General features: G+C 66.5%; 99 protein-coding genes, 3 tRNA genes and 1 pseudogene (2 of these 103 only partly in view). 58 read left to right on the forward strand and 45 right to left on the reverse strand.

Features of this window, described 5'->3' with window-relative positions:
* The 6 genes in view from C6A82_RS04465 to C6A82_RS04490 are tightly spaced (each overlapping or abutting the next) and all read left to right on the forward strand, a layout consistent with a single transcriptional unit that may run on beyond the window.
* Nucleotides 1-1,329: the 3' portion of a serine/threonine-protein kinase gene (locus C6A82_RS04465; RefSeq protein WP_233217142.1), read on the forward strand. Its footprint begins 753 nt before the window's first position; the window shows 1,329 of its 2,082 coding nt (coding positions 754-2,082); the start codon falls outside the window, past its left edge; the stop codon is at nt 1,327-1,329.
* Entirely contained in the window at nt 1,326-2,333 is a 1,008-nt protein-coding gene (locus C6A82_RS04470; RefSeq protein WP_233217141.1) for a PP2C family serine/threonine-protein phosphatase, read from the forward strand. Before C6A82_RS04465 ends, C6A82_RS04470 begins: the two co-directional genes overlap by 4 nt.
* A complete protein-coding gene (locus C6A82_RS04475) occupies nt 2,330-4,060 on the forward strand; it encodes an FHA domain-containing protein (RefSeq protein WP_158261668.1) in 1,731 nt (576 codons plus the stop codon). The genes C6A82_RS04470 and C6A82_RS04475 overlap by 4 nt, the downstream gene beginning before the upstream one ends.
* Nucleotides 4,057-6,285 carry an ATP-binding protein gene (locus tag C6A82_RS04480; RefSeq protein WP_105348522.1) on the forward strand — a complete coding sequence of 743 codons (2,229 nt, stop codon included), beginning with the start codon at nt 4,057-4,059 and terminating at the stop codon, nt 6,283-6,285. The genes C6A82_RS04475 and C6A82_RS04480 overlap by 4 nt, the downstream gene beginning before the upstream one ends.
* Entirely contained in the window at nt 6,285-7,400 is a 1,116-nt protein-coding gene (locus tag C6A82_RS04485) for an adenylate/guanylate cyclase domain-containing protein (protein ID WP_105348523.1), read from the forward strand. Before C6A82_RS04480 ends, C6A82_RS04485 begins: the two co-directional genes overlap by 1 nt.
* Nucleotides 7,397-8,971 carry a peptide ligase PGM1-related protein gene (locus C6A82_RS04490; protein ID WP_105348525.1) on the forward strand — a complete coding sequence of 525 codons (1,575 nt, stop codon included), beginning with the start codon at nt 7,397-7,399 and terminating at the stop codon, nt 8,969-8,971. The genes C6A82_RS04485 and C6A82_RS04490 overlap by 4 nt, the downstream gene beginning before the upstream one ends.
* Here C6A82_RS04490 and C6A82_RS04495 read toward each other — a convergent pair.
* Entirely contained in the window at nt 8,961-9,986 is a 1,026-nt protein-coding gene (locus C6A82_RS04495) for a TIGR03617 family F420-dependent LLM class oxidoreductase (protein ID WP_105348527.1), read from the reverse strand. The genes C6A82_RS04490 and C6A82_RS04495 overlap by 11 nt on opposite strands.
* A 93-nt stretch (nt 9,987-10,079) precedes the next feature.
* On the opposite strand from C6A82_RS04495, the gene C6A82_RS04500 reads away from it, so the two are divergent.
* Together C6A82_RS04500 and C6A82_RS04505 are read left to right on the forward strand one after the other, a co-directional pair.
* Nucleotides 10,080-10,700 (forward strand): DUF1942 domain-containing protein, encoded by a 621-nt coding sequence (locus C6A82_RS04500; RefSeq protein ID WP_105348529.1) that lies wholly within the window; start codon nt 10,080-10,082, stop codon nt 10,698-10,700.
* A gap of 86 nt (nt 10,701-10,786) precedes the next feature.
* The gene (locus C6A82_RS04505; RefSeq protein ID WP_255419273.1) at nt 10,787-11,452 is read left to right on the forward strand and encodes a DUF1942 domain-containing protein; all 666 of its coding nucleotides are present in this window, start codon (nt 10,787-10,789) and stop codon (nt 11,450-11,452) included.
* A 59-nt stretch (nt 11,453-11,511) separates the two neighbouring features.
* Here the strand turns inward: C6A82_RS04505 and C6A82_RS04510 are convergent, their stop codons facing one another.
* From C6A82_RS04510 to recC, 4 genes are all read right to left on the reverse strand, one after another.
* Nucleotides 11,512-13,893 carry an AAA family ATPase gene (locus C6A82_RS04510; protein ID WP_105348551.1) on the reverse strand — a complete coding sequence of 794 codons (2,382 nt, stop codon included), beginning with the start codon at nt 13,891-13,893 and terminating at the stop codon, nt 11,512-11,514.
* Nucleotides 13,894-13,990: 97 nt separating this feature from the next.
* Nucleotides 13,991-15,679: an exodeoxyribonuclease V subunit alpha gene (gene recD / locus C6A82_RS04515; RefSeq protein ID WP_396836776.1), complete on the reverse strand. Its 1,689-nt coding sequence runs from the start codon at nt 15,677-15,679 to the stop codon at nt 13,991-13,993.
* Complete coding sequence (recB, locus tag C6A82_RS04520; protein ID WP_105348555.1) at nt 15,676-18,966, reverse strand: exodeoxyribonuclease V subunit beta; 3,291 nt, start codon at nt 18,964-18,966, stop codon at nt 15,676-15,678. The genes recD and recB overlap by 4 nt, the downstream gene beginning before the upstream one ends.
* Before the next feature lie 54 nt (nt 18,967-19,020).
* A complete protein-coding gene (gene recC / locus C6A82_RS04525; protein ID WP_105348531.1) occupies nt 19,021-22,257 on the reverse strand; it encodes an exodeoxyribonuclease V subunit gamma in 3,237 nt (1,078 codons plus the stop codon).
* 94 nt (nt 22,258-22,351) lie between these two features.
* On the opposite strand from recC, the gene C6A82_RS04530 reads away from it, so the two are divergent.
* Nucleotides 22,352-22,963, forward strand: a complete 612-nt coding sequence (locus C6A82_RS04530; RefSeq protein WP_105348532.1) for an HD domain-containing protein — start codon at nt 22,352-22,354, stop codon at nt 22,961-22,963.
* 87 nt (nt 22,964-23,050) lie between these two features.
* On the opposite strand, the gene C6A82_RS04535 is transcribed toward C6A82_RS04530, so the two are convergent.
* Entirely contained in the window at nt 23,051-24,103 is a 1,053-nt protein-coding gene (locus C6A82_RS04535) for a tartrate dehydrogenase (protein WP_105348534.1), read from the reverse strand.
* Nucleotides 24,100-25,704, reverse strand: coding sequence for a DASS family sodium-coupled anion symporter (locus C6A82_RS04540; RefSeq protein ID WP_105348536.1), 1,605 nt, complete (start codon nt 25,702-25,704; stop codon nt 24,100-24,102). The genes C6A82_RS04535 and C6A82_RS04540 overlap by 4 nt, the downstream gene beginning before the upstream one ends.
* A gap of 140 nt (nt 25,705-25,844) precedes the next feature.
* Here C6A82_RS04540 and C6A82_RS04545 point away from each other — a divergent pair, with 140 nt between their 5' ends.
* Complete coding sequence (locus C6A82_RS04545) at nt 25,845-26,279, forward strand: nitroreductase/quinone reductase family protein (RefSeq protein ID WP_105348537.1); 435 nt, start codon at nt 25,845-25,847, stop codon at nt 26,277-26,279.
* Nucleotides 26,280-26,355: 76 nt separating this feature from the next.
* Nucleotides 26,356-27,642 (forward strand): Ig-like domain-containing protein, encoded by a 1,287-nt coding sequence (locus tag C6A82_RS04550; RefSeq protein WP_105348538.1) that lies wholly within the window; start codon nt 26,356-26,358, stop codon nt 27,640-27,642.
* Between the two features lie 7 nt (nt 27,643-27,649).
* On the opposite strand, the gene C6A82_RS04555 is transcribed toward C6A82_RS04550, so the two are convergent.
* The 4 genes from C6A82_RS04555 to C6A82_RS04570 form a co-directional block, all read right to left on the reverse strand.
* Nucleotides 27,650-28,636, reverse strand: a complete 987-nt coding sequence (locus tag C6A82_RS04555; RefSeq protein ID WP_105348540.1) for a YihY/virulence factor BrkB family protein — start codon at nt 28,634-28,636, stop codon at nt 27,650-27,652.
* Between the two features lie 17 nt (nt 28,637-28,653).
* Complete coding sequence (locus C6A82_RS04560; protein ID WP_105348541.1) at nt 28,654-29,547, reverse strand: diacylglycerol kinase family protein; 894 nt, start codon at nt 29,545-29,547, stop codon at nt 28,654-28,656.
* Entirely contained in the window at nt 29,547-30,260 is a 714-nt protein-coding gene (locus C6A82_RS04565) for a phosphatase PAP2 family protein (RefSeq protein ID WP_142406046.1), read from the reverse strand. The genes C6A82_RS04560 and C6A82_RS04565 overlap by 1 nt, the downstream gene beginning before the upstream one ends.
* 68 nt (nt 30,261-30,328) lie before the next feature.
* On the reverse strand, nt 30,329-31,042 hold the full coding sequence (locus C6A82_RS04570; RefSeq protein WP_158261669.1) for a phosphatase PAP2 family protein: 714 nt from the start codon (nt 31,040-31,042) through the stop codon (nt 30,329-30,331).
* 192 nt (nt 31,043-31,234) lie between these two features.
* Here C6A82_RS04570 and C6A82_RS04575 point away from each other — a divergent pair.
* Nucleotides 31,235-32,834: pseudogene (locus tag C6A82_RS04575) on the forward strand (purine-cytosine permease family protein).
* On the opposite strand, the gene C6A82_RS04580 reads toward C6A82_RS04575, so the two are convergent.
* Entirely contained in the window at nt 32,831-34,039 is a 1,209-nt protein-coding gene (locus C6A82_RS04580; protein WP_105341465.1) for an FAD-dependent oxidoreductase, read from the reverse strand. The pseudogene C6A82_RS04575 and the gene C6A82_RS04580 sit on opposite strands and share 4 nt — an antisense overlap.
* 167 nt (nt 34,040-34,206) lie before the next feature.
* Here C6A82_RS04580 and C6A82_RS04585 point away from each other — a divergent pair, with 167 nt between their 5' ends.
* Nucleotides 34,207-34,419: a hypothetical protein gene (locus tag C6A82_RS04585; RefSeq protein WP_105341467.1), complete on the forward strand. Its 213-nt coding sequence runs from the start codon at nt 34,207-34,209 to the stop codon at nt 34,417-34,419.
* 22 nt (nt 34,420-34,441) lie between these two features.
* Here C6A82_RS04585 and C6A82_RS04590 read toward each other — a convergent pair whose 3' ends face one another.
* Genes C6A82_RS04590 through C6A82_RS04605 form a run of 4 tightly spaced genes read right to left on the reverse strand, consistent with a single transcriptional unit; the run spans nt 34,442 to nt 40,425 of the window.
* A complete protein-coding gene (locus C6A82_RS04590) occupies nt 34,442-36,406 on the reverse strand; it encodes a serine/threonine-protein kinase (RefSeq protein ID WP_311101685.1) in 1,965 nt (654 codons plus the stop codon).
* 7 nt (nt 36,407-36,413) lie between these two features.
* A complete protein-coding gene (locus tag C6A82_RS04595) occupies nt 36,414-37,229 on the reverse strand; it encodes a DUF3060 domain-containing protein (RefSeq protein ID WP_105341392.1) in 816 nt (271 codons plus the stop codon).
* 53 nt (nt 37,230-37,282) lie between these two features.
* Nucleotides 37,283-39,721, reverse strand: coding sequence for an AAA family ATPase (locus C6A82_RS04600; RefSeq protein ID WP_311101842.1), 2,439 nt, complete (start codon nt 39,719-39,721; stop codon nt 37,283-37,285).
* Complete coding sequence (locus C6A82_RS04605; protein ID WP_158261605.1) at nt 39,709-40,425, reverse strand: adenylate/guanylate cyclase domain-containing protein; 717 nt, start codon at nt 40,423-40,425, stop codon at nt 39,709-39,711. The genes C6A82_RS04600 and C6A82_RS04605 overlap by 13 nt, the downstream gene beginning before the upstream one ends.
* Before the next feature lie 82 nt (nt 40,426-40,507).
* Between C6A82_RS04605 and C6A82_RS04610 the strand changes: the two genes are divergently transcribed.
* Both C6A82_RS04610 and C6A82_RS04615 read left to right on the forward strand, forming a co-directional pair.
* Nucleotides 40,508-40,891: a VOC family protein gene (locus C6A82_RS04610; RefSeq protein WP_105343137.1), complete on the forward strand. Its 384-nt coding sequence runs from the start codon at nt 40,508-40,510 to the stop codon at nt 40,889-40,891.
* Between the two features lie 63 nt (nt 40,892-40,954).
* The gene (locus C6A82_RS04615) at nt 40,955-42,058 is read left to right on the forward strand and encodes an NAD(P)/FAD-dependent oxidoreductase (protein ID WP_105343139.1); all 1,104 of its coding nucleotides are present in this window, start codon (nt 40,955-40,957) and stop codon (nt 42,056-42,058) included.
* On the opposite strand, the gene C6A82_RS04620 is transcribed toward C6A82_RS04615, so the two are convergent.
* The 9 genes from C6A82_RS04620 to C6A82_RS04660 all read right to left on the reverse strand — a co-directional run bounded on the left by C6A82_RS04620 (nt 42,036) and on the right by C6A82_RS04660 (nt 52,630).
* Nucleotides 42,036-43,022, reverse strand: a complete 987-nt coding sequence (locus C6A82_RS04620) for a magnesium transporter CorA family protein (RefSeq protein ID WP_105343141.1) — start codon at nt 43,020-43,022, stop codon at nt 42,036-42,038. The two genes, C6A82_RS04615 and C6A82_RS04620, sit on opposite strands and share 23 nt — an antisense overlap.
* 12 nt (nt 43,023-43,034) lie before the next feature.
* Nucleotides 43,035-43,637, reverse strand: a complete 603-nt coding sequence (locus C6A82_RS04625) for a TetR/AcrR family transcriptional regulator (protein WP_105343142.1) — start codon at nt 43,635-43,637, stop codon at nt 43,035-43,037.
* A 9-nt stretch (nt 43,638-43,646) separates the two neighbouring features.
* Nucleotides 43,647-44,348, reverse strand: coding sequence for a crotonase/enoyl-CoA hydratase family protein (locus tag C6A82_RS04630; RefSeq protein ID WP_105343144.1), 702 nt, complete (start codon nt 44,346-44,348; stop codon nt 43,647-43,649).
* A gap of 83 nt (nt 44,349-44,431) precedes the next feature.
* Nucleotides 44,432-45,436, reverse strand: a complete 1,005-nt coding sequence (locus C6A82_RS04635) for a hypothetical protein (RefSeq protein ID WP_396836777.1) — start codon at nt 45,434-45,436, stop codon at nt 44,432-44,434.
* 138 nt (nt 45,437-45,574) lie between these two features.
* Complete coding sequence (locus tag C6A82_RS04640; RefSeq protein ID WP_105343146.1) at nt 45,575-48,172, reverse strand: LuxR family transcriptional regulator; 2,598 nt, start codon at nt 48,170-48,172, stop codon at nt 45,575-45,577.
* A gap of 81 nt (nt 48,173-48,253) precedes the next feature.
* Nucleotides 48,254-49,312 carry a DUF2235 domain-containing protein gene (locus tag C6A82_RS04645; protein ID WP_105341343.1) on the reverse strand — a complete coding sequence of 353 codons (1,059 nt, stop codon included), beginning with the start codon at nt 49,310-49,312 and terminating at the stop codon, nt 48,254-48,256.
* 345 nt (nt 49,313-49,657) lie between these two features.
* Nucleotides 49,658-50,851: a DUF2510 domain-containing protein gene (locus tag C6A82_RS04650; RefSeq protein WP_311101686.1), complete on the reverse strand. Its 1,194-nt coding sequence runs from the start codon at nt 50,849-50,851 to the stop codon at nt 49,658-49,660.
* Between the two features lie 79 nt (nt 50,852-50,930).
* The gene (locus C6A82_RS04655) at nt 50,931-51,641 is read right to left on the reverse strand and encodes an MBL fold metallo-hydrolase (protein WP_105341746.1); all 711 of its coding nucleotides are present in this window, start codon (nt 51,639-51,641) and stop codon (nt 50,931-50,933) included.
* A gap of 113 nt (nt 51,642-51,754) precedes the next feature.
* A complete protein-coding gene (locus C6A82_RS04660; RefSeq protein ID WP_105341745.1) occupies nt 51,755-52,630 on the reverse strand; it encodes an NYN domain-containing protein in 876 nt (291 codons plus the stop codon).
* Between the two features lie 136 nt (nt 52,631-52,766).
* Here C6A82_RS04660 and C6A82_RS04665 point away from each other — a divergent pair, with 136 nt between their 5' ends.
* The 13 genes from C6A82_RS04665 (at nt 52,767) to C6A82_RS04725 (ending at nt 58,976) form a co-directional block, all read left to right on the forward strand.
* Nucleotides 52,767-53,513 (forward strand): DUF4352 domain-containing protein, encoded by a 747-nt coding sequence (locus C6A82_RS04665; RefSeq protein WP_105341743.1) that lies wholly within the window; start codon nt 52,767-52,769, stop codon nt 53,511-53,513.
* A gap of 70 nt (nt 53,514-53,583) precedes the next feature.
* A tRNA-Thr gene (locus C6A82_RS04670) sits at nt 53,584-53,656 on the forward strand.
* Nucleotides 53,657-53,720: 64 nt separating this feature from the next.
* A tRNA-Met gene (locus C6A82_RS04675) sits at nt 53,721-53,794 on the forward strand.
* A 38-nt stretch (nt 53,795-53,832) separates the two neighbouring features.
* Nucleotides 53,833-54,000 carry a 50S ribosomal protein L33 gene (rpmG, locus tag C6A82_RS04680; RefSeq protein WP_003929651.1) on the forward strand — a complete coding sequence of 56 codons (168 nt, stop codon included), beginning with the start codon at nt 53,833-53,835 and terminating at the stop codon, nt 53,998-54,000.
* A gap of 51 nt (nt 54,001-54,051) precedes the next feature.
* Nucleotides 54,052-54,540: a (3R)-hydroxyacyl-ACP dehydratase subunit HadA gene (hadA, locus tag C6A82_RS04685; protein ID WP_105341741.1), complete on the forward strand. Its 489-nt coding sequence runs from the start codon at nt 54,052-54,054 to the stop codon at nt 54,538-54,540.
* Nucleotides 54,527-54,955 (forward strand): (3R)-hydroxyacyl-ACP dehydratase subunit HadB, encoded by a 429-nt coding sequence (gene hadB, locus C6A82_RS04690; RefSeq protein WP_105341739.1) that lies wholly within the window; start codon nt 54,527-54,529, stop codon nt 54,953-54,955. The genes hadA and hadB overlap by 14 nt, the downstream gene beginning before the upstream one ends.
* Before the next feature lie 12 nt (nt 54,956-54,967).
* Nucleotides 54,968-55,525 carry a (3R)-hydroxyacyl-ACP dehydratase subunit HadC gene (gene hadC / locus C6A82_RS04695; protein WP_105341737.1) on the forward strand — a complete coding sequence of 186 codons (558 nt, stop codon included), beginning with the start codon at nt 54,968-54,970 and terminating at the stop codon, nt 55,523-55,525.
* A gap of 161 nt (nt 55,526-55,686) precedes the next feature.
* Nucleotides 55,687-55,759 (forward strand) — tRNA-Trp (locus C6A82_RS04700).
* A 69-nt stretch (nt 55,760-55,828) separates the two neighbouring features.
* Entirely contained in the window at nt 55,829-56,203 is a 375-nt protein-coding gene (secE, locus tag C6A82_RS04705; RefSeq protein WP_233216782.1) for a preprotein translocase subunit SecE, read from the forward strand.
* A 105-nt stretch (nt 56,204-56,308) separates the two neighbouring features.
* Nucleotides 56,309-57,070 (forward strand): transcription termination/antitermination protein NusG, encoded by a 762-nt coding sequence (nusG, locus tag C6A82_RS04710; RefSeq protein WP_396836799.1) that lies wholly within the window; start codon nt 56,309-56,311, stop codon nt 57,068-57,070.
* Between the two features lie 18 nt (nt 57,071-57,088).
* A complete protein-coding gene (rplK, locus tag C6A82_RS04715) occupies nt 57,089-57,517 on the forward strand; it encodes a 50S ribosomal protein L11 (RefSeq protein ID WP_105342603.1) in 429 nt (142 codons plus the stop codon).
* 104 nt (nt 57,518-57,621) lie between these two features.
* Nucleotides 57,622-58,329, forward strand: a complete 708-nt coding sequence (rplA, locus tag C6A82_RS04720; RefSeq protein WP_105342605.1) for a 50S ribosomal protein L1 — start codon at nt 57,622-57,624, stop codon at nt 58,327-58,329.
* Nucleotides 58,330-58,340: 11 nt separating this feature from the next.
* The gene (locus C6A82_RS04725; RefSeq protein ID WP_105342606.1) at nt 58,341-58,976 is read left to right on the forward strand and encodes a M15 family metallopeptidase; all 636 of its coding nucleotides are present in this window, start codon (nt 58,341-58,343) and stop codon (nt 58,974-58,976) included.
* 3 nt (nt 58,977-58,979) lie between these two features.
* On the opposite strand, the gene C6A82_RS04730 is transcribed toward C6A82_RS04725, so the two are convergent.
* A complete protein-coding gene (locus C6A82_RS04730; protein ID WP_105342608.1) occupies nt 58,980-59,846 on the reverse strand; it encodes a cyclopropane mycolic acid synthase family methyltransferase in 867 nt (288 codons plus the stop codon).
* 322 nt (nt 59,847-60,168) lie between these two features.
* On the opposite strand from C6A82_RS04730, the gene C6A82_RS04735 reads away from it, so the two are divergent.
* A complete protein-coding gene (locus C6A82_RS04735) occupies nt 60,169-62,037 on the forward strand; it encodes a fatty acyl-AMP ligase (protein ID WP_105342609.1) in 1,869 nt (622 codons plus the stop codon).
* Here C6A82_RS04735 and C6A82_RS04740 read toward each other — a convergent pair.
* From C6A82_RS04740 to C6A82_RS04760, 5 genes are all read right to left on the reverse strand, one after another.
* Complete coding sequence (locus C6A82_RS04740) at nt 62,034-62,921, reverse strand: cyclopropane mycolic acid synthase family methyltransferase (RefSeq protein WP_233216784.1); 888 nt, start codon at nt 62,919-62,921, stop codon at nt 62,034-62,036. The genes C6A82_RS04735 and C6A82_RS04740 overlap by 4 nt on opposite strands.
* Before the next feature lie 99 nt (nt 62,922-63,020).
* Entirely contained in the window at nt 63,021-63,902 is an 882-nt protein-coding gene (locus tag C6A82_RS04745; protein ID WP_105342611.1) for a cyclopropane mycolic acid synthase family methyltransferase, read from the reverse strand.
* On the reverse strand, nt 63,903-64,778 hold the full coding sequence (locus C6A82_RS04750) for a cyclopropane mycolic acid synthase family methyltransferase (RefSeq protein WP_311101688.1): 876 nt from the start codon (nt 64,776-64,778) through the stop codon (nt 63,903-63,905). It abuts the gene before it with no gap.
* Nucleotides 64,779-64,929: 151 nt separating this feature from the next.
* Nucleotides 64,930-65,844 carry an alpha/beta fold hydrolase gene (locus tag C6A82_RS04755; RefSeq protein WP_105342012.1) on the reverse strand — a complete coding sequence of 305 codons (915 nt, stop codon included), beginning with the start codon at nt 65,842-65,844 and terminating at the stop codon, nt 64,930-64,932.
* Nucleotides 65,845-65,906: 62 nt separating this feature from the next.
* A complete protein-coding gene (locus tag C6A82_RS04760; protein ID WP_105342010.1) occupies nt 65,907-67,286 on the reverse strand; it encodes an AarF/ABC1/UbiB kinase family protein in 1,380 nt (459 codons plus the stop codon).
* A 242-nt stretch (nt 67,287-67,528) separates the two neighbouring features.
* Between C6A82_RS04760 and C6A82_RS04765 the strand changes: the two genes are divergently transcribed.
* The gene (locus tag C6A82_RS04765) at nt 67,529-68,791 is read left to right on the forward strand and encodes an MFS transporter (RefSeq protein WP_199193595.1); all 1,263 of its coding nucleotides are present in this window, start codon (nt 67,529-67,531) and stop codon (nt 68,789-68,791) included.
* 17 nt (nt 68,792-68,808) lie between these two features.
* Here the strand turns inward: C6A82_RS04765 and C6A82_RS04770 are convergent, their stop codons facing one another.
* A complete protein-coding gene (locus C6A82_RS04770; RefSeq protein WP_105342014.1) occupies nt 68,809-69,807 on the reverse strand; it encodes an oxygenase MpaB family protein in 999 nt (332 codons plus the stop codon).
* A gap of 92 nt (nt 69,808-69,899) precedes the next feature.
* On the opposite strand from C6A82_RS04770, the gene C6A82_RS04775 reads away from it, so the two are divergent.
* Nucleotides 69,900-70,493: a TetR/AcrR family transcriptional regulator gene (locus C6A82_RS04775; protein WP_105342009.1), complete on the forward strand. Its 594-nt coding sequence runs from the start codon at nt 69,900-69,902 to the stop codon at nt 70,491-70,493.
* Nucleotides 70,494-70,732: 239 nt separating this feature from the next.
* Here the strand turns inward: C6A82_RS04775 and C6A82_RS04780 are convergent, their stop codons facing one another.
* From C6A82_RS04780 to C6A82_RS04795, 4 genes are all read right to left on the reverse strand, one after another.
* Nucleotides 70,733-72,280 (reverse strand): IS1182 family transposase, encoded by a 1,548-nt coding sequence (locus C6A82_RS04780; RefSeq protein ID WP_311101844.1) that lies wholly within the window; start codon nt 72,278-72,280, stop codon nt 70,733-70,735.
* 65 nt (nt 72,281-72,345) lie between these two features.
* Nucleotides 72,346-73,278 carry an alpha/beta fold hydrolase gene (locus C6A82_RS04785; RefSeq protein ID WP_105342584.1) on the reverse strand — a complete coding sequence of 311 codons (933 nt, stop codon included), beginning with the start codon at nt 73,276-73,278 and terminating at the stop codon, nt 72,346-72,348.
* A gap of 9 nt (nt 73,279-73,287) precedes the next feature.
* Complete coding sequence (locus C6A82_RS04790; protein WP_105342585.1) at nt 73,288-73,884, reverse strand: DinB family protein; 597 nt, start codon at nt 73,882-73,884, stop codon at nt 73,288-73,290.
* Between the two features lie 3 nt (nt 73,885-73,887).
* Nucleotides 73,888-74,466, reverse strand: a complete 579-nt coding sequence (locus C6A82_RS04795) for a DinB family protein (protein ID WP_199193628.1) — start codon at nt 74,464-74,466, stop codon at nt 73,888-73,890.
* A 61-nt stretch (nt 74,467-74,527) separates the two neighbouring features.
* Here C6A82_RS04795 and C6A82_RS04800 point away from each other — a divergent pair, with 61 nt between their 5' ends.
* The gene (locus C6A82_RS04800; protein ID WP_199193629.1) at nt 74,528-75,487 is read left to right on the forward strand and encodes a YafY family protein; all 960 of its coding nucleotides are present in this window, start codon (nt 74,528-74,530) and stop codon (nt 75,485-75,487) included.
* Nucleotides 75,488-75,784: 297 nt separating this feature from the next.
* On the opposite strand, the gene C6A82_RS04805 is transcribed toward C6A82_RS04800, so the two are convergent.
* On the reverse strand, nt 75,785-76,330 hold the full coding sequence (locus tag C6A82_RS04805) for a hypothetical protein (protein ID WP_105342588.1): 546 nt from the start codon (nt 76,328-76,330) through the stop codon (nt 75,785-75,787).
* An 18-nt stretch (nt 76,331-76,348) separates the two neighbouring features.
* On the opposite strand from C6A82_RS04805, the gene C6A82_RS04810 reads away from it, so the two are divergent.
* Genes C6A82_RS04810 through C6A82_RS04825 form a run of 4 tightly spaced genes read left to right on the forward strand, consistent with a single transcriptional unit; the run spans nt 76,349 to nt 82,901 of the window.
* Nucleotides 76,349-77,116 (forward strand): endonuclease/exonuclease/phosphatase family protein, encoded by a 768-nt coding sequence (locus C6A82_RS04810; RefSeq protein WP_105342595.1) that lies wholly within the window; start codon nt 76,349-76,351, stop codon nt 77,114-77,116.
* Between the two features lie 48 nt (nt 77,117-77,164).
* Nucleotides 77,165-81,373 carry an NEW3 domain-containing protein gene (locus tag C6A82_RS04815; protein ID WP_311101845.1) on the forward strand — a complete coding sequence of 1,403 codons (4,209 nt, stop codon included), beginning with the start codon at nt 77,165-77,167 and terminating at the stop codon, nt 81,371-81,373.
* Nucleotides 81,280-81,990, forward strand: coding sequence for a malonyl CoA-ACP transacylase (locus tag C6A82_RS04820; protein ID WP_396836778.1), 711 nt, complete (start codon nt 81,280-81,282; stop codon nt 81,988-81,990). The genes C6A82_RS04815 and C6A82_RS04820 overlap by 94 nt, the downstream gene beginning before the upstream one ends.
* A complete protein-coding gene (locus C6A82_RS04825) occupies nt 81,990-82,901 on the forward strand; it encodes an ROK family protein (protein WP_105341318.1) in 912 nt (303 codons plus the stop codon). The genes C6A82_RS04820 and C6A82_RS04825 overlap by 1 nt, the downstream gene beginning before the upstream one ends.
* Before the next feature lie 34 nt (nt 82,902-82,935).
* On the opposite strand, the gene C6A82_RS04830 is transcribed toward C6A82_RS04825, so the two are convergent.
* Nucleotides 82,936-84,543: a PucR family transcriptional regulator gene (locus C6A82_RS04830; protein ID WP_311101690.1), complete on the reverse strand. Its 1,608-nt coding sequence runs from the start codon at nt 84,541-84,543 to the stop codon at nt 82,936-82,938.
* A gap of 126 nt (nt 84,544-84,669) precedes the next feature.
* Here C6A82_RS04830 and C6A82_RS04835 point away from each other — a divergent pair, with 126 nt between their 5' ends.
* The 9 genes from C6A82_RS04835 to C6A82_RS04875 all read left to right on the forward strand — a co-directional run bounded on the left by C6A82_RS04835 (nt 84,670) and on the right by C6A82_RS04875 (nt 100,924).
* Complete coding sequence (locus C6A82_RS04835; RefSeq protein ID WP_311101691.1) at nt 84,670-86,160, forward strand: CoA-acylating methylmalonate-semialdehyde dehydrogenase; 1,491 nt, start codon at nt 84,670-84,672, stop codon at nt 86,158-86,160.
* Nucleotides 86,161-86,171: 11 nt separating this feature from the next.
* Nucleotides 86,172-87,557, forward strand: a complete 1,386-nt coding sequence (locus C6A82_RS04840; RefSeq protein ID WP_105345037.1) for an aspartate aminotransferase family protein — start codon at nt 86,172-86,174, stop codon at nt 87,555-87,557.
* Between the two features lie 272 nt (nt 87,558-87,829).
* A complete protein-coding gene (gene rplJ, locus C6A82_RS04845; protein ID WP_105345035.1) occupies nt 87,830-88,360 on the forward strand; it encodes a 50S ribosomal protein L10 in 531 nt (176 codons plus the stop codon).
* Nucleotides 88,361-88,408: 48 nt separating this feature from the next.
* Nucleotides 88,409-88,801, forward strand: a complete 393-nt coding sequence (rplL, locus tag C6A82_RS04850; protein WP_105345034.1) for a 50S ribosomal protein L7/L12 — start codon at nt 88,409-88,411, stop codon at nt 88,799-88,801.
* A 213-nt stretch (nt 88,802-89,014) separates the two neighbouring features.
* Entirely contained in the window at nt 89,015-90,097 is a 1,083-nt protein-coding gene (locus C6A82_RS04855; protein ID WP_105345032.1) for an ABC transporter ATP-binding protein, read from the forward strand.
* A 147-nt stretch (nt 90,098-90,244) separates the two neighbouring features.
* Entirely contained in the window at nt 90,245-92,707 is a 2,463-nt protein-coding gene (locus C6A82_RS04860; protein ID WP_105345030.1) for an alpha/beta fold hydrolase, read from the forward strand.
* Nucleotides 92,668-93,060, forward strand: a complete 393-nt coding sequence (locus C6A82_RS04865; protein ID WP_105345029.1) for a hypothetical protein — start codon at nt 92,668-92,670, stop codon at nt 93,058-93,060. Before C6A82_RS04860 ends, C6A82_RS04865 begins: the two co-directional genes overlap by 40 nt.
* A 375-nt stretch (nt 93,061-93,435) precedes the next feature.
* Nucleotides 93,436-96,927: a DNA-directed RNA polymerase subunit beta gene (locus C6A82_RS04870; RefSeq protein ID WP_396836779.1), complete on the forward strand. Its 3,492-nt coding sequence runs from the start codon at nt 93,436-93,438 to the stop codon at nt 96,925-96,927.
* 43 nt (nt 96,928-96,970) lie between these two features.
* A complete protein-coding gene (locus C6A82_RS04875) occupies nt 96,971-100,924 on the forward strand; it encodes a DNA-directed RNA polymerase subunit beta' (protein WP_105345025.1) in 3,954 nt (1,317 codons plus the stop codon).
* A gap of 115 nt (nt 100,925-101,039) precedes the next feature.
* Here C6A82_RS04875 and C6A82_RS04880 read toward each other — a convergent pair whose 3' ends face one another.
* From C6A82_RS04880 to C6A82_RS04890, 3 genes are all read right to left on the reverse strand, one after another.
* Nucleotides 101,040-101,564, reverse strand: coding sequence for a response regulator (locus C6A82_RS04880; RefSeq protein WP_158261631.1), 525 nt, complete (start codon nt 101,562-101,564; stop codon nt 101,040-101,042).
* Between the two features lie 87 nt (nt 101,565-101,651).
* Nucleotides 101,652-101,978 carry a toll/interleukin-1 receptor domain-containing protein gene (locus C6A82_RS04885; RefSeq protein WP_105345021.1) on the reverse strand — a complete coding sequence of 109 codons (327 nt, stop codon included), beginning with the start codon at nt 101,976-101,978 and terminating at the stop codon, nt 101,652-101,654.
* Between the two features lie 164 nt (nt 101,979-102,142).
* Nucleotides 102,143-102,817: a maleylpyruvate isomerase family mycothiol-dependent enzyme gene (locus tag C6A82_RS04890; protein ID WP_311101692.1), complete on the reverse strand. Its 675-nt coding sequence runs from the start codon at nt 102,815-102,817 to the stop codon at nt 102,143-102,145.
* 15 nt (nt 102,818-102,832) lie between these two features.
* On the opposite strand from C6A82_RS04890, the gene C6A82_RS04895 reads away from it, so the two are divergent.
* From C6A82_RS04895 to C6A82_RS04925, 7 genes are all read left to right on the forward strand, one after another.
* Nucleotides 102,833-103,585 (forward strand): deoxyribonuclease IV, encoded by a 753-nt coding sequence (locus C6A82_RS04895; RefSeq protein WP_105343442.1) that lies wholly within the window; start codon nt 102,833-102,835, stop codon nt 103,583-103,585.
* 75 nt (nt 103,586-103,660) lie between these two features.
* Complete coding sequence (locus C6A82_RS04900) at nt 103,661-104,731, forward strand: phosphatase PAP2 family protein (protein WP_105343444.1); 1,071 nt, start codon at nt 103,661-103,663, stop codon at nt 104,729-104,731.
* A 271-nt stretch (nt 104,732-105,002) separates the two neighbouring features.
* Nucleotides 105,003-105,524: a hypothetical protein gene (locus C6A82_RS04905; RefSeq protein WP_233216830.1), complete on the forward strand. Its 522-nt coding sequence runs from the start codon at nt 105,003-105,005 to the stop codon at nt 105,522-105,524.
* A 64-nt stretch (nt 105,525-105,588) separates the two neighbouring features.
* A complete protein-coding gene (locus C6A82_RS04910; RefSeq protein WP_105343448.1) occupies nt 105,589-107,217 on the forward strand; it encodes an acyl-CoA dehydrogenase family protein in 1,629 nt (542 codons plus the stop codon).
* 44 nt (nt 107,218-107,261) lie between these two features.
* Nucleotides 107,262-108,200, forward strand: a complete 939-nt coding sequence (locus C6A82_RS04915) for a crotonase/enoyl-CoA hydratase family protein (protein ID WP_105343450.1) — start codon at nt 107,262-107,264, stop codon at nt 108,198-108,200.
* 20 nt (nt 108,201-108,220) lie between these two features.
* Nucleotides 108,221-108,934, forward strand: coding sequence for a PaaX family transcriptional regulator C-terminal domain-containing protein (locus C6A82_RS04920; protein WP_105343463.1), 714 nt, complete (start codon nt 108,221-108,223; stop codon nt 108,932-108,934).
* Nucleotides 108,931-109,689, forward strand: coding sequence for a crotonase/enoyl-CoA hydratase family protein (locus tag C6A82_RS04925; RefSeq protein WP_199193666.1), 759 nt, complete (start codon nt 108,931-108,933; stop codon nt 109,687-109,689). Before C6A82_RS04920 ends, C6A82_RS04925 begins: the two co-directional genes overlap by 4 nt.
* Here C6A82_RS04925 and C6A82_RS04930 read toward each other — a convergent pair.
* The 4 genes from C6A82_RS04930 to C6A82_RS04945 form a co-directional block, all read right to left on the reverse strand.
* The gene (locus C6A82_RS04930) at nt 109,686-110,795 is read right to left on the reverse strand and encodes a glycosyltransferase (RefSeq protein ID WP_105343454.1); all 1,110 of its coding nucleotides are present in this window, start codon (nt 110,793-110,795) and stop codon (nt 109,686-109,688) included. The genes C6A82_RS04925 and C6A82_RS04930 overlap by 4 nt on opposite strands.
* On the reverse strand, nt 110,792-111,379 hold the full coding sequence (locus tag C6A82_RS04935; protein ID WP_158261610.1) for a TetR/AcrR family transcriptional regulator: 588 nt from the start codon (nt 111,377-111,379) through the stop codon (nt 110,792-110,794). The genes C6A82_RS04930 and C6A82_RS04935 overlap by 4 nt, the downstream gene beginning before the upstream one ends.
* A 66-nt stretch (nt 111,380-111,445) precedes the next feature.
* The gene (locus C6A82_RS04940; RefSeq protein WP_105343465.1) at nt 111,446-111,805 is read right to left on the reverse strand and encodes a DUF3060 domain-containing protein; all 360 of its coding nucleotides are present in this window, start codon (nt 111,803-111,805) and stop codon (nt 111,446-111,448) included.
* Nucleotides 111,806-111,885: 80 nt separating this feature from the next.
* Nucleotides 111,886-112,272 carry a DUF3060 domain-containing protein gene (locus C6A82_RS04945; protein WP_105343466.1) on the reverse strand — a complete coding sequence of 129 codons (387 nt, stop codon included), beginning with the start codon at nt 112,270-112,272 and terminating at the stop codon, nt 111,886-111,888.
* A 116-nt stretch (nt 112,273-112,388) separates the two neighbouring features.
* Here C6A82_RS04945 and C6A82_RS04950 point away from each other — a divergent pair, with 116 nt between their 5' ends.
* The 6 genes from C6A82_RS04950 to fusA all read left to right on the forward strand — a co-directional run.
* A complete protein-coding gene (locus tag C6A82_RS04950) occupies nt 112,389-112,931 on the forward strand; it encodes a DUF3558 domain-containing protein (protein WP_105343458.1) in 543 nt (180 codons plus the stop codon).
* A gap of 1 nt (nt 112,932) precedes the next feature.
* Nucleotides 112,933-113,466 carry a DUF3558 domain-containing protein gene (locus tag C6A82_RS04955; RefSeq protein ID WP_105343460.1) on the forward strand — a complete coding sequence of 178 codons (534 nt, stop codon included), beginning with the start codon at nt 112,933-112,935 and terminating at the stop codon, nt 113,464-113,466.
* A gap of 33 nt (nt 113,467-113,499) precedes the next feature.
* Nucleotides 113,500-114,096, forward strand: coding sequence for a TetR/AcrR family transcriptional regulator (locus C6A82_RS04960; protein WP_105343461.1), 597 nt, complete (start codon nt 113,500-113,502; stop codon nt 114,094-114,096).
* 269 nt (nt 114,097-114,365) lie between these two features.
* Nucleotides 114,366-114,740, forward strand: coding sequence for a 30S ribosomal protein S12 (rpsL, locus tag C6A82_RS04965; RefSeq protein WP_105341460.1), 375 nt, complete (start codon nt 114,366-114,368; stop codon nt 114,738-114,740).
* Nucleotides 114,740-115,210, forward strand: coding sequence for a 30S ribosomal protein S7 (gene rpsG / locus C6A82_RS04970; protein ID WP_105341462.1), 471 nt, complete (start codon nt 114,740-114,742; stop codon nt 115,208-115,210). The genes rpsL and rpsG overlap by 1 nt, the downstream gene beginning before the upstream one ends.
* Nucleotides 115,211-115,318: 108 nt before the next feature.
* Nucleotides 115,319-115,343 carry the 5' portion of an elongation factor G gene (gene fusA / locus C6A82_RS04975; protein WP_105341463.1) on the forward strand. 2,081 nt of this gene lie beyond the right edge of the window, so only the first 25 of its 2,106 coding nucleotides appear in the window; it begins with the start codon at nt 115,319-115,321; its stop codon lies beyond the right edge, outside the window.

Here is a 115,343-nt window from a genome sequence, read left to right on the forward strand (position 1 = left end):
GCCACCGTCGCCATGGACGACCCCGATGCCGTCATTTACGGCACTCGCGGCTATCAGGCGCCCGAGATCTCGCGGACCGGACCGACCGTGGCCACCGACGTCTACACCGTCGGCCGCACGCTCGCTGTCCTCGTCATGGACGTTCCCCAGACGAACGGCCGCTTCGTCGAGCAGCTACCGGGGCCCGATGCGGTGCCGGTGTTTGCGCAGCACGAGTCGTTGTACCGCGCCATCCGCCGCGCCACCGACCCCGAACCCGCGAAGCGCTTTCCGTCCATGGGGGAGCTGGCCGACCAGTTGACCGGCGTCCTGCACGAGATCGCCGCCGCCGACAGGGGGCACCCGCAGCCGCGGCTGTCCACCCACTTCAGCCCGCAGCGCGCCATCTACGGGGTGGGCCGCGACGTGCCGCTGACGGTGTCTTCGGTGATCGCGGCGCTCGGTGTGCCCAGGGTCGACCCGAACGACCCCGGCGCCGCGCTGCTCGCGACGACGAGCGGCACCCCGCCCGGTCTGCTCGAGCAGACGCTCCACCATGCCGTCGGCGAGTCGAGCCAGCGCACCAACTCAGTCGAGGTGCTGCTGCGACTCGTCCGTGCATCGCTGGAACTCGGTGTCGCCGAGGATGCCCGCGCACGGCTTGGCCAGCTCGAATCCGTCATACCAGGAGACTGGCGGTTGACCTGGTACCGCGGTCAGTGCGCACTGTTGGACGGCGACTTCGACGCCGCAGCAGCCGATTTCGACGCGGTGCTCGATATGTTGCCCGGCGAGCTCGATCCGAAGCTCGCCGTGGCGGCAACCGCGGAGCTTCGCGGCGCGCATGCCGATGCGACCCGCTACTACGAGATGGTGTGGCGAACCAACCACACGTTCTACAGTGCGGCGTTCGGGCTGGCGCGGGAGCGTGCCCGTGCGGGGAACCGAGTGGGCGCGATCGAGACGCTCGATCAGATCACCCCCGCGTCGACGCATTACACGGCCGCCGGTACGGCGGGGATCGAGATCCTGCTCGACGGTCGAGCCGCGGGCGAACTCGACGATGCGGCACTACTCGACGCGGGCAAGCGCGCATCGTCGTTGACGATCGAGTCGGCTGCCAAGCGGGAGACGCTGCGACTTCAGGTCCTCAGCGCGGCGCTGGATTGGCTGCACGCCGGGAACACGCCGACGACGCCGCTGCTGCTCGGCTGCGACTTCGACGAGCATGGCATCCGGGTCGGGATGGAGCAGTGCTATCGCGCGCTGTCGCGTGAGACGACCGACGTGTGGGCCCGAATCAACCTGGTGGAAAAGGCCAATGCGGTCCGGCCGAGGACCAGACTATGAGCGGCGGGGAGGTGACGTGTATGCGATGCGGCGCGACGGCAGTGCACGATGACCGGTTCTGCGAACGTTGCGGCACCGTGCTGGTTCCCGTACGCCGGGTCGCCGTGCCCCGTGTCGCGCCCGACGAGCCTTCGGTGTGCGCCGACTGCGGTGACGGCACCTACGTCGACCAGTACTGCACCGGATGCGGTCAGCGGCGCGCCGAACCCGATCGCGATCAAGCCCGTCTCGGCGGCGTCGTGCTCGTCACCGACCGCGGGCTCGAACACCCGCGCAATGAGGACGCCGCGGCTGCGGGAGTTGTCTCCTACGAATCGCGCCAAGCGATCGCCGTGGCCCTATGTGACGGGGTCTCCACCTCGTCGGCGGCCGATACCGCGGCGAAGGCCGCGGCGACGGTCGGGGTGGCCGCGATGCTCAACGCGCTCGCCGCGTGCCGGGAACCGGAGGCGGCGGTGCTGGCGGGTCTGGCCGAAGCCGCCAAAGCGGCGGTAGCCGCAGGAAGCGGCACGGCGGATCGCGACATCGCAGCGTCGTGCACCTACGCGGCGGTCGCCGTCGCTCCGACGGCCGCGGGCACGGAGATCGCGGTCGGCAACGTGGGAGACAGCAGGGTGTACTGGATCCCCGACCCACCCGCACAGGCGAGATGTCTCACCATCGACGATTCCGTTGCGCAGGAACTGATCTCCGCGGGAGCCGCCGCCCAGTCGGACGTGGTGCAGTCCGGTGCGCACACTTTGACCAGATGGCTCGGTGCCGACGCCGGGCCGACACCGTGGTCGGAGTCCGGCGTCCGGCCGATCACCGTCGCCGAGCCGGGCGTGCTGCTGCTCTGCAGCGACGGGCTGTGGAACTACCTCCCCGACGCCGAGGACATCGCGAAGTTCTGCACAGGTAACGATGCAGCGGACGCGGCGCAGGCGCTCGTCGACCACGCGTTGAGCGCCGGGGGCAACGACAACATCACCGTTGCGGTGATTCCCATCGGAGGGCGGTCATGAGTTCGACGCAGCCGCAGCGTGTTTCGGACGTCACCGTCGACGTCGACCACAACCCCTACCTTGCCGACGGTAGCGGGCTCGTCGATGCGGTCGTGAGCGTTGCAGTCGGAGCCGACGTGGGCACCGACGAGCCGCCAGAACGGGTGGAGGCGATCATCGTCGACTGCTCCACCTCGATGAAGACGCCTGCGGGAAAGTTCGACGAAGCCAAGCGGGCGACGATCGCGGCGATCGACGAGATGACCGACGGCACGCTGTTCGCGATTGTCGCGGGCACCGAGAAAGCCACAGCTGTTTATCCCGCTGACGGGATGCCCGCACCGGCGAGCGACGCGACCAGATCCGCTGCCGCACAAGCCGTCACGAGCTTGACACCCAACGGCGGAACGGCGATCGGTAGGTGGCTCGCCCACATCCGTGGGATCGCCACACGGCGCCCCGGCGCGTTGACCCACGCGATCCTGTTGACCGACGGCAAGGACGAGCACGAAACCCCGGAGGAGCTGGGCCGGGAGATCAGCCTCAGCGAAGGCGAATTCGCCTGCGACTGCCGCGGAGTCGGCACCGACTGGCACGTCGAGGAACTTCGGTCCGTCTCGTCGGCCCTGATGGGCACCGTGGACATCGTCGCGGATCCGGCAGATCTCGCCGACGACTTCGCCTCGATGATCCGCGCCTCGATGGGCAAGTCGATCCCCGGACTGACCCTGCGGCTGTGGACCCCGGCCGGGGCTCGAGTCGCGTTCGTCAAGCAGGTTGCGCCGAGCGTGCAGGACCTGAGCGATCGACGCGTCGACGCCGGAAACCACTGCGGCGACTACCCGCTCGGCGCGTGGGGTCACGAGGAGCGCGACTACCACATTCAGGTCGAGGTGCAGCCGGCCGACGTCGGCCGCGAGAAGCTGGCCGCTCGCGTGACGGTCGTCGCGGGCGACGACCCTCTCGGCGAGGGACTGGTGAAGGCGATCTGGACCGCCGACACGGCGCTGTCGGCGCGGATCAGTGACCGGGTCGCGCACTACACCGGCCAGACTCAGCTCGCGCAGGCGGTCCTGGACGGTCTTGCGGCGCGCAGGAGCGGCGACCTGGTAACGGCGACAGCGAAGTTGCACCGCGCGATGGAACTCGCCGTCGAATCGGGGAACGACGGAACGGCCAAGCTGCTCAGGAAGTTCATCAAGGTGGACGAGCACACCGGCACCACGCGGCTGCGGCGCGACATCGCCGCGGCCGACGAGATGGCACTCGACGCGCGGTCGACGCGGACCGCACGCGCACGGAAGGAGCCTGCGGTCACACCGTCAGCCCCCGAACAGCCGGTCGAATGGACCGCCGTCGTCACCGCCGACAAGGACTACTACAAGCGCGTCATCGCCCGTGGCGGCCCGGACACCGTCGAGTTTCCCGAAGTCTTCCCGGCACGCCGAATCGTATTGCAGGACAGCACATTGATCGGGCGCAACAGTCGCAAACAAGGTGTCGAACCCGGAATCGACCTCGGCATCCACCCGATCGACCGCGGCGTTTCCACCCAGCACGCCGTGCTGCGGATCCGTGAATCGGGTCTGACGGTCACCGACCTCGGGTCGACGAACGGCACGAGCGTCAACGAGAGCGACGACCTGCTCGGCAACGGGCAGGAGACCCCGCTCGTCGACGGGGACCGCGTTCACGTCGGCGCCTGGACCACCATCACGGTCAACAAGTCCGAGAAGAGCCGGACATGACCGATATCGAACGCGAACTGCACGACGCGAAAGAGCAGTTGGCCGCGAGCAGCGAGATCCTCGCCGCACTCGGCCGCCATGCCTCCGATCCGAGCGCTGTCTGGGACACCGTGCTGGAATACGCCGCGCGGCTGTGCGGGGCGGCGGCGTCTCAGCTGTTCATTCGCGACGGCGACGTTTTCCGGCTGTCCCGGGTCTCCGACGAGACTCCCGAGGACTACCGCAGATATCTGATGACACACCCGATCGCGCGCAACCGGTCATCGACCGTCGGCCGTGCCGCCGAGGACAAGTGCACCGTCCAGATCGCCGACGTGCTCGCCGACGCCGACTACGGCCGCCTGGATCTGCAGCGGCTCGCCGGCTTTCGTACCCTGCTCTCCACACCGATGGTCCTGCAGGACGAGGTCGTCGGCGTGCTGGCGATGTGGCGCACCGACGTCGCGCCGTTCGACGACCGTGAACGCCGACTACTCGAGGAGTTCGCCGTTCAGGGCGCGGTCGTGCTGCGCCAGGTCGACCTGATGCGAGCCCTCGAGTCGCGCGGCGTCGAACTGGCGGACAAGGTCGAACAACTCGAGGCGCTGCGCGAGATCGACGAAGCCGTCGGCTCGAGCCTCGACCTCGACGAAGTCCTCGAACGCGTCGTCACCAACGCGGTGCGACTCATCAACCTCGGCTTCGGCGACATCACGCTCAACACCGAAGGCGGATCGATCCTCGAGTACGACGAGAAAACCGACTCCTTCCATGTCCGCGGCAGGTACGGCAGCAGCCCGACCCTGTGGGAACGTTTGCGGCACATCGTCATGGACAGCAGATCCAGCTTTATCGGCCGCAGTGCGCTGGCCGATCAGCCCCTCGAGATCCCCGACCTGGCGGCCGTCGATCGCGACGAGTTCCTCGACACCGTCTTCGGAGACGGCTGGCGATCGGTGCTCGCGGTCCCGATGATCGTCGGCGAGCAGATGATCGGTGTGCTGGTCGTCCGTCGTCGCGGCACCGGCGACTTCCCACCCGACGTCACCGAGCTGCTCGAAACCTTCGCAGGCCAGTCGGCGCTCGCCATCGTCAACGCCCGCCTGTACCGCGAGCTCGAGACCCAGAGCCGGGAGCTCGAGATCGCGAGCAATCACAAGTCGGAGTTCCTCGCGAGCATGTCCCACGAACTGCGGACACCGCTCAACGCCGTGATCGGGTTCTCGGAAGTACTGCTGGAGCGCATGTTCGGCGACATCAACGAGCGGCAGGAGGAGTACCTGCGCGACATCTGGAACTCGGGTCGTCATCTGCTCCAACTGTTGAACGAGATCCTTGACCTGTCCAAGGTCGAAGCGGGCCGAATGACGCTCGACCCGACCGTGTTCTCCGTCGCAGGCGCTCTTGAGTACACGTTGGCGATGGTGCGCGAGAGAGCCGCCGCGAATGCCATCACGATGTCGGTCGACATCGCCGATGAGGTCGGAGACATCGAGGCCGACGAGCTGCGGTTCAAACAGGTGGTCCTCAACCTGGTGTCGAACGCCGTCAAGTTCACACCCGACGGCGGCAAGGTGTGCGTCCACGCCCACCGGAACGACGCCGAGCTGATCGTCACGGTGACCGACACCGGTATCGGGGTTCCGCCCGAGGATCAGGAGAAGATCTTCGACTCCTTCCAGCAGGGTGGTCGCGGGCCCGCGAGGGAAGAGGGCACTGGACTGGGGTTGACGCTGTGCAGACGCATCGTCGGGTTGTTCGGCGGCCGCATGTGGCTGGAAAGCGCTGTCGGCGTGGGAAGTACGTTCGGTTTCGCGATACCGGCGGCGAGTCGGTCCACGGGATCGGCGATGATGCCGCAGGACGGTGAGTTCCCCGTCGTGGTCCTCGTCGACGACGACAGGGCCTCCCTGGACCTGATGTCCGCGTATCTCGACGATGTGCCGGTGCAGGTGGTCCGCGTCACCGACGGCGTCAGCGCACTCGATCTGATCCGCAAGGTGGTACCCGCCGCCGTCGTGCTCGACATCAAGCTGCCGAGGCTCGACGGCTGGCAGGTGCTCGCCGAGTTGAAAACCGACGGCGACACCGCCGCGGTACCCGTGATCGTCGCCTCCGTCGTCGACGACCGACCCAGGGGGCTGGCGCTCGGCGCCGCTGTGCAGCTTCTCAAGCCGTTGAGCCGCGACGACTTCGTCGACGCGCTGCGAACCGTCGGTGTGCTCAAAGACGGAAGGGGTGGTTGATGGATGACCCCGTAACGGTGCTGGCTGTGGACGACCAGTCGGTCAACCTCCGCCTCCTCGACGCCGTATTGACTCCCCGCGGACATCGCGTGCTCACCGCTTCGTCGGGAGCCGACGGACTCGCGTTGCTCGAGACCGAGGACATCGACATCGTCCTTCTCGACGTGGTGATGCCCGTGATGGACGGCTACGAAGTCTGCCGCCGGATCCGGTCTGACCCATCGACGGAATTCCTTCCCGTGGTGATGATCACGGCCAGCGGGAACGAGCAGCGACTCAACGCGCTGATGGCCGGCGCCGACGACTTCATCACCAAACCGTTCGACCAGAGCGAACTGCTGGCAAGGGTGGCGTCGCTGGCCCGCATCAAGCGCTACCACGACACCATCCGGCGGCAGGCAGCCGAGCTGGCCGCGTGGAACGCCGAACTCGAATCGCGCGTCGCGGAGCAGGTCGCCGAGCTGGAGCGGACCAGCCGGTTGCGCCGCTTTCTGTCACCGCAATTGGCCGACCTCGTCGTCAGCGACGAACACCTGCTGGAAAGCCACCGCCGCGAGATCGTGGTGCTCTTCGCCGACCTGCGGAACTTCACCCCGTTCGCCGAGACCAGCGAGCCCGAGGAAGTGATGGGGGTGCTCGCGGAGTACCACGGGGCGATGGGGTCGTTGATTCACGAGTATGGGGGAACGCTGGAGCGGTTCACCGGTGACGGCGCCATGGTGTTTTTCAACGATCCGATCCGCCAGGACGACGCCGCGGAGCGTGCCGTCCGGATGGCCCTGCGGATCCGCGATGCGGTGAACGTCCTCGCCGTCGGCTGGCGGCGACGGGGGCACGATCTGGCTCTCGGACAAGGGATCGCGCAGGGCTTCGCGACACTCGGCCGGATCGGCTTCGAAGGCCGCTTCGACTACGCCGCGATCGGCAGTGTCACCAACCTCGCCGCGCGCCTGTGCTCGGACGCGGGGCCCTGGGAGGTGCGTATCACCGACCGCGTTCTCGCCGCGATCGAGGACATGGCCGTCGCCGAACCCGTCGGCGACATGCAACCCAAGGGATTCAGCCGAACGGTACGAGTCCATAACATCCGCGAAATGAACGAGGTGAGCACATGACGCAACTCCAAGCCCCGAGCCGGACTCTGGGTCAACTCAACGAAGGCGACCGCTACGAAGCGTTCGACGGCCTGCAGCTGTCGATGGGTGACGCGTGGGACTCGATCCAGAAGAACCTCGAAGACGAATCCGTCGTCGTGGTCCCGTCGATCAGCATCGAGCGCACCACCGCGTCCAGCGGCACCGTGATGCAGGCGATGGAGGAACGCGCCCTGTTCCTGCTGCTGCTTCTGCGGCAGCCGCGGCTGCGGATGATCTACGTGACGTCGCAACCGATCTCCGAAGCGATCATCGAGTACTACCTCGGGCTGCTTCCCGGCGTCATCCCCAGCCACGCCCGCGCCCGACTCACGCTGGTGCCGGTCGGCGACGGGTCCCCGACATCGCTGAGCGCCAAGCTGTTGGCGCGTCCGAGGCTGCTGCGCGAAATCCGTTCGCTGATCCCGAATTCCGAACGCTGCCACCTGATTCCGTACAACACCACACCGCTGGAACGCGATGTCGCACTGTCACTCGGCATCCCGATGTACGGGGCCGACCCGCGGCTGGTCGACATGGGCAGCAAGACAGGCTGCCGTCGCATGTTCGAAGAGTGCGGGGTGCAGTATCCAATCGGCGCCGAGGATCTCCACTCGGTCGACGACATCGTCGCCGCCGTGAAGGGCATGCGTGCGCGCCGACCGTCGATGAAACACGCGATCGTCAAGATCAACGAGGGAGTGTCGGGGTCGGGCAATGCGTCGATGGACCTCGACGGACTGCCGGAACCCGGCGCCCCGGACGAGGCGGCGGCGATCGCCGATCGGTTGCAGCAGATCCGGCCGGAGGCCGAGGGCATGCCGGTGGACGTCTTCCTCGCCGCGTTCGCGAAGGACGGCGGAATCGTCGAGGAGCGGATCATCGGGGTCGAGTTGGAGAGCCCGAGCGTGCAGATGCGGGCCCTGCCCGACGGCACCGTGGAGTTGTTGTCCACGCACGATCAACTCCTCGGCGGTGCGAGCGGCCAGAAGTATCTTGGCTGTGTGTTTCCGGCAAATCAGGGCTACGCCGCCGCCATCGCCGAGCCCGCGATGGTCGTCGGACGCCACCTCGCGCAACGCGGCGTACTAGGCCGCTTCGCAGTCGATTTCGTGACCGTTAAGGACGAGAGCGGCGGCTGGACGCCGTACGCGATCGAGTTGAACCTCCGCAAAGGGGGAACCACCCACCCGTTCCTGACCCTGCAGTTTCTGTGCGGCGGGACCTACGACGGCGAGCGCGGCGTCTTCCTGACGCCGGAAGGGCTGAGCAAGTATCTGGTCGCGACCGACCACCTCGAGGACGACCGCCTCAAGGTGCTGACGGTAGACGACCTCTTCGACGTCGTCGTGCAGCACGGCATCCACTTCGACCAGTCGCGGCGTACCGGAGTGGTGTTCCACATGATCAGCTGCCTGACCGAATGCGGTCGCATCGGCATGACCGCCGTCGGTGACAGTCCCGAGGAGGCGTGGCGGCTGTATCAGGAGGCGGAGACGGTGCTGCTGCGTGAGGCGGATCTGGCGCTGCAGGAAGAGGCGGTCATTCGCTAGGCCTGTCCGAAAGACGTTGCGCGACCGCCCCGTACCGCTCAATGCGCTCCGGCTCGCTCAACGCGTTGTACAGCACAAGGCGCGTCGCGGTGTCGCCGTACTTCTCTCGCAGCGCGTCGGCCAGGCCGTCCCACGTCGACTCCGTCGCGAACGTCGCGATGTGCTCGTCGGTGATCTGCGCCGCCATGCCCGTGAAGTCGCCCGCCTTCTGCTTCTCCCTGATGCGCGCCGTCGTCCCCTCGAACCCCGCCTCGTCCCAGATGAACGCGTAGTTCGGCGTGCTCCCGTAGAAGCTCATGGACAACCGAACGCTCTCACGTTCCCTGTCCCGCTCCTCATCGCTGTCGCCGACGATCGTCATCACCGGGACGATCACCGCGATATCGCGCACCGATCGCCCCGACTTCGCCGCTCCCGCAGCCACATTCGGTACCACGTGCCGCGCGATGTATCCCGGCTCGCCCAACGGATGCACATGCACGCCGTCGGCGACCTCGCCGGCCATCCGCAGCATCCACGGGTTGACGGCCGCGATATCCACGGCAGGGTCCGGCGCATCGATCGGTCCCGCGCTCCACTGCGGCGTGATGAAGTCCAGGCTGTAGAAGTCGCCGTGGTGATCGAGCTTCCCCGTGCGGAACGCCGAGAAGCACGCCTTCACCGCGCGCACGTAGTCCCGCAACCGCGGGCCCGGATGCTCGAACTCCACCCCGTACCGCCGCACCACATGCCTGCGCACCTGCGTGCCAAGGCCCAGCCGGAAGTTTCCGCCCGTCGCCTCCTGCAACTCCCACGCCTCCGCCGCGGTTACGAACGGGCTCCGCGGGAACGCCACCGCCACGCCCGTCGACAGCTCCAGCCCCGGCGCCGCCTGCGACGCCACCGCCGCGTTGAGGTACGCCGTCCGCCCCGTCTCGGTGAACAGCAGCCCCGAGAAGCCCGCCTTCTGCACATTGCTGGCCAGATCAGACACTTTGCCAAGCGGCTGCGGCACCGTCATCGCGTCGACTTGCACGCCCGAACAGTACGCCCGCGCGGGTTCCCGACGTTGATCTTGACGGGTAATCTTCGCCGTGCCACACCAGGTCAACCCGAGAGGTGAGTCGCGGTGGATCTGAGAAAAGTAACAGGCGTCGTCGCGGGCGCAGCTGTCTTCTTCGGCTTCGGCGCCCCGGCGCCCGCGGCAGCTGCCGACGGCCACGTGTTCGGCCTGCAGCAGACCGTCGCCGACGCGGGCGGCGGCGAGATCGGCTACACCCTCACCAAGTTCCTTCCCAGTGGGGACGCGATCCCGTTCCCGGTGTCCGGCCGGCTCTACGAAGTCACCGTGCGCGCCGACGCACTGAACGGCATGCCGACACCGGCGATACCCGCGTTCAGTGCGCAGTCCGAAAGCGGGCAGAGCTACCCGGCCCTCGCAGGCGTCTTGACACCGCAGACCTTCAGCGGCGCAACCCTGCTGCCCGGCGGGCGTTCGACCGGCAAGGTCTACTTCGACGCGGTAGGAGAAGCGCCGACCAGCGTCGTCTACAACAACGCAGGCAACACCCTCACCTGGATCGAAGCGCCGACCGCGCCCGCAGAAGAAGAGCCCGCCGCCGAGGAAGAGGCGCCGGCCGAGGAGCCGCCCGCCGGCGGTGAGGAGGCACCGGCCGAATCGGAAGGCTCTGACAGCGGCGCCGCGGACACCGAGGCCAACGGCGACGTCGCCGCCGAGGAGGAAGGGTAAGGCGGCCATCGCTCGCCTGGTTTCATTGCGTGAATGCCGGGGTACCGCTCGCTTGACCACCTAATTCAGCAAGGGGGCGAGTCGAAGTGAAGATCAGGAAATTCGCGGGGGCGGTCGCGGCGTCGGCCGTGATGATCGGCGTCGGCGTGGTTCCGCCGGCATGGGCCACCAGCAACATCAAGGAATTCGGTGTCGAGGAGACCCTCAAGCACATCAACGGTCCGCTGATCGGCTACACGGTCACGGGGTTGATGCCCAGCAGCGATCCCGTCCCCTACCCGGCCGCCGGCCGACTCTACGAGGCCACCGTGCGGGCCAACGCGCTCGTCGGAACCGTCACGCCGGCGCCGAACCTGTTCAACGCCCGGGCCCTGAACGGCAACAACTACCGCTCCCTCCCGCCGACCAGCCTCAGCGCCGCACCGATCGGGCAGGGCGGCAGCACCACCGGCAAGGTGTACTTCGACGTGGTCGGTATGAACCCGAACAGCGTCGTGTTCAACAACGGCTTCGAAGACATCCTCGGCTGGATCCAACCTCCCGGGGTCGCGCCGGAGGCACTAGCACCCTCCGGCGGCGAGGGCGGTGGCGGCGGCGCCGAGGGCAGCGGTGGATCGACGGGTCCCAACCAGGCCAGCCCGGAGACCTCCGGCGGCGAGATCGGCGGCGGAGAAGAAGGCACCGAGGGCGGCGGCGGCAACCTGGATTCCGGTGGTGGTGCCTTGGCGCCCTCCGGCGACACCGGCGACTAACCGCAGACGGCGCGACTACGTGGGCCGCGCAGGCTGATTATCCGGTCGCCTGCGCGGCCTCAGCGCGCGGTGGACACCTTCGCCACCCACTTCAGGAACTCGTCCGCGGTGAACACCGGCTTGCCGTACTCCGACGCCTTGCGCGCCTTGCCCGACTGGCTGCCCGCCTCCGCCGTGACCAGGACCTCGCAGCGGGTTTTCGACACCGTCTTCACCGGCTTCAACCCCGCCGACTCCGCCAGCTCCTCCATCTCCCAGCGTTCGACGATGCGGCCCGCGTCGTCCTGTGCCGTCCCGGTGAAACAGATGCGCGCTCCCGGGACCAGGACGTCGGCAATATCGTCTCGCTGCAGAAACGTTGACTCCGAGACGATTTCGACGCCCAGGTACTGCGACGCCTCCCGCAGCCGCATGATCACGTCGGTCGGGAGCTGCGCGCGCGACGCGGCCACCCGCAGCTGATCGGCCACCGACTGCCTGGCCGCGGCGTGCCACGGTGTGTCAGAGGCATCGTGCAACGATGACGCCGTTGCTCCGCCCAACACCACTGCGCCGACATCGCGGCTGACCCGCAGCAGTGCCGACAGCCCCGGCAGGTGATCGGCGGAAGGCGTCGGCGCCGAGTGGTCCCGGCTGACCAACAGACCCGAAAGCGACTCTGCCGGTTCGGGTTCCTCGAACGCCGACGAGCCACCCTCTTGTTCGGCGCGAGCGTGCGCCTGCAGCGCCGACTGTGCGCGCTCCAGCGCCGTCCGCCCCGACACGCGTGCGCCACGCAGCTCGATGCCGAGCGGCATCACCGTGACGTAGCCAAGCCGCTTCAGCTCGAAGTCGATCAGCCCGAGCGTCTCGTCCACCCCGACACCCACCGGCGTGCAACCCGCGAGCATCGGCGCGATCACCGCCCACGCCTCCCGCAGCGTCGGCGCCAACAACACGTCGGACACGCTGATGCCGAATGCTTTCCGCGCATCCGCCAGGTCCCGCTGCGGGTTCACCAACGTGGAGATCGCCGTGCCGTCGTCGAACGCGACCGCCAGTTCGACCGGCCGCGGCCGCGACATCCGGCCCTCGTCACCCACCGTCAGCATCCCGAACGCGCAGTAGCGCCGCGCGCCGCCGTCGCTGACCGAGGTCCGCAGGAACCGTGCGATGCGCCGGTCGGTCTTCAGATCCTTCGGCAGCACAGGGCGTTTCAACACCAGGCCCGCCAACGACGTGCAGCGACTCAACGCCACATACAGTTGACCCGTCGAGAACATCCCACCGGTGAGGTCGACCACCAGGCGCTGAAGCGTCTGCCCCTGAGCCTTGTGAATGGTGATCGCCCACGCGAGCTTGAACGGCAGCTGCGTGTAGGCGCCGACCACCTCGCGAGTCAGCGTGCCGCCGCTGACCACCGGACGCGTCGCCTCCCAGGTGAACGGTGTCACGTCGGCGCCCGAGCCGTCCGCGAATTCGACCTCCACCACGACCCCGTACCGGTCGTAGCCCACCCCGACGACGCGGCCGATGGTGCCGTTGACCCACCTGCTGCCCTGATCGTTGTTGAGCATCATGATCTGTGCGCCGACCTTGAACCGCAGCGTCTCCTCGACCGGCGGGTCGAACAGCGACAGGTCGCCCGAGGCTCGGGCGTGGTGGACCAGTTCGTCGCCCGGCAGCCGTTCCAGGTGCTGACGGTTGCGTGCGGTCACCAGCCGGTTCGTCGGCGCCAGCGTCAGCCAGAACTCGTCGTCGGGCGGGACGAAGTCCTTGTCGGCGCGCGCGTTCAACTGTTCCTGCGCGTGGCCGAGCAGCACGCCTTCCCGAATCTCGTTGAGGATCGCGGTCATCCGGTCATCGCCGAGCTGCCGGAACACCGTAGAGAGCGCGACGGTGGGGAAGTCGTCGCGGCGGAAGCTGCGCGCCGAGAAGAAGTACGGCGTCTCATAACCTCGCGTGAAGGCCGCCGAAAAGAACCCAGCCTCATCCTCGGTGACGACTGGCGGCAGCTGGTAGAGGTCGCCGACGAGGACGATCTGCACTCCGCCGAACGGCGTTCCAGGCTCGGGGCCGAACCGGGACAGCGCCGAGGCCACCATGTCGAAGACGTCGGCGCGCACCATCGACGCCTCGTCGATGATCAACGTCTGCAGCGACGCCAGCGTCTTGGCGAAGCGGCCCGGCCGGTACTCGCCGCTGCGGACGTCGTCGAGCGTGGTCGTCGGGCGGAACCCGAACAGGCGGTGGATCGTGTAGCCGTCGACGTTCAAAGCGGCGATGCCCGTCGGCGCGACCACCACCACGTTGTGGTCGGTGTCGGCCATGAAGAGCCGGATCAATGTCGACTTCCCTGTGCCCGCCTTGCCGGTCAGGAAGACGTGCCTGCCGCCGCCAAGCAGTTCGAGCGCATGGCGGAACTCGTCGGTCAGGACGAGCCCGTGTGTACTCCCCGCCACCTGCACAGATTACTGCGGTCTACGGGACGGCGCCGAACGTGAAGCCACTGCGAGATTTGGCCCTGGTTTTAGCAGTGGGCGCACGTTCGGCGAAGATTCAGCCGCTAAGACGGCGTGCCAACCCGGATGCGCGCACGGCTCGCCGCTCGACCGCGGCCCGCACCGCGGATTCGGCGCCGACGACACGCACCTTTGACTTCGCGCGGGTGACCGCCGTGTAGAACAGTTCGCGCATCAGCAGCCGCGAATCCTCCTGCGGCAGCAGCACCGTCACCTCGTCGGCCTGACTGCCCTGGCTCTTGTGGATCGTCATCGCGTGCATCGTTTCGACGTCCGAGAGCCGGCTCGTCGCGAACTCCTGCCGCTGCGATCCCGCGATCACCGCCCGCAGCACGCCGTCGCGCATCAGAGTCACGCCCGTGTCGCCGTTGTAAAGCCCCAGCCCGTAGTCGTTGGCAGTCACCAGCACTGGCCTGCCGGCATACCAGTCCGACCAGATCGGGTCGCCGGTGTCCTCGGCCAGCCACCGCTCGACCTGCCGGTTCCAGAACCGCACCCCGTACGGCCCGCGCCGGTGCGCGCACAGCAGCCGGTGCTCGTCGAGCGTCTGCAGCGCCACCTCGGCGTTGCCGAGGAGCGCCGCTTCCCGCAGCCGAAGTGCCTGCGGCACAACAACCGTGCGCAGATGCTCCGACGGTTGATCGGTACCGATCCACTCGATGTGGTCGCCGCCCGCCCGCAGCACCTCGATCGCCGTATCCGCCTCGCCCTCGCGGATCGCCGACGCCAACGCGCCGATCGACTCCCCGAACCGGTGCGGCGTCTTCAGCGCCGCCAGCTTGGAGGTGTCCAGCCCGTCGACCAGATCCGCCAGCACCGCGCCCGCCTCCACCGACGCCAGCTGGTCCGGGTCGCCGACCAGGATCAGCCGCGCATCGGGCCGCACCGCCTCCAGCAGCCGGGCCATCATCGTCAACGACACCATCGACGTCTCGTCGACGACGATCACGTCGTGCGGCAGCCGGTTGCCCCGGTTGTGGCGGAACCGGGCCGACGTGTCCGGCCTGCTGCCGAGCAGCCGGTGCAGGGTCGTCGCGTGCATGCCTGACAGCGCCTCCCGGTCGGCGGCGTCGAGCTTGTCGACCTCCAGCTGGACCGCTTCCTGCAGACGCGCGGCCGCCTTACCCGTCGGCGCCGCCAGCGCGATCCGCAGCCGCGTCCCGCTGGCCAGCAGTGCCAGCAGCCGAGCGACCGTCGTCGTCTTACCCGTGCCGGGACCGCCGGTCAGCACAGTCAAGCCTTGCGCCAGAGCCACTTTCGCCGCCGCGCGCTGCTCTTCGAAACCGGTGGGGAACAGCCGGTCGACGTCGGGCGACACCTTCTCCGGCTTCACCGCGATCATCGTGTGCACGTCGTCGCACACCTGCTGCTCCTCCAGCCAGTAGCGGTCGAGGTACAGCAAGTCACCATAGAGCCGCAGCGCAGGCGGACTGCCTGCCAACGTGCTCGCCTGGATCGCGGCGAGCCAGCCGTCGACCTCCGGCCACGGCAGCCCGTCGACGCCGACCTGCTGCTCGACCGACCGCATGTCCACGCACACCGAGCCGTTCCGCAGCGCGCGCACCGCCAGCGCGATCGCCAAAGCGACCGTCTGGTCGGTCTCGGAGGCCAACGTCGTGAGCCGCTGCGCCACGTGCACATCCGACGACTCCAGCACGTCTGCCTCGCCGAACGTCTGCAGCAGTCCCGTCGCGCTGCGCGCTCTGCGCCATTCCATCGTCGTCATGCCGCTGCCCGCCCGATGTCGAGAAGATCCGACATCGCCTCGATCAACGCCGCAGGCGGCTGCCAGCTGAACACCCCGGCCGGATGGCCGTCAACCACTCGGGTGTTCGGACCGCACATGCCGCGCAGGAACAGGTACATGATGCCGCCCAGATGCGTCGACGGCGTGTAGCCCGGCAGCCGCCACCGCAGGAACCGATGCAGGACCACGCTGTACAGCAGCGCCTGCAAGGGGTAATCCGAGTGCAGCATCGCCTCGGCCAGCCGCGGCTGCCCGTAGTCGGCGGCCGTCAACGGCTCCGACGGGTCGCCGAGCCAGTTCGTCTTGTAGTCCACGACGACATACCGGTCGTCGATCCGCAGTACCGCGTCCACCGAGCCCGACAGGTAACCCTTCAGCGGCTGGGTGCCCAACGCCAGCCCCGTCAACCGGTCCGCATACGACGTCAGCGGATCGTTCTTCGGCAGGTGCGCGCGCAGCAACTCGCCGACGTGGGACAGCCGGATGTCCGGTGCCGCCGCACGCAGATCACCACCCGCCAGCGGGAACTCGAAGTCCATCTCCCGCATGCGGTTGCGCAGCCCGATCTGCCGCAACGTCACGCCGTCCGCCAGCGGGCCGAGGGGAGTGTCGTGAATCGGAACCATCGCCGCCGCCAACACCTCGGACGGCACATCGACCGGCCACCACACCGCGTGCTCGCGGATCTGCGTGTCCAGCTCGGCCTGCAGATCGGGTGCGAACGGGTCGGCGGTCTCCAGCACGGCGTGCACCAGCGTGCCGAACTTCGCGCCCATCGGTAGCTCCGCCATCGGCGACGGCACGTCCGCACCGACGGCCGACGCCGTCAACGGAGTCTCGGCGGCTTCGTCGTCTAGTTCGACGACCTCCGGCTCGCTGCTCACCGGCGTCGACTCGACCGCGCGGATCAGACCTGAGTACGACGTCCGCCGCCACTCGGCATCGATGCGGCGGTGCCAGTGCCGCGCCGCCAGATCCGCACGCACCTCCGGAGCGGGTAGCGCGGCAATCGGCTTCACGACCGACTGCTCGACGACGAGCCCGCCCGCCGCTTGCCACTCCTCGAACCGCGCCATCGCGTCGGAGTCCGAAACCTTTTCCGGCTGAACGCGATCGGGCACCGCGACCTCATTCGGATGCCTGCCGCGCAACAGCCGCGACAACCCGCCGTTCGGCTCGTCCCAGGACGGCGCCCACCACGCCACCACCTGCGACTGCGCGCGCGTCATCGCCACGTACATGAGCCGGCTGTCGTCGCTGGCATCCTCTTTGCGGCCGAGCACGGAGACGGCGTTGTAATCGGGGCTGTCGATCCCGCCGACGTGCAGGCACCGCTGCCCGTCGTCGTCGTGGAACAACACCAACTCGGGCGTGCGGACGTAGCGGTTGAACGAGAACGGCAGGTACACCACAGGGAACTGCAAACCCTTGGCCACCCACACCGTCATGATCTGCACCGCGGCCGTGTCGTGGTCGAGCCGACGCGCGCGTTCCGTTGCGCCGCTTCTGTCCTCGCGTTGCTCGCGCAACCAGTCCCGCAGCGCGGGCAGGCTGAAGTGCTCGCGGTGGGCCGTCTCCTGCAGCAGCTGCGTCATGTGCGCGAGGTCGGTCATCTGCCGCTCGCCACCCTGCCACGACAGCACCCGGTTGCCCATCTCGCCGATCTGCGCGGCCTCGAAGATCGCGGCGACACCGCGCTCGCGGGCATGGCCTGCCCACTCCCGCAGCGTGTCGGCGACCTCGTCGGTCAGCGTGTCGCCGCCCTCGACGAGCTGTTCGGCCGTCTTGCCGAAGAACATCGTCGCCGCCGCGGCCCGCACCATGCCGGGCCGGTGCGGCTGGTCGAATGCCTCGAGCAGGCACAGCCAGTCCTCGGCGGCGTCGGAGGTGAAGATGTCGGAGTCGCCGGTGTACACCGCGGGGATGTTCGCGTCGCAGAGCGCGCGGTAGCACGCGCGGGCGTCTTTGTGGCTCTCGACGATCACCGCGATATCGCGCGCCTCCAGCGGCCTGTTCTCGAACGTGGCGTCGCTCGCCAGCAGTCCGCCGATGTCGGCGGTCAGATCCTGCGGGACGTGCGTGCGCAGGTCGTCGATCCCGATCGTGCGGGTTCCGCTGCGGCCGAACTCCTCCCGCTTCACCACCCGCAGCCGGAACGGGTCGTCGCACGGCGCCCCGTGCAGCCGCGAGCCGTGGTACTGCGCCTCGACCTCGTGCACGATGATCCGCTCGTCACCGAGCTGGGCGCCGCCGAGAAGGACCTGCAGCCGGTCGACCAGCGCCGCGTCGCTGCGCCAATTCCTGCCGAGCGTCATCCGGGTGCCCGCGGTCTCCGCGGCCTTGAGGTAGGTGACGATGTCACCGCCGCGGAACGCGTAGATCGCCTGCTTGGGATCGCCGATCAGGATCAGCGTCGAGCGCGTCGTGAACGCGCGGTCGATCACCTTCCACTGCACCGGGTCGGTGTCCTGGAACTCGTCGACCATCACGATCGGCCACCGCTGGTGCATCCGCAGCGCAGCCGGTGAGTCGTCGGCGTCCAGCGCATCGGCAAGCCGGGTCAACAGGTCGTCATAGCTGATGACGCCGCGACGGCGCTTACGCACTTCGAGTTCGGCCAGAACATCTTTCGCGAACGCGACACACACCGCGGCGCGGGAGTCCGGGGGCGGCTCCTTCGGCCGCAGCTCCGTCGCCGGATGCTTGACCACCTCGCGGGCCAGCTTCAGCGCGTCGGCGTGGCTCAGCAGCGGATCGTCGCGCTCCTGGCCGAAGTGCCGCAGATATAGGTCGTCGACGATCTCGCCGACCAACTCGTCGAGGCTCTCCACCAGCGTCACACCGGAATCGCTGTCGCCTGCCACGCCCAGCGACTTGAGCACCATCTGGCAGAACTGATGGGTAGTGGCGATCGTCGCCGCGTCGAAGGCGGCCAGCGCGTCGCGCAGCCGTTCCCGGCGCAGTGCACGCTCGTCGACGGAGCAGTCGAGCAGGTGCGCGATCACCTGGTTGTCACCGACCGCGGCCGGATCGTCGAAAGCCACGACGGCGTCGACGATTTGACGCCTGACCCGGTCGCGCAGTTCCTGCGTCGCCGCCCGCCCGAACGTGATCAGCAGCATCTGGTCGAGCGTCGCCTCACCCTCGGCGATGTAGCGCGTCACCAGACCCGCGAGCGCGAACGTCTTGCCGGTCCCTGCGCTGGCCTCCAGCACGGTAGTTGAGCGCGCGGCGGGCAGCGGGCCCAGCAGATCGAAGTTGTCCATCATTTTCCTGTGCTCCTCGCGTGCGCGCACATTCTTGTGCTCCTCACGTGCGCGCTACGCGTCCATCGCCCGCAGCATCGGCAGCCACAGCCGGCAGGCATATTCGCCGAGCCCCGCGTCGACGAGGACGCTCAGCGAGGCCCGCTCGCCCCACGTCCGGACATGCGCAGGCTCGGCATCCTCGCCGGGATAGCGGTCGGACTTCCACCGGTACCCGGCGACGCGCTGCGGGTCGCCGTGCGTGTGCGTGGCCTCGGCCCACGCGTATGACGTCTTCACCGGCAGCGGCAACGGCTCGCATCGCCCCTCGTCGTACAGCGCGACGAGATCGGCGAGCAGCTCGACCGGTGACTCGTGCGGACGGCGCAGCGTCTCGATCCGCAGCGGATCCTTCTTGGCGCGGCCGATACAGACCGCCGACCAGTCGCGGCCGGGATCGTGAGCCATCAACGCAAGCAATGGAATCCACGACTGCAGGAAGTGGCGCCCGTCGATCTTCGAGTACGTCACCGACACCAGTCGATCGCCGAACACCGGCGACACCGTGCCGGTCAGCCGCCGACCGCCGAGATCGATGTCCACGTCCACGGCGTCGGCCGTCGCGCCGCGGTAGGCGCGTGCGGCGTCTGCCAGCAGAACCGCCTGTTCACAGATCACCGTCGCTTTGCGCCAGCCCAGCCGCCCCGGCGGCAGGGTACCGCGGCGCCATTCCGCGTCGCGCGCCTGCGCGGGCGCCATCCCGTGCAGCATGTCGTCGAGCATCCGGTCGCCGACCGTCCACTCCTCGAGCGCGTTGATGTCGACGGGCATGGCGTCCTCGACGCCGTCGACCTCCCACGGCAGCGTGAAGTCGAGCGCGCGGTAGAAACCCTTCACCGGGTCGCGGAAGAACGCGGCGAGGTCGGCGAGCACCACATCGTCGGCCTGGGGAGCGGGCAGCGGCCCGGAGATGAACGGCGGCTTGTCGGCGCGGTCACCGGCCCTCGCCCGCGCGGCGGCGAGCACGCTCGAATCGAACGTGAACGGCTCGCCGGGGATCAACGCGCCGGGGATGACGTTGCGAGTGTCGAAGGGCTGCAACGGATGTTTGACGACGATCGTGTCGCGCACCTGCCGCTCGGTCGTCCTGTCCAGCGTGTCGAGGAGCTCGGCCAGCGGCACCGCGGGCGGCCGCTCCTGCCCGGAGTACTCGTTGGCGCCGGTGTAGGTGATCACGAGTTTCTCGGTCGCGGCGCCGATCGCGTCGAGCAGCAGTTGCCGGTCCTCGGAACGGATGTCGCGCTCACCGGTCATCGGGTCGCGGGCGAGCACGTCGTCGCCGTCGACGACACCGAGCCGTGGGAAGACGCCGTCGTCGAGACCGACCAGGCACACCACCCGGTGCGGCACCGAGCGCATCGGCACCATCGTGCACACGGTGAGCGTGCCGGTGCGGAAGTTGGCCCTCGTCGGCCGCCCGGACAGGTGGCGGTCCAGCAGCGCGCGGACATCGGGCAGGCGCAGCAGCGTGTCGTCGCGGGGACCGGCGTGGGTCAGCACGTCGCCGAACTCGCGCTGCAGCTGGCTGGTCTGCCACGCGTCGTCGTCGTCGACACGGGTCAACAGCCCGATGCCGTTCTCCAGCGCGGTCAGCCAATCGCGCAGCGGCTTTGCGCCGGTGAGGGAGTCGACGACGTGCTCGAGCCGGTCGACGTACTCGGCCAGCTGGCCGGCCAGCTCGACACGGTTGGAGCTGACATCGTCGAGCGGCAGGGTGGCCTCGATCCAGGCCCGCGAGTCATCGGACATCGCGACGCCCGCGAGCACGCGGTCGATGCCGAAACGCCACGTGTTCTGCACGAAGTCGACGCCGTAGGGCTTGCGGTGGTCGCGGTCGAAACCCCAGCGGATGTTGGCCTGACGCACCCAGCGGGTGATGTCCTCGAGGTTGTCGTCGGTGAACCCGAAGCGGGCCCGCACCGGTGCGGCCTGCGCGAGGTTCAGAACCTCGCTGGAGGTGACGCGGCCGCTCGCGAGTGCCAGCAGTTGCGACGCCACCCCGAGCAGCGGGTTGGTCTGCACCAGCGATCGGTCCGCAAGGCGCACCCGCAGCCTGTGCGCTGCATGCACGCCGTTGATCATGTCGCCGAGGCCGAAGCCGGCGACGATCAGCGGCGCGTAGGTCTCGATGTCGGGGCACATGACGAGAATGTCGCGGGGTTCCAGCGTCTCGTCGTCGGCGAGCAGGCCGAGCAGAACCTCTCGGAGCACGTCGATTTGGCGGGCCGGGCCGTGACAACTGTGCACTTGCACCGAGCGGTCGTCGACGCGCAGGGTCCGCCCGTCGCGCCGCACCTCGTTGGCGGTGATGTCGGACTGCAGCCAGCCCAGAAGCGTTTCGGGCCGGTCGTGGGCGCCGAGATACTCGTCGGTCTTCGGGTTCTCCGGCAGGCCGCGCTGCAGCTCGCGAACGTCGCGGCCGAGGGTGGCCAGCAGCGGATGACCGACCTCGCGGTGGCTGGTGTCCTCGCGGCGGGGAAGCTGGCCGTGCACGTCGGCGAGCGACCGCCACAGGTTGTCGCTGGGATGCGGCAGCCACAGGTGCAGGTCGTGATGGGTGGACAGCGCGTCGAGCAGTTCGATCTCTGTCGAGGGCAGCCGCGTGTGCCCGAACAACGACAGGCGCTCGGGTAGTTCTGTGGACGACTCCTGCAACGTCGCAACCGTTTTCGCATGTCTGATGTGCGGCGGATCGGCGTCGACGCGGTTCAGCACCGCGCGCCAGAGGTGTGGCTGCCAGTCGAGGTCGGCGGTGACGCCACCGTCGTCGCCGGATTCCCAGTCGATGAGCAGCTGCGGCCGCTGCCGGGCGTAGGAGGCGAACAGTCCTGCCAGCCGTCGCGCGACGGCGTAGCGGCGGCCCATCCGCAGCTCGCGTTCCTCGCCGGCCTCGAAGTGGCCGAGGTGGGTGGCCAGCGTCTTGCACCAGCCGTCGTCGCAGCTGGCGTCGACGACGTCGAGCAGCGGCCAGACGAGCGCGTCGGGATGCCAGGGATCGTCGTCGGCGGTGCCGGTGATCTCGGCGATCAGCGAGCGCGGGTTGCGGAAGGAGATGCCCGCGCAGACGCCGTCCTGTCCGGAGCCGCGGCCGAGGATGTGGGAGAGCCGTTGGCTCAGCCAGCGCTCGACGCCCTTGGCCGGGACGATGACGAGCTCCTCGGCGAACGGGTCGGGCAGGGGATGGGCCAAAAGGGCACCCAGCCCGTCGCCGAGAAGATCGGTGCGCTCAGCACGATGGATGTGAAACGCCATCGGTGGAGAGACTACGGGGTAGGGGTGACGTCCGTTGGTGGGTTTGGTCGGCGGCAAATGGGACAGTAGACACGACAGAGGACGGGAGGGCCCCATGAGCGAGACGACGACGTCGCCGCGGCTGAGCGAGCGGTTCCAGGAGGCGCTCGTCTACGTGGCCAACCTGCACAACACGCAGACCCGCAAGGCCAGCGAGGTGCCCTACATCGGTCATCTCCTGTCTGTCGCCGGCCTGGTGATCGAGGCCGACGGCACCGAGACCGAGGCGATCGCCGCGCTCCTGCACGACGCCGCCGAGGACCAGGGCGGTGACGCGACGCTGGACGAGATCGAGAAGCGGTTCGGCAAGGACGTCGCGACGATCGTCGACGAGTGCAGCGACACCGTCATCACGCCCAAGCCGCCGTGGCGCCAGCGCAAGGAGAGCTACATCGCCCACCTGAACGAGGCGTCCGACAGCACCATCCGCGTCTCGATGGCCGACAAGCTCGACAACGCGCGGGCCATCCTGCGCGACCTCCGCCTGCACGGCCCGCAGGTGTGGCAGCGATTCAACACCAACGATCCGCACGAGCACCTCTGGTACTACCGCTCGCTGTTGGAGGTCTACCGACAGCGGAGCAACAGTTGGCTAGTCGACGAGCTGGCGCGCGTCATCCACGCGCTCGAACAAGAGGTCGGCCCGCCTATGGCCGCGACGGTCTGAGGGCGTGACGCGAAATAGCATTCCTGGTCGTTGAATCGGCGAAATCACGACCGTAGTTTCTCTTTCGCAGTCTGAGGGCCTGACGCCCTACCCCAGCTGCGCTACCAGCGCCTCCGTCACCTGCTCGGTCGACGCGCTGCCACCCAGATCGCCGGTCCGCGTCTCCGGCTTCGCCAGCGTGGCCTCCATCGCCGTCAGCACATCAGCGGCCGCCTCCGCATGGCCCAGGTGGTCGAGCATCATCGACGCCGACCACACAGCACCCATCGGGTTCGCGATGCCCTGACCGGCGATGTCCGGCGCCGAACCGTGCACCGGCTCGAACATCGACGGGTACTCCTTCGTCGGATCCAGATTCGCCGACGGCGCGATGCCGATCGACCCGGCCACCGCCGCCGCGAGGTCAGACAGTATATCCCCGAACAGGTTCGAGCCCACGACCACGTCGAACCGCTCCGGTTGTAGGACGAACTTCGCCGCCAGCGCGTCGATGTGTTCCTGGTCCATCCGCACGTCCGGATACTGCGCCGCCCGCTCCGCGACCACCTCGTCCCAGAACGGCAGCGTGTGCACGATGCCGTTGGACTTCGTCGCCGACGTGACGTACTTGCGCCGCGTGCGCGCCAACTCGAACGCGAAGTCCGCGATGCGGCTGACGCCGACGCGCGTGAAAATCGATTCCTGCACCGCCATCTCGTCGGGGAAGCCGCGGTTCATCCGGCCGCCGATCTCGCTGTACTCACCTTCGACGTTCTCCCGCACGACGACGAAGTCGACAGCGCCCGTCGTCCGCAGCGGGCTCTGGACACCGTCGAACACCTTGATCGGCCGCAGGTTGACGTACTGGCGGAACGCCCGCCGGATCGGTATCAGCAGCCCCCACAGCGAGACATGGTCGGGCACACCGGGCCAACCGACCGCCCCGAGAAAGATGGCGTCGAACCCGCGCAGTGTCTCGATGGCGTCGTCGGGCATCATCGCGCCCGCACGCTCGTAGCGCTGACACGACCAGTCGAAGTCGGTGTAGGACAATTCGACTCCGTGTTTCGCGCACACCGCGTCGAGCACAGCTCGCGCCGACGCGATCACCTCGCCGCCGATGCCGTCACCCGGAATGACGGCGATGCGTTGCGGGCTCACGTGCCCAAGCCCAGGAGGCTGACCATGATCGGCAGCAGGATGATGATCAGGATCGCGCCCGCGATGTCGAACGCGACGCCCGACCGGATCATCGTGGTGATCCTCACGACACCCGAGCCGTACACGATCGCGTTCTGCGGCGTCGACACCGGAAGCATGAAGCCGAACGACGCGGCGAACGTCGCCGCCAGCGCGGGTACGAACGGATTGATACCGGCGGCCACCGCCACCGGGATGATGATCGGCACCACCACCGCCGCAGAGGCTGTGTTGCTCGTCGTTTCCGACACGATGATCGCGAGGAGCACCGCGAAGATTGTGATCGCAACACTGCTGCCGAGACCCAACGCGTCGTTGACCGAGGTGCCGATGGTCTCGGCCAGGCCGGTCGAGGAGATCAGCGACCCGAAGATGATGCCGCAGCCGAAGAGCACGATTGTGCCCCAGTCGATCTCAGCGGCGTCACGCCACCGCAGGGTGAACTCGCGGTCTTTCCAATCCGTCGGCAGCAGGAACAGTAGCGACGCGCCGAACACGGCAACGACGCCTTCGTCGAATCGGTCGCTGACGAACTCGTAGGCGCCGGACTCGGTGCCTGCGATCAATGCGACGACGCCCGGCATGATCCACAGCGCCACGGTGATCGTGAAGGCGATCAGCGTGTTCTTCTCGGCCCGCGACAGCTTGCCCAGCTTTTCGCGCTCTTCGGCGACGTACTCGGCGACGCCGTCGATCCGCTTGATCTCCGGCTTGTTGAGCCGCAGCAGGATGACGGCCAGCAGCACGAACATCAACGCGCAGATGGGTAGCGCCAGCATCATCCACTGGAAGAAGCTGATGCGCTCGCCGGTCGCCTCCTCGATGAGGCCGCGACCGATCAGGTTGGGCGGGCTGCCAACGGGGGTCAGCAGGCCGCCGACGCTGGCGCCGTAGGCGAGCATCAACATGATCGCGGCGCCCACCCGTAGGCGTTGGGGATCGAAGTCCTGTTCTACATCGCCGCGGCTCTGCATCAGCTTGGCGATGACGCTGATGATGCCGATCGCTGTCGGCAGCAGCATCGCCACCGTTGCGGTGTTGGAGACGAACGCCGAAAGCAGGCATGTGATCGCACCGAACGCGAGGATCACGCCTGTGGTGGACCGGCCCACTGCCGGAAGGTTGAGGATCCAGAAGGCGAACCGGCGAGCGACGCCGTGTTTGAGCATCGCGGCCGCGAGGATGAAAGCGCCGATGAACGTGAAGATCGTCGACGACCCGAACGGGCCGAGGACGTCGTCGACCGGCGCGACACCGAGGAACACCGCGACGGCGACGCCGAGCAGACCGCCGATCGGGATCGGCACCGCCTCGCTGATCCACAGGGTGATGACACCGAGCAACACCGCGGCAAGCACCTGCTGCTCGCGCGGAATGTCGATCGGCAGCACCAGGAAGACGATGGTCAGCAGTGGCGCGAGGAACAGGCCGACGGTGCGCCGGCCCTTCTCGAAACGTTCCTCCTGCGGAGACAGTCGCTGCTCGCCGAGGCTGCGATAGGTACCAGTGCCGAGCAACGCCCTGTCGACGTCAGTGGGCTTGACCCGGTCGTCAGTCGTCATGGCGCGCTCCGTCCACTGCGGCGTGTGTGCTAGACCACATTCTGTGACGGGATTGCCTCTTCTGATCATGACCTAAACCTCTGTCGAGGGATATCGCCGGCGGTACCAGAGCGCACAGCCATCCGTGCCACGATGAAGCCATGCCTGACGACGACTTGGCCGGCGAACGCGATTTCAACGCACGCAACATCGAGGAGTTCCGCAACAATGGCGGCAAGGTGGGCGGCCAGTTCGAAGGCTTCCCGCTACTCATCCTGACGTCCAAGGGCGCCAAGAGCGGCGCCGAGCGCGTCAACCTCATCGGCTACTTCGACATCGACGGCAAGATCTACATCGTCGGGTCCGCGGCCGGCCGTGACGCCAGCCCCGCCTGGGTCTTCAACCTTCGCGCGCACCCCGACGTCGAGGTCGAGATCGGCTTCGACCCGCCGCGACGTGTCACCGCCAAGGAACTTCCGTGCGACGAACGCGACCGCGTCTACGAGCTCATCACGGAGCGCGCGCCCGGCTTCGCCGAATACGAGAAGCGCACCGACCGCGTCATCCCCGTCTTCGAACTGGCCACCAAGGCTTAACCCCGTCGGGCCACGGGTACATAGCCGGAAGCCTTATAGTGGTGGCCCGGCCGTGCTTCGGCTGCATACCCGGCCCATGCCGACCCACATTGGAGTGCTTTTGCCTTGGTCTCGTCGCGTCCGCGCTACCGCCGCAGCAGCTGCCGCCGCGGCGGTGGTGTTGCTTGCCGGAGACGTCGCCGACACCACCCCTCGTTGTTCGACGCAATGCCAAGTCGCCAGCGCGGCGCAGACCGTCGCCGCGCCTGAACCCAAACCTCCGCAGCCCGCCGCGATCGGCGTCTTCCCCAGGTCGCAGGCCGCCGATGTCGATCCCGCCGCGCCGGTGTCCGTTGCCGCGTTCAGCGGAAAGATCGACAACGTCGAGATGGTCAACGACTGGGGCGAGACCGTTCCCGGCGCGCTGACTCCCGGGAGGACCGGCTGGCATCCCACCGAACAGTTGAAGTACGGCCGCACCTACACCATGACCATCGCCGCCCGCGGTCCCGGCGGCATGCCGACGCGTCAGACATCGAGCTTCACCACCCTGTCGCCCGAGAGCCTGACCAACGTCAACCTCAACACCCTCGCCGGTTTCTCGCTCGTCGACGGCAACACCTACGGCGTCGGCACCATCATCGAGGCCTACTTCGACGATCCCATCACCGACAAGGTCGCCGCCGAGAAGCGCCTGCACGTCACGTCCAGCGTGCCCGTCAACGGCTCCTGGAACTGGATCAGCGACTACGAGGCTCACTGGCGACCCGAGAAGTACTGGCCGGCAAACGTTTCCGTAGACGTCACCGCCGATATCTACGGCGCAAACCTCGGCGACGGCATGTACGGCGAAGAGAGCAAGCGCGTCTCCTTCAAGATCGGCAACGCACACGTCGCAGTCGCCGACGACAAGACCAAACAGGTCAGCGTGTTCGACAACGGCAAGCTTGTCCGCACCATGCCGACCTCGATGGGCAAGGGCGGCACGCAGGTTGTCGGCGGCAGGGAATTGCACTTCTGGACGCCGCCGGGCACCTACGCCGTGATGGACAAGGCCAACCCGGTCGTCATGGACTCAACGACCTACGGCTTGACCGGCGGAGCCGGCTACCGGACGACCGTCAACTACGCCACCCGCATCAGCATGGACGGCATCTATCTGCACCAGCTGAACGAAACCATATGGGCACAGGGCAACACCAACGTTTCCCACGGCTGCCTGAATCTCAGCGGCGAAAACGCCCGATGGTTCTTCGATTTCGCACAGCCCGGCGACATCGTCGAGGTGCGTAACACCGGCGGTCCGCCGCTCACCCTCGACCAGGGCGGCGACTGGTCCGTGCCGTGGGACGAGTGGCGCAAGGGCAGCGCCCTCAACGCCTGACGGCCGATCACGCCGCCGTGGCGAAGTCCTTCGGTTCCGCAGCCAGCGGATCGCCGTGGGCCGGCTCGGGTGAGCCAGCCCGGACCGCCTCCAACTGCGCCCCGAACGCGACACCGAGAAAGATTGCGACCGAGGACAAGTTGGCCCATAACAGCAAGGCGAAGATGCCGGTCAGCGGTCCGTAGGTCTCACCGAACGAGCCACTGCTGACCACGTAGAGCGCGAGCAGCCCCGTCAGCAGGAGCCACAACGCCAACGACACCCCTGCCCCGAACGCCAACCACGAGTGCCCCGGCTGCCTGCGGCGCGGCGCGCGCTCGAGAACCACGGTGAACGAGGCCCACGCCAGGATGACCCCGAGCGGCCAACTGCCGATCGTCCACAGCGTGCTGACCGTGTCGCCCCAGCCGTAGGCCGCCGCGAGCGCCTCGCCGAGCGCGTCGCCGGCGATGATGACGACGAAGCCGAGCTGCATCAGCAGTCCCGCTGTCATCGCCATCACCAGCGCCCGGCTGTACTTGCGCAGTGCCGGCCTGTCACGTTCGATGCCGTAGATGCGGTTGGCGCCGCGCTCGATCTGACCCATCGCCGTGGTCAGCGCGACGACTGCGGCGAGCAGTCCAAGCCACAACGCGAACTGCCCGCCCGTCACACCCTGATCCCTGGTCCGCTCCGCGGCCTGCTCCACCATGTCGCTCTGATCCCTGCCGGGCAGCACTCCTGCGACCGTCTGGATGATCACCTGCCCGAGCTTGTCCTGGTGCACCGCGCTCGCCAGGCCGACCAGCGCGATGGTCAACGGAATGAATGACAGGCACAGCTGTAGTGCAAGCGCCCGCGCGTGGGAGAAGCCGTCTGCATATCGAAAGCGGATGAACGAGTTCTTGACCAGGTTCCAGCGCCCGTACTTCCGCAGCGCGGTCACCGCGTCGTCGGCGGAGAGTTCGTCGCCCGAGATGCTGATGGTCTCCGGCACTCGAGTAGCGCTGCCCATCGATTCTCCTTACCCGGTTATGCGGCCGCCGACGTCGACTGCGGCACACGCAGGACGAGAGCGCCCGGTTCGACGCGGGCGTCGATGCGGCGCCCTTTGGCGATGACCTCTCCGTCGGCTTGACGTGGCACGTCCCGGTCAGCCTGGATCGAGATCGTCCGTCCCTCAAAGCGTTCCAGGTGCCGGTCATGTTTGCGGTGGCGAGCGATCCGGTATGCCACCCGAATCCAGTCACGAAGCGTTCGTGGCGCGACGACGACCACGTCGAGCATGCCGTCGTCGGCCGCCGCGTCGGGCAGCAGCTCGAGACCGCCCTCGAGCTCGCCGACGTTTGCGACCAACACCGTTCGCGCGTACCGCCGCAGCGGCGGCCCACCGTCGATGGACAACTCCACCCGCATCGCCGGATCCCGCAGGTGCCGAAGCCCGCTGGCCACGTAGGCGGGCCAGCCCGCGAAGCGCTTCATGCGTTCTGTGGTGTCCGCCATCATCGCGGCGTCGAAACCCATCCCGGCCATCACCGCGAACGGTTGGCCGTCGCCGAGACGGCCCAGATCGATCCGGCGATCTTCCCCGTGCAGCGCCGAGGCCAACGCGTCGTCGACCTCCAGTGGGATGCCGAGATTGCGGGCGAGCAGGTTGCCGCTACCGACGGGAATGATCGCGACCGGAAGGGTGCTGTCGGCGAGTGCACTCAAACACGCCATGACGGTGCCGTCGCCGCCGCAGATCCCGACGAGCTGGACGCCAGCGGCGACGGCCGCCTCTGCCATCGCGCGGCCCGGATCCTCGGGAGTCGTCTCCAGCCACAAGGACTCCGACCATCCCGCAGCGCTGAACGTCTCGTCGATTCGAGTACGTATCTCCGCGACGTCCGATTTGGCCGGGTTGACGATCATCGCCGCGCGCATCAGCCACTCACCAGTCTCTTGTCGGCGTCGACGACCGCGTGCCGACGGTCACCGGCGTCATGGCTGCGCACGTAGACGATGACGACGCTCAACCAGATCGCGCCGAGTAGCATGCCCGCCAACACGTCGGTCGGATAGTGCATGCCGCGGTACACGCGGCTCGCCGCGATGGTCAACGGCACTGCCGCGCAGGCGATCACGGCGACGACTGTGAGCCACCGTCGTCGGCTGTGCCAGATGACGATCGCCGCGACCGATCCGTAGAAGCAGATCGCGGCGGCGGTGTGTCCCGAAGGGAACGATGACGTCGGCGGCGCCTCGTCCAGGTGCGGCACAGCCGGTCGCGGTCGGTCGATGAACAAGGTCGTCGCCAGGAATGTCGCTGTCTCCCCGACCACCGCGTAGATCACGACCAGCGACTCGCGACATCGCCCGAACAACAACCGGAACACCCCGGCTGCGAGCACAGTGAGCACAACGATCGTCGGCGTCGCCGACAACGTGGTGATGATCTGGCTTTCCGAGACTTCGTCCAGTTGCCGGTATTCCACCAGCCGTGCCGGAACGCCTGCATCCCACTTGCCCACCGTGGTGGAGGGCAACACGCGGGTGACGAGGTAGCCCACCGCAACCATCAGTACGACGAGCCCGACAGCCGGCACCACCAGCCACCGGATGTCTCGTATCAGGCCCCCGACACCTTCCGAGCGCATGACCAAGAAGTACCCCGTTGGCCGTTTGTCTACTCAGCGGTCAAAAAGGGCGGTCGATAAGGCGCAGATCAGCGCACCGGATGCTCGGCGACGCCCACCTCATCGGAATGCTCGACCGGCTGCCCGGTCTCGCGTCGCCACGCCACGTACGCCGACGTCGTCACGGCCACCCAGCAGACGCCGAGCATGACGCCCGCTACCACATCGCTGAGGAAGTGAACGCCGAGCACCACCCGCGCCAGTGCGACGACGGCCACGACAAGAGCCGCAGCGGCGACCGCGGCGATACGGCCCCGCCGGGACAGGAATCGCAGCCCGAGCAGGACGAGAAGGCAGCAGCCGATGGACGCGCCGAGCGCATGGCCCGAGGGGAAGGACAATCCCGGCGCCGCCGAGACCGGATCGGGAAGGACGGGCCGCGCCCGCCCGACGATCAGTTTGAGAACGAACCCGAGCCCCGCGCCACCGAACACGGTGACGAGAAGCCATGTCGCATGCCGTCGTTCACCGCGCACCAGGTACACCAGCGCAACGACTGCCAGCGCCACCCGAAACACGTTCGGGTCGAACACACGGCTGATGATCTCTGCGGTGCGCACGAGTTCGGGATGGGCGTCGTCGATCCGGCGGAAGGCCTGTGCGGTGCCCGTGTCGAGGCTGCGCAGCGGCGGCCACCCGGCACGCACCAGCAGGAGCAGCAGCGCGAATCCCGCTGCAGCGAACAGCGTCCCGATCAGACCCGCGCCGAGCCGCGCGCCGAAACGCTCGTCGGCGGCGGACATGTGACGGTGGACAGGCCGCAGCAGCCCTTGGGACATGTGTCTGGTATTCCCGCAACAGCCCTTCGGTATGCCATTCCACAGCCGGTACACGGCCGCAACGGATTGGAAACAAAGCAAATTTAGCTTTGCCGAATGACTCAGGATGTCAGCAAAGAGCCGGTGAACGAGGTCGTCGTCGCCGACCTCGACACCATGACGGCGACCAAGGAAACGCTCGAGGACTACACGCTGCGGTTCGCACCGCGCAGTTACCGGAAGTGGTCGACGGGCGTCGTCGGCATCTCCGCGCTCGGCGGTATCGCCTACCTGGCCGACTTCGCGATCGGCGCGAACATCGGCATCTCCTACGGCACCACCAACGCGCTGTGGGGGATAGCGATATTCGCCGTCGTCGTCTTCGTCACCGGCTTTCCGCTGGCCTACTACGCCGCGCGCTACAACATGGACCTCGATCTGATCACCCGCGGAAGCGGGTTCGGGTACTACGGCTCGGTCGTCACGAACGTCATCATGGCGACGTTCACGTTCATCTTCTTCGCGCTCGAAGGCTCCATCATGGCCCAGGGCCTCGAACGGCCTCGGCATACCGTTGTGGGTCGGCTACGCCGTGTCGACGTTGATCATCTTCCCGTTGGTGATCTACGGCATGAAAGTGCTGTCCACCCTGCAGGTCTGGACGACACCGCTGTGGCTTGTCCTGATGGTCGCACCGTTGGTCTACCTCGTCGTCAGCCATCCGGAGTCGGTCAGCCAGTTTTTCGCCTACCAGGGCGAGCAGGGCGCAGGCGGGTTCAACCTCGGATACACGCTGCTCGCCGCGGGAGTCTGCCTGTCGCTGATCGCTCAGATCGCCGAGCAGATCGACTACCTGCGCTTCATGCCGCCGAAAACGCCTGAGAACAAGCGCAGTTGGTGGACCTGGATGATCCTCGCCGGGCCGGGCTGGGTGTTCTTCGGCGCCATCAAGCAGGTCGTCGGACTGTTCCTGGCGGTCTATCTGATCGCGAACGTCGCCGACAGCGCTGGCATCGCCAACCAGCCGGTGCACCAGTTCCTCGAGATCTACGAGAACTTCCTGCCCGGCTGGCTGGCCATGACGCTCGCCGTCGTGCTCGTCGTCATCAGCCAGATCAAAATCAACGTCACCAACGCCTACTCGGGATCACTGGCGTGGACGAACTCGTTCACCCGCGTCACCAAGACCTATCCCGGCCGGCTGGTGTTCCTCGGATTCAACCTGCTGATCGCGCTGATCCTGATGGAAGCCAACATGTTCGACTTCCTCAACACGATCCTCGGGTTCTACGCCAACTGTGGCATGGCGTGGGTCGTCGTGGTGGCCTCCGACATCGTCTTCAACAAATACCTGCTGAAGATCTCGCCGCAGGCGCCGGAGTTCCGCCGCGGCATGCTCTACGCGTTCAACCCCGTCGGCTTCGGCTCGATGCTGATCGCCGCCGGCGTGTCGATCGTCGCGTTCTTCGGCGGCCTGGGCGAAGGCATCCGGCCGTACTCGCCGCTGGTCGCGATCGTGCTCGGATTGGTGCTGCCGCCGATCTTCGCCATCGCTACGAAAGGTAAGTACTACCTGCGTCGCACCGACGACGGCATCGACCTGCCGATGTACGACGAACTCGGCAACCCGTCCGGCGAACACCTCAAATGTCATGTCTGCCATCACGATTTCGAACGGCCCGACATGATGAAGTGCGACACGCACGACGCGTTCGTCTGCTCGCTGTGTCTGAGCACCGACAAGGTCGCCGATCACGTGCTGCCCGCACAGACCTAGCGACGAGCGAAGCCGGGAGCGTGCTGCGGAAATAGCCCGACGCCGACGAGGTAGGCCGGGATCGCCGTCAGCTGCGGCGCCCGCTCGATCACCCTCAGCAGCGCCGCCGGAGGAGTCGCCTGACCGCCCTTGAGCACCGGAGCGAGTACCTGACGGTGCAGCACTCGCTGCAACGTCTGGGTCGCGATGGTCGGCACGATGCGGCGTCGACGGACAGCGGCAAGATCCTTGTCGGTGAGCCGGCCGGTCCGAAGCGGCTCCGCCAAGTGCTGCGCGGCGGCCACCGCGTCTGCGATCGCCAGGTTGATCCCCACACCGCCGACCGGCGACATCGCATGGGCGGCATCCCCGATGCACAGCACCCCGTCGTCGTGCCAGCGACTCAAGCGGTCCAGTCGCACGTCGAGGACCTTCACGTCGTCCCATGACGTGATCGCCGCGGGCGACGTCTCCGGAATCAACTCGGCGAGCTCGTTGTGGAACGCATGGAGTCCCCGTGCCCGCAGCTGCGCATGACTGCCCTTGGGAATGAGGTAGGCGACCTGGAAGTAGCCTTCGCGGGGAATCATGATCAGCGCGCGCCCGGGTTCGGTGCGCGGGATCAGTGAGTACTGACCGTCCTGCTCCCGCGGCAGCCGGAACCACATCACGTCGAACGGCACCGGGTATGTGCGGATCGGTAGCCCAGCGTCACGACGCACCACCGACGTGCGGCCGTCGCAGCCCACAACGAGGTTCGCGCGTAACTCGCCCGGTCCGTCCGGGCCGGTGTAACGCAGACCTGCGACGGCGTCGCCATTCCGCATCAGCCCGGTCGCTTCGGTGTTCATCCGCAGCGTGAAAGTGGGCTCCGCGCTGGCCGTCTCGGCGATCAGATCGAGAAGATCCCATTGCGGCACCATGGCGACATAAGGGTGGGGCTGTCTCAGCCGACGAAAGTCGACGAGCGTGTATGTGCGGCCGTCGACGGAGAATTGGCCCCGCTCGACGCGACTCTGCGGGAGTTCGTCGAACCGCGCGAACAGGCCGAGCTCGTCGAGCAGCCGCATCGTCACCGGGTGCACCGTGTCGCCGCGGAAATCGCGGAGGAAGTCGGCATGCTTCTCCAACACCGTGACCTCGACGCCGGCACGGGCCAGCATCAGCCCGAGGAACAACCCGGCGGGGCCGCCGCCCACAACGGCACACGTCGTCTTCTCGCTCACCTTGTCACCTTGTCTCGAAAGGGGTGCATCATGCCAGTCTCGGGGGTGTCTGTGCAGCGATGCCGCACGTCGCGACTATGAATTCAAGATCACAAATTAGCTCCACGCTGTGAGTCAGCTCACGTATGACGCTATATTGTGTCTGTCGTCACAGCGAAGGGGCTCACATGCAAACGCACAACGGCGCCATGGTGTCGCAGGTCAGCCAGTCGCGTGCCGCATCGCACGGCCACGCCCATATGTGGTGGGGTGTGCTGATCGCATTCCTCGGCATCGCGGGCATCGCAGCGGTGGTGGTCTTGGCGATGCTGGGGTTGACGACCGAAGCCCTCATCGTCGCCATCTTCACCGGCGCGTTCTTCTCTCGCTGCCTCTGCTGAGGCGGCCGCGCAGGCCGGCAATTCAGTCGCCGGTGCGTTCGAACCTGTCCTCGAAATCGCCGCCACCCGTGCATGCGCTTCCCGGCGCGATCGTCTGAGTGCCGCGCCCCATCAGCACCGAGATCGGATCGTCGAGCGTCCCAGGCATCGGATACTCGGCGGTGATCGTCACCTTCGCGGTGCCGCCGTCCGGGCACGTCGCATTGCCCTGTTCGTTTCGGCTCCACTTCTCGTCCGCGTACACCAGGGTGACCGCCGAACCGCCTGCGTGGAACAGGCTCATGCACTTGTCGCCAGTGCGCAGACAGTAGGTGTCTGCGCTGAGCACCTGGCCGGGCAGGGTGTCACCGTTCGTGAAACTGGTTGTCTGCCGGTAGCTTCCGTGCAAGTCGTCGGCCGGCGAGATCGCGCGCGGCGGCAACACCGCCGGATCGGGAACCTTGTTGGGATCGGCGTCGCCGGTCCGCGTGAATTTCAGCGTTCGCTTGGCCGCGCACAGGCTGTCGGTGGAGGCTCGGATGCTGTCGCCGGCCAGGGTGCCGTCGGGCTGCGGCTCCAAGGTGAAGACGACCCAGATCTCGGACGGCGCCTCGCCGCCGCAGTCCGATGACGCCAGGCCGACGGCGATCCATTTGCCGCCGATCTGGTCGTAGGTCATGTTCGACAGCAGGGAGTTCCCGCTGGCGCTCGCCGCGGTCGCGACGCACCCGCTCGGGCCGCACTCCGAACGGACCTCCCAATTGCTCGTTGTGGCAGGCGCATTCGGCACCGGCTTGCCGTCCAGGTCGGTTCCCGGCCCGTAGTCGGCGCGGTAGGTGCCGTTGAAGTCTGTGGTGTTGGCGGCTGCCGTCGACGGCTTGGTGGAGCCCTTGTCGTCGTCACCGGTCAGCTCGACGACCCCGATGACGCCGCCGACGATCACCAGTGTCGCGATGAACACCAGCGCGCCGACGAGCAGGCCGTGGTTGCGGGCCTTCTTCGGCGCGGGCGGCGACGGTGCAGGCTGCTGCACCTGATGCGGTCCGCTGAACTGTGTGGGCGCCGACGCCGGGTACGGTGCAGGCGTGTAACCGACCTGGGTGAACGGCTGCTCCGGCCAGCTCAGCGCGGAAGGGCTTCCGCCCGCAGAGGTGGCCGGTGCCGACCATGCGCTCGACGACGCCGATCCGGTGACGGCTTCCTTTGCCGCTTGGGCCATGTCGACCGTCGTCGGGTAGCGCTCGGCGGGCTGCTTGGCCAGGCCGGTGGCGATCACCCGATCGAGTTCCCGCGGCATCGCAGCGCGTTCGGACGGCCGCGGCGGCGGCGTCACCATGTGCCCGACGGCGACCTGCTCCAGCGTGGTGCCAGGGAACGGCTGCTGGCCGGTCAGACACTGGTAGAGCACGCACGCCAGCGCGTAGACGTCCGAACTCGGATGCACCTCATCGGAATTGAACCGTTCGGGCGCCATGTAGGCCCACGTGCCGATCGCCGAGCTGGCCGACGTCAGCCGGGTGTCGGTCGCGGCGCGCGCGATGCCGAAATCGATCAGATACGCATAGTCGTTCTTGTCGACCAGGATGTTCGACGGCTTGACGTCGCGGTGCACCAGCCCGACCTGGTGCGCGTTGTGCAGCGCCGATGCGATCTGGTCGACGATCGCCACCGCGCGCCTCGGCTCAAGCGGTCCGTCGTCGATCAACGTCTGCAGGTCGACGCCGTTGATCAGGCGCATGGTCACATACAGACGGTCGTCGATCTCGCCGACGTCGAAGATCGGCACAACGTGCGGATCGTCCAGTCGTGCGGCGGCGCGCGCCTCACGGCGGAACCGCTGCTCGAAGTCGGGGTCCTTGGCGTAGTGGGGGAGCAGCATCTTGAGCGCGACGACGCGGTCGATCGCGCTGTCGTGCGCCTTCCACACCTCACCCATGCCGCCACGGCCCAACAGTTCGATCAGCCGGTACCGACCGAACGGCGTGCCCTGTTCCGGTGTGCCTTCCACCGTCGAATCAGCCCTGCTGCACCGTATTGGAGCCGACGGCGTCGATCTGCGGGGTCCCCGAGATGTAGCTGACGACGTTGTCGAAACCGGAGGCGCCGATCTTGTCCGCGGCATCGACGGTGATCTTGTTCTCGATACCGGATACCGACACCTCCGCGCAGTGACCGGTGATCGTCACCGTGTTGCGGATGCCGCTGATCGTCACGGCGGCGTCATTACAGGCGACCGTCTTGTTCTCGTCGATGCCCGAGATGGTGACCGTTTGCCCCGGCGCGCCGGTGATCACGTTCGGGTCGGCGTTCGGCGCGCCGGGCGGAGCAGGAATGTCGGGCATGCCGGGGATCTCGATCGGGGGCATCGGCGGAGCCGAGGGGATGTCGATGTCGACGGACCCGCCGCCGCTCGACACACTCGAATCACCCGGTGTGGTAACGCTTGTCGTTCTCGTCATGAAGATGATGACGCCCGCGGCGACGGCGATGAAGACGACTGCGATCAGACCGAACACCAACCAGGGGATGCCGCCGGAAACCCTTTGCGGCGGCGCGCCGTAGGGCTGGGCACCCCATTGCGAAGTCCCGTACGGCTGTGCGCCGTACTGCTGCCTGCCATAGGGCTGCGTGGCGAATGGTTGGGCGCCGTACTGCTGGGTCTCGTACGCGGGGGTGCTGTAGTCCGGCGGGGTGTAGGCCGACGTCGGTGGCGGCAGATACGCGGTGTCGCCACCGGCTTGCCCGCCGCCGAGTTCGCTGGACCGCGCCTGATCCGAAAGGGGTTGCTCAAGGGCCCTGATCCTGGCTTCGGGGTCGTCCTCGGGATTCACACCGCAGATGGTCCCACAGTCGGGGCGTCGGCACGCCCAGTCGGCGTGGACCCTCAGGTCATTGCCCCGGCCGCTGCGATGTGGCCAGGAAGGCCGAGCGATGTCGCGGTCGTTCGGTAGCGGACCACGGCATCTCGATACTCGTTCTCGTCGCCCCTGGCTTTCGCAATCAAGGCCCGCGACCGCAGATGCTGGACTTCCACGCCCGCGAAGTCAGAATTCGGGACGGCCTGCGACCGGTCAAGCGCATCTTGCGCGGCGTCAACATCGCCGGGCGCTCCTCGGAGCAGGAGCGCCTCGACCAAAACGCCTGAGATCAATCCCCACAGGCTCTCGCCCGTGGGATACAGAGCGTCGATTGCTGCCCGCGCGAAGTCGACGGCCGCGTCGAGATCGCCGACCCGCATCTTGACTCGTGCCAGCTCGCAATCGAGGAAGCTCAAAACGGCGTGACTGAACCGGTCACTCAGGATGTCCTCCCGAACTTGGTCGAACAACGCCACCGCGGCTTCGAAATCCGGCGCGTCTTGGTGGGCCAGCACTACCGCCCGCGTGCATTGGGCCAGGACGAGGGCCAAGTTGTCGCCGGACCGCGCAGCGCGCGTGAGCGCTTCCGCGGTCAGTTCCCTGGCGATGTCATCTGCAGGCAGGACCCAGGGAATGGTCGTGGCGTAGACGAAGAAGACGACCATGGCCAGTGTCGTCGCGTCGACTTCTCGCGCCAATCGAACGGCCTCGTCGAGGTCGTCCTTCGCGCCTTGCACGCCGAGGGCCCACCGCGCGCTGCCACGAAAGACAAGTGCGAGCGCCAGGGGTGATCCGATGATCAAGTTGCCCTTGGTGGGGTCACCATCGGCCAGTTCTATGACGCGCTCCGCGAGCCGCAGCACCTCATCTATCTCGCCTGTCTGCAATTTCGCGGCCAGATCGGCGGTGAGCAGCGACACAGTGAGAGTCGGGTCGTCGATCGACTCGACCAGCCGGATGTGTTCGGTTGCAACCTCGTCTATCTCCGCGCTGTGAGACATATAGTGCTGCGCTACAAGCCCGGTCATGGCGATAGCCAGTGAGCGCTTGTCGCCAGCTGCGGCACACAGCTCGCGAAGCTCGTCGTATCCGATCTCCGCACCGCTACCGCCGACGCGAAATGCGCTTGCGCACAGTAGTGTCCGCGGCGCGATATTCATCGAAAGCCGGTACGGCACAGAGTCCGGCATGCGATCAGCAACATCGCGGGCCTTCCGTAGGCTCGTGTGTGCGGCGACGATGTCGCGGTTGACCGCCCATGTCCCAGTGCGCATGTGCCAGCCGTACGCCGCCTCGAGATCGCCTGCCGCTTCCAGATGCTCGGCGATCAGCGCGGCGTTGGCGTCGGCGGAATCTGGATCGCGTCGTTCGATCTCGGTGGCGAGCTTCTGGTGCAGCGCCGCGCGGTCGGCTTTCAGCTGCGATTCATAAGCCACCGTGCGAATCAGCGGATGTCGAAACACAAACTCCGCCTTGGGCGTGAACTTGATCTGGTCGATGAGCTCAGCGGCGATCAGTTGCGGCAGCGCGGTTTCGCCGACCAGGGTCGCGGGCAGTTCAGCGTCGAACTGCGAACCGATGACGGATGCGGCGTTCAGCGTTCTCTTGGCGACCGTATCGAGCCGGTCGATACGCGCGGCGATGGCGGCCTGCAAGGTGGCGGGCACTGTCGCGGCAGCGCCTGCGCCTTCGGACCGGTACGCCCCGCGGTCGCCCCGCAGCACTCCGCGATCGGCGAGGTCCCTGACGATCTCCTGCGCGAAGAACGGATTCCCCGCTGCCCGGTCGGTGATCTGAGTCGTCAGCGATGCGAGCGACGCGTCCGGTCCCAGCATCTCGATGACCAGCGCGCCGGTCTCCGAGTCATTCAGCGGCGCAAGCGCGACCGTCTGCGATCCGGGCGTTGTGCTGAGCGGTCCGCGGTACTCCGGCCGGTACGTCATCAGCACCACTGAGGAGGTGCGCGGAATCACGGCCAGAAAGTCCACCAGCAACGACTCGCTGACCTGGTCTATCCAGTGCACGTCCTCGATGACGTAGACGGCTGGTGTCGAGCGAGCCAGCGACGCGCCGTTGACCAGCGCGGTGAGTCGGCGCCTTCGCGCATCGGGCGCGATGTCCGGGGATGGCACAGCGGAATCGCGGATACCGAGCAGATCCTGAAGAAGGAGAAGATCTTCGGAGTCGGCGTCGGGTACCCGCTCCCGTAGTTGCATACGCGCCATTTCGTCTGCGACTTCGTCGACACCGAAGATGCCTCGCAGAAGCCGCGATACGGCGTGAAAGGGTATCTCGCTGGCGTGTGACTCGCAGTACGACCAATACACCGAGACACCGCGGTTCGCCGCGACGGTCGCGACCTCGGCGACGAGCCTGCTCTTGCCGACACCGGCGGGCGCGACCAGTCCGACGATCGCGCCCGAGCCGGCGATCGACCGATCCAGTACTCCTGTCAGTGCCGCCAGCTCCCATTGCCTACCAACAAAGTCGTGTCGCGCCGTGCGTCGATTCGATGCTCGGCGACGCCCAACAAGCGTCGCGCGGGAACCGGGTGGTCGGCGCCCTTGATGCCAACCGACTCCGCGTCACCGAGCACTACGACGCCGTCGACCAGCCGGGCGGTGGAGTCGCTGAGTATCACCCCGCCGGGCGGCGCCGCCGACTCCATTCGCTGCGCCATCCCGACCTGCTCACCGATCGCAGTGTAAGCGCCTGCACCCGAACCGATCTCCCCGGCGATCACCTCGCCCGAGTTCAAGCCGACCCGCAACAGCAGCCGGACACCGTCGTGGTGGTCGACGTCGATCGCGAGCTGCTTGGCCTCGACCTGGAGGTCGAGTGCGGCGAGGCAGGCGCGAAGTGCGTGGTCCTCCAAGGCCACCGGAGCTCCGAAGACGGCCATGATGCCGTCACCGGTGAACTTGTCGACGGTGCCCGCGTATCGCTGTACCACCGCCGTCGCGTGCTCGACGAGTTGCGCCATGATCTCGCGCAACCGCTCGGCGCCGACGGCGGCGGCGATGTCCATCGAGTGCACCACGTCGGCGAACAGCACCGTCACCTGTTTGAACTCCGCCGCGGCCTCCGCACGGCCGACCGGAGAGCCGCATCCGTGGCAGAAGCGGGCATCCGTGAGCGGCTCGGTGCCGCACGTAGAGCACGCCGCCATCATCCCACCTCCCGACAAACCGCCTCCTGTCATTCAACCGCGTGGCCGTTTGTGGGGACCGCATTACGGCAATTCGGACCGCATGATCGGAAAGCTTCGTTCGACCGTCATCGACTGCAAGGAGCCGCAGCAGCTGGCTGGTTTCTACCAAGCGGTACTCGGCGGTCACGTTGAGAAGGACGGCGACACCTGGTTGACACTGACCGCCCCGTCGGGGCGGCGGTTGGCGTTCCAGCTGTCACCGGAGCACGAGCCGCCTGCGTTCCCCGACCCTCGTGGATCTCAGCAATTCCACCTGGACATCCAGGTCGACGACGACGGCGTCGACGACGCGGAACGCAAAGTCGTCTCGCTTGGCGCTACGCGGGTGACCGACGCCCGCGAGGACGACACCTTCCGGGTGTTCCGCGATCCCGCCGGCCACACGTTCTGCCTGGTGTGGGGCGTCGCCGACGACGCAGGCTGAGGCGTTTGTAACCAAAGCCCGACCGGGGGAGTAGCAAAGCCGCCGCGGTGGTAACCAGAAGACATGGTGGCACCGGGTTTCATCGCCATCGGCAGCGGTCCTGCCGGGTTGACCGCTGCGGAGGTGTTTCGCCGCGAGCACCCCAAAATCCCCGTTCGCATCATCACCAGCGATCCGGCCCTGCCTTACGCGAAGCCACCCTTGAGCAAGGCGTACCTCTGCGGCCGGGACCCGAACCTCGACCTTCACAGCGCAGGCTGGTTCGTCAAGCAGGGGATTGCGCTGCACCGCGGCATCACCGTCTCCCACATCGACCTCGCCAACCGGGAAGTCATCACGGCGGCAGGCAGGCGCTATGCGTATTGGCATCTGGTGCTGGCCGCCGGCGCCACGCCGGTCCCACTCGACGTGCCCGGCGGTGACGCGGCCCTGTCGCTACGGTCCTTCGCCGACGCCGTCGTGCTGCGGATGGCCGCCAAGAACTCCGACTCGGCCGTTGTGGTCGGCGGCGGCCTGATCGGATGCGAGGCGGCGTCCTGCCTTGCGGCCCGCGGGGTCACGACCACCGTCGTCGCGCCCGAACCGGTGCCGGTACAGCGGCGGTTCGGCCTCGAAGCGGGCGAACGGGTCGCGAAGATGCTGTCCGACATCGGCGTTCGGTTCATCGGCTCGACGAGCGTGGCCGCCGTTGACGACAGCGACGTGACCCTGGACAGCGGTGCCACCGTTGAAGCCGATCTCGTGGTCTCCGCGACCGGGGTGCGATCCGACAGCAGGCTCGCAACCGCTGCGGGCATCGAGACCGCCGATGGCCGCATCGTCGTCGATGAGCGCATGCACAGCTCGGCCCCCAACGTGTACGCGGCGGGCGATGTGGCGCTCGCCTACAACGTCACCGCGGGCCGCCGGATACCGTCGGAACACTGGCGCGACGCGACTGAACAAGGGCGCATCGCAGGCCTGGTCGCCGCGGGTTATCAGGCTGCATGGGACGACGTGCCCGAATTCGCTTGCGCCATCGGGCGATACGCGTTGAACTACCGCGGGTGGGGCACTGGCTATGAGGACAGCCGCCTCGACGACAACGCGGACGGGTTCACCGTGACCTACCGGTGCGGTGACGAGGTCGTCGGGGTGCTGACGGCTACAGCCAGTCGCGACGCTTGAACGTCCAGTAGAGCACCAGCACGAGAACGACGATAAGCGCCGTGCTCGTGAAGAACCCGCCGATCGTCTCGATCCCCGGATAGTCGACGTTCTGCCCGTAGAACCCGGTCACCGCCGTCGGCACCGCGATGATGGCGGCCCACCCGGTGAGCTTCTTCATCACCTGGTTCAACCGGGCGTCCTGCAGCGAGAGGTTCGTCTCGAACACCGTTGTGACCATGTCCCGCAACGACTCCGTCCACTCCGACACCCGCAGGACGTGGTCATACAGGTCGGCGTACAGCGGGTCGAGTTCGGTGGACGTCTTGGCGTCAAGCCGCCGGTGCTGAATCGAGTTGACGACTTCGCGCATCGGCAACACCACCCGGCGCAGCTCGACGAGATCCTTACGGAGCCGGAAGGTTTTGCGCTGCAACCCGCCTCGTGGGGTGTTGTTTTCGAACAGGTCGTCCTCGAGCGCTTCGATGCTGTCGTCGAGCGCCTGCACCGCCGCGAAATGCTCGTCGACGATGACGTCGAGCAGGCCGTGCACCAGCGACCCGACCCCGTGCTCCTGACCGCCGAGCTCGTCGAAACGCCGCGACACCGTGTCGATGTCATACCAGGGCGACAGCCGCACGGTGATCAGGCCCTGCGGGAGCACGAAACCGGATACGCGGTGCACCGCAAGCGTCGATTCGGAGTCGTCGGCCGGCTCCTTGCACGACACCGCGTACACGGTGAAGAACGTGTGCGTCCGGTATACCGCGGCCTTGGTGCGTTCGGCTTCGCCGACGGCGTCCTCGACCGCCCAGCTGTTGAGCCCGAGTTCGGTCGCAAGGTCGGACAACGTCGACTCGTCAGGGTCGAAGATGTCGCACCAGACCAGGGTGTCGTCTTCGGTGAGATAGTCGGAGATCGAGGAGAAGTCGAAGTCCTCCTGCGGCTTTCCGCCGCGCCACACCCGGCCCAGGATATCGGTCATAGCGCCATCATGTCAGCGCGCCGGAGGAGCCCAGCCGAAGCCGTCGAGGACCGACGTGACCCCGAGCTTCCACCGGCGCTCGATCTCGGTCGATGTGCCTAGCCACCGTCCAGCCTCCTGCACCGCCAAACCCTGTGCCAGTGCGAGCAGTACGTGCGCGATGTCGGTCGGGTCGCCGCCGAGAAGGCCCTTGTCGACGCACCGCCGAATCCGGCCGACGAAGATCTCGCGGACGGCCGCGCCCGCCGCCAGCTCGTCGGCGCCCGGCTCGAAGTCGGCGAACGGCCGCGAGAACATCACCTGCGCCAGTTTCGGATACGCACGGCAGAAGAGCCGGAACACCGGCACCAACCGCTCGAGATCGCCAAGCGCATCGTCCGTCTCGGGGATCTTGGCCAGCTCGGCGCCCAGGCGCCGGAAGCCTTCGAAGAACATCGCCCGCACCAGGCCGGCCTTGTCGTCGAACAATTCGTACACCGCGGGCACCGAGGTGCCGGCGCGCTCGGCCACCCGCCGCGTCGTGAAGCGGGCGATGCCCTCGTCACCGAGTGTGGTGATCGCGACGTCGAGCACCCGGTCCCGAAGCTCGGGTGTGCGCTGCTTCGCCCTCGGCATCGCAGCGGCCTAGCTGGCCGCGAATTCCGTGGGCAACCCGTCGATTCCGGCCTGGATCGCCGCAAGCGCGGACTCGCGGGCCTTCAGCTTGGTGGCGAGGTGTGCGCCCGCATGCAGCGTCGCCGCGACCTCGGTGGCCACCTCCTGCGCGCGCGCGAGCACCTCGTCGGCGTCGACGATCTCGTCGAGCCAGCCTGCGGCGATCGCCTCGTCACCGACGAACGTCGACGCCAGCGCCGTGCCCCGGTGAAACGCGGCAGGCGTCAATCGCATCCGCATGATCTCGATTGCGGAGATCGGAATCGTCATGCCGATCGCCACCTCGATCGCCTGGCACCGCGAATTCGGGGCGCCGACGCGGTGGTCGCCGCTGAGCAGAAGGAACGAGCCCATCGCGATGGCGGGCCCCGTCGCAGCCATGATCACCGGCTTCGGGAACGTCAGGCATCGCTTGGCCAGCTGGAAGCCCCCTGCCAGCATCGACAGCGCGGCCTCCGCGTCACCGGACCGGAACACCGAGAGGTCGAACCCGCCGCTGAACACCCGCTGGTTGCCCGCCAGCACGACGGCCTGCGAGCCGTCCTTCTCGGTGCGGTCCAGCGCGTCGTTGAGGGCGGCCTGCATCGTGGGCCCGAGCACGTTGACCTTGCCGTCGTCGAGCGTGATCGTCGAGACCGAATCGTTCTGCTCGTAATTCGCCGGGCTGGTCATCGGGCCTCCATACGTGGGCTTTCGTTTCAGATCGATGTTACGAAACGATGTTACGAAGCCGAACGCGGGGCTCACGCGGCGGGTCAGCCTGCGCCGATGCCGCGCCGATGCCTACCGTTGATCACCCGTGTCTGAGCATCGTCGTCGTCGAACAACGGCTCGTCGTCATACGGCGGAGGCGGATCGTCGTAGTCGGACGGCAGGCCCTCGTACCGCGGCTGCGGCGGCGGGCTCTGGTAGCGCGGCTGTTGCGGCGGCAACTCGGACACCGACACCGGCGCGGACTGCGCCTCCGGCTGCGGCGCCGGGTCCTGCCGGCCCGTGAACTGGTCGCGGTAGCGGTCGCGCTGCTCGTTGGCCGCGGCGTTGATCTTATTGATCTCGGCCTGCAGCACCTCGTGACGGCTTTCAGTGGTGGCGTAGTGGTAGTACGTCAGCAGGCCGCGCAACAGCTCCAGCTTCTGCTTCTCCTGGCGCGCGAGGTCGTGCTTGGTCAGCAGCTCGAGCCGTTCGACCGGATGCAGCGTGCCCCAGTCCAGCACCGCTGGCGTGCGGAACTGGTGGCGCTTGGCCGACTTCGCCTTCGGTTGACGCGAGGACTTCGGCTGGTCGTAGAACGTCACGGCGCCTGCGAAGCGTGATCCGATCGACTCACCCAGCTGGTTGCGGTCCAGTGCCGAATCCCACACCGTGCGCCACTCCTGCGACGGCGCGAGATACGGAATCTCGGCGGGCAGCTTGAGCGGGACGATGTCGACGTAATTGTCGGCGTCGGCGCTCTCGTAGCGCGCGACCGTCGGCGGCGACGCGAACTCCAGCTGGATCCCGTAGGCCGGCTTCTGGCCGAAGTTCTTCACCACCAGCTCGACGAGATGCCAGTCCGACGGGCTCGGCTCCATGAACATGGCGACGTTGGGCTGCGAGATGTCCTCGGTGGCGTGCTTGGCCGACTGGAACTGTCGCCACGCGTAGACAAGCGCGGCGATCGTGACGGCAAGAGCCAGCCACGCTGCCATCGCCGTCCACGCGCCGGGGGAGAGATTCGCTATGTCAGTAGCGCGTTCGTCGAACCAGTCCGTAATCCGCACGCGTCTCTTCTACCATGGTCTGCTGCGAAGATCAGCATTCGCCGAGCGCCCTCGTCCAAATTTGCTGTGACGGCAATTTCTGGTGATTTGGTGAGCCTGATGTGCCTCATGGGGTTGTACCCACAGATTGCCGGGCTTTTATGCAGGCGTACGGATCATCGCCGCCAGATCCTCACGGTCGGAAATGTCGAGTTTGATGCACGCGCGATAAAGATGCCCTTCGACCGTGCGCACCGAGACCACCAGACGGTCGGCGATCTCCTTGTTGCTCAGTCCGGCGGCCACCAGGTTGGCGATCTCGCGCTCGCGAACCGTCAACGGCAGGGGATGCGCCGCCAGCTCCAGTGCGGGCGTGCGGATCCCGCCGCACTCCGCGGCGAGCCGGGTCGCCGCGGCCGCGGATTCCATACTGCGACGACGGTCACCGCAGGCCTCGAACGCCACCGCCGCCTGCGCTGAGGCGTCGGCGGCCGACAACAGCGCGCCGATCTGCTCGAACTGCTGGGCCGCTGCGAATATCCCGGCGGCGTCCCTGTCGCGGACGGCCGTTGCGTGCGCCGCGATCATCGACGCCAGCCTGCCGCCTGCCCCCGCGGCGACATCGGCCAGCCGGTCCAGACAGGATCGGTCGCCGAACCGCACCGCGTCGTGCAGTGCCAGCATCTCGATGGCACTCTGCGCAGAGTCCGACGCGAGCCGAGCGGCATCCAGTGCGACTTCGATTGCGGCGCTGACATTTCCCTCCGCCGCGGCCAGCCAGGACTCGGCGATGCGCAGCTGCGGGCCGAATACCGCGACGTGCTTACCGCTTCTGGTGCGCAGCTCGGCCACCATCTTGGCGCCCGCGTCCGCGCGGCCGAGCGCGCAATACGACTGTGCGAGCAGCAGCCGCGCGGGGAAACTCCACGACGCCGCCGACTCCGATGTCAGCGCCGCCACCGTCTGCTCCATGCGCGAGACGGTGTCGGCGAAGCGTCCGCGGCTCAGCTCGACGGTTCCGACAAGGACGTTGGCCATGCCCCATGCCAGGTACTGGCCCGCCGAGGTGATACGCACGATGTCGGCGGATCGTTTTGCCGCGCAGTCGAACTCGCCGCCGAGTGCGAGCGCGCGAACTTCGCCGAACGCCGTAAGGTAGCGCAGCAGTCCGTCGACCTTGTCGCCGATCTGATGCCCGCGTTCGGCAACCGCCTGCACTTCGTCACCGCGGCCCATCAGTGCGAGTGCCAGCGCACCGCCGAACACCGCCCACTCGACGGCGGCCGATGACGCGTCGGAGCTGGCGAGCACCAGCCTCGACAGCTCGACCGCTTCCTTGAGCTCGTTCTCGAAGAGACGCGAAGCCGACGCAACGCCGGCGACGACCAGCTTGAGGCCGGGGTGAGCCACCCTGTCGCACAACAAATCCAGCACCATGTCGGCGCCCTCGGCTTCGCCCATCGACCAATGCAGGTTCGCGATCCGCGCCAAACCCCATCGCACCAGTTCGAGTTCGTTCATCTGGTTGGGGTCGTAGGCGCTGAGCGTCTCCTCTGCTTCTGCCGACTTGCCCTGCCATAGAAGCGAGCGCGCCAACAGCTCGCTGGCCACCAGCCCGCCGCCACGGGTGACCGCCGCGCGCGCCAGCCGTTCGCCGAGCGTGACGTTGGTCAACGCGATCGCATCCCGCGCAGCTGACACCAGCAGGTCGCCCTCGGGCGACTGGTCGCTGTCGAGGCTCAACTCCGCCAACCGAATTCGTTCCGCGGGGCCCCGCAACGGCTGGCCCTGCAGTGCGCGCACCACCTCGCCGCGCAGCCGTCGCGCCGCCGCCACGCCCAACCGCCTGCGGATGACTTCGCCGAACAGCGGGTGGTTAAACCGCACCTCGATACCGCTGTGCTCTTCGACGACGCGGATCAGCCCGCGGTTCTCCGCATCCTCGACGGCGTCGACGCCGGCGACGCCGCTCAGCGTGTCGAGGTCCATCGGCTCGCAGAACGTCAGCAGCCGCAGCGCGTGCAGCACGTTGTCGGGCAGCTGGTCGACGCGGCTGTCGAGCAGCGACGCCAGTTCCGAGGTGACAGCGGTGCGCCCGCGCAACTGCCACACCCCGCGGACCTGGCGCAGCGTGCCTGCCTCCAGCGCGCCCTCGACGAGATGTTTGACGAACAACGCGTTGCCGCCCGACGACTCCCACATCAGATCGGCCGACAGGCCTTCGACGCGGCCGCCGAGCGCCGTCTCGATGAGCTTCACGCACTGGTCCTTGGTGAAGGGCATCAGGTGAAGACGCTCCAGATAACCGTCCTTCCACAGCGAGGTGATCGCATCGGGCACCGTTTCGCCGGACCGCACGGTGGCCACGATGCGCACCGAGCCGTCCAGCGCCAGCTGATGCAGCAGCGTTGCCGACAGCTGGTCAAGCAAATGCGCATCATCGACGCCGATGATCGAATGCCCTTCGGCGATAATCGTTTCGCGCGCTGCGGCCAGGAAGGCCACCGGATCCCGCGACGTCGCAGCGCCTACCAGGTGCGCGAATACGCCGAGCGGGATGCTGCGTGCCGATTCGGTGCCCGCGACCCACTGCACCCGCGTCGGGAGCGACTGCGTGACCAAGCGAGCGAGCGTTGTTTTGCCAACTCCGGCATCTCCGACCAAAACGATGCCACACACGCCGTGTTGCTCGACGAGCGCTGACTGGATGGTCGTGTACTCGTCATCGCGCGCAACGACCGGCCAGTTCTTGGCCATAGCCGGCCACGTTACTCTTTCGCACCCGTCCCAGGACGGACTTCGACATACCGAATCAGCGCGTGCGGCATGGCGTTTGAGCTAGGAGGCGACCGCGGCGAGTTCGTCGGCGTCCGACCGCGCCTTCACCAGCGGTGCGGTCTCCGCAACCGGCAGCCGCTCGGCGCGCGCCGCCCAATCCAGATCCGACCAGACGATGTGCGATGGCAGCCTGCGCCAGTAGTCGGGATGAGCGCGCAGATACACGTCGACACTGGCGTGCACGAGTGCGTCATCGGGCACCTTGCGGAAGCGCAGCGATCGCGCACCCTCGGCGAGTGCGTCGAGTTCGGACGGTGCGGGAGTGCGCGGCACGGCCGTGTCGCACACGAGTGCGCCTGCCTTGACCACACCGTCGATCATCCAGTCGAGAGTGATATCGGCCAGCGGCCAGTATGCATTCGGCCCGCCGACGACATCGCAGTGCGCGCCGCGGAACCAGACCTCTTCGATGGTGTCGTCATCGCGTCCTATCCGGCATTCGCCGAACGGCCCCCACCCGCCGTCGATGGCGACCGCATACCGTCCCGAGACGACATTGCCCGACCAATCCTCTTCGCAAAGCGTCGGCGTGCCAGGGACTTTCACGGTGTCCCACAGGCCGAGGAAGTGCACGGGCACGGCGACGTCGTTGCGGCCCTGCAGTGCGCAGATCATGCGGTGAATGTGGCGCCAGTCCTCGGTGGTCCGGCTCTGGGCGGGCAATGAGTAGGCGGCCAGCGCAAAGTCGACGACGTTGTCCCCGCGGTCGACCATCATCCCGACGGTGCCGAGCATCCTGGCCAACGCCCGCGCGCAGTATGCGCCGCGGCCCGCCCCGAGCAGGAAGATCCGGTCGCCTGGCGCCCAGTGCTCGGCCAGGTAGAAGTAGGCGTCGATGACGGATTCGCGGGCGGCGGCTGCGACCTCCGCACGCCAGCGGCGAGCCGCGGGGTTGAACAGTCGCGGCGAGTTGAGTGCCGCTTCACCGGCGTCGTACCAGGCGAGCTGGCGGTCTTCGGCGCTGTGGTCGAGCAGCCGGAACAAGGTTTCGGCGTTGGTCGCATCGGGGGACCCCGGACGATCGTTTGTGCTGTCGAAGCACATCACGACGTTCTTCATAGCAAACTCCCTGACCGAACGCCCTCATGGCTCGGGGCGCTGACAATGTGAGTTTGCCAGGCGGCGGCTGCCGTGTCCTGCGTATTGCACTACTCGACTGATCGGCCGTGCGGAATCCGGGCTGAGTAGCTGTGATCAGTGCGAATTTCGTTGCGGGGTTCGCGGCTGCTGTGCCATGTCGTAGCGAATTGGCGCGGACCTGTGCAGCTCGCGATGACGGGTGCACACCACTGAGTTCGCTGCGAAGCATGGGCACGTGGTGTCAGCCGTTGCTGCACTCATTCAAGTCTGGCTGGTGGCCACAGTTTGTGGTGATACAGAGCAACCGCCGAAGAGGGCAGCGGGCTAGCCGAGTGGCAGCACGACTCCCGGACTGGCCGGATCGGCGTGCAGTTCGACCGACTCGGGCACCGTCCCTGGCGGCACGTCGTAGGCCAGCCCGACCGCAGCCTCGGCCCCAGGCGGGATGTCCACGAAGCCGCCGCCGACGAAGAAGGTGGCCTGATCGTCGACGGTGAACTGCTGGCCCGCCGCATTCAGCTTCTGGAAGGTACCGAGGAACTGGCCGGGGTCCGGGCTGGTGTTCTGGACGGTGAGTCGGACGGTGATGTACTCGCCCTGTGCGTCCTTGGTCAGGAACTCGTTTTCTGTGTCGGTGATCGTGGTGCCGGTGTCGACGCCGACGACGGTGAACGTCAGCGGGCCGTCGGTCGCGCTGCCCGCAGGCGGCGGCGGCAGCGGCGTCTGGCTGGCAGACGACTCCTCGGACGTCGTCGTCTCTTCCGTTGTGGTCGTTGAGGTTCCACTGGTGGGCGAGGAAACATCGGCGGTGTCGGGCTTGTGGATGACGAACGCGTACACCGCGGCGAGAACCAATACGAGAAGGAGCGCGGCGACCGCGCCGCCGTATCCCATCTTGAGCTTGCGGTTGTCGACCGGAGTCGACGGCTCGGTGCCCGCGGGCGGCTCCACGACCGGCGGCTCTGGTGGCGTCGGCGTGGTGGCGTCCGCGTACGGGGCCGATTCCGGTGTCGGGTCGGACCAGTCGCGCAGCGGCACCTTGGTCTGCGGCTGGTCGGTGAGAGGCAGCGGCGGCCCTGCGGACGGCGGCTCCGGCGTCGGCTCCGGCGTCGTCTCGGGCGTCGTCTCCGGAGTGGACGTGGGTTCGTGCGCCGACGTCGGCTCGGTGGCCCAGCCGGGCGTCGACTCCGGTTCCAGCGGTGGCGGCTCGAATGACCACTCGCGCAGCGGCACCTCGGTCGTCGGCTGCTCGGTCAGCGACAGCGGATCAGGCTCGCCGGGTGGCGTCGGCTCCGGCTCGGCGTCAGGAGCGCGGTGAGCACCCGAGGATGCGGCGAAGGAGGGCTCGGCGGGCGGCTCCGGCGCGGTAGGCGCCGCGGGAGTCTCGGGGGCCGGGGGTGCCGGGGGTTGCTGAACTGGCGAGATCTGCTCGGTCCACGCCGCACCGTCCCAGTACCGGAGGTGGCCGGCCCGCTCGGGATCGGGATACCAGCCTGCGGGGGTGGGCGGTGTCGTCATCGAGGTGGTTTCCTCCCATGGGGCGCCCGCGGGCGTTCAGTCACGGCATCATCGCCGTGGTCAGCACCCTACTGAAAGATCAGCCGCCCATCAGCATCCGCCACTGATCGAGATTGCTCGCCCGGTAGACGTAATTGGTGCGGCGCACGTCGGACAGCGACGCGCTTGGCTCCTGCGAGTACCAGTGTCCGGGATAGACCGTCGGATCACCCGAGAGCGCAGCGAGCTGCTGCAGGCTGCGGAACATCTCGTCGACGTCGCCGCCGGGGAAGTCGGTGCGCCCGCAGCCCTCGATGAACAATGTGTCGCCTGCGACCAACCGGCCGTCGAGCAGAAAGCACTGGCTGCCCGGGGTGTGACCGGGGGTGTGCAACAGCTCGATCTCGATGTCGCCGACGTTGACCTTGTCACCGTGTTCGTGGCCGGTGAGGTCGCTACGGGCGATTCCGGTGATCCGCGAAACCCATTCCGCCTCAATATTGTTGACGTGGACGGGCACGCTTCGGCGCTCCAGCAGCTCGGCGAGGCCCTTGAGCTCGAACCCCATCATCGAGCCGCCGACGTGGTCGGGGTGGTGATGGGTGACCAGCACGCCGGACAGCTTCTGGCCGTCGGCCTCGAGGATGTCGACGAGGTCGTTGGCGGCGTAGGCCGGGTCGACGATGACGGTGTCACCGGTCTCGCGGTCACCGATGAGATAGGCGAAATTGCGCATCTGCGCGGCGATCACATCGGACGCGGCGAAGTCCCGGCCCGACAGCAGCTGCCGAAAGTACAGGCGTTCTGTCATGGAGACAGACTAGGGATGCTTGCCCGCGAAATTGGGGGCACCTCCCCCTTGCGGGGGACATTCCAGGTCGTGATCTCGCGGGTTTCGCAGCCGTGGCTTCTCGTTCGCGGAGGTCAATTGTCGCGGTGCAGCCGCACCATGCGCGTAGTGCTGCTCTCGTCGAGGTCGGCGACGTCGCTGCGCGACCTCAGGAAGTCGCTGAAGGAGCGGAAGCCCAGCGACTTCTCCGAAAACGACGGGTCCATGCGCTTCATCTGCGCCTTGACCGCCGAATTGTGCAGCCAGTCGGCGTCGTCTTTCTCGTGACCGATGCGCAGCGCCCGTTCGAGCAGACCCGTGGCGGCTGGCTGCGGATCCGCGGGCTCGGGCTCGTCGTCGGGCGCCCTACTCTTCGCGCGCTTGGTGGCCTTCTTCGCGGGTATCGGCGCCGCCGTCGGGATACCGGGTAGTGCGTCGTAGGTGACGAACTCGTCGCACGCCGCGGCGAGCGAGCGGCTGCTGGCTCCCGCGACCCCGATGCCGACGACGTAGCGGCCGAGCCGCTTGCACCGCTGCGCGAGGGCGATGTAGTCGGAGTCGCCGCCGACGATCACCACATGGGTCAGGTCGGGCAGCCGGAACATGTCCTCGACCGCGTCGACGGCGAGCCGGATGTCCGCCCCGTTCTTGCCGTACGCGGCCGCCGGGAACAGTTGGACCAGATCGACCGCCCGGCCGACGAGCTGGCTCTGGTAGTCGGCGTTGATTTCGGCCGACCAGTCCGCGTAGGCCCGCGTCAGCACCAGCGTCCCGAACGACGATGCGAAGTCGATGATGGCCCCGATGTCGACCGTGGCCTTTGTCAGCCTGTCCTTGTCCAGCCCACGCGCCTTGTCCTTCTGGAACGAGCTGCGGCCGTGCACCTGGTCATAGCGCGAGATCACGATGTTGTCGAAGTCCAGGTAGACCGCGACGCGGGGGATTTCTGCTGCTGAGACCGTGTCCGGCATGGGTCTGTCCTACCACAGCCGAGGCGGCCCGGTGGCTTCCTGCAAACCGCGCTTGTTATCGCCGTGCAGCGCTTCGACCTGCGTTATTGTCCCTTCACACGTGCTAATTGATTAGCCGAGAGAAAGGTCGCAACCCGTGGCCACACCTGCCGGTTGGTATCCAGACCCCGACGGGTTGGGTGGTCAACGCTATTTCGACGGCCAATCCTGGACGCAACACCGGTCGCCGGCCGCGCAGGCGCCCCACCTTGACGCCGCCCGAGCCGCGCCGCAGAGGTCGCGCCCGAGCGGGAAGGTCATCGCGGGCATCATCGCCGCGGTCGCCGTCGTAGCCGTCGTGGGCGTCACCGCGGTGGTGATGACGCTGAAGACCGACGTCGGCGATGCCTCCGTCACCCACAAGCCGTCCGACGCGTCCGCCCGCACATCCGTTGCTGCGGCCGAACCCGAAAACGAATCACGGACAGGCGTAGAGGCGCAGACGCCGGAGAACCAGGCTTCGAGCGTCTGGCAGGCGGTACGGGACGGCAATTTCGAATTCGTCGTCACCGGCTTCGACCGCGCGCCCGCGGTCGCCGATCCCGATTTTCCCGACCTTCAGAAGACGGCGGCCGGGGAGTACCTACTGGTGAACATGAGGGTCACCAACGTCGGCGCCGAACCTCAGACGTTCTTTGCGTCGTTCAACACACTGTCCGACGGCGCCACGGAGTTCACCTCCGATGACGAGGCCTGGATCTACCTCGGCAACACCCTTGCCGACCTCAACCCCGGCGACTCGATCGACACCGCGGTGGTCTTCGACGTGCCGGTGGGCACCGATCCCGAGTCCATCGAGCTGCACGAGGGCCCGTTCTCCGACGGCGTTGTCGTCGGCCTCTGAGCCGTTTGGCGAGCCAAACCGCGAGAATGTACCCTCTTTAAGGCCCACGAGCACGACTACGCGGGCTCTGGCCCCCTTAGCTCAGTCGGTAGAGCGTTTCCATGGTAAGGAAAAGGTCAACGGTTCGATTCCGTTAGGGGGCTCGGTGGTCACCTGGCGAGCGAAGCGACGGAGAGTGGCGCAGTGGCTAGTAGGTGGCACCCGGATGGCGGTGTAGCTCAGCTGGTTAGAGCGCACGACTCATAATCGTGAGGTCGGGGGATCGAGTCCCCCCACCGCTACAGGATTCAAGTACAACTCGTGAAAGAGGGCAGCTGACGTGGCGTCCAGTACCGACGTTAGGCCGAAGATCACTTTGGCCTGCGAGGTGTGCAAGCACCGCAACTACATCACCAAGAAGAACCGCAGAAACGATCCCGACCGGCTCGAGATCAAGAAGTTCTGCCCGAACTGCGGAAAGCATCAGGCTCATAAAGAGTCGCGCTGACCGAAGCCCTGCCCAGGGCGTCAGCTGAGAACGTAGGTAGGTTCACGAGCCGTGTCATCGTCGTTTCTGGACAGCCTGGTCGGGCTGCACTATCGCTACCCCGACCATTACGAGGTGGGCCGGGAGAAGATCCGCGAGTACGCGGTGGCAGTCAAGAACGACGACGAGTCGTTCTTCGACGAGTCGGCCGCGGACAAGCTCGGATACGACGCCATACTGGCGCCGCTGACGTTCATCTCCATCTTCGGATATGTGGCGCAGCTGGCGATGTTCGAGCACCACAACATCGGCATCACGGACGCCAAGATCGTCCACGTCGACCAGGAGCTCAGGTTCCTGATGCCGGTCAAGGCCGGCGACCTGCTCTACTGCGATGTGCACGTGCACTCGGTCCGCCAATCGTTCGGCACCGACATCATCGTGACGAAGAACATCGTGACGAATGACAAGGGCGAGGTAGTACAAGAGGCCTTCACGACCCTTGCGGGCCGTTCAGGCGACGACGAAGAAGAAGGTGGCTTCAACAATGGCACTGCGTGAGTTCGATTCGGTGAAGGTGGGTGACCAGCTTCCCGACAAGGTCATCCCGTTGACACGGCAAGACCTCGTGAACTACGCGGGCGTCTCGGGCGACCTCAACCCGATCCACTGGGATGACGAGATCGCCAAACAGGTCGGCCTCGACACCGCGATCGCGCACGGCATGCTGACCATGGGCCTTGGCGGCGGCTACGTCACCTCGTGGGTCGGCGACCCGGGCGCGGTGACGGAGTACAACGTCCGCTTCACCGCTGTGGTGCCGGTGCCCAACGATGGCGTCGGCGCCGAGATCACCTTCAGCGGCAAGGTGAAATCCGTTGACCCGGAGACGAAATCGGTCACCATCGCGCTGTCGGCGACAAGCGGCGGCAAGAAGATCTTCGGTCGCGCGGTTGCAAGCGCGAAGCTGGCCTGAGGAGCACTGCAGATGGCTATCAAGACCGACGTCCTGGGGATGATTTTCGACTATCCCGACTACTTTGTCGTAGGCCGCGAGAAGGTCCGCGAGTACGCCAACGCCGTCAAGTCGTTCGACCCCGCCTTCCATGACGAGGCGGCCGCCGCTGAACTCGGGCACTCGGCGCTGGTGGCCCCGCTGACCTTCGTCTCGACCTTCGCGCTGATCATGCAGCAGGAGTTCTTCCGCCAGGTCGACACCGGCTTCCAGACCATGCAGATCGTGCAGGTCGACCAGCAGTTCCGTTACCACAAACCGTTGCTGGCCGGCGACAAGGTGTGGGGCCGGATGGAGGTCATCTCGGTCAACGAAAGGTTCGGCGCAGACATCGTCGTGACCAGGAATACGGCCGCCGATGACAACGGTGAGCTGTACCTCGAGGCGTTCACGACACTGATGGGCCACGAAGGCGACAACTCGATCTCGCTGAAGTACGACCTCGAGACGGGCCAGGTGGTGCGGACGGCCCCGGACGCCGAGGCGGCCGACCCGGCGCCTGCCGCCGAGGGCGAAGTCGAGGCGGATTAGTAACTCAGACCTGGCCCGATGTAGACTCGAACCTCGGGATTTTCCCAATAATGCGCGCTGTCCGTCGGTTTGATTGTCGGCCGATCGGGGAGCGCGCAAATTGTGTGAGTTCCGGGCGGGATCGATGACCTGCCAGCAGGTGTGCCAGCAGTAATCCGTGAAGGGGCGTAGCTCAACTGGCAGAGCAGCGGTCTCCAAAACCGCAGGTTGCAGGTTCAAGTCCTGTCGCCCCTGCTCTACTGAATACTCGACACGTGTGGACACTGGAAGGTGACCCCACACAACACTGACGAAAGGCATGCGGTGAGCGACGAGCCCGAAGGCACCGGCTCCGTGGTGACGCAGCCGACGCGACCCACCGGTAAGCGGTCGCGGCGCGGCGCCGCAGTCGACGGCGACGCCACGACCGGCGCCAAAGAAGCGCCCGCGCTCGAGGAGAGCGGCAAGGGCAAGAAGAAGACGAAGAAGGCCGCTAAGGGGCCGCGTCGCAACCCGATCGCGTATGTCATCAACTACCTGCGCGAAGTCATCGGCGAGCTGCGCAAGGTCATCTGGCCGAACCGCAAGCAGATGGTCACCTACACCATGGTGGTGCTGGTCTTCCTGGTGTTCATGGTGACGCTGATCGGACTGGTCGACCTCGGCGTTGCCAAGGTCGTGATGATGGTGTTCGGCTGACCGGACCAGGGATATTGAGAGGACTGACAAGTGACTAGCTTCGACGGCGAATCGGCCGCAAGCGTGTCCGACACGCTCGCAGAAGCCGCGGACCCGGCGACCGTGATCGCAGACGAGGCCGCCGAGTCTCTCGAGGAGACCTCCGCGGCCGAGGCCGTCGAGGATGCTCCGATCGAGGCCGACGAAGCCCCGGCCGAGCCCGCCGAGTCCGACGTCGCAACGGAAGCGGTGCCGGAAGAGGACGAGGACGAGGATCCGGCCGTCGCGCTGAAGAAGGACCTGCGCCTCAAGCCGGGCGAGTGGTACGTCATCCACTCCTACGCCGGCTACGAGAACAAGGTGAAGGCCAACCTCGAGACTCGCGTGCAGAACCTGGACGTCGGCGACTACATCTTCCAGGTCGAGGTGCCCACCGAAGAGGTCACCGAGATCAAGAACGGCCAGCGCAAGCAGGTCAACCGCAAGGTGCTGCCCGGCTACATCCTGGTGCGCATGGAGCTCAACGACGAGTCGTGGGGCGCGGTGCGCAACACCCCTGGCGTCACCGGCTTCGTCGGCGCGACCTCTCGGCCGTCGCCGCTCATGCTGGACGACGTCGTCAAGTTCCTGCTGCCCCAGGGCGCGGCGAAGAAGACCGCCAAGAGCACTGCCGGCGCCGCTGCGTCCGAGGCAACGCTGGAACGGGCGCCCATCGAGGTCGATTTCGCGGTCGGCGAGTCGGTCACCGTCATGGACGGCCCGTTCGCGACGCTGCCCGCGTCCATCAGCGAAGTCAACGCCGAACAGCAGAAGCTCAAGGTGCTCGTGTCCATCTTCGGTCGCGAGACACCTGTCGAACTGACCTTCAACCAGGTCGCCAAGATCTAGAGAGGAACGCCAACCACCATGGCCCCGAAGAAGAAAGTCGCCGGGCTGATCAAGCTGCAGATCCAGGCCGGGCAGGCCAACCCCGCCCCGCCCGTCGGTCCGGCGCTCGGCCAGCACGGCGTCAACATCATGGAGTTCTGCAAGGCGTACAACGCCGCGACGGAAAGCCAGCGCGGCAACGTCATTCCCGTGGAGATCACCGTCTACGAGGACCGCAGCTTCACGTTCGCGCTGAAGACACCGCCCGCGGCCAAGCTGCTGCTGAAGGCCGCAGGCGTGCCAAAGGGCTCGGGCGAGCCGCACAAGACCAAGGTCGCCAAGGTGACGTGGGATCAGGTGCGCGAGATCGCCGAGACCAAGAAGGAAGACCTGAACGCCAACGACATCGATCAGGCGGCCAAGATCATCGCCGGCACCGCCCGGTCGATGGGAATCACCGTCGAATAATTCGACGAATCCCGAACAGTGGGAGAGCTGGCATCGGCTCGCCACGTTGAACGCTCTTCGCGCGAGCGCTCATCGCACCACAACCCTGCAACAAGGAGATAGCAATGAGCAAGAGCAGCAAGGCATATCGCGAAGCCGCTGAGAAGGTGGACCGGGAGCGGCTGTACTCGCCGCTCGAGGCCGCCAAGCTGGCCAAGGAGACCTCGTCGAAGAAGCAGGATGCGACCGTCGAGGTCGCCGTCCGCCTCGGCGTCGACCCCCGCAAGGCCGACCAGATGGTCCGCGGCACCGTCAACCTGCCGCACGGCACCGGTAAGACGGCGCGCGTCGCGGTGTTCGCCGTCGGCGACAAGGCCGAGGAGGCCAAGGCCGCAGGCGCCGACGAGGTCGGCAGCGACGACCTGATCGAGAAGATCCAGGGCGGCTTCCTGGACTTCGACGCCGCGATCGCCACCCCCGACCAGATGGCCAAAGTGGGCCGCATCGCCCGCATCCTCGGGCCGCGCGGCCTGATGCCGAACCCCAAGACGGGCACGGTCACGCCGGATGTCACCAAGGCGGTCAACGACATCAAGGGCGGCAAGATCAACTTCCGCGTCGACAAGCAGGCCAACCTGCACTTCGTCATCGGCAAGGCGTCCTTCGACGAGAAGTCGCTCGCCGAGAACTACGGCGCCGCGATCGACGAGATCCTGCGGGCCAAGCCGTCGTCGTCGAAGGGGCGCTACCTGAAGAAGATCGTCGTTTCGACCACCACCGGGCCCGGCATTCCCGTCGACCCGTCGGTCACGCGCAACTTCGCCGAGGCCTGAGCCCCGGCGAAATGCGAGCGCTCGCAGCGGCTTTCGTCGCGCCGGCGGTACTGCTGGCACCCACTGCGGGTGCTGCGCCCGCGACGGCGGAACAGGCCGGCTTCGTCGACATCCGCAGCGTCGTCCCCGACGCCGTCGTCGACCTGAAGTACGCGACGCCCGACAACGTCGTCGGCAGGCCGCTGTATCCGGCCGACGCGCACTGCCTCGTGCACGAATCGCTGGCACCGGGACTCGCGAAGGCCGCCCAGGCGTTTCGGGCCCGCGGCGCGAAGGTGGTGTTCTGGGACTGCTACCGTCCGCATGCCGTTCAGGCTGAACTGTATGACGCCGTGCCCGACCCGAATTGGGTCGCGCGGCCGGGGACATCCGCCCGCAGCCACGAATCGGGCCGCTCGGTCGACGTGACGCTCGCCGACGCGCACTACGGTTGGCCGATCGACATGGGCACCGGCTTCGACGACTTCTCCTCGAAGGCAAAGGCTTTCGCGACCGACGGTGTCACGCCCGAGCAGCAGGCCAACAGGAAGTGGCTGCGCGACGGCATGAGCGCGGGAGGCCTTGCGGTCTACTCGGGGGAGTGGTGGCACTTCGACGGACCCGACGCCGGCGTGGGTCAGCCGATCCTCGATGTTCCGCTGACCTGACGTCTACTTCGTCAGAGTGAACTGGCAGACGTCGATGACGCCCCGGCGAAACAGGTCCGCGCAGCCCCTCAGGTACTTCATGTAGCGGTTGTAGACCTCCTGCGACTGGATCGCTATCGCGTCCTCCCGCTTGGATTCCAATGCGGCGGCCCAGATGTCGAGAGTTTTCGCATAGTGCAGCTGCAGCGACTGCACCCGCGAAACCTCGAACCCGACGCGCACCGAGTGTTCCTCGACGACCGGAATCGTCGGCAGCCAGCCGCCGGGGAAGATCTCGGTCAGAATGAAGCGCGAGAAGTGCACCAACTCCGCGGTGGTCTGCACGCCTCTGCGCCTGCGTTCCTCCAACGTGGCCCTGACGATCGTGTGCAGCAGCATCACGCCGTTTTCGGGGAGCAGGTCATAGGCCTTGGTGAAAAACGCTCTGTAGCGGTCGCTTCCGAAGTGTTCGAACGCGCCGATGGACACGATGCGGTCGATTGGTTCGTCGAACCGCTCCCAACCCTCGAGCAGGACCCGCTTGGTTCGCGGGCTGTCCATCTCGTCGAACGAGCGCTGCACGTGCTCGGCCTGGTTCTGGGACAACGTCAGTCCCACGACGTTCACGTCGTACTTCTCCACGGCGCGGCGCATCGTGGCACCCCACCCGCAGCCGATGTCCAGCAACGTCATACCCGGTTGCAGGTCCAGTTTGCTCAGCGCGAGGTCGATCTTCGCTATCTGCGCCTCTTCCAATGTCATGTCGTCGCGCTCGAAGTAGGCGCAACTGTAGGTCTGCGTCGCATCGAGGAACAGTCGATAGAAGTCATCGGAGAGGTCGTAGTGGTGCTGCACCTCGTCAAAGCGCGGTGTGAGTTGGTCTGACTTCATCGGTTGCCTCTCCCCGGGAGTCTCGACGCTGTGTAGCCCGGTCACTTGGTTTGAAACCCGGTCGAGAAGCGGTGGCACGGTCACGGGTGGTTTGCGCGACCGGAAATATGGCAGAACTTCTCATCTTTGTAGCACCGCTGTCAAACTCGCCACACCTGTGACCACTGTGAGAATCCGCACGCTCCGGCGCTGACGGATACGTAGATAACAGTTGGGAATAGCGGTTTTGTTTTCCCAGCTGACCCGACGCGCTGAGATCAAGATCTCGTCACAGACGCCCGCCGATTCACGGCTGAGGCCGTCTATCTCTTAGACTGCGCTTATGGAACGTGCGTCTGTGCATGGGGCACCCCCACCGCGACCGGGCCGGCCGAATACCAAGCCCTACGTCGACGAGACCGGTGGCATTCTGCTGCCCCCAGGCATGAGCCTTTCCCAATTGCTTGACCAGAACATCGCCAAGTTCGGCAACGAACTCGCCTACCGCTACGTCGATTACAGCCACGATCCCGACGGCACCGCCCTGGAACTGACCTGGAGCCAGGTCGGCATCCGGTCACAGGCCATCGGTGCCCGACTTCAGCAGGTGACCACGCGTGGCGATCGGGTGGCGATTCTTGCGCCGCAGGGCCTTGATTACGTGACGTGCTTCTTCGCGGCGATCCAGGCGGGCAATATCGCAGTCCCACTGTTCGCGCCTGAGCTGCCGGGGCACGCCGAGCGTCTGGACGCCGTGCTCACCGATGCCCTGCCCGCAGTGGTGCTCACCACCACTTCGGTGAGTGACGCGGTGCAGAAGTTCGTGCGATTGATGCCGCGCGAGACGAGGCCGCGCATCATCGCCGTCGATGCCATTCCCGATTCGGTGGGGTCGACGTTCCAGCCGTCCACCTTGGAGACCGACGACATCGCGTATCTGCAGTACACCTCCGGCTCGACTCGCGCGCCGGCCGGGGTCGAGATCAGCCACCGCAACGCCGGTACCAACCTTCTGCAGATGGTCTTCTCGATCGGACTCGAGGGAGACTTCGAGATCAACGGCGCCAGCTGGTTGCCGCTGTACCACGACATGGGTTTGATGATGGTCGGCTTCCCGGCCCTCTACGGCGGCCACCTGACCTTCATGTCGCCGATGGCGTTCGTGCGTCGGCCCGGACGTTGGATCCAGATGCTGCACACCACGTCCCGTCACAGCCACATCGTCTCGCCCGCACCGAACTTCGCTTTCGAACTGGTCGCGCAGCGCGGCATGCCCAAGGACGGCGAGGTGGACCTGACCAACGTGGTGTTCATCAACGGCTCAGAGCCGGTGAACCTGGAGTCCGTCACGAAGTTCACCGAGGCATTCCTGCCGTACGGGCTGTCCAAGACTGCAGTTCGGCCGTCATACGGGATGGCAGAGGCGACGTTGTTCGTATCGTCGGTTCTGCCAGACACCGAGCCGACCGCCGTGTACCTCGATCGTGAACAGCTCGGCGCGGGACGGGCCGTTCATGTGGAACCCGATGCGCCGCAGGCCCTTGCGCAGGTGTCCTGCGGAAAGGTGTCGGTGAACCAGTGGGCGGCCATCGTCGATCCCGACACCGGTCAGGAGCTGCCGGACGAGTGTGTGGGCGAGATCTGGTTGCACGGCGACAATATCGGGCGCGGGTACTGGGCGAGGCCGGAGGAGACCGAGCACACCTTCGGCAACAAGCTGCAATCCCGGCTGGAGTCCGGCAGCCACGCCGACGGCACCGCCGACAGCGCGCTGTGGCTGCGCACCGGAGACCTCGGCTGTTACATCGACGGCGACCTGTTCATCACCGGCCGCATCAAGGACATGGTCATCGTCGACGGCCGCAACCACTATCCGCAGGACATCGAGTGGACCGTCGCTGAGTCGTCCAAGGCGATCCGCAGCGGCTTCGTCGCAGCGTTCTCCGTGCCTGCGCGCGAATTACCAGGCGGCGACCCAGCCGACACCAGCGAGAAGCTCGTCATCGTGGCGGAGCGTGGGCCAGGCGCAGGTCGGGCCGACCCGCAGCCGGTCGTCGACGCCGTCCGCAGGGCGGTATCACGCAAGCACGCCGTCAACGTCCACGACATGCGTTTGGTCGCGGCTGGTGTCATCCCGCGCACCACGAGCGGCAAGCTGGCGCGACGCGCGTGCCGGGCGGAGTACCTCGCCGGGACCCTCAGCACCCGCTAAGCGGCTGCGCCGGGCTTCAGGTACGTGACGAGGTTGCAGTCGAGCATCTCGTCGGCGAAGTAGTTCTGGCACCCACGCAGATAACGCATGTACCTGTCGTAGTTCTCTTCGCGTGCCACCGCAATCGCCTGATCTTTGTTGGCCTCCAGCGTGTCAGCCCACGTGCGCAGCGTCCGCACATAGTGCTTCTGCAGCGACATGCACTCTGGCACAACAAATCCGGCCTTCTCACCGTGTGCAACCATCATCTTGGCGGTCGGGACGCGGCCACCGGGGAAGATCTCGGTGACGATGAACTTGATGAAGCGCGCCACCTCGAACGTCAACTTCTTGCCGCGTGCGACATAGTCGTCGGGATGGAACGCGGTGCTGCTCTGGATGGTCATCCGGCCGTCGTCGGGCAGGATGTCGAAGCTGTTCTTGAAGAAGTCGTCGTAGCGCTCGAAACCGAAGTGCTCGAACGCTTCGATGGACACGATGCGGTCGACGGGGTCGCTGAACTGCTCCCAGCCGCGCAGCAGCACCTTGTGTGAGCGCTCGGTGTCGACGCCGGCGAGCAACTCCTCGCAGTAGGCGTGCTGGTTCTTCGACAGCGTCAGCCCGATGACGTTGACGTCGTATTTCTCCAGGGCACGCTTCATCGTGGCACCCCAGCCGCAACCGATGTCGAGCAGCGTCATGCCCGGCTTCAGGTCGAGCTTGTCGAGGTTGAGGTCCGCCTTGGCGACCTGCGCCTCCTCCAGCGTCATATCGTCGCGCTCGAAGTACGCGCAGCTGTAGGTGCGGGTCGGGTCCTGGAACAGTCCGAAGAAATCGTCGGACAGGTCGTAGTGGGCCTGAATTTCCTCGAAGTGCGGCTGCATCCGGTTTGCTTTCACGGCCATGTCCGTCAACTCGCCTCCCCAATAGTCTGCTCGACCGTACACGCCATGGTCGCCCCGGAGCCATTTCTGTTGCGGCGGTTGGGCAGATGAATATTGATGTTATTTTTCCAGTGTGAATTGATTTATGTCTACATATCCGATTCGGAAGCCGTCTGCTGTACCCCGCAGAAACTTCATGTACCGCTCATAGACTTCTTCGGACTGTATCTCGATCGCCTCGTCTTTGCGCGACTCCAGAACGTCGGCCCACATGTCCAAGGTCTTCGCGAAATCCGACTGCAGCGACTGAATGTGGGTCACCTTGAACCCGGCTTTCGTCGAATGTTCTTCGACTTTTTCAACCGATGGCAAACGTCCGCCGGGGAAGATCTCATCGATGACGAATTTGATGAAACGCGCGAACGAGAACGTGAGCGGGACGCCCTTCTCCTTCATCTCCTGCGGGGTGAGCCCGCAGATCGAGTGCACCATCATCACGCCGTCGTCGGGCATCAGGTTGTAGGCGAAGGAGAAGAAGTCGTCGTAGCGCTCGAAACCGAAGTGTTCCAGGGCCTCGATCATGACGATCCGGTCGACCGGCTGCTTGACCTCCGACCAGTCGGCCAGAATCACCTTGTAGGACCGCTGGCTGTCGGCACCTGCGAGCACGTTCTGGCAGTACTCGTACTGGTTCTTCGACAGCGTGACGCCGACGACGTTGACGTCGTATTTCTCCATCGCCCGCTTCATCATCGAGCCCCAGCCACAGCCGACGTCGAGCAGCGTCATGCCGGGCTTGAGCCCCAGCTTGCCGAGGCTCAGATCGAGTTTGGCGATCTGCGCCTCTTCCATCGTCATGTCCTCGCGAGGGAAGTACGCGCAGCTGTAGGTGACTGACGGGTCCGTGAAGAGCTGGAAGAACTCGTTGGAGAGGTCGTAGTGAGCACGGACCTCGTCGACGCTCTGGTCCTTCTTCGCCGTCGCCGCGGTCTTGTCGGCCATTTACTTCTCCAAGGTGAACTGGTTGACGTCGATGTATCCCACCCGGAAGCCGTCTGCACAGCCCGTCAGGTACCTCATGTAGCGCTCGTAGACCTCTTCGGACTGGATGGCGATGGCCTGATCCTTCTTGGCCTCGAGGTTCTGCGCCCAGATGTCCAACGTGCGCGCGTAGTGCGACTGCAGCGACTGGCGACGCGTCAGGTTGAAGCCGGCCTTGCCGCTGTGTTCTTCGACCTTCTCGATCGACGGCAGTCGGCCGCCGGGGAAGATCTCGGTGATGATGAATTTCACGAAGCGCGCGAAGTTGAAGGTCAGCGGCATTCCGCGCTCGACCATCTGCGGGCCGGTGAGCGCCGTGATGGTGTGCAGCAGCATGACGCCCTCGTCGGGCAGCGCGTCGTAGGCGAACGTGAAGAAATCGTCGTAGCGGTCGAAGCCGAAGTGCTCAAATGCGCCGATCGACACGATGCGATCAACGGGCTCGTCGAACTCCTCCCAGCCCTTGAGCATGACCCGCTTGGTGCGCGGGCTGTCGGAGGCCTCGAAGACCTTCTCGACGTGGGCGGCCTGGTTCTTCGACAGCGTCAGGCCGACGACGTTGACGTCGTAGCGCTCGATCGCCCGCATCATCGTGTAACCCCAGCCGCAGCCCACGTCGAGCAGCGTCATGCCGGGCTTCAGCCCCAGCTTGCCCAGCGCCAGGTCGACCTTGGCCTTCTGCGCTTCTTCCAGCGTCATGTCTTCGCGCTCGAAGTACGCGCAGCTGTACATCCGCGTCGGGTCAAGGAACAGCGCGAAGAAGTCGTCGGACAGGTCGTAGTGCGCCTGAACGTCCTCGAAATGCGGTTTCAGGCTTGCTTTGCCCTTGTCGGCCATGTCGATGTTGCCTCTCTCATTACTGAAGGCAGCCCCCGAAAAGACGTGGTGGAGGACCTGCCCCGGGATGCGCCATGGTCAACCCGGATGCCTCCCGCCTGGGAATGCTAGCCGATTTCGGGGGAACCACCGAATCGGCCAAATCCGCTGATCAGAAGGCTTCGGCGAAGTTCGTCTTGAGCTCCCCGACGATCTGGTCCCATAACTCTTCTGGCAGGTCGTGGCCCATCCCGTCAATCAGAACCAGCCGCGCGCCTTTGATGGCGCGGGCGATCGCGCGACCGCCGGACGGCCGCATCAGCTTGTCGGCCGTGCCGTGGATGACCACCGTCGGCGCGGTGATCTGACGGTCGTAGTGAAGCAGGCTGCCGCTGCCGAGCACGGCGGCGAAGTGCCGCGCGATACCCGCCGGGTAGTAGGCGCGGTCGTAGCCCTCGAGCGCATCGGCCTGCAGCTTGTCCTCTGGGCGCGGGTAGCCGGGGCTGCCGATGATCTTGGCGACGCGCACGGCGTTGGCGACGATCGCCTCGCGGGTGGAGTCCGCGGGTCGCTGCAGCAGGGCCCGCAACTGCTCGTATCCCGGCGGTGGAAGCAGCGCCTGGTTGTTGCTCGAGAAGATGATGCCGAGCGTGTTGGTGCGCTGCGGGAACCGCGCCGCGAAGATCTGGGCGATCATGCCGCCCATCGAGGCGCCGACGATGTGGGCGCGGTCGATGTCGAGATGGTCCAGCAGCCCGGCGGCGTCATCGGCGAGGTCCTCGAGCGTGTAGACCGCGGGGCTGGGCCTGCCGAGGTACGAGCGCACCATGCCGGGCAGCGTTCCCGAATTCGAGCGCTGGCCGGTCAGCTTGGTCGACAGGCCGACGTCACGGTTGTCATATCGGATGACGCGCAGGCCCTGGTTGACGAGCTTCTCGCAGAATTCCTCGCGCCACAACAACAATTGCGCTCCGAGGCCCATGATGAGCAACACCGGAGGATGGTTCTCATCGCCCATGTCCTCGTAGTGGATCTCAATCGGGCTGTCCGAGCCGCCGGTGCGGGCGAGTCCGGTACGGGCCTGCACTATTTCTCTCCCCCTACCCTCCGGGTGGGAGGTGCCCCCACACGCAAGCGTTCGTCGGCCACTTAGGCGTCGACTCCATCTTTTTCGGTCTCCTGGGCGGGCGCGTCCGGGTCCTTGTACTCCCGGCTGACCTCGACCATGAAGTTGGCGAAGTAACCCGTCAGCTGCGGATCGCTCATCATCTGCCAGCGTGGGGCGAGCAGCTTCATGTAGCGCTCGACGTAGAGGAACTGCTTGCCGATCAGCACCAGCTCACGGGGGAGCTTGACGTCGTAGGCGTCGGCCAGCGTGGACAGCTGCTTGCCGATCGCGGCGTAGGACATGTCGCCGAGGTTCTGCATGGTCAGCGGAGTCGAGAACTTCTCGAGGTCCCTTGCGGCCTCGGCTTCCGGCCTGACGGTGCCGACTGCGCCCATCAACACGACGATCTTGCCCGCCGCGGCGTGGTCCTTCTTGACCAGAAGTGCGTACACCAGCTCGCGCAGCAGCCAGCGGGTGCGCGGGTCGATGCGGCCCATGATGCCGAAGTCGAAGAACACGATCTTGCCGTCGTCGTCGACGTAGAGGTTGCCCGCGTGCAGGTCGCCGTGGAACAGCCCATGCCGCAGGCCACCCTCGAACAGACTGAAAAGCAGTGCCTTGACCAGCCTCTCGCCGTCGAAGCCCTTCTTGCGGATGGCGGCCACATCGTCGATGCGGGTGCCCTGGATGCGCTCCATGGTGAGCACGCGTGCGCTGGTCAGATCCCAGTACACCTGCGCGACGCGGATGTTCTCGCCCAGCGGCGAGGCGTGCATGTGCGACACCCAGGCGTCCATCGACTGCGCCTCGAGGCGGAAGTCCAGTTCCTCGGCGAGGTTGTCGGCGAAGTCGGCGACGACGTCCTGCGCCGACAGCCGCTGGCCGAGCTTGGCGAACTCCACCAGGCGCGCGCCGCGCTTGAGGATCTGCAAATCGGCGGCGACGCGACGCCGGATGCCCGGCCGCTGGATCTTGACGACGACCTCCTCGCCGCTGTGCAGCGTCGCGTAGTGCACCTGCGCGATCGACGCCGACGCGAACGGCGTCTCGTCGAAGGACTTGAACAGGCTTTCGGGTTCGTCGCCCAGGTCCTCGACGAACAGCTTGCGGATCTCGTCGATGTCGGCGGGCGGCACCCGGTCGAGCAGGCTGCGGAACTCGCGGCTCAGCTGCTCGCCGAATGCGCCGGGGCTCGACGCGATGATCTGACCGAACTTGACGTAGGTGGGCCCGAGATCGGCGAACGTCTTCGGGATCTCCTTGATGACCTTCTGCTGCAGTGAGCCGCGGCCGGCGAGCTTGCTGACGACCCGTGCGCCGGTGCGGGTTACCTGCCAACCCGTCGCTCCGATGCGGGCGGCCTCGACGGGCAACGGAACCCGGTCAAGCTTGGCCACCTCGCGGTGCTTAGTCGTAGACATAGGTGACAGTCTCTCAAAATCGTTGCTGAGCCGCGAAAAGCTGTGGATCCGGTCACATTGACCACCGGTTGTGGCGGGTCGGCGGGGAGTGAGCACAATGCGCAGAACATCGAGATCGCTGAATAGGACCGAAAGTGCGGACAACCGCGCCATCGCGGGGCCGGCTTCATAACTTCGGACGAACAACTCGTCTTTCCAGGAGCGACATGGCAATGCTGACGACCCCACCGCAACCCACCTCGATGAAACGCGTCGCAATGGCGAGCTTCGTCGGCTCTGCGATCGAGTACTACGACTTCTACATCTACGGCACCGCAGCGGCACTGGTGTTCCCCAAGGTGTTCTTCCCGCACCTCGGCACGACGATGGCGACCGTCGCCTCGATGGCGACGTTCGCGGCGGCGTTTCTGTCGCGGCCGGTTGGCGCGGCGTTCTTCGGGCATTTCGGCGACCGGCTCGGCCGCATGTCGACGCTGATCGCCACGCTGATGATCATGGGGCTGTCCACGTTGGCGGTGGGCCTTGTGCCCGGCGCCGCGACGATCGGAATGGCCGCGCCGCTGATCCTGCTGACACTGCGGCTGCTTCAGGGCTTCGCGGTCGGCGGCGAATGGGCCGGCTCAGCCCTGCTTGCCGCGGAGTACGCACCCGCGAAAGCGCGAGGGCGATACGGCATGTTCACCCAAATGGGTGTCGGCAGTGGGCTCGTCATGAGCAGCTTGTTGTTCCTCACGGTCAATCAGACGATCGGCGAGAGCAGTCGCGCGTTCGTCGAATGGGGCTGGCGGATTCCGTTCCTGTTCAGCGCCGTGCTGATCGCGATCGCGCTCTACGTTCGGCTGAACGTCGCCGAGACGCCGGTGTTCGCCGCGCAGAAGGCGCAACCTTCCGCCTCAGCGGTGCGTCCGCTCGTCGCCTTGCTGCGCGAGCAGCGGCGCGAAGTGGCGCTGGCCGCGGGCAGCATGATCGGCTTCTTCACCCTGGGCTACCTGGCCAACGCCTACTTCATGAGCTATGCCCATACCCACGTTGGCTTTTCGCCGGATGTGATCCTCGCGGTCGGGCTCCTCGGCGGCGTGATCGTCGTGGTGTTCAACGCGATCAGTTCGATACTGAGCGACATCTACGGCCGTCGCCGCGTCATCATGACGGCGTTGGCGCTGGGCGTGCCGTGGGCCTTCGTCGTCCTGCCGCTGATCGACACCGGCAACGTGGCGCTCTTCGCGCTCGCCATGTCGGGCACCTATGCGATCGCCGCCAGCTCCTACGGGCCGATGGCGGCTTTCATCCCCGAGATCTTCGGCACGCGTTACCGCTACAGCGGTGCGGGCCTGTCGCTGAACCTCGCGGGGCTGGTCGGCGGTGCGGTGCCGACCATCATCGCCGCGCCTCTGCTCGCGACATGGGGAGTGTCCGCGATCGGCATCATGATGACCGCTGTCGTGCTCGTGAGCCTGGTGTGCACCATCGCGCTGCCCGAGACGAAAGGGGTTGCGCTCGCGTGATTTTCGCGGCGGACGGGTCAGGCGAAGGAGTGCTCGACCTCGTCGCGGCTGAGCACCGGGTCGCTGCCCGCCACGTACGTCGGCAGCGTGTGCGGCACCGAGGTGCCGCCCTTCACCCTCGCCTGCGCCTGGCGGAATTCGGGGATCGGGCCGGTGGCGGCGCTCAGCCCGTTGATCACCGCCCACACCGCCGCGCGTCTGGCGCTGCGCTCGACGATGTTCGGGTTGGTGTGGGCCACCATTCGCGCCGCCCACTTCGGCAGCGTGTCGCGAATCGCCCAGTCCACCGCGCCCTGCGCCATCGGCAGACCCGGGCCGGTCGACATCGCCATGCCGTGGGTGACGGCGAGCTTCGGCACATACGACTCGAGGCAGTCCAGAGTCTCGGCCTTGGTGGTCGGCAGATCGGTGCCGCCGAGTGCATGGCCGACGCGGACGAATTCACTGTAGTAGCGGTCGATCTTCTTGCCGCGCAACGGCTGCGGGTGATACATCTCGTGCGCGGTGGCCAGTCCCCAGGCCACCGTCGCGTAGTTCCAGCGCAGCCAGTTCGGATCGTCGGCGTCGTAGCGGGCCCCGTCGGGCCTGGTGCCCTTGATCGTGTGGTGCATCGCTCGCACCGACTTGGCGAGTCGCTCGGCGGTCTCGGTCGAACCGTAGGCGGTGCCGATGAAGAAGGCGATCGAATGACCGAGTCGCACCGCGGCGCCCGCCGGGTCGATCTGCGGTGTCGCCGTCGCTTCGCCGGTCACCGGATCGCGCTTCACCAACCGCGAATGGTGCATGCCCATCCAATAGATCGACGGATCGAGGCGCTCCAAGTATGCCGCGCACTGCAGACCGAAGATCAGCGCATGCATATGGGAGTGCACGTGCCACACAGCGCTGCCGGGGCCGAACCAGCCGGGGTCGCCGACGGGAGCGGCGAACTCCATGCCGTGGAAGTAGTGGCGTCGGATGTCCTCGTCGAACTTCTTGTTCAGCAGTTGTCCGGCGATTTGATGCGGCAGGTGCATACGCGTCTCCCAGTTCTGGTCACGGCTGTAACCAGAATACATTTCGGCTACGGTTGTGACCAGACTTGGGTTCGCCGACGTAGTCTTGCCTGATGTCGAGCCCGACGCGCTGGGCCGGTGTGCCGCTGACCGACCGCCGCACCGAGCGCCGGACGCTGCTCGTCGATGCCGGTTTCCGGCTCTTCGGTGACGAGGGCGAATCCGCTGTCTCGGTGCGCTCGGTCTGCCGGGAGTGTGGACTGAACACCCGCTACTTCTACGAGAGCTTCGCCGACGTCGACGACCTTCTCGGTGCGGTGTACGACCGGGTCAGCGCCCAGCTGGTCGAGGTCGTCGGCGCCGCCATCGACCAGGCGGAGGACTCCGTGCGGGGACGCACGCGGGCGGGTATCGCCGCGGTGCTCGGCTTCAGCTCGACCGATCCGCGGCGCGGCCGGGTGCTCTTCACCGAGGCGCGGGCCAATCCCGTGCTGGTTAAACGTCGCGCGGCGGCCCAGGATCTGCTGCGGGAAGGTGTGCTCACCGAGGGCGGCAGGCTCACGCCGGAATCCGACCCCGTCGCCGCGGCGGTCGGGGCGGCGATCTTCACCGGCGCGATGGCCGAGCTGGCCCAGCAGTGGCTGGCGGGCAACCTCGGCGACGATCTCGACGCGGTCGTCGACCACGCGATAGCGCTCATCCTCTGACCTGGTCGCGCGAGACTGCATCCACGCAGGGCTTCACTCGCACTTTCTCTGCTGGAATGCCGTTTCGGCGGCAACCCGACGATCTAGGAGACTGCTGAATTAGTGGCGTTGGGGCGGGGCGCCTCGAGCCGTCGTGCGGCGGTGTGAAGTCAGACCCGTGGGTCGACAGAAGAGGTCGCCCCGCCGAAATCGAGCGTGACACTGGATCTCGCGGTCGGCAAGGCCGGAATCCAACTGTGTTAGGCGATAGCCCAGGTAGTTCCGGTGTGAGTCAGGCCCAGTGAGATGAGGCGACGCAGGTTGAGTGCGGCGCTGCGGTGGTGCAGCCAGTGGTCGTTGCGGGTGACGCCGCGGTAGCGGACTCTGCGGTTGTTGCGGGTGAGCCAGGCGATGGAGCGTTCGACCATGGGCCGATGCTGGCGGTACTCGGCTTGCCACTCGGGGTCGCGTGCTCGACTGCGGGCTGCGCGCTGCAGCGGTTCGTACTCACTGAGGGTGAGTTTGCGTCCGTTAACCGCGGTAGTGCATTGAGACGCTAAAGGGCATGAGCGGCAACGTGTTGTGAAACCGACTCCGCCGCTGGGCGGAATCGGCAGCGTGTGGTTGGCCGGGCAGGTGACGGTGCGGGCGTCGAAATCGATGGTGAAGTCATCGGTGGTGAATCCGCCGGGTACCGGGGAGCGCAGGGGTATCGGTTTGATGATCGTGGTGTGCTTGGCCTCGGCGAGCGCAGCGCGAGTCGCACCGGTGCCGTAGGCCGAATCGCCGAGCACTCGCACCGGGCTCGGCTCGTCCTCCAGGAGGGCCAACCCGATGACGGCTTCGTGGTTGTCAGATCCGCTGGCTTTGGTCAGCGCGCAGTCGGTGATGATCCCGGTGTCGGGTTCGATCGCGAGGTGGGCTTTGAACCCGTCCTGACGGCGGTGCACCGTCTTATGGGCGTGGCGGCTGTCGGGATCCACAGTGGAGATCACCCGATCCGGGGCGACCTTCTGCGCGATACGCCAGTGCCCGTCGGTGCCATCGGAGCCCTCGACCGGTTCGACGTCCTGGCCGGCGATCAGCGCCAACAACGCCACCGCCTCAGCAGCCCGAGGATCGAGTTCGTGCTCGGGTAGATGCCCGAGCACTCGATGAGCATCACTGACCAGGCCATCTACCAATGCGTCACGGGCGGCCTTGTCGTTCCAGGCAATCGCGGGCTTGCCCGGGTCGTCGTAATCGTGAGCAGTGCAGTGCTGTTCGATCACCGCTGCGGCGGCGGGAACCTCGCGGCGGACCCGCCGGATCGCGGCGATCAACTGAGTCACGGTGTCCTGAGTAGCCACCGCATCATCGAGGACGGTGGAATCCAACGCCCGCCGCGTCTTCTTGGCCAACACGCCGGTCTCGGTGACGACGGCTTTGACCGCCTCAAAGATTCGGTTCGGCCGAGCTGAGGCCGCCAGTCGGCGCCGCCAGTAGGTCAACGTCGTGGAGTGAAACGCCGGTGCGGTGATCGGCAATCCGCAGGCCGCCTTCCACCGCAGGTCAAAGGTGACCGCGTCGACGGTCTCGTTATCCGACAGGCCGTGCAGCGCCTGCAGGGTGATCACGCTGGCCATCACCTCAGCCGGAACACTGGGCCGACCCCGCCGCGAGGGAAACAGATCGGCGAACATCTCCTCAGGAAACAACTCACTCCGATGTGCGGACAGGAACGCAAACACACTGTCGGACTTCAGAAGATGCCCGGCCACCGACTCGGCATCCAACAACTCTCGCTGATCATCAGATCGACCCTGCACCATCTAATGATCCCGAAAACCCCAGCACAAGCACCCCCGCCACGCCGCAATAATTCAGCAGTCTCCTAGCCGGCCAGCGCGAAGTTCTCGGTGAGCGCCTCGACGACGGGGCGCCACACCGGCTCGGGAAGGTCGTGGCCCATGCCGTCGACGACGATGAACCGCGCGCCCGGGATCGCTTTCGCGAGGCTGCGGCCGTTGCGGGGCCGGACCATCGGGTCGTCGGTGCCATGGATGACGACGGTCGGCGCGCTGATGCGCCGCGTGTAACGCAGCAGGCTGCCAGTGCCCAAGATGGCGTCGAACTGGCGCATCATGCCCTGCGGGTAGTCGCTTCGCGCACGCAGATCCTCGACCCGCCTGCGCAGGGCGTCGACCGGCGGTAAGAAGTTGGGGCCGTTGATGATCGAGATGTTACGGATCTCAGCGGCGAGCCGCTCGTCGGCCGGCGCGTCCTTCGACGGCCCGCCGAACGCCAACTTGATCACCCGCCACCGCGGCACCGCCGACAGCAGCCGGTTCGAACTCGACATGATCAACCCGAGGGAGGCCACCCGGTCGGCGTGGTTGCCCGCGAGCACCTGCGCGATCATTCCGCCCATCGATGCGCCGACGACGTGCGCGCGTTCGATGCCGAGGTGGTCGAGCAGACCCTTCGCGTCGACGGCCATGTCCACCAGCGTGTAGGGCACCTCGCTGCGGCGGCCCGTGACATGGCGAACCACCCGCGGATACACCGAGCCGTCAGCCTTGAGGCCGTGCAGCTTGGTCGACAGCCCGGTGTCGCGATGGTCGAACCGGATCACGCGGTGCCCCTCTTCGACAAGGCGTGCGCAGAACCCGTCCGGCCACATCGGCAGCTGCGCGCCGACGCCCATGATCAGCAGGATGGGCGCGGCGTCGGGGTTGCCTCGCGCACCCGAGGAGCGGGACGGGCGCAGATCCTCGTAGAACAATTCGACGTCACCGCACGACGCCGTCCCGCTGCGGGTTTGCATCTCACATTTCTACGCTGTCGCTTTCCACGGCTTGATCCAGTCCGTCTCCGGCCAGCCGAGAATGCCTGCCATCAACTCGTACATGGTTGCGCCGTCGATGGATTCGCGGACGATGTCGCAGTGTCCAGCATGGCGGGTCAACTCCTCGACGAGGTGCATGGCGACCCATCGCACGTTCCAGAAGTCCAGGTTCTGCGGGAACCACGGCACATCGTGCGGGACGGGCACCTGGGTGTCGAGGTCAGCCTCAGCGAAGACGCGCAGTGTCTCCTCGTTCTGCGCCCGCAGTGTGCCGAGCAGTTCGTCGAGCGTCTCATCGTCGCGCATCACGTACTGATCCTCGTATTCTGCGGCCTGTTCCTCGAAGGGCCGGTCGTCACGAGGCGGTGAATCCGGTGCCGCCTTCACTCGCGCCATCCAGCTGTGCTGAACGCCTGCCGCATGTTTGATGAGGCCGCCGATCGACAGCGCGCTCACCGACGGTTTCGACCGTGCCTGTTCATCGGTCAGCCCGTAGGCAACCGCGAAGAACGCGTCCTGGTTGAAACGCAGAAAATTGATCAGCGTCTGTTTCTCGTCGCTGGCGGGTGGGGGCATTCCCTCCATCGCCTACTTCTCCTTCTTGTCGGGGTTGTTGGCGTAAAGATCTCGGATACAGGCGATTTCGGCGCCGTGGTGGATCATCTCGCGATTGATGTGCAGAACAAGGGCGATGAACGGGTAGTCGGCGTACGGGCCCTCGGCGGGTCCGCACGGCCGATACAGCTCGTCATCGGTGAGCGCACGCACACCCGCCATCCATTTCCCGTAGGCATCGTCGAGTTGGGCCAGCGCGGTTACGGCGTCGGTCGCGTAGGACCAGCTCTGGTAGTCGGCCTGCGGGCCGTCGAAGTGCGAGTGGTTACGCATGGCCAGCACGCCGACGATGACGTGCGCGAGCCGCCACGCGATCGTGGTGAACGGCGCAGGCGCAGGTTCCGGGTAGTGAAAGTCGATCGTGCCGTCAGGATGCACGGTCCAGCAGTTCGGCACCGGCGCCCAGAAGTACTCGTCGTCGGTCAGGCCGTCGAGCCGCGGTCGCAACTGGTGGGTCCAGTGGAAATCGAGCTGGTCGGCGAGTTGGTCGGTGATCACTGTGTCCGATGTCGCCGCCGGAGCGGCTCCGGTGTCGTTCGTCTTCGAGCTCATGGAACCAACCTCTCATCCTTTTAGGACAGTTTCTGTCCTAAGACTGTGCGAGCCTGAGAACGTGTCCGAAACGACCAGCCGGGTGCTGCAGCTTCTCGGCCTGCTGCAGTCGCGCCGCGTCTGGTCGGGTGAGGAGCTCGCCGAGCGTCTCGGCGTCACCACCCGAAGCGTTCGCCGAGACGTCGAAAGGCTACGTGACCTCGGCTATCCGGTGCTCGCCAGCAAGGGGCACGGCGGCGGCTATCAACTCGGCGCAGGCGCCGCATTGCCACCGCTGCTGCTCGACCCCGACGAAGCCGTCGCGATGGCGGTCTGCCTGCGCCTGGCCGCGGGCGGCAGTGTCGCGGGCGTCGGCGAGTCGGCGCTTCGCGCGCTGAGCAAGCTGGATCAGGTGATGCCGTCGCGGCTGCGGTCGCAGGTCTCGGCCGTGCACGAGGCCACCGTCACACTTGCCTGGAATTCGTCCGACTCGCCCGTGGAACCCGAGGTGCTGATGACCCTGGCCCGTGCCTGCCGCGACCGCGAGCACGTCTCGGCGGCCTACGTCGACCGGGCGGGCAATGCCACCGACCGCAGGCTGGAGCCCTATCAGCTGGTGACGACGGGAAAGCGCTGGTATCTGTTGGCGTTCGACCGCGACCGCGACGACTGGCGAAGCCTGCGCCTTGACCGGATGGCTGGCGTCCGCGCACGCGGAAGCACGTTCGTGCCAAGGGACGCTCCCGACGCAGCGGCGTACGTCCGGCGTTCGATCAGCGCCTCGCCGTACCGCCATGTCGCGCGGGTCCGCTACTCCGCATCCGAACAATCTGTCGCACAACACTTCTCGCCGTCATCGGTGAACATCGAGGCCGACGGTCCCGACGCATGCATCGTCACCGCCGGTGCGGACGACCCGGAGCGGATGGTGTTCTACTTCGCGACCGTCGGAGCGGACTTCGAGGTGCTCGAACCGCCCGAGGTCGTCGACGCGGTCGCGACGGTCGCCGACCGGTTGCGGCGCGCGACCAGCAACCCGTGACGCTCGCGTTTGGCCGCGGATCCACGCAGGCGCAACCGCAGTAGCAGCAGTCGGCGGTGTGCCTCGAAGCCCATCGACAGCGGGTCTGACCAGGTCCTGGGGCCGCCTGACGTCTTACGTTCAGTCGTCATGATTTCTCCATTGTGGCATCTCGCCGCAGAGGTTGCAGGCGGCGCGCCGTGGCCTGCGCGGCGGACATCGTCCGAAATGAACTGTGGCTCAACGGGGCTCAACGTCATGGCGACGGAAAGGCATCTGTGGCATGCATCGAGTGTGACAATCCTCACCCATGCGACGTCAGTCGGTGATGCCCAACCGGTCGGTGAGGACGAGAAACGCCACCGCAAAGTCGTTTTCACCGGTGCCTGCCCGCAGCCTGTCCCAGTCCACCTGTTCGCGAACTGCCCGAACAGCGGGTAATAGCGCCGCGAAATCACAGTGGTGCTCGTTGAGCGAGTTCAGCTTCTCGATGAGCACGTGCGTCGGCGACAGCACCGGCATCCGGATCGCGAGTACGTCGAGCTCCTCGGCGTCGGCGATGTCGTCAGCGGTCACCGGCGTCCCGTTGAGCTGGTGCAGCACATCGATGACGAACTGCTGATCGACACACGCCTTGAAAAGCCAGTCCTCCGGCGTTCGGTCGATGCGGAAACCGGCCTTCTCCAGGGTCAATGCCGCCGCCTCCGTGTCCGGTTCTGCGACCACGAAGTCGACGTCGTGAAAAGGCTCTGGGCCGCCGTACGCCCACAGCGCGTAGCTTCCGGCCAGCGCGAACTCCGGACCGTGCGCCTTGAACGCAGAGGCCGCGCGCTTGAGCGCCTCGCGCAGGTCGATCTCCGTCATCGTGGGTACTTAGTACCCATGCGGATGGCCACCTTCAACATCCTGCACGGACGAAGTGTTCACGACGGCGCGGTCGAGCTGGACCGGCTCGAGGAATCCGTTCGGCAGCTCGACGCCGATGTGCTCGCTCTGCAGGAGGTCGACTGCGATCAGCCACGGTCGGCGATGGCCGATCTGACGGCGATCGCCGCCGAGGCCATGGGCGCGGTGGCGCACCGGTTCGTCGCGGCGATCTCGGGCACACCGGGGGCGACGTGGATGTCGGCGACCGGCCGCGAACAGCCCGGCACGGCGGCCTACGGCATCGCGCTGCTGTCCCGTTTCCCCGTGCAGAGCTGGCAGGTGGTGCGGCTGCCGCGCATCCCGATAACTTTCCCGATGTATCTCCGCGAGCCCGGCAAGGTGCTCATGGTGCACGAGGAGGCGCGCGCGGCTGTGGTGGCACAGGTGGACACCCCGCTGGGCCCGATTAGCGTCGGCAACACCCATCTGTCGTTCGTGCCCCGCTGGAACCGGCTTCAGCTGCGCCACCTCGTCCGCGACATGCGCGGGTTTCCCGGCCCACGCGTGCTGATGGGCGACCTCAACATGACTGCGCCGAAGTTCGAGCGCTGGGTCGGGCTGCGCGCCCTCGGCGTGGGCCCGACCTTCCCGTCCGAACAGCCGAGCCGTCAGCTCGACCACATCCTCACCGACGATCCGACACTTCGCGCCGACGAAAGCCTGGCCGTCGAGTTACCGATCTCCGACCACCGCGCGCTCGTTGTGGACGTTTCCCGGCCGTAACTACGTAGGGTGGCGGAGGTGACGTTCGGCGTGACCTCCGCGGAGTCGATGGACCTCTTCACCGGGCCGCCGGATGCGCCGTTGCAAATCGTCAGAGTCACCCACACCGGCGCATCGTCGCCGATCTTCGTCGAGGGCGAGGGTCTTGTCACGCCCGAGCCGCCGACCGCGGGCGCGGCCGGGGTGGTCGAGGTGCCGGTGGCGGTCCGCGATCCCGTGCCCGGTGAGCGTCGGGCGGCGCGTGTGCACTGCGACGGCACCGCCACCGGCTTCGAGTTCGTCGTCGCCGAACCGGGCTGGACGATGTTCATGGTCAGCCATTTCCATTACGACCCGGTGTGGTGGAACACCCAAGCCGCCTACACCAGCCTGTGGACCGAGGAGCCGCCGGGTCGCTGCAGGCAGACCAACGGCTTCAACCTGGTGGCCGCGCACCTCGAAATGGCGCGCAGGGACCCGGAATATAAGTTCGTGCTGGCCGAGGTCGACTACCTCAAGCCGTACTGGGACACCCACCCCGAAGACCGCACCGACCTCCGCCGGTTCATCGACGAGGGCCGCGTCGAGATCATGGGCGGCACCTACAACGAGCCGAACACCAACCTGACCAGTGCCGAGACGACCATCCGAAACTTCGTTCAAGGCATCGGATTCCAACGTGACGTGGTGGGCGCCGAGCCGGCGACGGCGTGGCAGCTCGACGCGTTCGGCCATGATCCCCAGTTCCCGGGTATGGCGGCCGACGCGGGTCTGACGTCCAGCTCATGGGCGCGCGGCCCGCACCATCAGTGGGGCCCGATGCAGAACCAGGGCGATCCCGAGCGCATGCAGTTCTCCAGTGAGTTCGAGTGGGTGTCGCCGTCCGGCCGCGGCGTGCTGACCCACTACATGCCCGCGCACTATTCGGCGGGCTGGTGGATGGACTCCTCGGCCACGCTGCTAGAGGCCGAGACCGCGACCTATGAGCTGTTCTCGACGTTGAAGAAGGTCGCGCTGACGCGCAACGTGCTGCTGCCCGTCGGAACCGACTACACGCCGCCGAACAAGTGGGTCACCGAGATTCATCGCGACTGGAACGACCGCTACACCTGGCCGCGGTTCGTCTGCGGGCTGCCGAGCGAGTTCTTCGCATCGGTGCGAGCCGAACTGGACGAGCGCGGGATCGAACCGTCACCGCAGACCCGTGACATGAACCCGATCTACACCGGCAAGGACGTCTCCTACATCGACACCAAGCAGGCCAACCGCGACGCCGAGAACGCGGTCCTGGACGGCGAGCGCTTCGCCGTGTTCGCCGGGCTGCTCGGTGGCGCCACCTATCCGCAGGCAGCGCTGGAGAAGGCCTGGGTTCAGCTCGTCTACGGCGCGCACCACGATGCGATCACCGGATCGGAATCCGATCAGGTGTACATCGATCTGCTCACCGGCTGGCGCGACGCGTGGGAGCTCGGCTGTGCGGCACGCGACAACGCCCTTGCGCTCATCTCCAGTGCCGTCGACGCGACCGTAGTGGTATGGAATACGCTGAGCCACAAGCGAACCGATGTGGTGACCGCCAGACTCGACCACCCGGTGGGTGACGGCCTGCGGGTGACCGACGCCGACGGCAACGAGCTGCCCGCGATCGTGGAGCACGGTGGCCGGTCGGTCACGTGGCTGGCTCGAGACATTCCATCGCTGGGCTGGCGCGCCTATCACTTCACGGCCGGCGATGCGGTTTCGGGCTGGGCGCCCATGGACGGCGGGGATTGTCCGGAGATCGCGAACGAGCGGTATCGGTTGCGGGTCGATAAGGCCCGCGGCGGCGCGGTGTCATCGCTGCTGGACAACGGCCGCGAACTGCTGGCTGACGGAAAATTCGGCAACGAGCTCGCCGTGTACGACGAATACGCCGCGCATCCCGATGCGGGCGAGGGACCGTGGCATCTGCTGCCGAAGGGGCCGGTGGTCGTCTCCTCCGGCGCGGCGGCGGAGAGCGTCCGAAGCTATCGCTGCCCGCTGGGGGAGCGGATCGTCGTGCGCGGCCGGATCGGTTCGGTACTGCGCTACACCCAGACCCTGACGCTGTGGCACGGCGTCCCACGCGTCGACTGCAGCACCACGATCGACGAGTTCACCGGTGAGGACAAGCTGCTGCGGCTGCGCTGGCCGTGCCCCATCCCAGGGGCGATGCCGGTGAGCGAGGTCGGAGACGCGGTGATCGGGCGCGGGTTCGCGCTGCTGCACGAACCCGGCTCCGAGGAGTCCGTCGATACCGCCAAACATCCCTACACACTGGACAATCCGGCTTACGGCTGGTTCGCGCTGTCGTCGGCGATGAGGGTGCGCGTCGATGTCGCGGACGCGCGTAGCGCAGACAGCGGAGGCGTGCGTGCGGTGTCGGTCGCCGAGGTGGTCTCGCCGAGCGAGGCGGAATCGGCGCCGCTGGCGCGCGATCTGATGGTGGCGTTGGTTCGCGCAGGCGTCACGGCGACGTGCAGTAGCGCCGACAGGTCCCGCTACGGGGACGTGGCCATCGACTCCAACCTGCCGGATGCGCGGATCGCACTCGGCGGTCCCGACGAGAATGCCTTCACCGCAGCGGTTCTGGCAGAGGCCGATCCGGCATATGCCGAGGAACTCAAGCGTCAGCTGTACGCGTCGGGCTCGGCGCGGGTGTGGGTGCCCGCCGCGGCGCCGCTGGCAGCGTGCTGGCTGCCGGGAGCCGATCTGCGCGGTGTGCGGGTGCTGCCGGTGCTCGTCGTCGCGGGGACTGACAGTCTCGACGCGGCTGTCGCATCGATCGTCGAAGACCTTGCCGACGGCGAGATCTCGGTCGCCCAACAGGTGCCGTCGGACATCGAAACGTACGAGCATCGAACGGTCGCCGTGCTCAACCGCGGTGTGCCCAGCTTCGCCGTCGACGTCGACGGCACCCTGCACACGTCACTGATGCGGTCCTGCACCGGATGGCCTTCCGGCGTGTGGATGGATCCGCCGCCGCGCCGCACCGCACCCGACGGATCAAACTTCCAGCTGCAACACTGGACGCACAACTTCGACTACGCACTGGTCACCGGCGACGGTGATTGGCGGTCGGCCGCTGTTCCCGATCGCAGCGCCGAGTTCTCGCACCCGCTACTCGCCGTGGTCGGAAACGTGAGCGCCACAGGCGGATTGCCCAGCTGGGGATCACTTCTGGAGATCGAGCCCACGGGTGCCGTCCACCTCGCCGCCCTGAAGGCCGCAGGTAACCCGTTCGCCTCCGGCAGCAGCCGGGCCGTCGACCCCGCGGAAGCCGTCACACTGCGGCTCGTCGAAACCACTGGGGCGACTACCGATGTCGCCATCACCTCGGGTCTACGGCGGGTGTCCCCGGCGTCGCGAGTCGACCTCCTCGAACAGCCGCGCCTGCAGGAGTACGACGGATCAGACGATCTGACGGTGCACGGCTACGAGATCGCGACCGTGCTCGGCCGGTTCAACATGCCGCAACTGCTCGACGCCGACCATACCCAGTTGGCCCCCGAGGTCGAGGCCGCTCAGCCGCTTTATTCCCGCTACTGGCTGCACAACCGCGGCCCCGCCCCGCTGGGCGGACTGCCCGCCGTCGCGCATCTGCATCCGCAGGCCGCAGTCGCAGAAGCCGGCGACGACGTCGTGTTCCGGCTCACGGCGGCAAGCGACTGCACGGACTCGGTGCTGCACGGCACCGTGCGGATACTGTGTCCGCCCGGCTGGACGTCCAGCCCGTCGAGCCTCCCGTTCGTGCTGCCGAGTGGCGAACACCTGGAAGCCGAGATCGAGCTGACGATGCCGCCGGACACGCCGCAGGGTCTCTACCCGATCCGTGCACAGCTTCACGTCACCGGCGACGACGCGGTGTCCATGCCCGCATCATGGCGTCAAGTGGTCGAGGACGTGGCGACGGTGTCGGTGGGCACACCGCGCGAGGACAACGAAATCGTTTATCTGATAACCGAACCCGACCGCATCGAGGTCGCCGCGGGCGACGTCGACCGTCTTGTCGTCGCAGTCGGCACCGCGGCGGGTGCGAGCCTGTCGCTGGAGGCGCACGTGATCAGCCCGTGGGGAACGTGGGAGTGGATAGGGCCTGCCGCCCAGGGCGCCGTCGTGTCGCCGGGCGAGACGACGGAGATCGGCTTCGACGTGACCCCGCCGCCATGGGTGCAGCCGGGGCAGTGGTGGGCGCTGGTCCGGATCGGCTGCGTGGGACGGCTGCTGTACTCGCCTGCCGTGAGGGTGACGGTCCGGTGAGCCACCCGCGCATCGCCGCCACGGTCGCCGGTCTCGGTGTGCCCGTCGCCGACGTCGACGCGCGCGAGGCCGCGCTTCGGGAAGCGATGCCTGCTGCGGCGCTGCCGCGGGCAGGCACCAGCGAGGGCAGACAGTTGCGCCGTTGGCTGACACAGCTTCTGGTAACCGAACGGGTGATCGCAGCCGAGGCGGTCGACGCGGGCGTCACCAGCATGGGCGCGCCCGCGGAAAGCCAATTGCTGCCCGATGACTCGGCACGTTTGGAGATCGGTAGCATCGCGGCGGCCGCGCTGGCCGATCCGCTCGCAAGAGCGATGTACGCCCACGTCACCGCCGATGTCGAGGTCGATGACGTCGACGTCGCCGATTACCACGGGCGCAATCCTCTGCGCTTCGCGCAACCGTCGGATATCGGAAATGGTTGGCGCACCGCAACACTCCAGGCGCCACCCCTGGACGCCGTAAGCACTCTGATCGCCGACCATCTGCGCGGCGCGGCCCGTCGCCGGGCGTTCCGGCTCTGGCTTGATGCGCGACGGGCGGAGCTGGTTCGGCTCGCTCCCGGCTACGAGCATCCCGGCGACCCTCGCCAGCCCGACAACACCCACAGACACTGATGACCGGACAGACGCTGGCCATCGACATCGGTGGCACGAAGATCGCCGTCGGGCTCGTCGGTGACGACGGCACACTCGGCCACCACGCTCAGCTGCCGACACCAGACGGCGACGCCGAAGCGATCTGGGCGGTCGTCGACGCACTCGTCACCGAGGCGCTCGCAACCGCGGGCGGCCGCGTCCGCGGTGTCGGCATCGCGTCGGCAGGCCCGATCGACCTGCCGTCGGGCACCGTCAGCCCGATCAACATCACGCAGTTGCAGCGCTTTCCGATCGTCGAGCGGGTCACCGAACTGGTCGGGGTTCCGGCGCGGCTCGGCGGCGACGGACTGTGCATGGCGATGGGTGAGCGCTGGCGCGGCGCAGGCCGCGGCGCACAGTTCATGCTCGGCATGGTGGTGTCGACGGGTGTCGGCGGCGGTCTGGTGCTCGACGGTGCGCCCTACGACGGCCGCACCGGCAACGCCGGCCACGTCGGCCATGTCGTCGTCGACCCGGACGGCGCGCCCTGCACCTGCGGCGGGCGCGGATGCGTCGAGGCCATCGCGGCGGGCCCGAACATGACGCGCTGGGCTCGCCAGAACGGCTGGAAGGGACCGCCGAAGGCCGACGCCAAGGAGCTAGCCGATGCGGCCAATGCTGGAGACCCGGTTGCGCTCAAGGCATTTCGGCGCGGCGCGACTGCGGTGGCGGCGATGATCGCGTCGGTCGGCGCGGTGTGCGACCTGGATCGGGTCGTCATCGGCGGGGGCGTGTCGAAGTCCGGCGCGCTGCTGTTCGACCCCGTCCGCGAGGTGCTCGCCGTGCACGCGGGCCTCGACTTCCTGCACGGCTTGACCGTGGTGCCCGCCGAACTGGGCAGCGATGCGGGCCTCGTCGGCGCCGCGGCATTGGCGATTTCGGCGCGTTAATCGACGCTGAGCGCACGCGAGCGCGCCGAAATCCCTAGATGCCAAGGTCGACTCCGCGGCGGACCTCGAGGATCAGCATGGCTACGTGCAGCGAGACCATCGACTCGGCATCGTCGAGGCTGATACCGAGCCTCTGCTCGATGCTCGACAGCCTCTTGTAGAGCGCAGGCCTGCTGAGGTGCAGCCGCTTGGCCAGCGCGGCCTTGTTCCCGGCCAGCCGCAGGTATTCCCGCAGTATCGCCAGATCGCTTGGGACACGGCCGCCTTCGGCCCGCAGTAGCGCCTTCAGCTCGGTTTCGGCGAACGCCTGCACGTGCGGGTCGTCCTGCAACAGGGCGAGCAGCCCGCGCAGCCGCACATCCGAGGCGCGGTAGAAGGGCCGCGGGTCACCCCGCATCGCCATGGCCACCTCCGCGACGTGCGCGGCTTCCCCGATGCCCTGCACCGCGTCGACGACGAGCTCGCATGGCTCGCCGACGGCCAGTACGGCGCGTTGCCTGCCGTCGGCCCGGGTGAGTTCGCGCGTCACCGCTGCGCCGAGCGCCGTCCACGTCTTATCCGACCCGCCCTTGTTCGCGCCCAATGCGACGACGGCCCCGATCTCACCGTCGCCGTGCACGGTGAACAGGCCGGTGTGACCGGACGCGTTGACGGTGTGCACCACCGCGTCAAGGAGCGACACGTTGCGGCGCTGGTCGGCGACCGGATCGGTGGCATCCGCGACGAACCGGGCGCGCACCACAAGCGGGTAGTACCGCGCAGCCTTGCGTAGTCCCAAAGCATTTGCGCGAGCACTGATTTCCCGCTCGTCACTCACCCGTTCGCGCAGCACGTCGTCGATCAACCCGCTCTGCGCCTGCTGGTGTAGCCCGGACCTGTCGCGTTCGATCATCCGGTTGAGAGCCAACGCGGCCGCGGCTCGTTCGAGGACCATCCCGGTGCGCCCGGCGTCGGCGGGCGGGCGCGGCACGATGAGCCTGCCCCATTCCTCGCCGCGAGGGCCGACCGCGGTCACGGCCCAGTGCTCGGTGCCGCCTCCTGTCGACGCGCGCCGGGAGCGCTGTTCCCAGTCCTGCAGGAGTTCGGCGGTCGTGTCGGGACCGTGGGCGACCGCAAGAGCTTGGTGCGCAAGGTCTTCCAGCACGACGGGCTCGTCGAGCATGGAGGCGGCGGCGTCGACGATTCCGTTGGCCGAAACGCGCCTCATGCTCAGGTCGGTGAAGGCTCGATGCACTCGACGGTCGAATGCCACCTCCTCGAATTGGCCGGACACGATCCGGCGGTGCACTTCCTCCGTCACCTCGACGAACCTGATCGTGTGGTGCAACGCGATCAGGGCCAGGTTCAGGTCCTCGGCGATCGGTGTCGCGGATGCAGGCAGGGGATCCGCGGAGCCGAGCTCGACGACGACACCCAGCGCACCGGCTTCGGCGATACCGCGCAGGTACCGGGCGGGCGCGTCGTGAAGCGCGGCGCCGGTGGTGAGCACCAACTCGCCGCCCTGCAGCCAGGGAGACAGGTCGGTGACGTCGCCGACGTGAACCCAGCGCACCGGATCACTCCACCGCCGCCTGCTGAGCACCTCGGGGTCGCCCGCCTGCACAACCGGAAGGGCGACCACGTCAGCGACCGTCAAGGCCATTTACACAGTGTAAATCCGGCAGCGATTCTGGATACGATTTGTACGAACAATCCCGGCATCCAGCGCGTCACACTGGGTGTACCAACGGACGACCGCATCTACGCGTCATGTCAGGAGTACCGCTCAATGTCCATCATCAGCCATTGGATCAACAACGCCCCGTTCGAGGGCGACTCGGGTGACACCGCGCCGGTGACGAATCCGGCGACGGGTGCGGTGACCGGTGAGGTGGCGCTGGGCAGCGTCGAGGATGCGCGCGCGGTGATCGCGGCTGCCAAGGCGGCGTTCCCGGCGTGGCGGGACACCTCGCTGGCCAAGCGCACGGCGGTGCTGTTCCGGTTTCGGGAGTTGCTCAACGAGCGCAAGCAGGAACTGGCGCAGATCATCACCTCCGAGCACGGCAAGGTGGTCTCGGATGCGTTGGGTGAGGTGAGCCGCGGCCAGGAGGTCGTGGAATTCGCCTGCGGTGTCCCTCATTTGCTCAAGGGTGGGTTCACCGAGAACGCCTCGACCAACGTCGATGTGTACTCGATCCGCCAGCCGCTGGGCCCGGTGGGGATCATCAGTCCGTTCAACTTCCCGGCCATGGTGCCGATGTGGTTCTTCCCGCTGGCGATCGCCACCGGCAACACCGTGGTGCTCAAACCGTCGGAGAAAGATCCCAGCGCGTCGCTGTGGCTGGCCCGGTTGTGGGCCGAAGCGGGGCTGCCCGCCGGGGTGTTCAACGTGCTGCAGGGCGACAAGACCGTCGTCGATGAGATGCTGACCAACACGGACCTCAAGTCGATCAGCTTTGTCGGGTCCACCCCGATCGCGCAGTACGTCTACACCACCGGCACCGCGGCCGGTAAGCGGGTGCAGGCCCTGGGCGGGGCGAAGAACCACGCGGTGATCCTGCCCGACGCCGATCTGGATCTGGCCGCCGATGCGATGGTCAACGCCGGGTTCGGCTCGGCGGGGGAACGCTGCATGGCCATCAGCGCGTGCGTGGCCGTCGGCCCGATCGCCGATGACCTGGTCGCCAAGATCGCCCAGCGCGCGGCCACCATCAAAACCGGGGACGGCACCACCGACGCCGACATGGGGCCGCTGGTCACCAAGGCCCACCGCGACAAGGTCGCGGGCTACATCGACGCCGGTGAAGCCGACGGCGCCAAAGTCGTGCTCGACGGGCGCACCGTCGAGGCAAACGGCGGCGCCGAGGGATTCTGGTTGGGCCCCACCCTGCTCGACAACGTCACCCCCGAGATGAGCGTGTACACCGACGAGATCTTCGGGCCCGTGCTCTCGGTGTTGCGGGTGGAGTCCTACCAACAGGCCCTCGAGATGATCAACGCCAACGCCTACGGCAACGGCACCGCCATCTTCACCAACGACGGCGGAGCGGCCCGGCGCTTCCAAAACGAGGTCGAAGTCGGCATGGTCGGCATCAACGTGCCCATCCCGGTACCGATGGCCTACTACAGCTTCGGCGGCTGGAAAGCCTCCCTGTTCGGCGACACCCACGCCCACGGCACCGAAGGCGTGCACTTCTTCACCCGTGCCAAAGCCATCACCCAACGCTGGCTCGACCCCAGCCACGGCGGCCTCGAACTCGGCTTCCCACAAAACAAGTAAGCTGGGCCACCATGACGACTGCACCTGAAATCCAAACTCTGCCAAACGGTTTGACGCTCGACCAGGCGCGCACGCAGGCCGCTCGTGCGCACGAGCTCGACCGCACCCACGTCTTCCACTCGTGGTCGGCGCAGGAGGAGATCAACCCGATGACCGTCGTGGCGTCGGAGGGCTCCTACATCTGGGACGGCGACGGCAACCGCCTGTTGGACTTCTCCTCGCAGCTGGTGTTCACCAACATCGGCCACCAGCACCCCAAGGTGGTGGCCGCCATCAAGGAGCAGGCCGCCAAGCTCTGCACCGTCGCGCCGCAGCACGCCAACGACGCGCGGTCCGAAGCCGCGCGGCTCATCTCGGAGCACACGCCGGGCGAGCTGAACAAGGTGTTCTTCACCAACGGCGGCGCCGACGCCAACGAGCACGCGGTCCGCATGGCCAGGCTGCACACCGGCCGCTATAAAGTGCTGACGCGCTATCGCTCGTACCACGGCGGCACCGACACCGCGATCAACATGACCGGTGACCCGCGACGTTGGCCGAACGACTACGCCAGCAGCGGCGTCGTCCACTTCTTCGGGCCGTTCCTCTACCGCACGAGGTTCCACTCGACCACCGAGGCCGAGGAGACCGCAAGGGCGCTCGAGCACCTCGACGACGTCATCCGGCTCGAGGGGCCGTCGACGATCGCCGCGATCGCGCTGGAATCCGTTCCCGGCACGGCGGGCATCATGGTTCCGCCGCCGGGCTACCTCGCGGGCGTGCGGGAGATCTGCGACCGCTACGGCATCATGCTCATCGCAGACGAGGTGATGGCCGGCTTCGGACGAACCGGGAAGTGGTTCGCCATCGACCATTTCGACGTGACACCCGACCTGCTCACCTTCGCCAAAGGCGTCACCTCCGGCTACGTACCGCTCGGCGGTGTCGCCATCAGCCCCGCGATCTATGAGACCTTCGCCCATCGCGCCTACCCCGGCGGCCTCACCTACTCGGGACACCCGCTGGCGTGCGCGGCGGCCGTCGCGACCATCAACACGATGCGCGCAGAGGGCATCGTCGAGAACGCCGCCCGCATCGGCGAGGAGGTCGTCGGGCCGGCGCTCGCCGACATCGCGAGCAGGCATCCAAGCGTCGGCGAAGTCCGCGGGCGGGGCATGTTCTGGGCCGTCGAGCTCGTCGCCAACCAGGCGACCAGGCAGCCGTTGGCCCCCTACGGCGGCAGCAGCCCGGCGCTGAACGACACGATCGCCGCGTGCAGGAAGGGCGGGATGATTCCGTTCGCGAACTTCAACCGCATTCACGTCGTGCCGCCGTGCAACGTCAGCGCCGACGAGGCCCGCGAAGGGCTGGAGATTCTGGACGCCGCATTGGCCGTCGCCGACTCCCACGTGAAGTAGGCGTAGCGGACCGCCGTTTTGGCTGATCGCCGGGCTGTCCGCTACTCTTGAGCAGTTCCACCGAAGACCGTCGGTCACCGAGAAATCGGTTGAAGGTCCGGACGTACCTGTTGTTCTTCGCGCAAGCGGCTCATCAGATACCCGGGCGGCCCACGCAGGAGGACGAGGCAGTTGTGAAACAGCGCGCCCCGACCGTCTGCGTCGGGGCGTTCGTCATTTCCGGCCCCTCGACTTCTCGCAGCCGTCGGTCTCCCAACCACGAGGAGGCATGCATGGCCAAGGCTGACAAGGCCACCGCGGTTGCCGACATCGCCGAGCAGTTCAAGGAGGCGACGGCAACGCTCGTCACCGAATATCGCGGACTGACGGTGGCCAACCTCAAGGATCTGCGCCGCTCGCTCGGTGACTCCGCTACCTATACCGTCGCCAAGAACACGCTGGTCAAGCGTGCCGCGGCCGAGGCAGGTATCGAAGGACTCGACGAGCTGTTCGTCGGCCCCACCGCGATCGCGTTCGTCAAGGGCGAGGCGGTCGACGCGGCCAAGGCGATCAAGAAGTTCGCCAAGGACAACAAGGCGCTGGTCGTCAAGGGCGGCTACATGGACGGTCGACCGCTGACCGTCTCCGAGATCGACCAGATCGCCGATCTCGAATCCCGCGAGGTGCTGCTGGCCAAGCTGGCCGGCGCGATGAAGGCCAAGACCAGCCAGGCGGCCGCTCTCTTCCAGGCGCCCGCATCGCAGGTCGCACGGTTGGCTGCCGCTCTGCAGGAGAAGAAGGCTGCAGAAGAAGCCGCCGCTTAAGCACATTCACCCCAAGCAACAGAAGTACTAAAGGAAGGACCAACACCCATGGCAAAACTGTCCACTGACGAACTGCTCGACGCGTTCAAGGAACTGACCCTGCTCGAGCTCTCCGCGTTCGTGAAGGCGTTCGAGGAGACCTTCGACGTCACCGCCGCCGCTCCGGTCGCCGTCGCGGCCGCCCCCGGCGCCGCTGCGGGCGCCCCCGCCGAGGCCGCCGAGGAGCAGTCGGAGTTCGACGTCATCCTCGAGGGTGCCGGCGACAAGAAGATCGGCGTCATCAAGGTCGTCCGGGAGATCGTTTCCGGCCTGGGCCTGAAGGAGGCCAAGGATCTGGTCGACAGCGCTCCCAAGCCGCTGCTCGAGAAGGTCGCCAAGGAAGCCGCCGAGGAGGCCAAGGCCAAGCTCGAGGCCGCTGGCGCGGCGGTCACCGTCAAGTAGTTTCAGCGCTCACGTCGGCGGTGCCGACGACGCATCCCGTGGGGTCGATCTGGCAAACAGATCGGCCCCACGGTTATTTTTGCCGTCTCTGCTGGTCGGAGCCGAGATGTGACCTCCGACAAGTGTCGCGCAGAGGGCGTCGTAAGCTACAGTGACTCAAGCCACAAGCGGGAGGCGTGTGGTGGTAGCACTTTTATGGCGGAAGGATCTCGCGTGGGCATTGGCATTCAGGTGGAGGGACTGACCAAGTCCTTCGGCTCAGCGCGAATTTGGGAAGATGTCACCTTCGACATCCCGGCGGGCGAGGTCAGCGTGCTGCTGGGCCCGTCAGGTACGGGTAAGTCGGTGTTCCTCAAGTCGCTGATCGGGCTGCTCCGTCCGGAGCGGGGCAAGATCATCGTCGACGGCACCAACATCATCGAGTGCTCGGCCAAGGAGCTCTACGAGATCCGGACCCTCTTCGGCGTCATGTTCCAAGACGGCGCCCTGTTCGGCTCGATGAGCCTCTACGACAACACCGCTTTCCCCTTGCGTGAACACACCAAGAAAAAGGAAAGCGACATCCGCAACATCGTCATGGAGAAGCTCGAGGTCGTCGGCCTGGCCGGCGACGAGAACAAGTTCCCCGGCGAGATCTCCGGCGGTATGCGCAAGCGCGCCGGACTAGCCCGCTCACTGGTGCTCGACCCGCAGATCATCCTCTGCGACGAGCCCGACTCGGGTCTCGACCCGGTGCGTACCGCCTACCTCAGCCAGCTGCTCATCGACATCAACGCGCAGATCGACGCGACGATCCTGATCGTCACGCACAACATCAACATCGCCCGCACGGTGCCGGACAACATCGGCATGCTGTTCCGCAAGCATCTCGTGATGTTCGGTCCGCGCGAGGTGCTGCTGACCAGTGACGAGCCCGTCGTGCGCCAGTTCCTCAACGGCCGCCGCATCGGCCCCATCGGCATGTCCGAGGAGAAGGACGAGTCGCAGATGGCCGAGGAGCAGGCCATGGTCGACGCCGGTCACCACGACGGTGGTGTCGAAGAGATCGAGGGCGTGCCGCCGCAGATCCAGGCGACGCCGGGCATGCCGGAGCGGGCGGCCGTCGAACGCCGGCGAGCCCGGGTCCGCGAGATCATGCACACGCTGCCGCCGAACGCCCAGGAAGCGATCCGCGACGACCTCGAGGGCACGAACAAGTACTCGTCGCACGAGTTCGGCGGGGATGCAGACGCGAGCTCGCGACATCGCACCGACGACGCGCCGACCAGCCGCATCCCGGTTAGCGGCGAACGCTGACGTAGCAGCTGCTTTTTCGACCTGCCGGCGGAAGACAATCCGCCGGCAGTTCGTCTTTCCGCGTGACATTTTCGCGGATCGACGTAAACACCCACCCGAACGTCGCCTTGGCGATTAGCGTTACCCGCGGTCCAGACGGGAGAGGGTATGGGCGACCGGTTCTTGCTTTGGCTCGGCGCGGGCGCGGTGTGCGCCGGTGTGACGGTAGGGATGCTGGCCGGCGCAGGGACTGCCTTCGCGCAGACCGACTCGGACGGCGGCGACGGTGCGGCCACGACGTCGCAGTCGGCGAAAACTGCTGACAACGAGCAAGCTTCGAGCACCATCGGTACGCCGAAGAGGCCGGATTCCAAGCCCGCCTTCGCCCGCGACGTCGCCGAGGCGATCGACTCGGTCAGCGACGCGGTCACCCAGGTCGTCAAGACTGCGGGCGACAGGACACGGTCGACCGTCACCGAGCCGAGCGTCCGGACGACGATCAGACCCGAGTCGGGCCGACGCGCCGCGACTCTGGTCAACGACGTCGTCGCGGCGGTAACTCCCAAGCCCGACCGCAAGGTCGAGGTCGCGAAGACGCCCCGCGCCGATCCGGTCGAAACCGTCGAGCCGGTCGAGTCCGTGGAGACCGTCGACCCGGACGCGACTATCGACGCCGTGAAAACGACGCCTGCCGTCGTCCCCGACAACCCGACGCCGCGGATCGCCGAGCGCGTCATCCAGACGTTCACCCCGCCGACCCGGTCGAACCTAACGCTGCAAGCCCCCGCTTTGGCTCAGTCGATGGCCGCAGCCGCCGCCGCGCAGCCCCAGATCGACGTGCCGCCGGTGATCAGCGCGCTCGGCACCGCCGTGTTCGGCCTGATCTCTTTCGCCGAGAGCGTCTTCGAGGGACCGCCGATGGCGCTGCCGGGAAGCGGCGTCACGGTCGAGCGCTCGACACTGAGGATCGGCGACCAGGAGGTCCCAGCCGACTGGTACTTCCCGGACACCTACGACCCCGAGAGCGGGACCCCGCCCGAGCGGATCATCTATCTGCAGCACGGCTTCCTCGCCAGGGGCGTCTTCTACGACTACACCGCGTCCTACCTGGCCAAATCCACTAACAGCGTGGTGGTGGCGCCGACGCTGACATCGAACATCTTCGCCACCGACGGCATGTGGCTGGGCGGCGACCCGATGCACCGGGCCATCGCGGACCTATTCAACGACGACAACACCGCACTGCTCGACAGCGCGAGAGCGGCGGGCTACACGCAGAACCAGCTACCGCAACAGGTCGTCCTGGTCGGGCATTCACTCGGTGGTGGAGCCGTCCTGAACACCGCGCGCTATATGGCGGCCAACCGGCAGAAGGGCTACTCGACGTACGACCTGGCCGGTGTGGTCATGCTCGACGGTGTCTCGTTCACCGACCCTGCTGAGCACATCGCGGATCCCGCCCTCGACGGCATCCCGATCTACAACCTGTCCTCGACGCCAAACCCGTGGAACCTGTTCGGCGCCATGGACGCCGCACTCGCCAAGGAACGGCCGACCGAATTCCACGGCGCGCAGATGCTGTTCGGTTGGCACTCCGATGCCATGGTGGGTGGCAATCCTCTCGTCCAGCTCGGCGCCTACCTGATTACCGGCTACGGCGGACCTGCCAATGTCGAAGGCACCCAGGTGCTCGCCGCGGGCTGGATCAACGACTTGTTCGTGTGCCAAGAAGGTGGCCAGTGCCGAGCCTCAGGCTTCTACGGCGCACCCGGCACGTCGTTCGTCGTCCCGACCCACTTCGGCCCCGCCATCGGGCTGGTTGCGCCCACGCCGGGCCTCGTCGCGACCGTCGGTCGTGAACTCACCGCGTTCTTCTTCGGGCTGATGTCGGACATCAACTTCGCCATCGACGTCCCGGCTACGACGTCCGGCTTCGCGCTCCCGACAGCCGAGACGACAAGCGCATCCGCCGCCACGGCCGCCGGGGTGACGGGAGTCAGCGTCGGTCATTCCGACCTGACCATCCCATACGGCCCGAACGGTTACACGACCAAAGCCGACTGGTACTTCCCGACGCAGGCCGACGGGTCGGTTCAGCCCGACGGTGTGATCTGGCTGCAGCACGGCTTTCTTGGCGACAAGTCGTGGTACTCGGCACAGGCCGCCGATCTTGCCCGCCGAACCAACAGCGTGGTGGTGGTGCCCAATGTGTCGTCCTTCCCGCAGCTGGGTTGCTGGGATTGCACACTGAACGGCGCGGCGCTGCAGGAGGCGACGGCCACCATGTTCCTCGGTGACCGGTCGGCATTGAACACCAGCGCCCGTGCGGCCGGCTTCCAGGGCGCCCTGCCCCAGAAGTACGTTTTGACCGGGCATTCCGCCGGCGGAGGCTTTGCTACGGCGGTCGCGGGTTACACCGTCGACAACGGGGCAGCCACCGACCTGCTCGGTGTGGTGATGTTCGACGGTGTGTCATCGAATGGCACATTCGCGCCCGCGCTGGCCAACCTGGACACGCTGGACATCCCCGTCTACCAGATCGCTGCACCCCGCAAACGTGGAACGCCAATGGGCGAACCACCGGCGATCTGGTGGCGCTGCGTCCGGGCCAGTTCACCGGTGTCGTGCTGAAAAACGGCTCGCATGTCGACTCGCTGATCGGTGGGCTGCCGATCATCGACTTGGTGGCCCAGCTGCTGGTAAGGCCGTCACCGCCGGGCAACACCGCGGCGGTTTACACGCTCGCCGACGGCTGGATCAACGACATGTACGCAGGCAAGGGCCCGGCTGAGCCGCAGTACGGTTTGTACGGTGCTGCGGGTGAGGTCATCACTCTCGGTCCGGCGACCGCGGTCGTCCTCGGTCCTGCGTCAGTGGTCGCCCCGACGGCTGCCCCGGCCGGCCCGTCGCTCGCGAACGACTTCGTGACCTGCCAGCGGAGGTCCGCCGGTTCGAAAGGGTGCTCCGACGCAATCGCGGCGTAACAACCACTAAAACTCCACACGCAACACGGTGTTATCCCTTGACGGAAAGCCTCCGAAGCGCCACTCTGTTGGGCAGCATGTGTAACAGGGTCGAGGACGCCAGCCAGCGCCCGAGTTGATCCTGCATGCCGCGGTTGAGGAATACGCCGTCCTGCGCTATTGTTGGACGTTGCGCTGGCTGCCTCCTGCCCATCTACCGCCTCTGACATCGTGGTCCTAGGCTGAGCCCCGTTCAGGCTCAGTACTTAGTCGCGTGCCCGCCGTTCGGGGGCCGTCTGGACCAGGAGATCGCCAGCCGAACCGACGCAGAGTTCGCGGCGTAAGGGATGGTGTCGACCTTCCCGGCAGTCGCATTAGGTGCTGGAAGGATGCATCTTGGCAGTCTCCCGCCAGAGCAAGTCCGCTACTACTACTTCTAGCTCCGTACCTGGAGCACCCAACCGAATTTCATTCGCCAAGCTCCGCGAGCCTCTCGAGGTCCCCGGGCTTCTCGAGGTTCAGACGCAGTCGTTCGAATGGCTGGTCGGCTCCGACCGCTGGCGTGAGATCGCCATCGCTCGTGGCGAGGTCGACCCCAAGGGCGGCCTCGAAGAGGTCCTCACCGAGCTCTCGCCGATCGAAGACTTCGCGGGGAACCTGTCGCTGACTTTCAGCGACCCGCGCTTCGACGAGGTCAAGGCCTCGGTCGAAGAGTGCAAAGACAAGGACATGACGTACGCGGCCCCGTTGTTCGTCACGGCCGAGTTCATGAACAGCGAGAGCGGCGAGATCAAGAGCCAGACCGTATTCATGGGTGACTTCCCGATGATGACGGAGAAGGGCACGTTCATCATCAACGGCACCGAGCGTGTCGTCGTCTCCCAGCTGGTCCGGTCGCCGGGCGTCTACTTCGACGAGGCCCGCGACAAGACCACCGACAAGACACTGCACAGCGTCAAGGTGATCCCGGGTCGCGGCGCATGGCTGGAGTTCGACGTCGACAAGCGCGACACCGTCGGCGTCCGCATCGACCGCAAGCGCCGTCAGCCCGTCACCGTGCTGCTGAAGGCGCTGGGCTGGACGAACGAGCAGATTACCGAGCGGTTCGGCTTCAGCGAGATCATGATGTCGACGCTGGAGAAGGACAACACCGCAGGCACCGACGAGGCGCTGCTGGACATCTACCGGAAGCTGCGTCCGGGCGAGCCGCCGACCAAGGAGTCCGCGGTCACCCTGCTGGAGAATCTGTTCTTCAAGGAGAAGCGCTACGACCTGGCCCGGGTGGGCCGCTACAAGGTCAACAAGAAGCTGGGCCTCAACCCCAACCACCTGGTCCAGCCGTCCTCTTCGACCACGCTGACCAAAGAGGACGTCGTCGCGACCATCGAGTACCTGGTGCGCCTGCACGAGGGCCAGACGACGATGACCGCCCCCGGCGGCGTCGAGGTGCCCGTCGAGGTCGACGATATCGACCACTTCGGCAACCGTCGTCTGCGTACCGTCGGCGAGCTGATCCAGAATCAGATCCGGGTCGGCCTTTCGCGTATGGAGCGTGTCGTGCGCGAGCGCATGACGACCCAGGACGTCGAGGCGATCACGCCGCAGACCCTGATCAACATCCGTCCCGTCGTGGCGGCGATCAAGGAGTTCTTCGGCACCAGCCAGCTGTCGCAGTTCATGGACCAGAACAACCCGCTGTCGGGTCTGACCCACAAGCGCCGCCTTTCGGCGCTTGGCCCGGGCGGTCTGTCCCGTGAACGCGCCGGCCTCGAGGTTCGCGACGTGCACTCCAGCCACTACGGCCGCATGTGTCCGATCGAGACCCCTGAGGGTCCGAACATCGGTCTGATCGGCTCGCTGTCGGTGTACGCGCGGGTCAACCCGTTCGGCTTCATCGAGACGCCGTACCGCAAGGTCAACTCCGGTGTCGTCTCCGATGACATCGAGTACCTGACCGCCGACGAGGAGGACCGCCACGTCGTGGCGCAGGCCAACTCGCCGATCGACGACAAGGGCCGCTTCACCGAGGAGCGCGTCCTGGTTCGTCGTAAGGGCGGCGAGGTCGAGTTCGTTTCGGCGACCGAGGTCGACTACATGGACGTCTCGCCGCGCCAGATGGTGTCGGTGGCAACGGCCATGATCCCGTTCCTCGAGCACGACGACGCCAACCGTGCCCTGATGGGTGCCAACATGCAGCGCCAGGCGGTTCCGCTGGTGCGCAGCGAGGCCCCGCTGGTCGGTACCGGTATGGAGTTGCGCGCCGCGATCGACGCGGGCGACGTGGTCGTCGCCGACAAGGCGGGTGTGATCGAGGAGATCTCGGCCGACTACATCACCGTGATGGCAGACGACGGCACCCGGCACACCTACCGGATGCGTAAGTTCGCCCGCTCCAACCACGGCACCTGCGCCAACCAGCGCCCGATCGTCGATCAGGGCGACCGGGTGGAGGCGGGTCAGGTCATCGCCGACGGACCCTGCACCGAGCAGGGCGAGATGGCGCTGGGCAAGAACCTGCTCGTGGCGATCATGCCGTGGGAGGGCCACAACTACGAGGACGCGATCATCCTCTCCAGCCGTCTGGTGGAGGAGGACGTGCTCACCTCGATTCACATCGAGGAGCACGAGATCGATGCCCGCGACACCAAGCTGGGCGCCGAGGAGATCACCAGGGACATCCCGAACGTCTCCGATGAGGTGCTGGCCGATCTCGACGAGCGCGGCATCGTCCGCATCGGCGCGGAGGTCCGCGACGGCGACATCCTGGTCGGCAAGGTCACCCCGAAGGGCGAGACCGAGCTGACCCCGGAGGAGCGGCTGCTCCGCGCGATCTTCGGCGAGAAGGCGCGCGAGGTTCGCGACACGTCACTGAAGGTGCCGCACGGCGAGTCGGGCAAGGTCATCGGTATCCGCGTGTTCTCGCGCGAGGACGATGACGAGCTGCCGGCAGGTGTCAACGAGCTGGTCCGCGTCTACGTGGCCCAGAAGCGCAAGATCTCCGACGGCGACAAGCTCGCCGGACGCCACGGCAACAAGGGCGTCATCGGCAAGATCCTGGCGGTCGAGGACATGCCGTTTCTTCCGGACGGCACGCCGGTCGACATCATCCTGAACACGCACGGTGTGCCGCGACGGATGAACATCGGCCAGATCCTCGAGACACACCTCGGCTGGGCCGCCAAGGCCGGCTGGAAGATCGAGGGCTCGCCGGATTGGGCCGCCAACCTTCCGCAGGAGATGTTGGACGTGGCACCGGACTCGATCGTGTCGACGCCGGTGTTCGACGGTGCGCGCGAGGCCGAGCTTCAGGGCCTGCTGTCGTCCACGCTGCCGAACCGCGACGGTGACAAGCTCATCGACGACGACGGCAAGGCGGAGTTGTTCGACGGCCGCAGTGGTGAACCGTTCCCGTACCCGGTGACGGTCGGCTACATGTACATCCTGAAGCTACACCACCTCGTGGACGACAAGATCCACGCCCGCTCCACCGGGCCGTACTCGATGATCACCCAGCAGCCGCTGGGCGGTAAGGCGCAGTTCGGTGGCCAGCGGTTCGGTGAGATGGAGTGCTGGGCCATGCAGGCCTACGGCGCGGCGTACACGTTGCAGGAGCTCTTGACCATCAAGTCCGACGACACCGTCGGCCGGGTCAAGGTGTACGAGGCGATCGTCAAGGGCGAGAACATTCCCGAGCCGGGCATCCCCGAGTCGTTCAAGGTGCTGCTCAAGGAGCTGCAGTCGTTGTGCCTCAACGTCGAGGTGCTGTCGAGTGACGGCGCCGCGATCGAGATGCGCGACACCGACGACGAGGACCTGGAGCGCGCTGCTGCGAACCTGGGAATCAACCTGTCCCGCAACGAATCTGCCTCTGTCGAGGACCTCGCTTAAGTTATTGATTTTTTTCTAGTCCCGAAAGGGGAAAGGGAGTTACGTGCTAGACGTCAACTTCTTCGATGAGCTCCGTATCGGCCTCGCCACCGCTGACGACATTCGTCAGTGGAGCTACGGCGAGGTCAAGAAGCCGGAGACCATCAACTACCGCACATTGAAGCCCGAGAAGGACGGCCTGTTCTGCGAGAAGATCTTCGGACCTACTCGCGACTGGGAGTGCTACTGCGGCAAGTACAAGCGCGTCCGCTTCAAGGGCATCATCTGTGAGCGCTGCGGCGTCGAGGTGACCCGCGCAAAGGTGCGTCGCGAGCGGATGGGCCACATCGAACTGGCCGCTCCGGTCACGCACATCTGGTACTTCAAGGGCGTGCCGTCGCGACTGGGCTACCTGCTCGACCTGGCGCCCAAGGATCTCGAGAAGATCATCTACTTCGCGGCCTACGTCATCACCGAGGTCAACGACGAGATGCGGCACAACGAGCTGTCGACGCTCGAGGCCGAGATGGTCGTCGAGCGCAAGGCCGTTGAGGATCAGCGCGATTCGGAACTCGAGGCGCGTGCGCAGAAGCTCGAGGCCGACCTCAAGGAACTCGAGGACGAGGGCGCCAAGTCCGACGTCCGGCGCAAGGTCCGTGACGGCGGCGAGCGCGAGATGCGTCAGCTCCGAGACCGTGCCCAGCGTGAGCTGGACCGGCTCGAAGAGATCTGGACGACCTTCACCAAGCTGGCTCCCAAGCAGCTCATCGTCGACGAGGTGCTCTACCGCGAGCTCGTCGACCGCTACGGCGAGTACTTCCAGGGCGCCATGGGCGCGGAGTCGATCAAGAAGCTCATCGAGACCTTCGACATCGACGCCGAGGCCGAGTCGCTTCGCGACGTCATCCGCAATGGCAAGGGGCAGAAGAAGCTTCGCGCCCTCAAGCGTCTGAAGGTCGTCGCCGCGTTCCAGCAGTCGGGCAACTCGCCGATGGGCATGGTGCTCGATGCGGTGCCGGTGATCCCGCCGGAACTGCGCCCGATGGTGCAGCTCGACGGTGGCCGCTTCGCGACGTCGGACCTCAATGACCTGTACCGCCGCGTGATCAACCGCAACAACCGCCTCAAGAGGCTGATCGACCTCGGCGCGCCCGAGATCATCGTCAACAACGAGAAGCGGATGCTGCAGGAGTCGGTGGACGCACTGTTCGACAACGGCCGCCGCGGTCGTCCGGTCACCGGACCGGGCAACCGTCCGCTCAAGTCGCTGTCGGATCTGCTCAAGGGCAAGCAGGGCCGGTTCCGTCAGAACCTGCTCGGTAAGCGCGTCGACTACTCCGGCCGTTCGGTCATCGTGGTCGGTCCGCAGCTCAAGCTGCACCAGTGCGGCCTGCCCAAGCTGATGGCACTCGAGCTGTTCAAGCCGTTCGTGATGAAGCGTCTGGTCGACCTGAACCATGCGCAGAACATCAAGAGCGCCAAGCGGATGGTGGAGCGTCAGCGTCCGCAGGTGTGGGATGTCCTCGAAGAGGTCATCGGCGAGCACCCGGTGCTGCTGAACCGCGCACCGACGCTGCACCGCCTCGGCATCCAGGCCTTCGAGCCGCAGCTGGTCGAGGGCAAGGCCATTCAACTGCACCCGCTGGTCTGCGAGGCGTTCAACGCCGACTTCGACGGTGACCAGATGGCAGTGCACCTGCCGCTGAGCGCCGAGGCGCAGGCCGAGGCACGCATCCTGATGCTGTCCTCCAACAACATCCTGTCGCCTGCGTCGGGCCGCCCGCTGGCCATGCCGCGTCTGGACATGGTTACCGGGCTGTACTTCCTGACCACCGAGATCCCCGGCGACACAGGTGAATTCCAGCCTGCCGCCAAGGACAAGGCGGAGACGGGTGTCTACTCGTCGCCCGCCGAGGCGATCATGGCGCTCGACCGCGGCGCGCTGTCGGTGCGGGCCAAGATCAAGGTGCGGTTGACGCAGTTGCGTCCGCCAGCCGAGGTCGAGGCAGAGCTGTTCGGTGACGAGGGCTGGAAGCCGGGCGACGCATGGACGGCGGAGACCACACTGGGCCGGGTCATGTTCAACGAACTGCTGCCGATCAGTTATCCGTTCATCAACCAGCAGATGCACAAGAAGGTGCAGGCGGCGATCATCAACGATCTCGCCGAGCGCTACCCGATGATCGTGGTCGCGCAGACCGTGGACAAGTTGAAGGACACCGGCTTCTACTGGGCCACCCGTTCGGGTGTCACCGTGTCCATGGCCGACGTGCTGGTGCCGCCGAACAAGCAGGAGATCCTCGACCGCTACGAGAAGGAAGCCGACGGGATCGAGAAGAAGTACCAGCGCGGTGCTTTGAACCACGACGAACGCAACGGCGAGCTGGTCAAGATCTGGCAGCAGGCGACCGAAGAGGTCGGTGAGGCGCTCGAGGCGCATTACCCGGCCGACAACCCGATCATCACGATCGTGAAGTCCGGCGCCACGGGCAACCTGACCCAGACCCGCACGCTTGCGGGCATGAAGGGTCTGGTGACCAACCCGAAGGGTGAGTTCATCCCGCGTCCGATCAAGTCCTCGTTCCGTGAGGGCCTGACGGTGCTGGAGTACTTCATCAACACCCACGGCGCCCGTAAGGGTCTGGCGGACACCGCTCTTCGTACCGCTGACTCGGGCTACCTGACCCGTCGTCTGGTGGACGTGAGCCAGGACGTCATCGTCCGCGAGGCCGACTGCGAGACCGAGCGTGGCATCACCGTCACGCTGGCCGAGCTGGCTTCCGACGGTGCGCACATCCGCGACCCGCACATCGAAACCTCGGCGTACGCGCGGACATTGGCCGCCGACGCCGTCGATGCCAAGGGCAACGTCATCGTCGAGCGGGGTCACGATCTCGGTGATCCGGCCATCGAGGCGCTGTTGGCCGCGGACATCAACGAGGTCAAGGTGCGCTCGGTGCTGACATGCACGACGGGCACCGGGGTGTGCGCGATGTGCTACGGCCGTTCGATGGCGACCGGCAAGCTCGTCGACATCGGCGAGGCCGTCGGCATCGTGGCCGCGCAGTCCATCGGCGAGCCCGGCACGCAGCTGACAATGCGCACCTTCCACCAGGGCGGTGTGGGTGAGGACATCACCGGCGGTCTGCCCCGTGTGCAGGAGCTCTTCGAGGCTCGCGTGCCGCGGAACAAGGCGCCGATCGCCGACGTGTCCGGGCGGGTTCAGCTCGAGGAGACCGACTCCTTCTACAAGATCACCATCGTTCCCGACGACGGTGGCGAGGAAGTCGTCTACGACAAGCTGCCCAAGCGCAACCGTCGCCTCAAGGTGTTCAAGCACGAGGACGGCACCGAGCGTCTGCTCACCGACGGCGACCACGTCGAGGTCGGCCAGCAGCTGATGGAAGGCTCCGCGGACCCGCACGAGGTGTTGCGCGTCCAGGGTCCCCGCGAGGTGCAGATCCACCTCGTCAAGGAGGTCCAGGAGGTCTATCGCGCTCAGGGTGTGTCGATTCACGACAAGCACATCGAGGTGATCGTCCGGCAGATGCTGCGTCGCGTCACGATCATCGACTCGGGCGCGACGGAGTTCCTGCCCGGCTCGTTGACCGAGCGTGGGGAGTTCGAGACCGCCAACCGGCGGGTCGTCGCCGAGGGTGGCGAGCCCGCGGCGGGTCGCCCGGTGCTGATGGGCATCACGAAGGCGTCGCTGGCCACCGATTCGTGGCTGTCGGCGGCGTCGTTCCAGGAGACCACGCGTGTGCTGACCGATGCGGCGATCAACTGCCGCAGCGACAAGCTGCTGGGTCTGAAGGAGAACGTGATCATCGGCAAGCTGATCCCGGCGGGTACCGGCATCAACCGGTACCGCAACATCCAGGTTCAGCCGACCGAAGAGGCGCGGGCTGCCGCGTACACGATCCCGTCCTACGAGGATCAGTACTACAGCCCCGACTTCGGCCAGGCCACCGGTGCTGCAGTGCCGCTGGACGATTACGGCTACAGCGACTACCGCTAGAGCAAGTCAAGGAAAGAGCCCCCGCCTGGTGCGGGGGCTCTTTTCTCTTCGCGAGTGGCCAGTTATACAGCGCCGCAGCGCGTTTTGCGGCATATAACTGGCCACTCACGGCAGATCAACGCCCTAGCTGTTGAAGCAGCATCTCCAACAACTTGTCGCCGCGGTAGGTGACGCCCTGCGCTCCACGCTCAAGTAGATCTGCTGTGATCTCGGGGCTCTTGGGAGTGGTGTAGAAGAAGCAGGCGGTCTGATCGCCGCGCCTTCGCATCGCTTCGAGCAGCGTAAGTCCGGCATTCGCGTCACCGGGACGACCCATGTCGCTGATGACTGCGTCGAACTTCCGCCCCCTTAACTGCGACAGGGCTTCATCGGTCGTGGTCGTGATAACGAACTCGATGCCGTACGGAGCCATGGACTTTCGCTCAATGCGGTTGTTGTCGGGTCGATCGTCGACCCATAGCACCAAGCTGTTGTTCCGCGCCGGCGAGCTGCCCGCTTTATAGTCATCGACGAGGTCGTCGAAGGCGCGATCAATGGGCGAACTCTCCTCCTGCGGAGAAGTAGTTGAGATCTGCGGGAGTGCGGACGCGATGCTCGTCGCAAGTTTCCGCACTGCGGAGCGAATCTGCGGGTCATTCATCGGTAGATCCGCATGGGGGCCAGTCGTACCGCTGTCGTTCGGCGATCTCCCGGACCAGCGCATCGTCTCTACTCAGTTCGGGTTTCTCTAAGCTCGAGGCAGTCTGGAAGTAAATCGGCAAGATCCGGTGTCCGCTCCGAGCGACTTCTCGTGCTTGATGAACTTGTCCAATTCGTCGCGGCACGAATCACTGGTGATGAACAGAGGGGTGACGATCGGTATCAACAACGATGATTCGAGGATGGCCCCATCGAGACGCTTCTGCCATTTCTGACCAAGCTCGATGCCATCGACGTCTTGAAAGATCGAGAAGTTGCGGTCACCGGTGACCACCTTGACGCCGAGTTCGATCAGCCCTCGCAGGGCTGTGATCGAACCACCGAAGAACTCGTCGTCGAGGCGCGTGTAGCTCAAGAACGCACTCGTCGAGCCGGCTGAAGTCGCTGCGTTAGCCGCCACAGTGTCCCCATTCGCGCAATCCGGCCACCTGTGTAGGAATTAGATCCCTGCGCGCCTCGAGTGTGCGGTGGATGCGAAATTTCGGCTGATTTCTCGCAGTGACTTCACGTTCGCGAGAGCTACACCGTCTCGGCCAGTGTCGCCAGTCCGGGGCCGTCGAGTTCGTCGAGTGCGATGCGGCGACCGGTGACGGCCAACAGCAGTGCGAGCGCGGGCCCGCTGACCTCGGGCCCCTCGCCGACGGAGAGGTCGACATCGGATGCGGTGAGCCGGACGCGGGCAACGAGCTCCTTGGCGCCGCCGAATGACGCCGGCATCCGGGCCTGCTGCAGCAGCGACCTGGCGACGGCCTTGTCTGGATAGTCGCGGCGCAGTCCAACGACGCGCCGGATGTCCTCGCCGTGCACGACCTCCTCGACGATGCGGGTGTCGAGCGGCGCCGGCGGGCCGGTCGTCCGCGTTGCCACGTCGCGCAGTCGCTCGAGGGTGTCTTGCGGTGTTGCGCCGCGTGCCCGTTCGAGGCCGTCGGCGTTCTGGCGGTCGAAGTCGAACCGCGCCCGCACCATGCCGATCGCGAAACCCAGCCGTGTCGTCGAGGCGACGTCGACCAAGTGCGCGACGACGTCTTGCACCGTCCACCCCTCGCACAGCGACGGACGCGACCACTGCGCGTCGTCGAGCCCTGCGAGGTCGTCGATCAGGGCATGGCGCTCGGCGTGGACCAGCGGCCAGACATCGTTGGGCATGTCGGGTAGACCGGCACCGCCGACGGAAGTCATCGTGTCCGCAGGCATCACTAGACTGGCCGCGTGCTCATTGGTTCGCACGTCCATCAAGACGATCCCCTGGCAGCGGCGCAGGCCGACGGCGCCGACGTGGTGCAGTTCTTCCTCGGCAACCCGCAGAGCTGGAAGAAGCCGAAGCCGCGCGACGACGCCGAGACGCTGAAAGCCGCCGGCATGCCGCTGTACGTGCACGCGCCCTACCTGATCAACGTCGCCTCGGCGAACAATCGGGTGCGCATTCCGTCGCGCAAGATCCTGCAGGACACCTGCGATGCAGCAGCGGAGATCAACGCCACCGCGGTCATCGTGCACGGCGGCCATGCCGACGACAACGACATGGAGGCCGGCTTCGAGCGCTGGGTCAAGGCGATCAAGTACCTGGAAACCGATGTGCCCGTCTACCTGGAGAACACCGCGGGCGGGGACCACGCGATGGCCCGCCACTTCGACACCATCGGCAGGCTGTGGGACCGCATCGGAGACACCGGCATCGGCTTCTGCCTCGACACGTGCCACGCGTGGGCAGCCGGCGAGGCGCTGATCGACGCCGTCGACCGCATCAATGCCCTGACCGGCCGAATCGACCTGGTGCACTGCAACGACTCGAGGGATGCAGCGGGCTCCGGCGCCGACCGGCACGCCAACTTCGGCACCGGCAAGATCGACCCTGACCTGCTGGTTGCCGTCGTCAAGGCGGCTGATGCGCCGGTCATCTGCGAAACCGCCGACGAGGGCCGCAAGGACGACATCGCCTTCCTGCGGGACAACCTCGACTAGCTCAACCACGCACGCTCCGCTGAATAAATTCACCCATAACGCGCGGTAGCGCGGGGGTTAACTAGGATCTTCGGAGTGTCCGCGATTGACGATTCGCCAATTGCGACGCCTGTCGCCGACGAGCCCGTCGCGACGTCCCAGAGACGATGGCTCACGATCGTGCGCTGGGTCGCGATCGCAGTCTGGGCGTTCGTCGTCGTCTTCCGCACGGCGACCGAGGGCTTCGCGTTCAACCGCGAGATGATACTGCTCTACGTCGCAACCGGCCTGCTCGCCGCCAGCATTGGTGGGGGCCGCCGCATGCTGTACGTCATCCGCGACTGGCTCCCCTTCGCCCTTGTACTGCTCGCCTACGACCTGAGCCGGGGAGCGGCCGACCTCATCGGTCGACCGACGCTGTGGCATTGGCCCGCCGACGCCGACCGCTGGCTGTTCTTCGGCACCATGCCGACGGTGTGGCTGCAGGAGCACCTCAAGGAGCCGTCCCCGCCGTGGTGGGAAGTCGTGCTCAGCACCGTCTACATGTCGTTCTTCGTGCTGCCCTACATCGTGGCCGGCGTGCTGTGGCTGCGTAACCGCGACGAGTGGAAGGCCTTCGTCAAACTGTTCGTCGGGCTGTCGTTCGCCGGCCTGGTGATCTACGCGCTGGTGCCAGCTGCGCCACCATGGGCGGCTGCCCGTTGCACGCCTGCCGATGTCGACGGCGGTCCGCCCGGCCCCAGGTGCATGTTCAAGTCTGCCCGCGGTGTGCCCGACGGCGGTCTGCTCGGTGCGATGCAGACGAGCCAGGACGGCGCCAACACCTGGGTTGAGCGAATCGTCGGCCGTGGCTGGGTCAAGCTCAACCTCCACACGGCTTCCGCGCTGCTCGACGCGGGTCAGGCCAGCGTCAACCTGGTCGCAGCGATCCCGTCGCTGCACGCGGGCATGACAGCGGCGATCGCGGCATTTCTGTGGAAGCGGGTCAACCGCGGGTGGCGGCCGCTGCTGGCGGCGTACGTCCTCGTCATGGCGTTCGCCTTGGTGTACACGGCCGAGCACTACGTCATCGACATTCTCTTGGGATGGGCGTTGGCGGCGATCACCATGGTGGGGATGCATCGATTGAGATTGCGTCGTGCTGGTCCGCAACAGACCTCTTCGTGACGGGTCCATTCGGCCGACCCGATATGTCGACCCCGCGTCGATTCGTTGTCCCGCAACCTATTACGTTCGGTTGAGAGGACTGGTTCGTCCCGCATGTACGGGCCGATGTCGACGCGCTCGACGCCACCATCGACATCATCGACGGCCAAGGTCATCTCGGATCGTTCTTCCCTGCGGCTGAGCCGGTTCTTGCGACCGTGGGCGCACGCCTTCGGCTTGACATACGCCGAAGCTGAAGAATCGCGACGACAGTGGCCGCTACGATTTCCGCATGGCGGACACCGGACCCGGGCAGCAGCAACCTCAAACCTACGCGAGGCCCCCTGCGAATTCCGGCGGGGGAGGGGCACGTTTGGTGGCGCTCTTCACGCCTTTCATCGCGCTGGCCGCGATCGGTGTCGCCGCCTGGGCGATGGTGATGGCATGGCCGCAGAAGGATGCGAAGGTCCAGCCGACAGCGGAGTCGAAACAAAGGGTGTGCGCGGCCTTCGACACGGTGAGCAAGGCGGTTCAGCTGCAGACGCATGCCGAACTCGGACCCGACCCGGTCGCGCAGACGGCGGTGGCCAGCAACGCTCGGCTGGCGCTCATCGGCGGTGGCGACGTTCTACTGAGCCGACTGGACGAGCAGACACCGCCGGAACTCGCCGACGCGGTCCGCCTATTCGCCAACAACCTCCAGGACATCGGTATCAGTGCCCTTGCGGGTGCGACCAACGACAACCCGCAGCAGGCCGCGCGACTGACCGCCGGTGAGGAAGGCAGGGACAAGGTCGCCCAACTCTGCACGTAGTGGTAGATCAACCATTGGCATTACGCCGATTGTGCGGCTGTTGAAGATATGTAATATCGAGGCCATGCCAGATACGCATGTCGTCACCAACCAGGTGCCGCAGTTGGAAGACTTCAACCCGGCCTCGTCGCCGGTCCTGACAGAGGCAGTTGCTCGGGAGGGCGGGGCGTGGGGTCTCGACGAGATCGCTGAACTCGGGGCGCTCTCCGGCAGCGCGCAGGCGCAACGCTGGGGGGAGCTGGCCGACCGCAATCAGCCGATCCTGCATACGCACGACCGCAACGGCCATCGCGTCGACGAGGTGGAGTACGACCCCGCCTACCACGAGCTGATGAAGGTGGCGGTCGGGCACGGCCTGCACGCCGCCCCGTGGGCCGACGACCGCGCCGGCGCCCACGTCGTCCGCGCCGCCAAGACGTCGGTGTGGACGCCGGAGCCCGGCCACATCTGTCCGATCTCGATGACATACGCCGTCGTTCCCGCCTTGCGCTTCAACAAGGAACTCGCCGACGTCTACGAGCCGTTACTGACGAGCCGCGCCTACGACCCGGAGCTGAAAGTGCCTGCCGCCAAAGCCGGTATCACGGCAGGCATGTCGATGACCGAGAAGCAGGGCGGGTCCGACGTTCGCGCGGGAACGACCCAGGCCACGCTCAACGCCGATGGCAGCTACAGCCTGACCGGGCACAAGTGGTTCACCTCGGCGCCGATGTGCGACGTGTTTCTCGTGCTGGCTCAGGCCCCCGGCGGCTTGTCGTGTTTCTTCCTTCCACGAATCCTTCCAGACGGCACCCGCAACCGGATGTACCTGCAGCGGCTCAAGGACAAGCTGGGCAACCACGCCAACGCGTCGTCGGAGGTCGAATACGACGGTGCCACAGCATGGCTGGTCGGCGAGGAGGGCCGCGGAGTGCCGACCATCATCGAGATGGTCAACCTCACCCGACTGGACTGCACGCTGGGCAGCGCTACCAGCATGCGCACCGGCCTCACGCGTGCCATCCACCATGCTGCGCATCGAAAGGCGTTCGGCGCCTATCTCATCGACCAACCGCTGATGCGTAACGTGCTCGCCGATCTCGCCGTCGAGGCCGAAGCCGCCACCATCCTCGCCATGCGGATGGCCGGTGCCACCGACCGCGCCGTCCGCGGTGACGACCGTGAGTCGCTGTTCCGTCGTATCGGCCTTGCCGCCAGCAAGTACTGGATCTGTAAGCGGGCAACCGGTCACGCCGCCGAAGCGATGGAATGCCTTGGTGGCAACGGCTATGTCGAGGAGTCCGGCATGCCGCGGCTGTACCGCGAGGCACCGCTGATGGGCATCTGGGAGGGCTCTGGAAACGTCAGCGCCCTGGATACGCTGCGCGCCATGGCAACTCGGCCCGAGAGCGTCGAGGTGCTGTTCGACGAACTCGCCAAGTCCGCCGGACAGGATCCACGGCTGGACGCCCACGTCGCCGGGCTCAAGGCACAGCTCGACGAGCTCGAGACCATCCAGTACCGGGCCCGCAAGGTCGCCGAGGACATCGGCCTCGCGCTGCAGGGCTCGCTGCTGGTGCGCCACGGTCATCCGGCCGTCGCCGAAGCATTTCTCGCCACCCGCATCGGCGCCCAGTGGGGCGGTGCCTACGGGACCATGCCGACCGGGCTGGATCTGGCTCCGATCCTCGAGCGCGTGTTGGTCAAAGGATGACGACCTCTTCTTCGGCCGAGCTCGCGTAAAGAAGGCGACAGCGCATGACGCACGCGATCAGACCGGTCGATTTCGACAATCTGAAGACGATGACCTACGAGCTCACGGATCGGATAGCGCGAATCACGTTCAACCGCCCGGAAAAGGGTAACGCGATCATCGCCGACACCCCGCTGGAACTGTCCGCACTCGTCGAACGTGCCGACCTCGATCCCGATGTCCACGTGATCCTGGTGTCCGGCCGCGGCGAAGGGTTCTGCGCGGGCTTCGACCTGTCCGCGTATGCGGAGGGATCTTCATCAGCGGGTGGCGGTAACCCCTATGCGAACACCGTCCTGTCGGGCAAGACGCAGGCCATCAACCATCTGCCCGATCAGCCGTGGGACCCGATGATCGACTACCAGATGATGAGCCGCTTCGTGCGCGGCTTCTCCAGCCTGCTGCACTGCGACAAGCCGACGGTGGTGAAGATCCACGGATACTGCGTCGCGGGCGGCACCGACATCGCGCTGCACGCCGACCAGGTGATCGCGGCGGCGGATGCCAAAATTGGCTATCCGCCGATGCGCGTGTGGGGAGTGCCCGCGGCGGGTCTGTGGGCGCATCGGCTCGGCGACCAGCGCGCGAAACGCCTTCTGTTCACCGGTGATTGCATCAGCGGCGCGCAGGCCGCCGAGTGGGGGCTCGCCGTCGAGGCGCCGGAACCGGCCGACCTGGATGAGCGCACCGAACGCCTCGTGGAGCGCATCGCCGCGATGCCCGTCAACCAGCTGATCATGGCGAAGCTTGCGCTCAACACGGCGCTGCTGCAGCAGGGCGTCGCCACCAGCCGGATGGTGAGCACCGTCTTCGACGGCGTCGCCCGCCACACCCCAGAGGGTCACGCGTTCGTCGCCGAGGCGCGCGACAGGGGCTTCCGCGAGGCCGTGAAGAGCCGCGACGAACCCTACGGCGACGCGGGCCGCAGGACGTCCGGGGTCTGACGGTGGCCGCGCTCAGCCGAATGACTGCGCGCTCGGTCGTGCTGAGCGTGCTGCTCGGTGCCCATCCTGCGTGGGCCACCGCCGCCGAACTGATCCGGCTCACAGCGGATTTCGACATCAGGGAAGCCACGCTTCGAGTCGCGCTCACCCGGATGGTCGGAGCGGGGGATCTGGTGCGGTCCGAGGACGGGTATCGGCTGTCGGAGCGGCTGATGGCGCGCCAACGACGCCAGGACGACGCCATCAACCCGCAGCTGAAACCGTGGGATGGTGGCTGGATGACACTGATCATCACCAGCGTCGGCATCGACGCGCGTACGCGGGCCAATCTACGGACGACCCTGCAGCACAACAGGTTCGCCGAGCTACGCGAAGGCGTGTGGCTACGGCCCGACAATGTGGAGATCACACTGCCCGACGACGTGCTGCGCCGCGTACGGCTGATGCGCGGATACGACGACGACCCTGCGCAATTGGCGGGCCAGTTGTGGGATCTGCCCGTCTGGGCGCACACCGGTAGGCAGCTACTCGACGACATGGCGGCCGCAACTGACGTCCCGGGGCGGTTCCTCGCCGCCGCGGGTATGGTTCGCCACCTGCTGACCGACCCGGTGTTGCCTGACGAGCTGCTGCCCGACGACTGGCCGGGCAACGCGCTGCGCGAGGCTTATGCACAATTCGCCGCCGAATTGGCGGCATTGAGGAACGAACCCGAACTGATGGAGGCCCAATGAGTGTGCGAGTCGAACGCAGCGGCCCGGTCACGACGGTGATCATGAACCGGCCGGAGGCGCGCAACGCCGTCAATGGACCGACCGCCGCTGAATTGTTCGCCGCCTTCGACGAATTCGACAGCGACGAGTCGGCATCGATCGCTGTGCTGTGGGGCGACAACGGAACCTTCTGCGCCGGCGCCGATCTCAAAGCCTTCGGCACGCCGGACGTCAACCCCGCACATCGGACCGGGCCAGGACCCATGGGGCCCACGCGAATGGTGTTGTCCAAACCGGTGATCGCCGCCATCAGTGGTTACGCGGTCGCCGGCGGGCTTGAGCTGGCGCTGTGGTGCGACCTGCGGGTGGTGGAAGAGGGCGCCACCATGGGCGTCTTCTGCCGACGCTGGGGGGTGCCGCTGATCGACGGCGGGACAGTACGGCTGCCGCGACTGATCGGGCACAGCCGCGCGATGGACATGATCCTCACCGGCCGCGGCGTGGGCGCCGCCGAAGCGCTGGCGATGGGTCTGGCCAACCGTGTCGTGCCGACGGGTCAGGCACGCGAGAAGGCCGAGGAGTTGGCCACGGAACTCGCTGCTCTACCGCAACAGTGCCTGCGCGCCGACCGCATGTCCCAACTGAACCAGTGGGGTCTACCGGAAGCGCAGGCGATGGATTTCGAGTTCGGCAGCCTGTCCCGCGTCGCGTCCGAGTCGCTGGCGGGAGCGGAGCGCTTCGCCAAGGGCGAAGGCCGCCACGGGGCGAAGTCCTAGGACTCGACGAGATGCGACGTTCTGACGTATTCGATGATGGCGTCGGCGGCCACCTCTGCCCCGTCGCGCTGTCGAATCTGCTCGCCGAGACGGTGCGCCGCACACCGGTAAGCCTCATCGCGTAGCACCGCTTGAATGGCGGCGCGAATCCGCTGTGGCCGTGCGTGTTTGGTCAGCAGGAGGCCCGCTCCGGCCTTCTCCAGCGCGGCACCGACGATTTTCTGGTCGATCATCGGATTGGCGGGCATCACGATCTGTGGCACCCCGAACGACAGCGCCCGCATGGCGGTGCTGTGCCCGCCGTGTCCCACCACCAGGGAGGCAGTGGCGAGGACCTCGTCATGGTCGAGCCACTCGTGCAACGACGCATTCGCAGGCACCCGCAGTCCGTCGGCGTCGATGGCCGGTCCGACGGTTACCGTCGCCTCGATGGGCAGCGGTGCAACCGCGTCGAGAATGTTCTGGAGCATCCGGCGCTGTCCGGCGAAGGCACAAGTGCTGAGGCTGACGAGGATTCGCGGCACAGATGCCGGCACGGCGGCCTGAGGCTCTCCCTGCCACACGACGCCGGTATGGCATACCGGCGGCCGACCGCGCATCGGGTCGAGGTCGACGCGAGCCGAGACGACATGCAGCTGCCCGTTGTGTTCTGCCGCAAGCGGATTCGTGCCTCGCAGACGAAGCGCCCATCCGACGGGGCCGGCTTCCATGTCTTGAACCGCGCGATAGAAGCAGTGCACGAAAACGACCGTCGGGATGCCGGAGCCGACGATCTCCGATATTCCGGCGACGAGGATCATGTCGACGACGACAGCGTCCACATCATGACGCAGCGCCGCTTCGATCACGCTTTGGCCGAGGCGTCGATCCGCCGCGACTCTGGTGAACGCGGTCATGATGGCAGGCAATGACCGCGCAACGGTGGGATCGAAATGCCTTCCCTCGGTGAACGGTTCGAACGCCAGACCCGCGGCTTCGACTCGGTCGCGAATACCTCGGTGGCCGAGCACGTGGACCTCGATGCCCCGTGCCCGCAACGCCCGCGCGACCGCCAGCTGCGGCGGGATGTTTCCGCCGCCGTCCACCATGGCGAACAGAACCTTCATGGCCTCAACGCACCTTCCAGCAGCGCCGCCGTCATCAGCGCCATCCGGTCATGGACCTCCTCGACCGACAGGCCGCGGTCCGCTCGCAACAGCTTCCACGCGTAGACGTCGGTCGCAACGACGAGCACATCAACCAGGCGCGACCGCGCGTCGCTCTGTTCTGGAAGGTGTTCGGCGAAGACCTGTTCCACCCATTCTCGATGGGCCAGTCGACCGGAGGTGGTCATGCGCGCGGCTCGCGGGTCGTTTTCCTCGGCGAGCATGGCGAGTACCACGCCACCGCGCTTCTCGTAGTGGGCGATCAGCACGGTCAGCGCGGCGTCGGAGTCACCGGAAGGCGGAACTCTTTCCGCCATCACCTCGTCGTAGGCCTGCTTCCAGGCAGCGTCGATGAGGGCGTCGCGGCTGCCGAAATGGCGTAGCACCGTCTTGACTGTCACATTGGCGCGCTCGGCGACCGCCGGGAGCGTGACCGCGAAGGAGCGTTCGGCCATGATGCAGTCGAGGGCGGCCTTGATGATCCCGTCCCGGGTGGCGCCTTTCGCCACCTGACGGCCACTCATGTCGTACGTCCGCGATTTCATGTCCATGGCAATGTACATCGAATCGCATTTGATGTCCATAGCTATGGACACCGATTTTGTGCCCGGTCAGCCCTTGTTGATCGTGTTACCCGAGCCGGTGTCGTTGACCTTAGGATCACCCTGCTTGTAAGTCACCGTGTTGTTGAAACCGACGACGCTGAGTCCCTCGTCGACGCGGTCCATCGTGACGGTGTTGTCGGCACCGCCGATGTTGGCGTTGGCGCACGTGCCCTTGATGGTCAGCTTGTTGTTGTTGCCGCCGATGTTGAGCGACTTGCCGTCCGCGCAGTCGAGCTCGGTCGTCGTGCCGACGGAGCTGAAATTGATGGTGTTGCCGATCTCGACCTGGCCGCCTTCGGTGCCGAATGTCGCTGACGGAGTGGTGGTGTCACTGCTGTCGGCGCCGCAGCCGGCGAGCCCGACCATCGCCGCGGCTGCGATGACACCGATCAAGACATGCGTACGCAAAGTTCCTCGCTTCCGACGGGCGAACAGAACGCCGACGATCACGCCGGGATGCGGTCGATCCGGTTCATCATGCCCAGTTCACGGCCGCGATCCCAGACGACCGGTTCACCGCTCTTGTAGAAGACGGTCTGGTCGTAGCCGTAGACCGTGATGTCGTTGACCACATTGTCGGCGACGATCAGGTTGCCCGCCCCCTGCACCGTGACCGCCCAGCAGCTCCCCAGCGCGTTGATCGTGTTACCGGAACCGTTGACGATCAAGGTCGACTCGTTGCAGTCGACGGTCTGGGTGCTGCCGATCGAGGTGATGTGAGTGTCGCCGTTCTTGGCATGGGCGCTCGGAGCACCGACCACGAGCGCGACCGGCACTGCGACCAGGCACGCGATCAGCGACCGGCTCACGACTGTCCAACCCCCAGCGGTCATGGCTGTAGAGCGTACGTCCTGGGCGTTGTTCACGGCAGCACTTGACCGGTTGGGCTCGAAGGGAGGCGAACCGAACGAGTCGCGGCGCCGCACTGCGCTGGGTAGCGTGTTCATCGATGCGTTGGCGTGTCAAAGCGGTTGCTATCGCGGCGGTCACAGCGGTGGTGACCGTCGCCGGATGTGCGCAGACCGTGACAGGGACCGCGCAGCGAGCCAACCCCGCGGTGCCGGACCCCGAACGCAGCTACGGCTACGTTGACAACCGGTGCGGACTTCTGGAGGACAGCTCGATACAGGAGATGCTCGGCGCCGAGAACGTGGTGCGGCCCTACAGCGGTGCGGTGTGTCAGTACGTGTTGGAGCGCGGTGCAGGGGCCGGCGGCGTTGTCGACGTCGTGTACTCCTGGTTCGAGACCGGCAACCTGGACCGCGAGCGCGCGCTGGCGGAGCAGCGCGGCGCGAAGGTCACCGACAAGGTCATCGAACGGCATGAGGCGTTCGTGGCCCGCGGCGACACGAACGGCGCGGGTTGTGCGGCCACCACTGCGGCCGGCACCGGCGTGCTGAGCTGGTGGGTGCAGACGCGTGGCAGGACCGACGCCGACACCTGCAAAGACGCCGAGAAGCTGCTCGCCGCGACCCTCTCGTCGGATCTGTGACATGGCCCCGCCCCGACCCCTTACCCTCTGCGCCGCACTGCTGAGCGGTGTCGCCGTGCTGGCGGGATGCGGCGCGCCCGAACACCACTCACCCACCGACACCCCGATCGCCTCCCCAGGTGGCGGCTTCCAAAGCGGGGACTGCAACAACGTCACCGACGCCGACGTCGCCACCGCCGTCGGATCGTCGACATTCACCAAGGTCGTGGACAGCGACGCGGGCTGCTTCTGGCAGGAGAACACCATGCTCGGCTCGTTCGGGGCGGGCATGGGCATCTCCACGTGGTGGTACCGAGGCAGCGACATGGACACCGAGCGCACCCTCGAACAGCAGGCGGGCCGAACGCTGACCGAGCTGTCCGTCGACGGCAACAACGGATTCAAGGCCGACGACGCCAACGCCTGCAGCATCTACGTGTCCAAGGGCGGCGACGTCATCACGTGGTCAATCCAGACGATGAACCCGGCGACCCTGCCCGACCTTTGCGGCATCACCGAGCAGCTCGCGACGCTGAGTCAGGAACGTGTCAACTGACTTCGCGGAAACTAGAGGTGTTAGTTTTCGCATATGACAGTCCGTCCCGCGCCCCAATCGTCCGGTCGACGACCGGCGAAACTGAGCCGGGACTCCATCGTCAACGCCGCCCTGACCTTCCTGGATCGTGACGGCTGGGACGCGTTGACGATCAACGCACTGGCCACCCAACTCGGCACGAAGGGTCCGTCGCTGTACAACCATGTCGACAGCCTGGAAGACCTCCGCCGCACGGTGCGGATGCGGGTGGTCGGCGACATCATCGACATGTTGAACACCGTCGGCCAGGGCCGCACCCGAGACGATGCGGTGATGGCGATGGCGAGCTCCTACCGCAGCTATGCCCACCACCACCCCGGCCGGTACTCCGCATTCACCCGGATGCCGCTGGGCGGTGACGACCCCGAGTTCACCGACGCCACCAGGGCCGCCGCCGGACCGGTGATCTCGGTGCTGGCGTCTTACGGGCTCGACGGTGACGACGCGTTTTACGCCGCGCTCGAATTCTGGTCGGCGCTGCACGGCTTCGTGCTGCTGGAGATGACCGGGGTGATGAACGGAATCGTCGACACCGATACTGTGTTCAGTGACATGGTCATGCGGCTCGCATCGGGGATGCGAAGGCGTTGAGCGTCCGTACGGGTTGACCTGCGGTAAGGCGCCTTGTCGCGGGTTTGGATCGACGTGGTCTGCCCTGGTATCGTGGATCGCCGTGCCTGGCAGGTAGGCGGTTGCCGCGCGCCGGGCCAATTCGCATGTCGCTCAAGCATCGAAACGGATCGTCAAAAGTCCCGGTGCGGGTGCGTGCGACACTCCCGGTCGCGGGGTAAGCGACCGGGGCATAACTGCAGTACAGAGACTTATAACAACATAAGAAGACGAAGAGAGAAAGCCGGTAGATGCCAACCATCCAGCAGCTGGTCCGCAAGGGTCGCCGCGACAAGATCGCCAAGGTGAAGACCGCGGCCCTCAAGGGCAGCCCGCAGCGCCGTGGTGTGTGCACCCGCGTGTACACCACCACCCCGAAGAAGCCGAACTCGGCGCTTCGTAAGGTTGCGCGCGTCAAGCTGACCACTGCGGTCGAGGTGACGGCATACATTCCGGGCGAAGGCCACAACCTGCAGGAGCACTCGATGGTGCTCGTCCGCGGCGGTCGCGTGAAGGACCTTCCCGGTGTGCGCTACAAGATCATCCGTGGCTCGCTTGACACCCAGGGGGTCAAGTCGCGCAAGCAGGCGCGCAGCAAGTACGGCGCCAAGAAGGAGAAGAGCTGATGCCGCGCAAGGGGCCCGCACCCAAGCGTCCGCTGGTCAACGATCCGGTCTACGGTTCGCAGTTGGTCACCCAGCTGGTCAACAAAGTTCTGCAGGACGGGAAGAAATCGCTGGCCGAACGCATTGTCTATGGTGCGCTCGAGCAGGCCCGCGACAAGACCGGCACCGATCCCGTCGTCACCCTGAAGCGCGCTCTCGACAACGTCAAGCCCGCCCTGGAGGTTCGCAGCCGACGCGTCGGCGGTGCCACCTACCAGGTTCCGGTCGAGGTTCGATCGGATCGTTCGGTGACTCTGGCCCTGCGTTGGCTCGTCAGCTTCTCCAAGCAGCGGCGCGAGAAGACGATGGTCGAGCGTCTGTCGAACGAGATCCTCGACGCTAGCAATGGCCTGGGTGCCGCCGTCAAGCGACGCGAAGACACCCACAAGATGGCCGAGGCGAACCGGGCCTTCGCGCACTACCGCTGGTGATAGCCGCCCTGTGCCGGAGCCGCGGAGCGGCGACATTCGGCAGGGGTGCCGGGCTCCGCTGACCATCGGCTGACAACAGCAACTACGCAATCGAAAGAGATGACTTCTGTGGCACAGAAGGACGTGCTTACCG

Origin of the sequence: Mycobacterium sp. ITM-2016-00318 (assembly GCF_002968285.2) — a bacterium.
Lineage (GTDB): Bacteria > Actinomycetota > Actinomycetes > Mycobacteriales > Mycobacteriaceae > Mycobacterium.

Bases quoted from the DNA above. Each gene is read 5' to 3' on its own strand.
- C6A82_RS04470 (WP_233217141.1), top strand. From the start codon at position 1,326: ATGAGCGGCGGGGAGGTGACGTGTATGCGATGCGGCGCGACGGCAGTG.
- C6A82_RS04475 (WP_158261668.1), top strand. From the start codon at position 2,330: ATGAGTTCGACGCAGCCGCAGCGTGTTTCGGACGTCACCGTCGACGTC.
- C6A82_RS04480 (WP_105348522.1), top strand. From the start codon at position 4,057: ATGACCGATATCGAACGCGAACTGCACGACGCGAAAGAGCAGTTGGCC.
- C6A82_RS04485 (WP_105348523.1), top strand. From the start codon at position 6,285: ATGGATGACCCCGTAACGGTGCTGGCTGTGGACGACCAGTCGGTCAAC.
- C6A82_RS04490 (WP_105348525.1), top strand. From the start codon at position 7,397: ATGACGCAACTCCAAGCCCCGAGCCGGACTCTGGGTCAACTCAACGAA.
- recD (WP_396836776.1), bottom strand. From the start codon at position 15,679: ATGACGACGATGGAATGGCGCAGAGCGCGCAGCGCGACGGGACTGCTG.
- recB (WP_105348555.1), bottom strand. From the start codon at position 18,966: ATGGACAACTTCGATCTGCTGGGCCCGCTGCCCGCCGCGCGCTCAACT.
- recC (WP_105348531.1), bottom strand. From the start codon at position 22,257: ATGGCGTTTCACATCCATCGTGCTGAGCGCACCGATCTTCTCGGCGAC.
- C6A82_RS04530 (WP_105348532.1), top strand. From the start codon at position 22,352: ATGAGCGAGACGACGACGTCGCCGCGGCTGAGCGAGCGGTTCCAGGAG.
- C6A82_RS04540 (WP_105348536.1), bottom strand. From the start codon at position 25,704: ATGACGACTGACGACCGGGTCAAGCCCACTGACGTCGACAGGGCGTTG.
- C6A82_RS04545 (WP_105348537.1), top strand. From the start codon at position 25,845: ATGCCTGACGACGACTTGGCCGGCGAACGCGATTTCAACGCACGCAAC.
- C6A82_RS04550 (WP_105348538.1), top strand. From the start codon at position 26,356: ATGCCGACCCACATTGGAGTGCTTTTGCCTTGGTCTCGTCGCGTCCGC.
- C6A82_RS04555 (WP_105348540.1), bottom strand. From the start codon at position 28,636: ATGGGCAGCGCTACTCGAGTGCCGGAGACCATCAGCATCTCGGGCGAC.
- C6A82_RS04560 (WP_105348541.1), bottom strand. From the start codon at position 29,547: ATGCGCGCGGCGATGATCGTCAACCCGGCCAAATCGGACGTCGCGGAG.
- C6A82_RS04565 (WP_142406046.1), bottom strand. From the start codon at position 30,260: ATGCGCTCGGAAGGTGTCGGGGGCCTGATACGAGACATCCGGTGGCTG.
- C6A82_RS04570 (WP_158261669.1), bottom strand. From the start codon at position 31,042: ATGTCCGCCGCCGACGAGCGTTTCGGCGCGCGGCTCGGCGCGGGTCTG.
- C6A82_RS04585 (WP_105341467.1), top strand. From the start codon at position 34,207: ATGCAAACGCACAACGGCGCCATGGTGTCGCAGGTCAGCCAGTCGCGT.
- C6A82_RS04605 (WP_158261605.1), bottom strand. From the start codon at position 40,425: ATGGCGGCGTGCTCTACGTGCGGCACCGAGCCGCTCACGGATGCCCGC.
- C6A82_RS04610 (WP_105343137.1), top strand. From the start codon at position 40,508: ATGATCGGAAAGCTTCGTTCGACCGTCATCGACTGCAAGGAGCCGCAG.
- C6A82_RS04615 (WP_105343139.1), top strand. From the start codon at position 40,955: ATGGTGGCACCGGGTTTCATCGCCATCGGCAGCGGTCCTGCCGGGTTG.
- C6A82_RS04620 (WP_105343141.1), bottom strand. From the start codon at position 43,022: ATGACCGATATCCTGGGCCGGGTGTGGCGCGGCGGAAAGCCGCAGGAG.
- C6A82_RS04625 (WP_105343142.1), bottom strand. From the start codon at position 43,637: ATGCCGAGGGCGAAGCAGCGCACACCCGAGCTTCGGGACCGGGTGCTC.
- C6A82_RS04630 (WP_105343144.1), bottom strand. From the start codon at position 44,348: ATGACCAGCCCGGCGAATTACGAGCAGAACGATTCGGTCTCGACGATC.
- C6A82_RS04640 (WP_105343146.1), bottom strand. From the start codon at position 48,172: ATGGCCAAGAACTGGCCGGTCGTTGCGCGCGATGACGAGTACACGACC.
- C6A82_RS04645 (WP_105341343.1), bottom strand. From the start codon at position 49,312: ATGAAGAACGTCGTGATGTGCTTCGACAGCACAAACGATCGTCCGGGG.
- C6A82_RS04650 (WP_311101686.1), bottom strand. From the start codon at position 50,851: ATGACGACACCGCCCACCCCCGCAGGCTGGTATCCCGATCCCGAGCGG.
- C6A82_RS04655 (WP_105341746.1), bottom strand. From the start codon at position 51,641: ATGACAGAACGCCTGTACTTTCGGCAGCTGCTGTCGGGCCGGGACTTC.
- C6A82_RS04660 (WP_105341745.1), bottom strand. From the start codon at position 52,630: ATGCCGGACACGGTCTCAGCAGCAGAAATCCCCCGCGTCGCGGTCTAC.
- hadB (WP_105341739.1), top strand. From the start codon at position 54,527: ATGGCACTGCGTGAGTTCGATTCGGTGAAGGTGGGTGACCAGCTTCCC.
- hadC (WP_105341737.1), top strand. From the start codon at position 54,968: ATGGCTATCAAGACCGACGTCCTGGGGATGATTTTCGACTATCCCGAC.
- rplK (WP_105342603.1), top strand. From the start codon at position 57,089: ATGGCCCCGAAGAAGAAAGTCGCCGGGCTGATCAAGCTGCAGATCCAG.
- rplA (WP_105342605.1), top strand. From the start codon at position 57,622: ATGAGCAAGAGCAGCAAGGCATATCGCGAAGCCGCTGAGAAGGTGGAC.
- C6A82_RS04725 (WP_105342606.1), top strand. From the start codon at position 58,341: ATGCGAGCGCTCGCAGCGGCTTTCGTCGCGCCGGCGGTACTGCTGGCA.
- C6A82_RS04730 (WP_105342608.1), bottom strand. From the start codon at position 59,846: ATGAAGTCAGACCAACTCACACCGCGCTTTGACGAGGTGCAGCACCAC.
- C6A82_RS04735 (WP_105342609.1), top strand. From the start codon at position 60,169: ATGGAACGTGCGTCTGTGCATGGGGCACCCCCACCGCGACCGGGCCGG.
- C6A82_RS04740 (WP_233216784.1), bottom strand. From the start codon at position 62,921: ATGGCCGTGAAAGCAAACCGGATGCAGCCGCACTTCGAGGAAATTCAG.
- C6A82_RS04745 (WP_105342611.1), bottom strand. From the start codon at position 63,902: ATGGCCGACAAGACCGCGGCGACGGCGAAGAAGGACCAGAGCGTCGAC.
- C6A82_RS04750 (WP_311101688.1), bottom strand. From the start codon at position 64,778: ATGGCCGACAAGGGCAAAGCAAGCCTGAAACCGCATTTCGAGGACGTT.
- C6A82_RS04760 (WP_105342010.1), bottom strand. From the start codon at position 67,286: ATGTCTACGACTAAGCACCGCGAGGTGGCCAAGCTTGACCGGGTTCCG.
- C6A82_RS04765 (WP_199193595.1), top strand. From the start codon at position 67,529: ATGAAACGCGTCGCAATGGCGAGCTTCGTCGGCTCTGCGATCGAGTAC.
- C6A82_RS04770 (WP_105342014.1), bottom strand. From the start codon at position 69,807: ATGCACCTGCCGCATCAAATCGCCGGACAACTGCTGAACAAGAAGTTC.
- C6A82_RS04775 (WP_105342009.1), top strand. From the start codon at position 69,900: ATGTCGAGCCCGACGCGCTGGGCCGGTGTGCCGCTGACCGACCGCCGC.
- C6A82_RS04785 (WP_105342584.1), bottom strand. From the start codon at position 73,278: ATGCAAACCCGCAGCGGGACGGCGTCGTGCGGTGACGTCGAATTGTTC.
- C6A82_RS04790 (WP_105342585.1), bottom strand. From the start codon at position 73,884: ATGGAGGGAATGCCCCCACCCGCCAGCGACGAGAAACAGACGCTGATC.
- C6A82_RS04795 (WP_199193628.1), bottom strand. From the start codon at position 74,466: ATGAGCTCGAAGACGAACGACACCGGAGCCGCTCCGGCGGCGACATCG.
- C6A82_RS04805 (WP_105342588.1), bottom strand. From the start codon at position 76,330: ATGACGGAGATCGACCTGCGCGAGGCGCTCAAGCGCGCGGCCTCTGCG.
- C6A82_RS04810 (WP_105342595.1), top strand. From the start codon at position 76,349: ATGCGGATGGCCACCTTCAACATCCTGCACGGACGAAGTGTTCACGAC.
- C6A82_RS04815 (WP_311101845.1), top strand. From the start codon at position 77,165: ATGGACCTCTTCACCGGGCCGCCGGATGCGCCGTTGCAAATCGTCAGA.
- C6A82_RS04820 (WP_396836778.1), top strand. From the start codon at position 81,280: ATGGGTGCAGCCGGGGCAGTGGTGGGCGCTGGTCCGGATCGGCTGCGT.
- C6A82_RS04825 (WP_105341318.1), top strand. From the start codon at position 81,990: ATGACCGGACAGACGCTGGCCATCGACATCGGTGGCACGAAGATCGCC.
- C6A82_RS04830 (WP_311101690.1), bottom strand. From the start codon at position 84,543: ATGGCCTTGACGGTCGCTGACGTGGTCGCCCTTCCGGTTGTGCAGGCG.
- C6A82_RS04835 (WP_311101691.1), top strand. From the start codon at position 84,670: ATGTCCATCATCAGCCATTGGATCAACAACGCCCCGTTCGAGGGCGAC.
- C6A82_RS04840 (WP_105345037.1), top strand. From the start codon at position 86,172: ATGACGACTGCACCTGAAATCCAAACTCTGCCAAACGGTTTGACGCTC.
- rplJ (WP_105345035.1), top strand. From the start codon at position 87,830: ATGGCCAAGGCTGACAAGGCCACCGCGGTTGCCGACATCGCCGAGCAG.
- rplL (WP_105345034.1), top strand. From the start codon at position 88,409: ATGGCAAAACTGTCCACTGACGAACTGCTCGACGCGTTCAAGGAACTG.
- C6A82_RS04860 (WP_105345030.1), top strand. From the start codon at position 90,245: ATGGGCGACCGGTTCTTGCTTTGGCTCGGCGCGGGCGCGGTGTGCGCC.
- C6A82_RS04880 (WP_158261631.1), bottom strand. From the start codon at position 101,564: ATGAATGACCCGCAGATTCGCTCCGCAGTGCGGAAACTTGCGACGAGC.
- C6A82_RS04890 (WP_311101692.1), bottom strand. From the start codon at position 102,817: ATGCCTGCGGACACGATGACTTCCGTCGGCGGTGCCGGTCTACCCGAC.
- C6A82_RS04905 (WP_233216830.1), top strand. From the start codon at position 105,003: ATGGCGGACACCGGACCCGGGCAGCAGCAACCTCAAACCTACGCGAGG.
- C6A82_RS04910 (WP_105343448.1), top strand. From the start codon at position 105,589: ATGCCAGATACGCATGTCGTCACCAACCAGGTGCCGCAGTTGGAAGAC.
- C6A82_RS04915 (WP_105343450.1), top strand. From the start codon at position 107,262: ATGACGCACGCGATCAGACCGGTCGATTTCGACAATCTGAAGACGATG.
- C6A82_RS04920 (WP_105343463.1), top strand. From the start codon at position 108,221: ATGACTGCGCGCTCGGTCGTGCTGAGCGTGCTGCTCGGTGCCCATCCT.
- C6A82_RS04925 (WP_199193666.1), top strand. From the start codon at position 108,931: ATGAGTGTGCGAGTCGAACGCAGCGGCCCGGTCACGACGGTGATCATG.
- C6A82_RS04930 (WP_105343454.1), bottom strand. From the start codon at position 110,795: ATGAAGGTTCTGTTCGCCATGGTGGACGGCGGCGGAAACATCCCGCCG.
- C6A82_RS04935 (WP_158261610.1), bottom strand. From the start codon at position 111,379: ATGAAATCGCGGACGTACGACATGAGTGGCCGTCAGGTGGCGAAAGGC.
- C6A82_RS04940 (WP_105343465.1), bottom strand. From the start codon at position 111,805: ATGGTCGGGCTCGCCGGCTGCGGCGCCGACAGCAGTGACACCACCACT.
- C6A82_RS04945 (WP_105343466.1), bottom strand. From the start codon at position 112,272: ATGACCGCTGGGGGTTGGACAGTCGTGAGCCGGTCGCTGATCGCGTGC.
- C6A82_RS04950 (WP_105343458.1), top strand. From the start codon at position 112,389: ATGCGTTGGCGTGTCAAAGCGGTTGCTATCGCGGCGGTCACAGCGGTG.
- C6A82_RS04955 (WP_105343460.1), top strand. From the start codon at position 112,933: ATGGCCCCGCCCCGACCCCTTACCCTCTGCGCCGCACTGCTGAGCGGT.
- C6A82_RS04960 (WP_105343461.1), top strand. From the start codon at position 113,500: ATGACAGTCCGTCCCGCGCCCCAATCGTCCGGTCGACGACCGGCGAAA.
- rpsL (WP_105341460.1), top strand. From the start codon at position 114,366: ATGCCAACCATCCAGCAGCTGGTCCGCAAGGGTCGCCGCGACAAGATC.
- rpsG (WP_105341462.1), top strand. From the start codon at position 114,740: ATGCCGCGCAAGGGGCCCGCACCCAAGCGTCCGCTGGTCAACGATCCG.